This window comes from Pseudoalteromonas sp. PSi26, assembly GCF_054960575.1.
The window spans coordinates 1-115,343 of sequence record NZ_JBHNYT010000006.1; the positions used below are offsets into that span (position 1 = coordinate 1).

Here is a 115,343-nt window from a genome sequence, read left to right on the forward strand (position 1 = left end):
TCTCTTTGTGCAATACAATTTTAAAAGCCAATGATTCACAAAGAGGTTAAGAGACGCTGCGCTTTAGAGGTAGAGCTTATTGAACTGACATAGTTGCATGAGCAAACTCGGCGTGTAAAAACCAAATTTAGGATTGGTTTTGCTCTTCTCATTTACTCCTCATTCACTTCTCTTTGTGCATTAAGATTTAAAAGCTCAGTTTTTAAAAACAAAAAAGGAGCATTGCTGCTCCTTTTTAACTGTTTCTTAGGTTTATTAAATATCAAACCTGTCGGCGTTCATTACTTTTACCCATGCATTTACAAAGTCGTGAACAAAACGGGTTTTATTATCGTCTTGTGCATAAAACTCTGCCAATGCGCGTAAAATTGAGTTTGACCCAAATACTAAATCTACGCGTGTTGCGGTCCATTTAGTTGCACCGCTTGCGCGGTCAACAATGTTGTAAAGGCCATTACCTGTTGGCTCCCAGCGGTTTGCCATGTCGGTTAGGTTTACAAAAAAGTCGTTACTTAACGTTCCTACGTTATTTGTAAATACACCGTGTTGTGTGCCGCCATGGTTTGTGCCAAGCATTCGCATACCACCAATAAGCACCGACATTTCAGGGGCGGTTAACCCCATTAGTTGGCTACGCTCAAGTAATAGCTCTTCAGCAGATACCACGTAATCTTTTTTCAGCCAGTTTCTAAAACCGTCGTGAATCGGTTCAAGTACGTCGAACGATTCGGCATCGGTCATGTCGTCGGTTGCATCGCCGCGCCCTGGCGCAAACGGTACGTTAACCTCTACCCCTGCATTTTTAGCTGCTTGTTCAACCGCAGCAGTGCCGCCAAGTACAATTAAATCGGCCATGCTAACAGGTTTACTTAAACCGGCTTGTACTTTTTCAAGCGCTGCTAACACACTTGCTAAGCGCTCTGGTTCATTGCCTTGCCACTCTTTTTGTGGTGCTAAACGAATGCGTGCACCGTTTGCGCCACCTCGGTGATCAGAGCCTCGGTACGTACGCGCACTGTCCCATGCGGTGTTAATTAAATCGCTGGCACTTACGCCACAATTAAGAAGTGTTACTTTTAAATCGGCAATTTCGGTATCTGTTAGGGTGTAATCAACGCTTGGAATTGGGTCTTGCCAAATTAAGTCTTCGCTTGGTACATCGGCACCTAAGTAGCGCGCTTTTGGCCCTAAATCGCGGTGCGTAAGTTTAAACCATGCGCGTGCAAACACGTCTGAAAAGTATTCAAAGTCGTTATGAAAACGCTCAATTATTTTACGGTACGCTGGGTCCATTTTCATGGCCATGTCGGCATCGGTCATAATTGGGTTTAAGCGAATTGATGGGTCTTCTACATCGACCGGTTTGTCTTCTTCTTTAATGTTTACAGGTTCCCATTGGTGAGCGCCTGCAGGGCTTTTTGTCAGTTCCCATTCGTAGTTTAAAAGAAGGTCACAGTAGCCGTTATCCCATTTTGTTGGGTGTGTGGTCCACGCACCTTCAATGCCCGATGTCATTGTATCGCGGCCAATGCCCCGTGTTTTGTGGTTGCTCCACCCCATGCCTTGCTCTGAAATATCAGCCGCCTCGGGCTCTGGACCAAGGTTTGACTCTTTCCCGTTACCGTGTGTTTTACCTACTGTGTGACCACCTACGGTAAGCGCTGCCGTTTCTTCGTCGTCCATTGCCATGCGGGCAAACGTTTCGCGAACTTGTGCTGCGGTTTTAAGCGGATCGGGTTTACCGTTTACCCCTTCTGGGTTTACGTAAATTAGGCCCATTTGAACAGACGCTAACGGGTTTTCCATTGTGTCGGGTTTATCAACATTTTGGTAGCGTTCGTCGCTTGGTGCTAACCATTCTTTTTCGGCGCCCCAGTATACGTCTTTTTCTGGGTGCCAAATGTCTTCACGGCCACCGGCAAACCCAAAGGTTTTTAAGCCCATTGATTCGTACGCCATGTTGCCCGCTAAAATAATTAGATCGGCCCACGAGAGTTTGTTACCGTATTTCTTTTTAATTGGCCAAAGTAAGCGGCGCGCTTTGTCGAGATTGGCGTTATCGGGCCATGAGTTTAAAGGGGCAAAGCGTTGATTTGCCGTGCCACCGCCGCCACGTCCGTCAGATAAACGGTACGAACCTGCCGAGTGCCATGCCATGCGGATCATTAAACCACCATAGTGACCCCAGTCGGCTGGCCACCAATCTTGGCTTTGGGTCATTAAGTTTTTTAAGTCAGTTTTTACGGCTTCTAGGTCTAGAGATTTGAACGCTTCAGCGTAGTTAAAGTCGCTGCCGTAAGGAGAACTTTTTGTATCGTGTTGATGTAGAATGTCGAAATTAAGTGCGTTTGGCCACCAATCTGTGTTTTGGCCAGCTGTTTGTGTATTGCTGCCATGCATTACTGGACATTTTCCGGCGCTAGAGTTGCTCATTTTTCAATCCTCTTGGTGTAAAATAAAATACGTAAGCAATGGTCAATTTGTTTAGGTATTACTATTTTTAATTCATGCAAATGTTGCTTAATCAATTATTTATATACTTGTACTTATTTTGAATTACCAATATAGGCTTATTTTTTGAGCTATACCAACAAATGCACCGTATTTAAAACGATTGGAGCGATTTGTATTTTTGATTGATACTCAAAAAACAAGCTCTGGTGAATAGAGGCTTGAGTTAGTGCTGCAAACAAGTGGGTTTTAATATTTTGATCTTTTTTTAAATAACGATGATCGAATTAAAAAGTAGCGGCGTAATGGTAAGTGAAGGGTTTGAAAGTGGCTTTGGTTTTCCATAGCGCACATAGGAATACCCCCCTTCGCCATGAAATTGTAGTTATAATGTTAAAGGTGTATTACTAAGCCCAATACACCTTTACTTTATAAACTAAATTTATCAGTTTTATGTTAGTTGATCATAATTAGCTAACGTTAGTTAAGTTTTCCCTAACCTTTGACGTTTTAGCAGTTTTAACCAGCTCACCCAGAGCTGGTTTTTTTTGCCTAAAATTTACCACTACACAATGCTTTCATAATAATAATTTATAATGTGCCGTAAACTCGCCCTCAAAACAAAACCTGCCCTAGTGAGTTTAGATTGTGCGTGTTAATATTATTTTTGCAATTAATTATTTTATTTGGGCATGTTGATGCGTTATTACTTTTATTTACTATGTATTTGTTTTACTTTGTTTTCAGAGTCGGCTATTGCCGCTGAGCAACAAACAGAAGCCCCCTCAAAGCAACAAGAACAGCAAGCGCTCGAACAACTTAAAGAGCCTATGTATAAACCGCTTATGGAACGTTACATTTTAGATGAGCTAAAAGCGGTTCGCCAAGATCAGCAAAAACTACGTGAAGATGTAACTAAGCAAGTTACGCACGCGCAATTAGACACGGCCGACAGAGCCCTTACTTACACCACCGATACAATAAATAATGTGTTTTTTATTATTACCGCCACGGCATCTATTTTGGTACTTGTTGGCTGGAACTCGCTGCGCGATGTTAAAAACAAAGTAGAAGACATTGTAAATACTCGCGTGAGTGTTATTACCGACGAATACGAAGACCGATTAAAAATTCTGGAAGAAAAGCTGCGCGTTCGTTCTGAAGAAATACTTAGCAACCAAGAACGTATATCGATTACAAATGAGGTTCATTCGTTGTGGATGCGCGCAAATTTAGAAAGTGATTATGCTAATAAGATCGAGATTTTTGATGAAATTTTAAAACGTAAACCTGAAGACGTTGAAGCTATTGCCTACAAGGCTGATGCCCTGCTTGAAATTAATCAAACCGCCAAAGCTATTGATTTATGTAACCAAGCAATTGATATAGATAGCGATTATGGTTATGCGTATTGGCAACGTGCGTGTGCGTTTGCGTTAATACACGAGCACGCCGATGCGCTGGCCGATATAAAAATGGCACTTGAGTATTCACCTAACTTACGTAATGAGTTACTTCACGAAAGTGCATTTGCAAGCCTGCACGATAATAATAGTTTTAATACTATTGTGGCGGGCGAGTAAGTTTAGCTTGCTTATATAGTTTGTAAAAAAGAGCGAAAGCTCTTTTTTTATGGCTGTAATAAAGTCCTATGCTTTGTGTATTAAGGTTTTAAAAGATTATTATTCACAAAGAGGTTAAGAGGCGCTGCGCTTTTAGAGTTAGGAACTAAGTAATTTAATATTTTATCTGAAACAAGAAGCTACGCTTCTAACGTGAGCAAGCTCTACGTCTACAAAATAAAGCTAAACTATGACCTGTTCACTTTGTTTTCTCATTTACTCCTCATTCGCTTCTCTTTGTGTATTACTGTTTTAAAGCCCATATTCACAATGCCGTCGCTAAATACAGCCTGTAGAAGCGTTTTAGTTATGCTATAAAAGTGATTGTTTTACCACCGAGAAGTGAATGAGAAAAACAGGAGCAGTGACTAACCAATATTTTTTAACTCTGTGTAGCGCGAAGCGCCTCGGTGCACTCTGTGGTCATATCTAATTTTAAGTAATAAGAAGCTTCACTTCTAACGTTAGCAAGCTCTACGTCTACATAACAAAACTCTACCCTATTTACTTTGCCTTCTCATTTTATTCTCATTCGCTTCTCTTTGTGTATTACTGTTTTAAAGCCCATTATTCACAAAGAGGTTTAGAGACGCTGCGCTTTTAGAGGCTGGGACAAAGTGATTTAATATTTTATCTGAAACAAGAAGCTGCGCTTCTAACGTGAGCAAGCTCTACGTATACAAAACAATGCTAAGGTATGCCGCGCTTTTAGAGATAGGGGCTGGCTAAGTAATTTGATAAAGGATTACGTGAGCAGGCTTTGGGTATAAAGCATACGTGCTAAGTATACCTTTGGCCGCTTTAATTTTGTTCGGAGCTTTAGGTGTTAGCGTTTAAAGTACAAGTCGATTGCTTTGGTGAGTAACTCGTCGAGTTGCTCTTCAAAGCCATCCATATCGATTTCAAAATAACTAAAGTACTTTTTAACCTGCAATTGCGATAGGTTACGGTTTTTTACGCTGTATTGGCGTTCGTCTTTTTGTTTATCGTAACGCGGTAAAAAGACAAATTGTGCGTAGTACGGTGACTTAATATGCTTGTTGGCATAACGACAAAAATCTTCAATATATTCTGCGCCTTCAGGGCCTAAACAACCGGGCTCTACTCTGTACATTAAGCGAAGTTTTTTGTCGTCAGTAATTTGCATAATAATCCTTAACGAAAAAATAATACGCGGATTATTTTTCCGTTTTTAATTTGATAGCTCGATACAAGCTCTGAGCGTTTATCTATTACGTTTTCGTCTGCTGAACAGGTTTCTGATAGCTCATGGTCTATTACTATATCACCGTGTACTATGCGTTTAATTGGCGATGAGTGGATACACTTTAGCTTTTTAAACATCAAACCATAACGTGCAATTAGTTTTTCTTTTCCTTTAAATAATAGCTCATTGGGGAAAATATAAAACTCTACATCTTCATCGTAAACACGAATAAACTCTTCAATGTTGCGCGCGTTATAGGCTTTTATAAGTTGTTCAACCACAGCTAGTGATTCGCGTGATTGCTTGGCTTTAGCTTGCTGTTTAGCTGTTAAGGCCTCTTTTGCTTGGGCTACTGCTTTTTCTGCTTCGGCTACGGCTGCTGCCTTTTCTATTTTATTTTTAGGCTTTTCAACGGGCTTAGGTGTTTCATCGCCTAACACTTTTGAGTCGTCTGGTTTGGTTGGGTCAACAACCGGTTTTTTAAGCTCAGGGGCTTTGTATTCAAGTGTGTTTACTTTTTCGTCCGCTTTTTGCTGTTCGTTAGTGGGCTCTGTGGCATAACTATTTAAAGCTAGCGTAAAGGTAAATAAAGCAAAAAAAATAGATAACGATTTCATAACTTTCCTAATAAAAACACTAAGCGTGTATTGTATTGCAACATAGCAAATTTTAACGTTTTCGGGTAGCAATTAAATAAATGACCTTGGCTTTCATAGCGAAGTTTAGCTTGAGTTTAACCCAGCTTTTAAAATAATTTTGTTAAACACATAATTTTTAATGATGGTATGAAAAGTGATTGCTTCACCTCCAAGAAGGAAAGGACGGAAGCCGTGACTAATTGTTACTCTTTTTTCTCGGTGTAGCGCGAAGCGCCTCGATACGCTCGGTGGTGATACCTTTTTTTAAGTAACAAGAAGCTACGCTTCTAACGTAAGCAAGCTCTATGTCTACAAATCAAAGCTAAACTATGACCTGTTCACTTTGTCTTCTCATTTACTCCTCATTCGCTTATCTTTGTGCATTAAGATTTCAAAAGCAGTGGCTGAATGTAGCCTACAGACTCGCTTTACTTTCGTTTAATAGCAACTGCTATAAAAGTGATTATTTCACCACCGAGAAGTGAAGGAGAAGATCAGGAGTAGTGACTAAAAAATGCTTTTAACTCTGTGTAGCGCGAAGCGCCTCGGTGCACTCTGTGGTGATACCTTTTTTAAGTAATAAGAAGCTGCGCTTCTAACGTGAGCAAGCTCTACGTCTACAAAACAAAGCCCTAGCCAATTTATTTTAGCTACTCATTTACTCCTCATTCGCTTCTCTTTGTGCATTAAGATTTCAAAAGCAGTGGCTGAATGTAGCCTGCAGAAGCACTTTGCTTTCGTTTAAAGCAACATATTACTTATGCTATAAAAATGATTATTTCACCACCGAGAAGTGAAGGAGAAGACGAGGAGTAGTGACTAAAAAATGCTTTTAACTCTGTGTAGCGCGAAGCGCCTCGGTGCGCTCTGTGGTCATATCTATTCTTAAGTAATAAGAAGCTACGCCTCTAGCGTGCGTCTACAAGACAAAGCTCTACCCTGTTTATTTGGCTACTCATTTTCTTCTTATTCTGTTCTCTTTGTGCAATACGGTTTTAGAGCCAATGATTCACAAAGAGGTTAAGAGTCGCTGCGCTTTTTGAGTCTGGTACTCATGATTTTATAATTATTAAGGCATAAAAAAAGCCGCATAAAATGCGGCTTTGGAGGTTAGTCTCACTTCACTTTGGGCGTGTCTCCAAAACTTAGTGAATACGTTACCAAGGAACTGTTTTATCGATTAGATAGACTCTAATGCAATTTTAACCATTTCGTTAAACGTGCTTTGACGCTCATCGGCAGGTGTTGCTTCGCCAGTGATCACGTGGTCACTTACGGTGAATAACGCCATTGCGTTTGCGCCGTATTCAGCTGCAACGCCATATAAACCGGCTGTTTCCATATCTACTGCAAGAACGCCTAACTTATCTAAATCTTTGTAGAAAGTGTCGTCTGCTTGATAGAAAGTGTCGGTTGTGAATACGTTACCTACTTTTGCTTTAATACCTAGCTCTTTTGCGGCGTTTACGCCGTTTAACAGTAGGTCGAAGTCTGCAATTGCAGAAAAGTCGTAACCACGAACACGTGCACGGTTTACGTTTGAATCTGTGCTTGCACCTTGTGCAAAAATTACGTCACGGATTTTAATGTCGGTACCAATACCGCCACATGTACCAATACGTATAATGTTTTTTACGCCAAAGCTAACAATTAGCTCACGTGCGTAAATAGACATTGATGGAATACCCATGCCTGAACCCATAATGCTTACTGGCTTACCTTTGTAAGTACCTGTAAAGCCAAACATGTTGCGTACACCCGTTACTTGTACCGCATCATCTAAAAAGTTTTCAGCAATATATTGCGCACGTAGCGGATCGCCTGGCATTAAAACTGTTTCGGCGAAATCACCAACATTTGCATTTATATGAGGAGTACTCATTCGTTGTTTCCTTTTTATTTTTGCGCGTTTAATTGAGTTAAAAAGCTGTCGCCATATTCAAGCTCAGACAAGTTAAACCACTGTGCTAGTGTTTGACCAATATCTGCAAAACTGTTTCGTTCACCTAGCGGTGTATTATCCATACCAGGCTTATACGCTATCACAGGTACGTATTCACGCGTGTGCTCAGAACCTGGAAAGGTTGGGTCACATCCGTGGTCGGCAGTGATCATTAATACATCATCTGCATTTAACTGGTTTAGTATAGTTGGTAAGTAGTCATCAAATTCTTTTAATGCTTTAGCGTAACCTACAGGATTACGGCGATGACCAAATTTTTCATCAAAATCAACCAAGTTGGTAAAAATTAAGCTGCGATCAGGTGCTGTTGAAATAACCTCGCTGGTTTTTTCAAGCAAGTTCATAAGCCCTGGTGCTTTGTGCTTTTGGGTTATGCCTTGATGCGCGTATATGTCTGAAATTTTACCAATACTAATTACTTCGCCGCCGTCTTTTGCTAGTACATCTAACAATGTTGGTGCTGGCGGAAGTACTGAATAGTCACGACGATTACCTGTTCGTGCAAAGTCTTGACTATTTGAACCCAAAAATGGCCGCGCAATCACTCGCCCTATATTCATTTCATCAAGCAGCGCCCGTGCGATTTCGCAAACTTGATAAAGCTTCTCTAGGCCAAATGACTCTTCATGCGCGGCTATTTGAAACACGCTATCAGCTGAGGTGTAACAGATTGGTTTACCTGTTTTTACGTGCTCTTCACCTAGCTGTTCTAATATGGTTGTTCCTGATGCATGGCAATTACCTAAGATGCCAGGAATACCTGTACGAGCTATAAACTCGTCTACAAATTCTTGTGGGAAACTTGGCTGTGTTTTTGGGAAGTATCCCCAATCAAATAACACAGGTACGCCAGCCATTTCCCAATGGCCTGATGGAGTGTCTTTTCCGCTAGAAAGTTCTTTAGCGTAACCCCATGCACCTTGTGGTGCTTGGCGGTCTGACACTAAACACGTTTCTCCACCGGCGGCTTCACAGGCATCGACTAAACCTAATTTTGATAGGTTAGGAAGCGAAAGTGCACTGCCTGTTTCGTCGTAATATGCTTTTAATAAGTGAGCGAAAGTATTGGCGCCAAGATCACCAAATTTATCTGCATCTGGTGCTGCACCGATTCCTAGGCTATCTGCCATTAAGATAATTGCTCTTGCCATTTTGACCTCACTTTGTTTCTAGGTGGTTACTTTATCTGCTGAACGATTTTTCCGTACAGGACAAAAGTCCTGTTTCATAAAACCTAAACATTATAAATTTGTGTTCTTAAGCGAAGCAAAAGAGATTAATCGTGTCTTTTTTGCTATTGTGATCTACCAACAATATATCCTTCTGTGTGGGTGAGAACTTTAGTGACACGAACAACTATTATAGCTATTGCTGGCGCGTCTGCGTCGGGCAAATCTCTTTTTAGCCAAACTATATACAACGAGTTGGTTAATGAGCTTGAACCGGGCGCAATTGCCATTATTGAAGAAGATGCTTATTACAAGGATCAGTCGCATTTGCCGATGGCTCATCGTACGCAAACGAACTACGATCACCCTGATGCATTTGAACATGAGTTAATGCTTGAACATTTAACTCAACTTCGTAGCGGAAATTCAGTAGAAGTACCAACATATGATTATGCACAGCATACCCGCAGCGATAAAACGCGACGTGTAGCCGCTGCAAAAATTTTAATTGTTGAAGGTATTTTATTACTGAGCGACAAAGCGCTTAATAAAGAATTTGATATTAAGGTATTTATAGATACCCCTTTAGATATCTGCTTAATGCGTCGTATGCAACGTGATATGGAGCAGCGAGGCAGAACGTTACAATCTGTTGTTGAACAGTATCAAGCAACTGTAAGACCGATGTTTTATCAATTTATTGAGCCTTCTAAGCATAATGCAGATTTAGTAGTGACTCGAGGCGGCATGAACCGCGTTGCGATTGATATTATAAAAAGTAAAATTAAATATTTACTACAAGAATAACAACGGGAAACATTTGTATGACAACATTTATGAGCTTAGTAGGCATGTGTGTGCTGCTGGGTATTGCCTTTGCCGCGTCAACTAATCGCAAGGCAATTAATTTAAGAACCGTTGCTATAGCATTTGCAATGCAAGTTGTTATTGGCGGCTTTGTTCTGTTTTTTGACGCAGGAAAAAACGTATTAGCAAGTATGTCAGCAGCCGTTTCATCGGTTATTGGCTACGCGAATGACGGGATTGGCTTTTTGTTTGGCCCGCTGGCATCGCAAGACACGCTAGGTTTTATTTTTGCAATTCAGGTTTTGCCCGTTATTGTGTTTTTCTCAGCGCTAGTTGCTGTTTTATATCACATTGGCATTATGGATTGGATTATTAAGATTTTAGGCGGTGGTTTACAAAAGCTTTTAAAAACCTCGCGCACAGAATCACTTTCAGCAACGGCAAACATTTTTGTTGGCCAAACTGAAGCACCGTTAATTGTTAAACCTTTTATAGCAACAATGACCAAGTCTGAGTTGTTTGCTGTAATGGTAGGTGGCTTAGCCACTGTAGCTGGGTCTGTAATGGCGGGTTACGTAATTATTGGTGTAGAGCTTAAGTACTTAATTGCAGCCAGCTTTATGGCGGCACCGGGTGGTTTTTTAATGGCAAAAATGATTGTGCCAGAAACAGAAACACCTAAAGATAACTTAGCTGATTTAGATTTACACGATGACGATAAACCGGTAAATGTAATTGATGCGGCAGCATCAGGCGCTGCAAATGGCATGCATTTAGCGCTAAACGTAGGTGCAATGCTACTGGCATTTGTTGCACTGATTGCGCTTTTAAACGGTTTATTAGGTGGTGTGGGCGGATGGTTTGATCATCCAACATTAACGCTACAAGAAATTTTAGGTTATGTATTTGCTCCTGTTGCATGGTTACTCGGTGTACCGTGGGATGAAGCAATTATAGCCGGCAGTTTTATTGGTCAAAAGATAGTAGTAAACGAGTTTGTTGCTTACTTAGACTTTATAAATTATCGCGATACGTTAAGTGCGCACACACAAGCAATTGTTACGTTTGCTTTGTGTGGATTCGCTAACTTATCATCGATAGCCATTTTACTAGGTGGGTTAGGCGGTATGGCGCCTAGCAGGCGGAAGGATATCGCACGCTTAGGGCTCAGAGCAGTGTTAGCAGGATCTATGGCTAACCTTATGAGCGCAGCAATTGCTGGGTTTTTCCTCTCGCTAGCTTAGAAACTTAAGAGATGAACCGGTGTTGCAAAACAAGAAGTTAGTACTTTAAGGGGTTAAAGTGCTATCTGACTTGAACGATACTTCACCAAGGGCCGCAAGGCCCTTTTATCGTTTTAGCCGTAAATTACCTTATCCTTTACCTTATCCCTTTTTACCTTATCCTAACTACCACTTAATCATTATAATGCTCTATTTTAATCACTTTTTTTTGTAATTATTCTATTTTGTTCCACACTTAAGTTAGTGTTTTTAATCCAATAATGACTCGCTGTTGTGAAATACATTCTGAACCTTTTTATACTTGTTTTATCGTTTTCTACTTTAGCTGAAAAACCGTTACTGGTAGTTACAGAATTAGCACCGCCTAATCAATTTTTAATAGACGGTGAAGTTCAAGGTAAAGGGACACAGTACATAAGGGACATATTTAAACAGGCCGGTTTAACACCAGACATACAAATGTACCCTTGGGCTCGCGCTTATAAAATGGCAAGCGAGGAGAAAAACACGTTTATATACAGTATTGCTCGTACAGCAGAACGAGAAAATCAATTTCAGTGGGTAGGCGAAATTGGTCGCTTTGAAATGGGGTTTGTTGGGCTATCAGACAGAACAGATATAGTAATCAATAATATTAACCAAGCAAAAAATTACAAAATTGCTATGCAACATAACGACTTTTCAACACAAACTCTCACAAAAATGGGGTTTGAGGGCGTTATAACTTCAGATATACAGCATTCTTATCAGTTACTACTAGCGAAAAAAGTAGATCTAATATTAGATGACCCGCATTACATGCTCCAATACAGTGATTACTTCAAACTTAAGCCTGGCCACTTAAAGTTTATTTTTAAAATAGATGCACTAACAACGGTTGCTTATTTAGCTGCAAATAAAGATACAGATACAGTTCTTATAGAAAAAATGCAAAAAGCACATAAAGAGATAAACAAAACTAAAAAAAGCCCTTACGGTAAATAAGCAAACTTCTAATTTGTATTGTTTACCTGTGCTGAAAACCAATAACAAGTGTTTGTTACCTCATCGTATTAATTAGTACTTTAATAAGCGCTGCAAGCACTTGTCAGCTTCTTCGCTTTTATACCAACCTGCAATGCAAAACGTATCGTTATCTGCGTAAAAAACTCTTTTAGAGCAGCTTTCACGCGCTTTTTCATCCTCAAAAGATCTCTTAATTAAGGGAGTTGGTATTATTCATTAAAACTGGCTATTTCGACATTTTATTGCCACGTATTTCTGCCAAAAAGTAGTGGTGTTTAGGGGGAAATAGAATCACTTAAATTGTGCTTGTGTGCAGTAGGTAGGGTTGTTACATAAGTTAGGTTTATTTTAGGCACAAAAAAAGCGCCCTAGGCGCTTTTTTTCATTTTACTTAAAAAGTAAAATTATACAGCTGTGATGTTATCAGCTTGAGGACCTTTTTGACCTTGTGAAAGAGTAAACTCTACACGTTGGCCTTCAGCTAAAGTTTTGAAACCTTCGCTTTTGATTGCTGAGAAATGTGCGAAAACGTCTGGGCCATTTTCTTGCTCGATGAAACCAAAACCTTTAGACTCGTTAAACCACTTAACTGTACCTGATACGATGTTAGACATTGTAATATCCTGATATAAAAATAAAAAATATGCTCATATGAGCGGGTGTAGCAAAAAATGAGATGGTACTTTAAAAACTTCAGGACGGTACTACAAGTATTACTTATACAACAACGAAATGGAGATTTATAGCTTACATGCTTTCTTTCTAGCTGCGGCCCACTATATAGATAACCAAATATAAGTCAAGCACTTCCTTTAATTACTGAGCAACAAATAACCACATTGTGTTTGCTAGCTTAAAATTCAAATTCTAGGGCTAGTCTAAAACTGTGGTTTTTTTCAGACTGGCTAATTTCACTTATAAAGCCAGCTTCCCATTTTAGCTGTTTTTGGCCTTCAAACCGGTATAACCCAATAAACCCGGGTCCAATTCCGATAAAATCCTCCCCTGCATACAACTCAATAGAGGGTTGAAACGCAGACAAGTATCGGTAGCGATATTGTGCCCTAAACTCTGTCTCCCACTCATTCTCTATGTCTTGCCCCCATTCGTATACCAAAAAAGCATTCATGGTGAGACTTGCACGACCGAACTCTTTTTCAACTACAAATCCCGTTGTGGCTTCAAAAACATCTTTGATATGTTGTTTTTCTAGTTCAAACAAAGCGCCCCAATCGGCCCATAACCGGCCTTGCTCTATTAGTTGCCATCTAAGCTCTAACTCATACGCTTGCAAGCCAAAGTCGCCGTTATCATCTCGCTCGCCCACTAAATAGCCTTCCAATGCCATGGTGTCGTTAATTGCGCCGCCTAAGCCAACGCGCTGCGCTAAAATATTACCACTGTCGGTTTGATGTGACACAAGCCGCCACTCTAGCTCGCGCTCAAACGGCAACACATACGGATGATAAACTTTATCAACCACTATGCCATCAGCATAAGCCAGCTTAGGTATTAATAAACAAAAACCAATTAATACAGTGGCTGCAAATAGGTTTATTGCTTTCATGATTGTTCCTTAGTTATTGATTTAGGAATAAAATAACAAACTGATAAAAATAACACGCTGCTCAGCACATAACTTAAAACACTGGTTAAATTAGGCGTAGCCTCATAACCGATAAGAGCTCGCAATACTCGTCCAAACTCTGAGTTTTCGGTTAAAATGGCACGTAAATCCCATACGGTTACCGTTGTTGCTATCAAATCAATTTGGCTCGCCAAATCAAGCGCCACAACTAGTTTTGCCGAACTATTTAATGCTAACAATACCAATAAAGGGATAAGCCCAAAGCGCTGCTTGGTTGCACTCAATAAAAAATACAACAACACGCTAAAGCTGCTGCATATTCCCAACCCTAAAAAAGTGCCAATAAATAAACTTCGAGCCGCTTCGTTGTTTTGCCAATAGCCAATTAGGTAAATAATGTAGTGACTTAAATAAAGTGTCATTACGCTAATAATCGCAATCATAAAAGCAGCTGTTGCTTGTTTAATGGCGTAGTAAAGCGCACTAATAAAAATTAAAATACACAAACCAATTTGGGCATACTCTAAACCCTGATAATCAAACAAGGGGCTAATTAACGGCGCACTTTTTACAAATAAAAATGTTAGGCCTATGCCTAAAACAAGCATACCCAGCAACCGTAATAAGCTTTGCTTGGCAATCACTTGCAGTAAAATAAGTAAAATGGCGACCGGCAGCAATTGATTGAGGCTCATCACTAGGCTAGTTATTAGCATTAGAGCGCTCCTTTTCAGTCACTACGACAGCACCACGCGCCGTATTTGGCGAAAACTCGCCAAAAAACTCATAGCGCCCAGGGATTAACGGCCCTATATAGATAACGCTTTTGCGCTTAGGGTAAAGTACTTTTTCCCGGTTGAGATCGAAACTGTCGAATTCTTCAGGCGTACTATCTTGATTTTCGATTAACAAGCGTACCTTTTTATTAGCTGGCACGACGATTTCTGAGGGGTAAAACAAATGATCTTTTAGTACAATAAGGTAGTCTTTACTGGCGGCGTTAAATGACAAAAATACACAACAATATAAGTAAGGCCTAATAAGTCGTTTAATCACATTTAGCTCCTGCAAAAACTACTTGTACTTTTAAGCCACCCAAATCACTATCCGTTAGGTGAATTTCAGCGCGATATATAGCAATAATATGCTGCACAATTGCCATGCCTAAGCCTGTACCTTGTTCGCCCGAAGGGTGTTGGTCACCGCCAACACGATAAAAACGGTTAAATATTCGTTGTTTCTGATCGTCCGTCATACCAGGGCCACTGTCCTCTATTTGCCAAATACGTTGCTTGTGTATCTGCTTTAGGGTTATTTTTATTTGTCCATTGGCTGGTGCGTACTTTATAGCATTGCTAAGTAGGTTTGAAATCAGTGTCACTAAGGTAAATTCGTCGCCGTTAATTATAAAGTCGTCTCCCTCAAGACTGATAGAGTGGTTTTTAGCCTCTATTTTTTCATACAACTGGCTAACACCTTCTTGCGTGATCGCTAATAATGACTGCTCCTTAAATTGCTTTTGCCACTGCTCTGGCTGAGTACGCCCTAGTATTAGCATTTGCTCTACTATATTGGATAGTCGATTAATACCTTGAGTCATGGCTTGTAATTCTTGGTTATCGCCTTGTTGAGCTGCCAAATTATGCACATTAATTTTTAAACTGCTCAGGGGAGTACGTAATTCATGTGCCGCATCAGAGGCAAAAAAACGCTCTCTTAAATAGGCGGTTTCTACGCGTTTAAATAAGTCGTTTAAGCGGCTGATCACCGGTTTTATTTCTTCATCTGTCACCTGCCAATTGATCGCTGTGAAATCATTTGCTTGGCGCAGAGCTAACTGTTTTGATAAACGGGTTAATGGTGCCAGTGCATATTTAACAAAAAAGCTAATAAATAGTGCAAGCAAAGGAACCGCCCATAACATGGGTAACATGGCTGATAAAATAACCGCCTCAGCAAGCTCAAACCGCTTAGCAATCGGCTCGGCAACAATAACGGTGCGTAAAGAAGTAGCAAAAACGAATACCCGCATTCGCTGCCCTGCAATGTTAAGCGTTTGAAAACCCGTTTGATACTGGCTCAAATCAAGATTTAATTCGTCAGAGCCACTAAGGAGCTCACCCCCTTGCCAAATTTGATACAGTAACTGGGCGCTTTCTTGCATTTTTGGCGCCACGGCGTTTATAGATAAAGGCTGTTGCATCAACACTCCAGCGACCACTTTTAGCTCACTATCAAGTAGTTGCTCACCATGGCTCATACTTTTTTGGTAGCCTTTGACTAAAGCTAAAAAGCAGGTTAACACCATCATTGATAGTAAAATAAGGGTTAAACGCTTACGAATTGACATGGAGCATGATTACCTTTGTAAATCCAAGTTTGTGCAATCTAGCGGCGTTTTAATCACGTGAACTACCTCTTTCCCACGACATAGCCAATACCACGGAGAGTTTTAATAAAATTGCTGGGGAATTTTTTTCGTAGGTGATGAATATGCACTTCAATGGTGTTGGAGCCAACTTCTTCACCCCATTGATAGAGTTTATTTTCTAACTGCTGTTTAGATTGCACGCGACCTTGGTTTTCCAATAGCGCCTTTAGCAGCATGTACTCTTTTCGTGGTAGAGAAAGTAGCTCATGGTTGAGTGTGACAGTATGCGCTGACGTGTCCATAGTCACTTCACCACACTGTAATAAACTCGACTGAGCTTGATTTACTCGTCGGCTAGCTACGCGCAAACGAGCAAATAATTCGGCTGGTTCAAATGGCTTAGCTAAATAATCATCAGCGCCCATATCAAGCCCTTGCACTTTGTCATCTATGCTACTTCGTGCGGTTAGTATAACCACCGGAATCACTTTTTTTTGGGCTTTTATGTGCTTTAAAATTTGTGAACCATCACCATCGGGTAAACCAAGGTCAAGTATAACCAACTCTATTTCACCACTGCCTAAGCATTGCAACGCATGCTTAACCGTTGCGCTATGCTCTACACTGTAGCCTTCTTGGCGCAATGAGCGGCAAAGCCCTTGCGCCACAAGATGATCATCTTCAACTAATAATAAATGCATTGTTTATTTTGTTATCTCTTTAGTTTTTTATCTACTTTAGCTAATAAAGAGCTAATTGCTTGTTGACGATATTTATCAGCTTTAGCACGAGTATCACGAATACCTGCAGCTTGCGCAACTAACAGATGGACTTTAGCTTGATCATATTCACGTTCGTCATATAAAAACTCGCCATACAAGTAATTAGTATCAATGCCTTTTTTGTTAAAAGCGAGCGCTTGCTTAAAAAACTTATCGGCGGTGTCATCATCACCAAAACCAATTGGCCAACCCGGTACTTTACTGTATAAGGTTGCAAGGCTGGCATACGCTGAGCCACCTAAAGCACTGTCGTCTATTTTAAGGGCTTGCTCTAATGACGCTTTTGCATCTTTAGCATAGCCCAGGGCTCCTAATCCGCCCTTTGCGCCAGCAAAACTTGCCAGTACAATGCCGTTCCACGTATAGCTATTTGCTGAATCAGGATAGTTTTCAATAAATTGAGCACTTTGCTCACTGAGTTGAGTAAACGCTTTGATTTGTGCGTCATCTTTTAGCTCATAATTAGCGACCGCCCACTGCTGTTGAATAGCGAGTAAATCGCTTTGTTCGTCTGCAAATACCGGCGATGAAAACACACTAACAATGCTTAAATAAGCTACTAAAGTAAATTTTTTCATAATAAATCCTCTATTAACCTAAAAACTGTTTTATTTTAGGAAGTTGCTTAGCAATTGCGTTATCCACAATACGTGGAAAAACGCCATTAATACGTGCAAAAAGTTTCTCAGGAAAACCAATAAATCGTCTGGTTTTATTTGAGTTTAATAACGCAACTAACTCATCAGCCACCAACTGTGTTGAGTCCATTTGATTACCAAGCGCTTTGTTCATTGCCCGCGTTTGTGCATCATTAATGTCAGTATCGGTTGCTCTGGGTGCTAAATAAGTAACTTTAACGCCAGTATCTGAGAGCTCTCGTGATAGCGCTTCGCTAAAACCACGTAAACCGAACTTACTAGCACAGTAAAGTGTTTGATATGGGTAACCTATGCTGCCAAATGACGATCCAACATTAACTATGGTGCCTTTATTCGCATGCAACTGCGCTAAAAACAGCTGACATAATTTCATAGGGACGGCTAAATTAGTGCTCAGTAGATTATCAATTTGTTCGCTACTACAGTTACTTAAGCTTTGCATCACATTAATGCCTGCATTATTTATTAGTAACTTAGCGCCACCTAATTTTTTAGCTTTAATGGCTAGTGCCAACATGTTTTCGGCAACCGTTAAATCCCCCACAAAAACCATACTACCTGGGCACTGGCTACTTAACGTATTTAAGGTTTCACTATTTCGCCCCACCAAGAGTAGTTGCCAACCTTGGCCGTGCAGTGTTTTGGCAATGGCTTGACCAATACCGCCTGTCGCACCAGTTAATACACATAAGCCGGTATTCATGCGTGTTGCTCTTGTGCTGATGCTTTAAAAAACGGCTCGTCGTCTAAAGCGCGAAATATATTCCCGTATAAACGGTAAAAACACTTTGCACCATGTAAAATAGCCTGCTGATCCGCCTCGTCAGTAATTTGGTTCATCAAGTTTTCAAAAAACTTTACGTGCTCTATATCAAGCGCACCATGAGAGGTTAAATAGCTAAATGCTTTTTTAGGTAAACCAACTGCATCAGCAATATTTGAAGCTGCGCCATCAGCCAGTGCAATTGAAGTCCCTTCGAGTACATGGACCATGCCAAAAAAGCTTAATGGGTTTTTACGAGCGATACTGTCATACGCATACGAGACCATCATTTCGGTAGCAAATTGTGGCTTACTATGGCGCACACTTTCTTTATCAAACCCACAGGCTGCAATGTCGTTTAGCACCCACTCTTGATGACCAATTTCTTCTTCAATATATTCAGCTACCGCTTCACGTAACCATTCTTGCTCGTCAGTTAAACGTGCGCCAAGTGACATCATTAAAGGAACGGTGTGTTTTACATGATGATAAGCCTGCGCTAAAAACGAGGCATACTCTTCAAGCGTTGCTTGTCCGTTAAATACACGCTGTATAATTGGCGCAGCTAATAAGTACTCACGCTCGTTTTGAGTTTGTGCTTTTAATGTATTAAAAAAATTACTCATGGATCACTGCTCCAAGTCGGTAAAATTGTTCAAAGATAGGGCTATAGTGCTGGCTAATTGCCGCTCGTTTAGGGCGATTATTAGCGGTTAATAATCCTTGCTGCTCGTTTAAAGGTTGGGCTAAACGGTGCCACTTTTTAATCTGTGCGTAGTCGGGAAGTTGCTGGTTTACTGTTTTTAAATGTGCTTTTAATTGCTCATCACTAAATCCGGGAGCCGCATAAATAAGCGCGCTTAAAAATGGCTGGCTTTCACCAAACACCACCGCCTGCTGTATCGCACTTTGGCTTAAAATTAATGATTCAGGCCATTCGGCGCTAACATTTCGCCCCATACTGGTGATGATCAGGTTTTTTACTCGCCCTTTTATGTAAAGCTTATTATTGTGCTTAGTTACTAAGTCGCCAGTGGCGTACCAGGTATTTGGGTTATGCGGCGTTTGATTTAAGTACCCTAAAAATAACGACCCTTTAATATATAACTCACCATTTTCAACTTTCGTTTCAACGTGCCCTAATACTTCACCTGCACTATTTACATCGTCATCATTGGGGGTATTTAAACTCACCACTGAGGCTGCCTCAGACAAACCATAACCTTGATAAACTGGTAGGTTATATTCTCGTGCAGTTAAAATTAAAGACTCACTAACCCGCGCCCCGCCAACAGCAATAAACTTAAGTGACTTTGGTGGCTGCCAGCCTTGTTTTGCAAAGGCAACTAAACACGTTAATAACTCAGGCACTAAAATAAGGGTGTTAGGTTTTACACTATCGATTGCATCAATGAGTTTGTTAGAATTTTTTAACCCTGAGCCAACAAAACCTAATTCATTTAGCGGCATTAAATGTACACAACCACCACTTAACAGAGGCGCATACACACCCGCTATATTTTCTAATAGTACTGGCAGCGGAAGTAAACATAAATGCACAGGGTTACTAATGTTTATTCGCTCACATAATGACTTAGCGACCTGCAACTGGCTTTGTGTTGATAAGCACACCCCTTTTGGCTCGCCAGTAGAACCTGAAGTAAATGTAATTTTTTGCGTACCAGTAAAATAGTCCACGGGCTCAATCGCATCGAGCTGATAAATATAAAAGGTATAATGCTCAAATAATGTTACCGACAATAAATGCTTACCAAGTGAATCACGTGGCATATCACTAATAAAAAACTGCGCACCGCATTGAGCTAGCACATACTGTGTTTGCTGATGACTAAAAAAATGGGCGATAGGCACCGCAACCTTGTTTGCAGCGCTGGTTGCGGCATCAACAACCAGCCAAGCTGGAGTATTATCAAGCTGGAAGGCAATTGCGCCAGAGTCTAAAGCGTTAAAAATAGCTGTCAGCTTATTAGTTTCTTGTTGTAACTCCAAAGCACTAATAGGCATTACTTTATTGGCTAAGTAACTAACAACCACGGGCTCATTCGCGACCTTATTAATATTATTTAATAGGCTCATAAGCTCTCCAACGCGGTCATCAAGGCATTAATTTGTTGTGTGCTTTGCTGTTTAATATTTAGCAGCATGGGTGTGTTAAGTACTTGCTGATGTGCCTGCGCTAAATTAACAATGCACACCGTAGGTTGGTTTGCATAATAACTTCCCCAACTTAATGGGTTTTCAACTACAAAGCTGTTAGCAACAGCAACTTCAGTGCAGTTAACACCCAGCATTCGAACCATCGCCCGTACTTTTTTTGTAGCGCAAAATACTAAATATTTAGCTCCAGTATTGTAAAGCGCCTCGTTAACAACAATAAAATGACCAAGCGTTGCCCTACGATGTGTAGAGCATAAGTTACCTAACTCAAATATTTTGCTACGCGGAGTTTGTCCTAATATAAAGTGCTCAATGGGCTCTGCAGTGTACTGCTCAATAAATAAGGGAGAGGTAGCTTGCCTTAAACCTAACGTACATTGCCCCTCACTTGTTGTGTATTGGCAAAGTAGTGGCATAAATGATTTAAGCGTTGCATTGTAAGCCACTAAAAATCCATCTTTTACCGCAGATTCTAGTGCATTGCGATGCTCACCATTTTCTCGAGCAGTTATTAAATGTGCCGAATTTGATATGTTATCTAGTGATAAGTTTGACTGTGCTAATTGCATAAACATCGCCCGTTTAAGAAGTATGTTTATAAGTTAAAGAGCGAAACTTAAAAAAAACTTAAGAAACAAAAAAGCCCTTAAATAAATTTAAGGGCTTTTAAAGTAAAGTCTATTTTTAAACTAAAGATTAATTCAAATTAAACATGTCTATATTAACTAGGCTCTGCCACTACGCAGCGATTACGGCCATGCTCTTTAGCATGGTAAAGCGCTTTGTCTGCACATTTATATACTTGGTCTATGTCATTGCTGTGAATTGGCCAAGTTGCAATTCCAATTGAAACGGTAATAAAACCGATTGTTTCCATTTGCGTTGTTTCAACAGTGGTGCGTAATCGCTCTGCTATTTTTAGAGCGCTTTGACTGTCTTCATGAGGCAATACAAGTAAAAACTCTTCACCACCAATACGCGATACAATATCCCCTTTTCGAGAGATCTTTTTTATAATATCGGCTAATACTTTAAGTGCATCATCGCCTTTATCGTGCCCAAAGGTATCGTTCACACGTTTAAAAAAATCGATGTCTATTTCTAAAATAGCGAAAGGTGTTTGCTTTAACATTAGCTGACTGAGTAAACCATTTAAGCTTCTACGATTGTGGGTGTTTGTCAGCGGATCGGTTTGGGCATCGTGCTTAAGTTGCCCTATTTGTGTTTGTAAAATATTGACGCCATTAAGCATGGCCAGTTTCAATCTTTGGCTTTCAAAGTACCACGCTTTTATTTTTTTTAGCTTTTCTATACTGTTTACTTCGTCGAGTCTGTTTGCACTACTAGCGAGTTGCTTTAATGGGCGTGAAATGAAATACGAAAATACACCTATGAATATGAAGGTAACTAACGCCATAGGGAGCGTTCTTGAAAATACTTCCATAATTAATGTATCTAAAGACGTAAGTGTTGCTTTGATGGGCCGTTGGGCCACTACGCCCCAGTTTGAATTAATAACGGGTGAAAATCCTGCGAGCATTTTTACCCCTTTGCTGTTTACTACAACGGCTTGTCCCGCCTCTCCTGTAATAACCGCATTGATTACTTTATTATTGGCAACGCTTGTACCTACTCGCTTGCTATCTGGGTGATACAGGATTTGCTTATTAGCATCGACGACATAAAGGTGCGATCCCCCTTCGTAAAAGTGTTGCTCTAGAAGATCATTTAAAATATTTCTTTCTTTTAAATATAACGAGCCGCCCACATAGCCTAAATAATTTCCCTCTTTGTCAAATAAGGGGTGCGATATAAATATAATTAAATTATTGGCTGCTGACATGTACGGCATACTAATAAGTGGCTTTTTTTCTTTTAAAGCCTGTGTTGCGCCGGGAGAGGAAATTGATTTTCCTATGATCTCAGGTAAATAAGGGGATGTAGCATTTATAACCCCATTCTTACTGATAACAACTGAATTAAAGCTATTTGTTTGCAAATTTAAGCGCGTTACTTCTTCTTGCAGCAATGCTGCATTATTTATGTTTTGCTCAATTTTATTTGCTGAATATGCAAGTTGTTGTTTTGCAGACTCTAAAAAGTTGTCGGTTGCTGAAGCTAACTTATTAGCGTAAGCGAAGTTACTTTTTAATGTATGGCTTACTAACTGCTCTTTTTGTACTTGGTACGTTGAATGAAAACTACTAATGAGCGTGGCTAAAGCCGCAGAAAAAGCCAATAGCACAATAAGAAGACGCAGATTAAGCACAGGAAATAATTTATTCAGCAAAAGTAAATAGCCCACAGTACACTGCTATTAAAGCAAGTACTTTGTTAAAAAGTATTTACAATTATACCCCGCCATTTATTAATTATCTAATATTCGAGCACATAGTGTATTTTAATAACCAGCCAAATAACTTTTTATTACATTGTGACGTTACATTCCCCCCTACTAACTAGGGTGCGCTTATTTTGCAGTTGTATAAAAAAATAGATAAGCTGCTTTTACTTGTTCATTTTATTTAGCTTTGGAGTGTATTTTGCTAAATAAGTATGTTTTATCGTCAATTATTTTTATATCTGGGTGCTTAATGCCATCAATTAAAGCGGTTGCAAAACCGGCTCTTTCTCTTGAGGAAAAACTTGGGCAAAAGTTAATGCTCGATTTTCGCTATTTTTGTGAACAAGGCACTGGTAAACATTGCAGAACACCAATGACAAAGCTACCAGAGTCATTGGCGCGCGTAATTAGCGACTATAACATTGGTGGCGTCATATTATTTTCAGAAAACACTCAGTCAATTGAACAAACCATTACGCTTAGCCACCAACTTCAAGTGGCTGCCCGTAAATCTTCAAGTAAACTGCCACTATTTATATCAATAGACCAAGAAGGCGGAAGAGTTACGCGTTTGCCGCGTGATGTTGCAACGTCATTCACGGGTAATATGTCTATTGGTGCAACCTATAAACAGCACGGCGTTGACTTTGCTACTAAATCAGCAACGGTTATTGCCAATGAGCTAACAGCCCTGGGGATCAATGTAAATTATGCACCTACCATTGATGTGAATATGAACCCAGACAACCCCGTTATAAATGTACGCTCGTTTGGTGAGAACCCACAACGAGTGAGTGAACTTGGCGCAGCACAAGTGGCTGGGTTTGAGAGCAATGGCATAATTACATCGCTCAAACATTTTCCGGGACATGGCGATACTCACGTTGATAGCCACACAGGACTCCCTAATGTTGCTCACTCAAAAAATACCATTTACGAACAAGATTTAGCCCCTTTTAAACATATTATTGCTAAGCAAAATCCCGGTATGATCATGACAGCGCACATACAATACCCAGCGCTAGATAGCTCAACCTTTGTCTCTGTAGAAGGCAAAACAATGATTAAACCCGCCACTATGTCGCGCACTATTATTACCGACATTTTAAGAGGTGAGCTTAACTATAAAGGCGTAGTGGTTACCGACGCACTTGATATGGCTGGTATTAGTCAGTTTTTTACACCCATTCAAGCTGTTATAAATACATTTTTAGCCGGCGTTGATATTGCGCTTATGCCAATAGAAATAAGAACGCCCGATGATATAAAAAAGCTTGATGAGCTTATTAAGTCGTTAGTTCATGCTGTCGAGTCAAATCAGTTAGATGAGCAAGAAATAACACTGTCGGCTGCGCGTATTATTTCGCTTAAAAATGCATTTGAGTTATCTACTGAGTTTGACCCTATTAATGCAGTAGTTAATGCAAAAAGTATATTAGGCAATAAACAACACAGAAAAATAGAGGCCGAGCTTGCTTTAGCAGCAATAACACAGGTAAAAAACACAGAAAACACATTGCCACTAAATTTAAATAATGGCCAACATATACATATTATTATGCCCGACACCCGTAAGTGTATGGCTATGCAGCAAGCAATTGAATCTGCAAGTTCATCATCTATTACGTTCAGCTGCAGCAGCTTACAAGGGTTTGACCCAGCACAAGCAACCCAGAGCATTAAAGCAGCTGATGTTGTCATTGCGGGTAATGCCACGCCTAATCAAAGCGCGGTTGAAATTGGTGGCATGGATGATTTAAAAGATGACCCTAATTTTGCGCTTAACACGCGCGAACAGCCACAAGCGCTTGAGTCACTGCTTGCCATGGCTAACAAATTTGATAAGCGTACTGTATTTATAAGTTTGAGGGCTCCTTACGACATCGCTAAATTTGGCGACTATGCCCACAGTGTACTGGCATCATATGCATACAATATTGATGTAGACACGCACGAACGTGTTTCAGGCCCAGCGTTTACCGCACTCGCTAAAGTAATAGTTGGGCAAGCCACTGCCAATGGCACCTTACCTGTTACAATTAAACCGCAAAAAGGCAATTAACATGAAACTAAATTGTGATTTGGGCGAAAGCTTTGGCTCATGGAAAATGGGGCTAGATGATCAAGTTATGCCACATATTGATATGGCGAACATTGCTTGTGGTTTTCATGGCGGTGACCCTGATGTAATAGCAACAACATTAACGTTAGCTAAAAAAAACAACGTAACAGTAGGAGCGCATCCCAGTTACCCTGATCTTCAAGGGTTTGGACGACGCTCTATGGCGTTAACAACAGGCGAACTAACAAATTGTATTCAGTATCAGATAGCAGCGCTTGAAGGCATGGCAAAAATACAGGGGCTTACGTTAAGCTATGTAAAACCACATGGTGCACTTTATAACGATATGATGGCTAACAACGACGTGTTAGCAACCATTATATCTGCTGTCGCGAGCTACCCTAGCAAACTAAAACTGATGATTTTAGCGACTAATCAAGCAGACAAACACATTCAGTTAGCTAAACAGTTTAATGTAGAACTAGTACTCGAAGCATTTGCAGATAGGCAATACACTGATGAAGGCTATTTGGTCTCTCGCAAACTCGATGGCAGCGTGCATGATAAACCCGCCATACTTGCACAGGTAAAACAGCTTATACAAACAGGCAGTGTAACTACACGCTCAGGTAAGCAACTAATGCTTAATGCACATAGCTTATGTGTCCATGGAGACAATAATGATGCAATTGAACTCATTAAAGAAATAAAAGCACTGTGTGACTGACATTTAATAATATATTAAAGCTGTAAACCCCCTTTACAGCTTTTTACCCTAACTTGTTAAATACACCCATAGAGTTAAATATGAGCTTCATCGCATTGCACTGTTAATTTAATAATCCCTCACTTATAACTGTACATAAGTTAACAACAGGGATTAATAATGAAACAACTTTTAGCACTTAGTTTTATATTAAGCGCAAGCCATTTAGCCAGCGCAAACGAGAATACACACACACTGCAACTTCAAGATGTATTTGATTTAGAATATGCAAATCAAATAGATATTACTGACGACGGAAAAACCGTTTACTTTGTGCGAAACCGCATGGATATAAAAACAGACCGAAAAGTGGGAAACATTTGGTCTGTTAATTACAAAACCAAACAAATGCAGCCCCTCACTTCCGGCGTTCATATGGATTACTCGCCAGTACTTTCTCCAGATGGGCAACGCCTTGCCTTTATATCTACCCGTGATGGCAGCAGCCAAATTTATATGAAGTGGCTTAAAACCGGTGCCATTGCCAAAATAAGTAATTTAACCAGTAGCCCTCGCGCTATTAGTTGGAGCCCCGATTCAAGCCAGCTTGTATTCAGCATGTTTGTACCAAGTAAAAACACGCCACCGGTTAATTTGCCAGGAAAACCGAAAGGCGCAACATGGGCAGAGCCGGCTAAATTTATTGATGACGTATACTATCGAGCCGACGGTGGTGGATACTCGCAAAAAGGCTTTAATCAATTATTTACACTTGATGCTAACGGCGGAAATGCTAAGCAACTTACCCGTGATGAATTTGATAACGCTGGCGATGTTAGCTTTAGTAAAGATGGCAGCTCACTTTATTATTCAGCTAATAGACATGAAAATAACCAGCTTAAACCCACAAATACTGAAGTATATAAGCTAAACCTTACCACCTTAGCCATTGAAGCAATCACTGATAGAAATGGTCCAGATCAACAGCCTAAAGTATCGCCTGATGGTCGCTACCTTGCTTATACAGGATACGATGATAAACGTACTAATTACGAAAACACTCAACTTTATATTCGTGATTTAAAAACCGGTGATACTCAAAGTCTGACTAGCGATTTCGATCGCAGCGTTGGCCAAATAAAATGGAGCGCAAATTCAAAAGGCCTCTATTTTAGCTATGCCGATGAAGGCCAAACCGCACTCGCCTACCAACCTCGTAGTGGTAAACGTAAGGTGATCACCGAAAAAATTGGCAGTGTGGCATTCGGCCGACCATACTCAGGCGGGGATTTTGATGTAAGCAATAACGGCGATATCGCGTTTACACTTGCCGACACTCAACGCCCTGCAGATATAGCCACCATTAAACGCGGTAAGGCAGAGCGCTTAACTTCACTTAATAGCGATGCGCTGGGTGATAAACAACTGGCTAAAGTAGAAGAAATTTGGCTTAAATCAAGCTACGACCAATTACCTATTCAAGGATGGATTGCTTACCCGCCAGGGTTTGATAAATCTAAAAAATATCCTTTAGTGTTAGAAATTCATGGCGGGCCGGTGGCTAATTATGGGCCTCACTTTAGTGCCGAAGTTCAGCTTTTTGCAGCAAAAGGTAATGTGGTGTTATACATGAACCCGCGCGGAAGTGACTCGTATGGAAAAGAGTTTGCACAAACCATTCATCATAATTACCCAAGTAATGACTTTGATGACTTAATGACTGGGGTTGATGCACTTATTGAAAAAGGGTTTATTGATGAATCAAAACTATTTGTTACAGGTGGCTCTGGCGGAGGTGTACTAACTGCTTGGATTGTAGGTCACACTGACCGATTTGCTGCTGCCGTTGTTGCAAAACCCGTTATAAATTGGATCAGCTTTGTACTAACTGCCGACTTTTATCCTTTTTTTGCTGATTACTGGTTTCCAGGCAAACCTTGGGACCACATAGCGCATTACATGAAACGCTCGCCAATTAGTTATGTAGGTAATGTGACTACCCCTACAATGCTACTAACAGGTGAAGCTGACTACCGAACACCCATTTCTGAAACAGAGCAATACTACCAAGCGCTTAAGCTACAAGGTGTAGACACCGCTATGGTTCGTATACCCGCTGCATCACATGGTATTACAGCGCGTCCGTCTAACTTAATGACTAAAGTGGCTTATATTCAATGGTGGTTTGATAAGCACAGTAAATAACTTTTCATTTGAGTTAATTATTAAAAGCCACTTTTTTAAAGTGGCTTTTGTATATTTGCAAAGTGTAAACCCCCTTTACATTTTAATGACACATTACATATCGGACTTAACCGATTTCTCAGTTAGTAAAATTTCGGTTTATAGCTCTTTTGATAGTTTGAGTTAGTAAAAAACCGGTTTGAGTCACTGTTTATAGCCTTTCAGTTAGTAAAAATTTGTTTTGTGAAAGGTAAGCGTTGGTAAAAAATCGGTTTATAAATTGAGTTTAAGCACTAAAAACATCAAAAATTAACGCATTTCCAACCTTTCATTGCTCTTTTAAGCCCCTTTACAACAAAAAAATACTTATAAAACGCTTTAATTAAGCGGTTAGTTAAACTCTGATCTACAAATGTGGTTAGCTAGTTAAATCGTGATCTGTATATCCATTGTTAGTCAAACTATGATCTGCAATACCCAAGAGACCTGATGTAAGTTTTATTCCTCATAAAAAATTCGCTTTAAATACGGCTAAGGGCTTTGTTATTAAGTAAGATTTTGTTGCACATAAAAAAGGGCCTTGCGGCCCTTGAGTAACACTATCTAGAAATTTTAGAACTGGTTCATGGTGTTATCTTCACCACCGGCTTTTAATGCGTTATCACCAGAGAAGTACTCTTTGTGTGTATCACCAATGTTAGAACCCGCTAGGTCTTGGTGCTTAACAGATGCTTGTTCACGGCGAATTTCTTGGCGTTGTACATCACGTACATAAGCAAGCATACCTAGGTCACCAAAGTAGCCCTCTGACAAAATATCTGTGCTAAGTGCTGCTGTGTGGTAAGTAGGCAGCGTAATTAAGTGGTGGAAAATACCCGCTTCACGTGCACCATCACGTTGGAAGTTCTGTACAAGTACGTCAGCAGCGGCGGCAAGCTCTGTTGCATCCATTTCTGGCGCCATAAGTGCTTTGTTGTCACCTAAGCTTGGGTATGCACTAAGGTCACGGCCTTCTTCTGCCCACTCTTGATAAACTTGCTCACGGAACTTAAGTGTCCAGTTGAATGAAGGTGAGTTGTTGTAAACTAGTTTAGCATTTGGTACTTGCTCTTTAACGCGGTTTACAAGTTCAGCAATTTGTTTTACATGTGGCTTTTCTGTTTCAATCCACAATAAATCAGCGCCCGATTGAAGGCTAGTTACACAGTCAAGTACTACGCGGTCTTTCTCTGTTCCTTCACGGAACTGGTACAGGCCATTTTCAAGGCGAGTAGGTTTACACAGCTCACCGTTGATTTTCATTGCCGTATCACCTTCGTTTAAGTCCTCTACACCATTAATAGGCGTAGTCTCTAAGAAGGCATTATACTGGCTTGCTAAATCACCTGGAGTTTTTGATACCGGTACTTTTTGAGTCAAGCTAGCACCTAATGAATCAGTACGCGCAACAATAATACCGTTATCGATACCTAGCTCTAAAAATGCGTATCGAACCGCATTAATTTTTGCTAAAAAGTCTTCGTGAGGTACGGTTACTTTACCCGCCTGGTGACCACATTGTTTAGCATCAGATACTTGGTTTTCGATTTGAATAGCACATGCACCGGCTTCAATCATTTTTTTAGCAAGTAGGTAAGTTGCCTCTTCGTTACCAAAACCGGCATCAATATCAGCTATAATTGGCACTACATGTGTTTCAAAATTGTCGATTTTATCAAGCACAGCTTGAACGTCGCCGCCATTCGCTTTTGCTTCATCTAGGTCATTAAATAAGTGATCAAGCTCACGGGCATCGGCTTGCTTTAGAAATGTGTAAATTTCTTCAATAAGCGCTGGAACAGATGTTTTTTCGTGCATACTTTGGTCAGGTAACGGACCAAACGCAGAGCGAAGTGCAGCAACCATCCAACCACTTAAGTAAACATAACTACGTTTAGTTGTTTTTTGGTGGCGTTTAATAGCCATCATCATTTGCTGGGCAGTAAATCCATGCCAACACCCTAAAGACTGTGTGTACTGGCTTGTGTCTTTATCGTAAGCGGCCATATCCTCACGCATTACGTCAGCTGTGTATTGCGCAATTTCTATCCCAGTACGAAAGCGATTTTGTAAACGCATGCGAGTTGCATACTCTGGGTTAATTGCCTGCCATGCATTTCCTTGAGATTGGCATAAAGTAGAAAGTGTATCGGTTTCACGTTGATATGTTGTCATAATAAAGTCCTTCGAACGGGTATATAAATAATTTATGTTGTGAGAGTGGCGACGTTGCTTGTGCTCCGTAGCGCTTAATTCAACATTAGGCTTATTTTTCAGATTTAGTAAATTTATAGTTTTTATTGCGACTATATTTTTTATGAATATCAAAAACACACTCAACATGGCTTTTTTACGTTATTGTTGCTCAAACGCACAAATACTATGGCGACCGTTTAAGGAAGGCAATTATGACCCACACTCTCACACATTCAGGACTCAGCGTAGATATAGAGCTCGCTGACTTTGTTAAAACTCAACTACTACCTGGTACACACTTATCAGAACACCAATTTTGGCAAAGTTTTGCAAAAATTGTTCAAACGTTAACGCCAATAAATAAAGCGTTGCTGGCCAAACGTGAACAACTACAGCAACAAATTGATCAATACCACATTGAAAATAAAACGTGGGATAGCGAGCAATACCGTCGCTTTTTAAGTGACATTGGCTACTTAGTACCAGAACCTGCTAATTTTAAAATTGAAACACAACAGGTTGAACCCGAAATAGCTGTTACAGCAGGCCCACAATTAGTTGTTCCAGTAAGTAACGCACGCTTTGCACTTAATGCGGCTAACGCGCGCTGGGGGTCGTTATACGACGCCTTATATGGCACAGACGTGCTAAGTGAAGATGACGGTGCCGAAAAAGGAACTACCTATAACCCTGTTCGTGGCTTTAAAGTAATGGCATACGCACGCCAGTTTTTAGACAAAGCACTCCCTCTTGAAAACGGCTCGCACATAGAAAGCACCAACTATTCTGTTGTAAATGGCGCACTGGTTATTACTCTGCGTGACAGCTCTCAAACCACGTTAGCTGACCCCTCTCAGTTAATTGGCTACCAAGGCGAAGCCCAAAACCCAAGCGTTGTATTGCTTAAAAACAATGGCTTACATATAGAATTACAGATAGATCACCACCATATTATTGGCCAAGCTGACAAAGCGGGTTTAAAAGATGTGGTACTTGAAGCAGCCCTAACTACTATTATGGATTGTGAAGATTCTGTAGCCGCTGTCGATGCACAAGATAAAGTGCAAGTTTACAAAAACTGGCTAGGTTTAATGCAAGGTAACCTAGTTGAATCGTTTAAAAAAGGCGATAAAGTCGTAGAGCGTACGTTACAAAGCGACAAAACGTATACTTCTATTGATGGCGCTGCTATAACGCTTAAGGGCCGCAGTATGATGTTTGTCAGAAACGTTGGCCACTTAATGACAAACCCAGCTATTACTGACGTTTACGGCGAGCCGGTTTTTGAAGGCATTATGGATGCAATGTTTACTGCCACAGCCGCCCTGCACGACTTAAATAAAACGTCTGGCGTAAAAAATAGCAGTGCACAGAGCATTAATATTGTAAAACCTAAGATGCATGGCCCAGAAGAAGTTGCTTTTACAAGTACACTGTTTACCCATGTAGAAGAGGCGTTAAACTTACCAAAAAACACCATGAAAATGGGTATTATGGATGAAGAACGTCGTACATCTGTCAATTTAAAAGCATGTATAAATGAAGCAAAACAACGTGTTGTATTTATTAACACCGGCTTTTTAGACCGTACAGGCGATGAAATTCACACATCAATGCAAGCAGGTGTTGCGCTTCCTAAAGCCGAAATAAAACAACAGTCTTGGATCAGTGCTTACGAAGACCGCAATGTCGATATTGGCCTTGCATGTGGGTTAAGCCAAAAAGCTCAAATAGGCAAAGGCATGTGGCCGATGCCAGATAAAATGGCGCTGATGATGGAGCAAAAATTAGCACATCCTAAATCGGGTGCTAACACAGCATGGGTGCCCTCTCCTACTGCTGCAACGCTGCATGCTATGCATTACCATGATGTTAATGTTTTCAGCGAGCAAAACGCTATCGCTCAGCGTGCCATAGCGAGCCTTGACGACCTGCTTACTCCACCACTCATGCAAGACCCATCGTCACTTTCAAAAGAAGATATACAAAGTGAGCTAGAAAACAATGCGCAAGGTATTTTGGGTTACGTAGTGCGTTGGATAGACCAAGGTGTAGGCTGCTCTAAAGTACCCGATATTAACCATGTAGGGCTAATGGAAGACAGAGCAACACTTAGAATATCTAGTCAACATATGGCTAACTGGTTATTGCATGGCATATGTACACAGGAGCAAATTACATCCACAATGGCAAAAATGGCCAAGGTAGTAGACGGCCAAAACGAACACGATAAAGCCTATACCCCAATGGCAAGCAGCCCTGAAACACTAAAAAATAGTATTGCGTTTCAAGCAGCCCTCGCCTTAGTACTTGAAGGAACGACACAACCTAGTGGCTATACTGAACCGTTATTACATAGCTACCGTATAAAATATAAGTTACAGCAAAGTTAATACACTCCAAATGTTTAACGCTGTATCTTAATTGTTTATTTCGTGTCAAAACCAGCCTTAGGGCTGGTTTTTTATTGTCTAAATCAACAAACAAGCACACCAATTTTTATAAAGATGTGCTTAAACACAATTAAAACAACTCATTTTAAAATAGAAACACATAAATCAATAAACTCTATGAATACCTAACATTTCTTTAAACACTAAAAAGCGTGTTTTGTATACACAAAACACGCTTTTTAGTGTTTATTTGCTATAAAACACAACGTTAAGATTATTTTTTTATAATTGCATTGTGATAAACATTTTGTACGTCATCACAGTCTTCAAGCATATTTATAAATTTATCGAAGTTAGCTATAACCTCTTCGTCCTCAATATCAATATTAACTTGAGGAATAAAAGTAATTTCGTCCACCTCAAAGTTAATACCTTCAAATGCGTCTTCAAGAGCTGTTTTAGCCTTAAAGTATTCTGTAGGCGGTGCAAAAACCGAAATTTTACCGTCCTCAGCTTCTACATCAGCAACATCGACATCAGCCATCATTAGTGCTTCTAAAACAACTTCATCGTCATCGCCAGCAAAACCCAATACCGCGTAATGGTCAAACATGTGCGCTACACAACCAGGTGTACCTATTTTTGAATCAGTTTTAGTAAACGGTAAACGCACATCTTTAATTGTTCTATTTGGGTTATCGGTTAAGCAATCAACAATTACCATACAGTTGCCAGGCCCATAGCCTTCGTAGCGAGCAACCGAGTAATCCTCCCCTGCTCCACCGGCGGCTTTCTCTATTGCTTTTTCGATAACGTGCGCAGGAACTTGGTCTTTTTTAGCTTTTTCGATTAGACGACGCAAAGTTTGATTTACTTCAGGATCGGGTTCACCATTTTTAGCAGCAACGTAAATCTCTTTACCGTACTTTGAGTTTACTTTTGTTTTTGCATTAGCTGTTTTGATCATAGAACTTTGACGAACTACAAATGCTCTGCCCATTATGTGCCTCTAATAAATACATTAGTTTTTAATATTTTAACAATTCAAAGCGAGTTGGGCTAGTACGCCTTACGTGCATTTTATAAGGATAGTGTATACATGAAATTAACCAGCAGCCAATTTAACATAATTCTACTTTTTTAGCGTAGCTTTCAACTAAGGCAACTAAGTCGTAAAAATCATGTAATACGTAATCGGCTTGATCTGCGTATGGCGGAGTTTCTTCTGGAGCATATAAACATGCACGCATTTTGGCATTATGTGCAGCTTGAATATCGTACAAATAATCGCCCACATACAGTAAGTTATCAGCACTAATGTTCCAAAGTGTAGCAATGGCGTTTAAAGCACTCGGATCAGGCTTAGCGGGCGCATCACTTCGTGTAAGTACCGTACTGATTGGAAGGGGGTTATTTTTTAATTTAAGTGCAGCAGCTTTGTCAAAATTACGCGTCACTATTGCCATAGGAATATTTCGTTCATTCAACAGCGTAATAGCTTCACTTACGCCAGGTAATAACGTGGCATGTTGAGCATCTAATAATTCGTGCTGATGAACAATGTTCATTGCCTCTTCGCGCATATAAGGAGAAGGAAGTTGCGCGATAAAGTCGAGTAAATCTTCGTTATCGGGACAGCCAATTTGGGCTTTAATAAGTGAAAAGTCGAGTTCTGACGATACTAATGTACCATCAAGATCAAAAATAACACCATGGATAGCCTCTACCTGAGTCATCATACCAATCCTTGTTTATGAAAATAATTAGTTAAGCTTTTTTCAAACATAAAATTCTCGGAGCTTACACCCTAAAATGGGAACAGTTAATACTAATTATATTTAAATTAATAGTGCGAGGTGTTCATTAACTTCAAAGCAACTAACAATGAAAAGAAGCTTAGCAGTTAGTTGTATATTGCGCAAAACAAGGTAAATATAAACAACTCAGACTTTTACGTATCTCTGTATTTTACCGATCAATTATGAACATAGCTTAAATAGCGCATTGAAATGCGCACTTGAACAAAGTGCGCATTGTGTATTAATGATGAGTTAGTTAGTCTCAAAGCGAGCCTCAAGCCAGGTATCGTCTTGAGCAAAGGTTAGAGTTTTAACCCTACCTTTGCCTTCAACATTGACCATATTTACTTGCGATGGCCACAAATCGCGCAGCGCGCCGTTACTCATTTTTATCCCTTCAATTCCCTCGGGGATAGGTGCCTCTTGGTAAACCCAAAAAAACTTACCGTCAACCTGCGCGCCAACAAAACTAAGCGGCACAGCGTCACCATTTAATGTTTGCAAAGCCACATGTGACTCAACATATTTAGCAAAACGTTGTTGATCGGTTTTATTACTCATTATATCAATTTTACCTTCAAATAAGCTGCTAACAGCATGCTCAGTATCGTGTAAGTAAAACCGATGCATAAGCTCAACATTATGCGTTCTTTTGTTAAAAAGCACAGTAGTTACTGATGATTTTAATTGATGCGCCATACTTGGCGCAGCAATTAAAAAGCAAACAACAATAAGCAACAAACGCATTATTGCTGTTCCTCTACTTCATCTTTTTCGTCTTTTTTTTCATCGCTTTTAAGCTCTGTTTTAATATCTTGCATGATATCGCGACTCACTTTAGCTTTGCTCTTACTCTTCTTAAACACTTCAATACGTGAAGGGATAATACGACGCGGGTAGTTATTATTTTCTATATCAACGTCTGCTGTTTCCCATCGTGGATCAACACTTACTGATACAAGCGGCTTATTTTTATCGGTAACTATAAGCTTTTGTACATTTTTATGATTACGACGCCAAATTTCAGCAGGAATGTAACGCTCTTCTTTAGTGCCATCTTCATACGTGAGCTCAAGTAAAATTGGCATCACCAAACCGCCTAAGTTTGAAAATTCCATCACGTAATAGTTTTGATCGTCACTTAATGCGCGGTCTAGCGTTTTACGCTCCCACGGCTCAAGCCCTTTTAAAAACTTGTTGTACGCGTTGCGCTCTTTATTCGTTACCGTGAATCGGTCATTTTCGTCATAAAAATCAGTAATATCAGGGTTTTTCTCAACCCATGTTTTTTTACCTTCTGCTCGGTTACGCTCAACAAATAACGATGTTGGTTTATCAGCTTCAATATCACGTAGGCGGCTGTAATCTATATCTGGATTCTTAGTATCTAAACGCAGTTGATACACTTTATCTAACGAGATATCTACGTGGTCTGTAGTGTAAAACCAGCCGCGCCAAAACCAATCTAAATCAACACCTGATGCCTCTTCCATAGTACGGAAAAAATCAGCAGGGGTAGGGCGCTTGTATTTCCAGCGCTGTGCGTACTCTTTAAATGCAAAGTCGAATAAATCGCGGCCTAAAATCACCTCACGTAAAATATTAAGCGCAGCAGCTGGTTTAGTGTAAGCATTAGGGCCTAAGCGAAGTACGCTATCTGATTGCGTCATAATAGGCACCTGAACTTCAGATTTCATATACGATACAATATCACGAGGCTCAACACCCCAAGGAATAGTAGGGTCCCATTCGCGTCCAGCAACACCATCTAAAAAGCTATTTAGACCTTCATCCATCCAGGTCCACTGACGTTCATCAGAGTTAACGATCATTGGGAAGTAAATATGACCAACTTCATGAATAACAACGCCAATTAAAAAACGTTTCTCTGATTGAGAATAAGTGCGTGTACCATCATCCTGTAACTTAGTACGTGGACCATTGAAAGTGATCATTGGGTATTCCATACCACCAACCGGACCATTTACCGATTGTGCAGTTGGGTAAGGATAATCAAACGAATACTTTGAATACACTTCCATTGTATGCACTACTGATTCTGTAGAGTATTTTTTCCATAAGTCGCCGCCCTCTTTAGGGAAAAACGACATTGCCATTACAAGTGGCTGAACATCGCCACCTTGCTGATAGCCTTTTGCATCCCACATAAATTTACGTGACGACGCCCACGCAAAATCGCGAACATTTTCGGCTTTGAAGCGCCACGTTTTCGTTTTGTCTGTGCCTTCTTTTTCGTTTTCGAGTGCTTCTTCTTCGGTCACAATAAACACAGGACGCTTAGCAGTTTCAGATTGCTTTAAACGTTTACGCTGCGTGCTTGTAAGTACCTTGCTTGGATTATCTAACTTACCCGTCGCCGATACAATGTGATCAGCGGGTACTGTAATTTCTACGTCGTAATCGCCAAATTCAAGCGTAAACTCACCCGACCCTAAAAAGGCTTTGTTTGTCCAAGCTTCGTAATCTGTGTACGCTGCTAAACGCGGAAACCACTGGGCAAGTAAAAATATATCGTTGCCATCTTTTTCAAAATGCTCATAACCTGAGCGTGCGCCAACAGCATCTTCTTCAACAATATTGAACGCAAAGTCCATGCTGAACTCAACTTCTTTACCTGGCTTTAACGGCTCATTCAAGTCAATACGCATTAATGTATCTACGATTGTTACACGTAGTGCTTTACCGTCTTCGTCTTTAACATTGCTTATTTCAAAGCCAAGTTCGTTGTCACTCATAAATTGCTGGCGACGTAACTGCCCTAGGCTCAGTTTTGCGGGCTTTTGCGCAGGCAGGCTTTGTAACGTGCTTTTAAAGGTTTTTGTAGTTTCAGCAATTGAATCACTTTTAAAAATATTTTGGTCTAACTGTAACCATAAATATTTTAATGTATGCGGTGAGTTATTTTTATACTCAATGCTCTGGCTTGCACTAAGACGACGTTTTTTTTCATCTAACTTTACGTCAATATCGTAGTTAACTTTTTGCTGCCAGTAATTTTCACCTGGTTCACCCGCAGCACTGCGGTAAACATTTGGTGTCGGCAATGCTTCATCTAACTGACGAAACTTATCAACAAACGACCCTTTGGTTTGTTCAACTGAAGACGCAATAGCACTACCCGACATTACCATTGGTAATAAAAGCGCACTTAGCGTAAGACTTATTTTTTTCATTGTTAGTCCTAAAATAATTTTGTGATCATACTGTGTCAAATGTAGCCGTTTTCTTCAATTAAATAGCGACCAAACACCCTATTTTTAGGGTGATATTCACTAAAGTTTTTTACTCACAAATAACAATAATTCATTAGCTATTTTAATTCATTTAAAAATGTAAAGGGGGTTTACAAATTTTAAACCGACTAGAGCATTAAAACACACTCGTATTAGCCAATTTCAGGTCAAGTTCATCAAATAAGATTACAGTAAAGTTAAGTGAGATTTTAAAGGTCCACGCTATGAAATTCTATATTGTAAAAAAGGCACACAAACTAGACGCTATTCCTGCTGAAAAAGAACTACTTGAGCGCTATAAAGCTGACCATTATTCTTATGTAGATATTGTGTCGGCCTGCAACAAAGAAGATGCCCTAAAACGGCTAACCACTGAACAAAAACACAGTAAAAAACAGCTCATAATTGGCGTAAATATTGCGGTGTTTTCACTAATTTTAATTATTTGTACGATAAATTAAAATTACCGTAGTTTTTGGTTGATCTTTGTAGTCATTTGTATTTAAAATCGCCCACCTTTTTATTTGAGGCAAATAAATTACTAATATTTATCCTCAAATATTATCGATTACAAGTAAGAAATGCGGTGGGCTTATGGATTTTTATATCCTAAAAAAACAACAAGAACTAATTGCAATCCCAGCCAACGAAAATAGCTGTAAGCAGTACCTTGATTCAGGTTATTTTTACATTGATAAAGTAGCCGCTTGTAACGAAACGAACGCACTCAAAAAGCTGCAATCCAAAAAAACTAAAACGTTAAAAAAACCTCTACTCATCGCATTGATTGCTTTGCCAGTAATTTTTGGCATTTGGTACAGCTTAAGCTAACTGTTTAGTTATACGGGGGCTTGCATCTTTAACAGCCTTGGGTATATTGGCGCTCTTACTGGTTTTTAAGAGCGCGACATGAAAGTCCTTCACACCTCCGATTGGCACCTTGGCCAACAATTTTACGAACACGACCGCCGTGTTGAGCATCAAGCATTTTTTACCTGGTTACTTGCCAAACTTGTTGAGCAGCAAATAGATTTGTTATTAGTTGCAGGCGATATTTATCATACGGCAACACCCAGTGCCAGCGCCGAAAACCAACTTTACCAGTTTATAAAAGACGCTAAAAAACATTGCCCACACATGCACGTGGTAATTATTGCTGGCAATCATGACTCTGCAAATCGTATTTTAGCGGCTCAGCCTTTACTTGCTCAATTTGATACCCACGTAGTAGGGCGTTTTGATGTATCAGCGCCTGGCGATATTATTATAGAAATAAATACTAATAATAAACGCGCTGTAATTGCTGCTATGCCTTTTTTGCGCTCAAGCGATGTGAGCTCACTAAGCCAAACAAAAAACGGCCCTAGCTATGCACAGGGCGTTGCAAATGCATATGAGCTTGCTTTAGAGCATGCCTATAAAATTAATGAGCAAAAATCACCGTTAATTGTAATGGGGCACTTACACGCTAAAGGCGGCGACATATCAAGCGATTCAGAGCGCAACTTAGTGATAGGTGGTGAAGAGTCTATTTCAGCCAATGTGTTTGGCAATAAAGCCAACTATGTAGCTCTAGGCCATTTACACAAAGCGCAACAAGTTGCCAAAAACGAGGTTATTCGCTATAGCGGCACGCCTATTCCCATGTCGTTTTCAGAGCGTAACTATACTCACCAAGTTAATGTTATCGAATTTAAAAGCGATAAAAAACAGAGCATTAGTACAACTGTAAACCCCCTTTACATTCCGCGCTCAGCCGACGTTATTATTTTACCAAAAGGGGGGTGTGTGCCACTGAATGACTTATGTGAACAAATTAAAGCACTCGATACATCACAACATGCTATTGCTCCTTATTTACGCGTAAAACTTAAATCAAGTGATACCGACACCACCTTCAGAGAACAAATAGAACAAGCACTAGAAGGTAAGCACGTAAAATTTTGCGGTATCGAACGCGTTCGTGAACAAACAGCCCAAACCAACAACGACACAGTATTTGAAGATTTAAGTGAAGTTGAAATGCTCAATCCGCTCAATTTATTAGAACAAGCCTTTGCAAACGACAAAGACATGGCAGGGCAGAACGTACCCGATGAACTAAAAGTGCTTTTAAACGATGTAATAAGTGAGCTGGCGGAGCAAGAGCAACTATGAAAATAACCGCAGTACGCATTCATAACTTAGCGTCAATAGTAGACGCCGAAATCGACTTTACTCAAGCCCCACTGAAAGATGCGGGCTTATTTGCAATAACCGGCGACACCGGCGCGGGTAAAAGTACCTTTTTAGATGCTATTTGTTTGGCGCTTTACACAAAAACGGCACGCCTAAAAGGCGATAAAGGTAACCTGATTGATTTTAATGGCGACAGCATTAAATTAAACGATGCGCGTAACTTATTACGCCGTGGAAAGTGGGAAGGCTTTGCTGAGGTTGACTTTGTAGGGCAAGACAAACAACTTTACCGCGCCCGCTATTCTATACAGCGCACCCATAAAAAAGTAACCGGTAAATTAAAAGTCGCCGAGCACACGTTAGTTACCCTACCAGATGAAACATTAATAGCCGACAAAAGCCAAACCTTAAAACAAATAGAAAGTAAAATAGGTTTAAGCTTTGAGCAATTCTCGCGTGCGGTATTATTAGCGCAGCACGAATTTGCTGCATTTTTAAAAGCCACTGGCGATGAACGCGCGCAATTATTGGAGTGCCTAACAGGTACCGACAAATTTAGCCTAATTGGTAAGCGTATTTTTGAACGTAACAAAGAGTTAAAAGATAAGTTTGATCTACTACAAGCAAGTCTCTCAAGTTATACCTTATTGAGTGAAGACGAATTAGCAATAAAACACACCACGCTTAATGAGCTAAAAAAGCAAATAGAACATACTAAAAAAACAATAATAAGCACAGAGCAAAACCTAAATTGGTACAAGCAAGCAAGTGCACTTGAGCTAGCACTTGAAGAGACAACAAAAAGTCAGCAGCATGCTACCAACGAGCTTGCAAAAATTGCTCAACAGAGTGAACAAGCAAAACAAGCACAAAGCGCACTTGAGATAAAAGATAACCGAAAGCGTCATGCGTATTTAACAGCGCAAAATAACACCCTAAATAAACAAATAAGTGACTTAAAAACTATTGACCATGCAACGCTTATTGATGAGCAAGTAAAGGCACTTAAAACCAAACAAAGCGAATTAAAAACAGCGCAAGAGCAAAAGCAATCTGCTGAGCCAATTATTGCAAAAGCCCGCGAGCTCGACAGCCAGCTTGCTATACACGCACAAAGCATTACTAACCTTACTCAACAAAGTGAAAAAGAGCATCAACAACTTAGCGAATTACAAATTCAGTTTAAACACAGCCAAACCGCGCTTGATGAAGCAACTAAGCTAAATACGCTGCATCAGCAATGGCTTACTGAACATACGCAGCTTAAATCGCTCGCTAATGATTGGAATTTTTACCAACACAGCTTTAATACGTATTTAAGTGCCAATGAGCAAATAAAGGCAACCGCTTCTCAAAGCAAACAGCTGCTAGAAGAGCAAACTAAACACGCGACACAGTTAGCAGATCAAACTAAAAAAGTAGAGCTACAAGAACAACAACTTGCGCATCAGCAGAAAAATCTCAACCAACTAAGTGAGCAACTACGTCAATTCAATATTGAGCAATGCGATAGCAAACTTAAAAATATTGAATATTTAAATGATCAGCGCTTGCGCTACCAACAGTTTAATCAAGAAATAAAACACAGCTCACAACAACAAGCCGCGGTTGCAGCCAAACTTGTAAACAGTGAGCAAACGCAAACAACATTGCAACAAAGCTTAGCTTCATGCGAACAAGCACTTAAACACAGCGAATACGCATTAAACCAAGCACGCCTGCGTGCCAGCGAAAACGTAGAGCATTTACGCACTCAGCTTATCCCTAACGAGCCATGTGCAGTGTGCGGGGCAAAAGAGCACCCGTATGCAAGTAACCAAAGCCCTCAATTAAATAGCCTAATAGCCGATTTTGAAACAAGTTATAACCAAGCTAAGCAGCAACACGATAGCGCTCAAACTAAGCTGCATCAGCATCAAACACAGCATGCTGTACTTGTTACTGAGCACGCCCAACACAGTCAAGCCATACAAAGCGCACAGGCAAAGCAGCTAGAAATTAAAACAACAATGCAAGGAACGCGTACAGAGCTTAACGATTTAACAGCGCAGCAGCTTGATGAAACCCACGCCCAGCTCAGCAACCAAAAGTCTCACTATTTTGAGTCGCAAAAACAGCAAACAGCATTACAAGAAAAGGTAAATCAACAAACAAACGCCTTGAAAGCAGAGCAACAAACACAACAGCAATTGCATAATTTAAACAGTGAACTAACCAATAAACTAAGCCAAGTAAATACAAAACACGCTGAGCTAACGTTGCAAATTAGTGATCTAACCACAACACTAAATGCACAATTTGAACACAGTAACTTTTGGCAACAGCTTCAATCAGGTGCACTTAACTTAAATGATTTAAGCCAACAGGTTGAGCAGTATCAGCATACACATGCGCAATTTGAGCAAAGTCAAAAACAAATAGACACGACCAATCAGCAATTACAGCAACTTACGCCACTAATAACTAAAAGCGAAAGTGCACTTAAAACGCTAAAAGATGATTTAGACAATGCTCAACATATACAAAATACAACACAAAGTGAGCGCCTTGCGTTATTTAATAACGAGCAAATAAGCGTAAACGACTACCAAACAAAAATTAATGCCCAGCTTGAGCAATGCCAAACTCTGTTAACTAACAGCCAGCAAACTTACGATAACGCTGTAAAAAAACGAGACGAGCATGCAATTGAGCTTAGAAACGCAGAGCTACGTTTAGCCGAGCAAAGCACGGAGCTTAAAACACTTGAAGAGCGCTATAACGAATGGTTTAGCGACTTTAAAGCCCAGTACAGTGAGGCAACGCACGAGCAGATCACAATTTTACTAACGTTAAGCAGTGAACAAATTAAAGCCCATTTAACCCAGTTTGAGCAGCTTTCAGCTGCACTTACTGATGCAAATGCAGCGCTTAAACAGCAACAAAGTGCGCATACAGATCACCAAAATACTAACAAGCCAACAAAAAACCACACTGAACTCACCGAGCAATTAGCAGCATTAAATGCAAAGCAAACTGAGCAGCAAAACAGTTTACTTACCACCAATACTGCTATAGAACAGCACAACCAAAATACCAAAGCGCTTGAGGGTAAACAAGCTGAGCTAGCCACCCTTAAAAAGCGAGTGGAACAATGGCACTTACTTAATAAAGTACTAGGCGATGCAACCGGTAAAACCATGCGTAACTTAGCGCAAACACAAACGTTAAAAATATTACTGCATTACGCAAATAGCCACTTAAAAACCCTTAATAAACGCTACGAGCTTACAGCCATTGCGCAATCGCTCGATATTGCCATTATTGACCGCGACATGGCCGACGAACAACGCTCGGTTAATACGCTCTCTGGAGGTGAATCGTTTTTAGTATCACTGGCACTAGCATTAGGCCTTGCATCGCTTTCGTCAAACAAAGTACAAATCAACTCTTTGTTTATTGACGAAGGGTTTGGTACGTTAGATAGCGAAACACTCAGTGTTGCTATGGACGCGCTCGATTCTTTACAAGCACAGGGCCGCAAAGTAGGGGTTATATCGCACGTGAGCGAAATGAGCGAACGCGTAGCAACGCAAGTCCATGTTAGTAAGCAAAGTGGTGGATACTCCACCGTTGAAGTTTTATAAAGGAGTTAAAAATGCCCACATTTACAGGCGAAGAAGCAACGCATTACGATAGTCGCATTACCCGCTTAGTACCGGGATACGCACTTTTACACCAACTGACCAACGCACAACTACTTGCTACATTAGCAGACAATGCGCATATTTTAGTCGTAGGAGCCGGAACAGGTAAAGAAGTACTCGCCCTTGCCGCGCTTAACTCTACATGGCAATTTACAGCACAAGATACCTCAAGTGATATGCTCGCCATTGCTAAACAAAAGTTTGAAGAGCACGGCATAGCAAAGCGCGTTAACGTTATTGAAGGCGAACTTGATAAACTCTCTACCAAGGCCGATACCGCACTATGCCTACTCGTAATGCACTTTTTAGAAGACGATGGCAGTAAAAAGCAGCTACTTAAAAACATTAAAGCTAATTTAAATAAAGGCGCACACTTATATATTAGCGATTTAATGAAACCCGAAACCGACTTTGAGCGCGAAGCACAAATTACTGTGTGTGCCGATTTAGGACTAAGTGATGCAGGGCAAGCCTACACAGCGCAAAACTTAGAAAGTGAATTTTACCCACTTGATAGAATGCGCTTAAGTGAGCTACTGAGCGAGTGTAAATTCGGCATTCCTAAGCTTTACTTTAAAGCGCTTGGTTTTAGTGGGTACGTTGTTTAATCGTCTTAATTTAAACATCGGCTTTTCCTGAGTCGATGTTTTCCTCTGAACACATTCTTACAACTTCTAACAGCTACAAACAAAGCTCTCACAGTTTTATTACGAATTAGCGATTATGATTGTACTCATTACCAACACAGAGAATAATCATGAAAAAAAGTTTAATTGCCCTTTTATTACTGTCTGGCTGTGCTTCTCAAGGCGTTGACCGTGACGACCAAGGTCATATCATTAAGCATTACTATGCAACAGTCGAATCAATTGAAAAGGTAAAGCTGTCATCAGAAATCGGAACCGGAATCATGGTTGGTGCAGGCATTGGTTTAGCCGAGGATTTAGATGGTAACACCGAAGATATGATCAGCGGTGCAATTGCCGGAGCATTGGTTGGCGGACTCTTTACGGCTTTGTTTGAAGGCGGAAACACAGCATATCAATACACACTTAACGATGTAGATAACGGCGAATTTAATGTAATTCAAAAGAAAAAACTGCCAAAAAGCACTCGCTGTGTAAGAGTTAAAACTGGAAATAAAGTACAGCTAGAAGCGGCTAATAACAGCTTTTGCATAAACAATAAAAGTACCGAAAGCTAAGCTAGCGACAAAAGTTGTATTATTAAGTACTTACAAAATGTTGCAATTAAACCAACCCATTAAAATTACTTTTTGGTGTGCTTTGTTATAAGCTCTTTAGCAGTATATTTATCCATCAAGGAAGCACTATGAAGTTTGAACAGTTATTAAATAATTTTGATATGGGCGTGTGTGTTGAGCAACTTCAAAAAGAGTCGTTATTAGACATGGCTTTACTTTTTGTCACTGTTGATGGCTCCATTGCTGACGAAGAGCTAAATGTAGTGAGTGCTTGGGCACAAAAAATTGAATGGAACTCAGCAATAGAAATAGACAATTACATAATAGAGATGACTAAAAAATGTGTTTCAGCGGTGCAAACAAACGAAATAGAGTCATTTATTCAACACCGTATGTCGCACATTATTGACCAACCAATGAGAGTGTTTGTTTTAGAGCTTCTTAAGCAAGTAATTGAAGCTGATGGCATAACCCATGAAAACGAACTTAAAGCATTGAAAATTGTTGAATCTATAGTGTAATTAAAAATATTACAAGCTAGGTTTCTGAACGTTAAACAACCCAGAACCGGGGACTTTTAATCAAATTAATTTTAACCAATCTCTTTAAGCGCACATAGCGCCGCCTGTGCTTTATCTATTTGTACAAAAATATGGTCGTGATAAAACGCAGCCACTACATTGGCACTAATATTATGCTCGGTTAATTTAGCCGATACCGCAGCGGTTAAGCCAACAGCCTCAAGGCTTGAATGCACATTAAGGGTAATTAAATTATATTTAGCTTCATAAGTAATACCGGCTTTGTCAGCGGTATCTGCATTTAAAATAAGGGTTAGGCCTTCTTCTTCAACGTAGCTGGCAAGTGGGTTTAAATGAACGTAGTCGGCAAGTTCGCCTGCTAAACAGCAAAATATATATTCACCCTGTTTAAGCTCGGGGTTCATTGATTTTAATAACGTATTTAGATCTAAAATTCCCGCCATGTTGACTCCTTACATTTTTAATTAGCTGTTTTAAGCTTGGCAACTAGCTCGCTTAATCGGGCTATTTTAATATTACTTAACTGCCGGTAATCAAAGTACGGACACACGATAATGTTATTCGTTGTATCAATTGCAAACTCATCGTCTAACCAATTAAATTGCGCATTAAGCTTACCTAGCTGTAATAAGTTTTTAGCATGGGTTCGCCCAGCAATAATATGCAGCTGGTTTTTATTAGTGCCGTTAATAATGGGGACACTAAATAGCAGCGCTGTTTTACTGTTTTTTTGCAGTAAAAATGTATCGCGATACGCTTGCCAGCTATCGGCTTGTTTAGCAAAGCTGTAATGCTCACTCGGTAGCGCAAACAATACTTTAGCGTATACGTTAAACACTTTACGCCAGCCATTACCACAGTGCTGGTTTATGGTATTTATTTGCTCGTTTATTACAGGCTCAACACTTTGCAGGGTTTCAAAGTAGGGCATAGGCGGCGCTTTTGCGACATACACGGCTACATTAAAATCATGCTCACCTAGGCCAATAGCTTGCTCACTCACACTAGCTCGCCTTTTTTTGCGCTAAAATACGGTCGAGGTTATTGGCAAAGTTTTGGCGGTCGGTTTGGCTAAGCGGTGGTGGCCCGCCACTCATTTCTACGCCGCTTGAGCGCATGGTATCCATAAAATCGCGCACGTTTAATAACGAGCGAATATTCTCTGGCGTGTAAAGCTCGCCACGCGGGTTAAGTGCTTGGCCACCGCTATCAATAACTTCACTGGCTAGGGGTATGTCGCCAGTAATAACTAAATCGCCTTTTTCTACACGCTTTACTATTTCGTCATCGGCCACATCAAACCCGCTCGAAACCTGTACGCGGCTTATAAATTTTGAAGGCGGAATGCGCATTGCATGGTTAGCCACTAAAATGGTTGGTGTTTGCGTGCGCTCTGCTGCTCTAAAAAGTATTTCTTTTATTACCACAGGGCATGCGTCGGCATCTACCCATATTTTCATGCTTAAATCTTTTAATTGCTCTAGTATTTAGCTGATCCTATAGCAATTTATTTTAATCGGCTAGCAAACTTTATTTGGTTAAAACCGTACAAACTGCATCACATTTACAAAGGAGCTTTCATGAAGGCCATTACGACTATTTTACTTATTACAGGGTTATTTTTACTCACTGCCTGCACAAGTGCACCTGAAGGAATTACCCCCGTTAAAAACTTTGACCTTGGGCAATACAAAGGTAAGTGGTACGAAATCGCCCGCCTTGATCACTCATTCGAAGAGGGCATGGAGCAAGTAACCGCAACTTACAGCGTAAATGACGATGGCACAGTAAAAGTGCTCAACAAAGGTTTTATAACTAAAGAGCAAAAGTGGGATGAAGCACAGGGCTTAGCTAAATTTGTAGAAGGGACTGACACAGGCCATTTTAAAGTCTCGTTTTTTGGCCCATTTTATGGTGCTTACGTAATTTTTGAATTAGACCAAGACGACTACCAATATGCATTTATTACAAGTTATAACCGTGATTATTTATGGTTTTTATCACGTACACCTACCGTTAGTGACAAACTTAAACAACATTTTATAGCTAAAGCAAACAAACTAGGCTTTGCTACAGAGCAAATTATTTGGGTTAAACAGTAGTTATTTAGCGATGTAAAGGGGCTTTACAGTTGTAGTGCTAATGATTGTTACAGCTGTAATAAAACGATCATTTTACTGTAAGGTAAGTTAAATATGTTCGGGCTATATTAGTCGCACTTGCAACAAGACAAGCAAGTATTGGACATGCTGAATATCCCCCTATTGTTGGCAAGCTTTATAGCTTGCCATTTTTTTGCCTAAAATTAATGGCTTTCTTTGGATCAGGTTTTTACTAACTAAAGTGAATTTACTGCCAGTAATAGCACTGATAAGCCAATCAGTAACATATTTAAAAAGCTAAATGGCTTAATCAACTTTTCTATAAAATTATAAAAAATCGTTATAATTAATACACTTAGCTCCATAAAGCCACAAAACAGTAAAGCACCGTATCCCTGCTGCGTAACAACACAGAGCAATAAACTTAGTAAAATACTGATCCAGGCAACTATTAGCAGCAAATTACTTTGCAACTTAGAGGGACGCGTTGTAAACACCGTTTTAAAATGCGCTGGCTTTGCCAAAGCAAAACCATTAAAAGCAAACAAACAGAGGCTAAAGCTTAGTAAATCAATCATGCTTCTTGCCTCTTTTTATTATCGGCTAGCTTATTAGCTGTTTTTTTAGATGCGCTAGAAGCAGTACGTAATTTTTCGGTTTGTACTAAAAACAGTATGCTAAACAGTAAAAATACCGCATCGAAAATAAACAAGGCCCATTGTTTATTAAGTAAGTAGCTCACTATATTGCCCTGTGTTGTTAGCGCATTTATTGCCGGTACACTCAAACACGTGAGGGCATTTATGGCAGCCATTACACGCCATAGCAGCCTATCGCGCTTTAAAAGTGCCATAACGGCAACCACTAACCATGCTAAAAAGAACGCTGTAACTTCTTTTTCACCACGCCCTGCTAAGGTTGGACTAAGTAATCTATTGGCAATAAAAAAGGCGCAAGTAGCCAGTGGTAAACCCATAATAGTGGCAAGGTTTAAACCTTCGACTAATTGTAAGCCAAATGAGTCTTTACCCTTATTACGCTCGCGTATGCGTTTAGCCCACATTATGCAGCCAGAGCCAATCATTACGCAGCCTGCAATACCGCCAAGTACGTATAACCAGCGCAGTAAAGGCGTAGCAAAGCGCCCTGTATGCATAGAGTTAAGTGACTCATAAAGTGCTTTACTACTGCTAAGTTCGTCATCAGTTTGTGCAACTAATTCGCCGGTAGCACCACTAAACAAAAGCCGCGGAGATTGATCGCGAAGCGCCTTTGCAGGGCTTACCAATACCGTTACTGTTGAAGCGGTCATATTCGGTTTACTTACCTGAACACGCGTAATATCTGCACTAGGCCACTTGGTATAAACTTGATCCAAAATAGTGTTTATAGAGAGCAAATCTGCACTGCCTTGGGCGTTATTAGTCACGTTATTGCTAGGTGTTACATCATTAAAAAAGCCACGCATACCTTTGTCATACGTCGTTAACGCAGGGTAGGGGAACAACATAAATATAAGCGTAATAATGCCTGTGTAAGTAATCATTAAATGAAACGGCAAGGCAAGTACCGAGCTTAAATTATGCGCATCTAACCAGCTACGAGTCCCTTTATTGCGCCTAAAAGTAAACATATCTTTAAATATGCGCTTATGAATAACCACGCCCGAAATTATTGCCAGCAACATAAAAAAGCTGGCAAAACACACCACCCAACGCCCTGTTATGGCATCTAAATAATAAAGCTGATAGTGCAACCGATAAAAAAAGTTACCGCCTTTACTTTCAACAAAAGGGGGCAGTGTTTGCATGGTGTTTGGGTTTAATTGGGTATTTACAAACTGGCTGCGGCGCTGTGCTGGCTCTTTAGGTTTTGCATAGCCATATACTAAATACGGTATTCGCTCTTCGGGCAAGGTAATACGCCAACTAGGGGAGTTTGCAGCGCGCTGATTTAAGTAATCAAAGCCCTTTATAATTTGCTGCCTTTGCGCGGCCACTCTGTCGGTTTGGGCTTGCACATTGTGTATAGCAGGTTGATTCCACAAGTTTATTTCGTCTCTAAAAAAACTCGCTGTGCCTGCAAAAAATATTACGTAAATAATCCAACAGGTAAGTAAGCCCACCCAGGTATGTAGCCAGGTCATCGACCTAAAAAAACTGTCTTTCATAACCAACCCTTCAGTAATGCCAATACAGCAACAAAAATACCTGTACTTAGTAAAATACTGATCCATGTAGTTTTTAACGACTTAATCGAAAACGCATAAATAAACACGGCGGCGTAAATTAAAATACTGATAGACACACACAGTAATACGGCATCTTGCTTAGGAATGGGCAGTAGTACACTTAATAATGAAATACACGCTGAGGTAAACGCATAGCCACCTACTATGGCAATAATAAAACGCAAAAATACTAACACTCTATAGCTTTGGGCCACCTTTAAAAGCGCAGCTAGGTTAGTTTTTGTAAAAGATGCTATGTGCAGAGGTGCCTGCATAGTTAACAAATCCCTTATTCAAATACGAGGATAAAAATAAGGGGTCATTATAAAGCTTACAAATACAAAAGATAGTGATTCTCATTTGTATACTCTAGATAATTTTACATTAGTCCCTCGCATGTTAGTAAAATACTGATCTCTGCCATTTTAGGGTTATTGCTTAGCTAATAACGAAGGTTTACAGTGGTCAATACTGGCAAGCCAAAAAGTAAATTTAAAATGAGCAACCACGAAAAACTAAATTATGTAGAGTTTCCCGCGTGCGATTTAACAGCCACAAAAAGCTTTTTTACTAACGTGTTTAACTGGCAATTTACCGACTACGGCCCAGAGTATACGGCGTTTAGCGGCCAAGGACTTGATGGTGGCTTTTTTAAAGCACCGCTTAAATCGCTTACTCAGCATGGGGCCGCACTGCTGGTGTTTTACAGTGACGACATTCACGCAACCTATAAAAAAGTAGCGCAATATGGCGGCAAAATAGTAAAACCTATTTTTGAGTTCCCCGGTGGTTGCCGCTTTCATTTTACCGAGCCGAGTGGTAACGAATTTGCCGTATGGTCAGAAAAACAATAAATATATCAAATGATTAGTTGTTATTTTAGATGAGATCACGATTTTACCAACTAATAACTAATTTGAGTAAAATAAACCGATTTTTTACCAACTCATTAGGTCTAAATGGCCATTTAGAACAAAATTTAAGCATTTAAGGCCAGATTTATATGGATCCCATCAATTTAATTGAGCAAGTTAGTAAATGCGTGATCTGTGAACCTCATTTACCGTTAGGTGCTCGCCCCGTTATACAATTTAATACCAATGCGCGTATTTTAATTGCCGGCCAAGCACCGGGCATAAAAGTACACGAAACTCGCAAGCCCTTTAACGATGCCAGCGGAAACCGCCTACGAGAGTGGCTTGGACTAAGTGTTGATGAGTTTTATGACCCGCAAAAAATAGCTATTTTACCTATGGGCTTTTGCTACCCTGGTAAAGGTAAGTCGGGCGACTTACCTCCGCGTAAAGAATGTGCACCTGCTTGGAGAGCGCAATTAATGGCCGGTCTGCCAAATTTAGAGCTAACAATAGTGCTTGGTAAATACGCGCAGGCTTATCATTTACCACATACTAAAAACAGGCCCTTAACCGAGTTAGTAAAATCGTGGCGTGAGTATTGGCCGGAGCATTTGGTGCTACCACACCCAAGCCCACGCAATAATATTTGGCTTAAAAAGAACCCATGGTTTGAGCAAACAGTACTACCAGAGCTTGGCGTTCGTGTGGCTACAATATTAAATAAAGAGCCATAGTGAACATTTATAAATCAAACGGTTATATGCTTGTAAAGGGGCTTTACAGAATTGCTTTAAGTAAATAAAGAATCTTTAGTGGTTTTAAACTCTATAAATTTTAATTTAATTACTTTTTTAATTACCTGCTAAACGAGAGCAACTATAAATATCACTAATAGTGTTTAATAAATAAACATCACTGTTATTTATTTTAAGACTCGTCAGTATGAAATAGACGCAAAATTATCCAATAACAATAACCTCTATAATGGAGTTGCAGCTATGACAACTGAACACACACAGTCACACACACGTTTAAAGCCTGCTTTTTTAAAACAAAAAGCACTGACTTTATTTACCCTAAGCGCATTAAGCGTGGGTATGGCACAAGCCGCCGAGAATAAAGTAAATAAAAGTGAGCTTGAAACCATTACCGTCACTTCGCAAAAGCGGGTGCAATCACTGCAAGATATTCCTACCTCTATTCAAGCGCTTTCGGGTGACTACCTCGAGCAAAACAGTGTTGACGATTTACTCGCCCTGAGCGAAAACCTACCTAACGTGCATATAACCGAAACCTCAAGCAGCAAACGTATTTTTGTACGCGGTATTGGCTCTGGTACTAACTCTGGCTTTGAGCAATCGGTTGCTATGTATAAAGATGGCGTGTATTTAGGGCGCGGGCATCAGGCTAAATTTCCATTTTTAGATATGCAGCGCCTTGAACTTATAAAAGGCCCGCAGTCGGTTATGTTTGGTAAAAACGCCACGGCAGGTGCCTTTAGTATGATCTCAAATTCGCCAACCGATGTGTTTGAGGGCAATGTATCGGCAGAGTTTGGATCAGACAACGAAAAGCGCTTAACCGGCGTTATAAATATTCCTATTAACGATGATTTAGCCATTCGTATTGCCGCATTTGACCACTCTGTTGATGGCTTTTTATATAATCAAGCGCGCCAAAGTGATGAGCAATCTAACGACTCATCAGGTGCGCGTTTATCAATAGATTGGCAACTAAACGATGATATAAACGCATTGTTTAAGTGGGAACACGGTGAGTTTGAATCGCATGGCTCGCGCTACCAATACATTATTGATACGCCAAACCGAGATTTACAAATAGCAAATGACCCTACTAACCCAGGCAATGTAGGGTATCGTTCACTTTTATTAAGCGACAACTCGGGCCTTGATTACACAAGTTCGGTATCGGGCGATGGTCACCCAGGTGGGCTTAATGAGCAAAGTAAAACCACGCTTGATAACGCATCACTTAAATTAACCTATAACCATGGCGAATACGAATTTACCTCTGTAACCACGTATAGCGAGTACGATTGGGATTCAACCTTTGACGCCGACTTTTCAGAAATCCCGCTTATAAGACAAGACTACTTAGAAAACTATAACCAGTTTACGCAAGAGTTTAGAGTAAGCTCGCCAACAGGGCGCACGCTTGAATACGTAGCGGGCATTTTTTACATGAGCAGCGAACTGGAACACCCAAACGATATTTTATTTGGCGCATCGTTACTTATTCCTGATTTAGTGGGTACATCATTGGGCGTAAATGCCCTGTTTGATCAAGACCAACAAAGCTACTCAGCATTTACCGCCCTTACGTGGAATGTAAACGAGCAATGGCGTGCTAATTTTGGCCTGCGTTATCAAAAAGAAGAAAAAGAAGTAAGCAGCGTACAAAATGTGTATAGCGTATTTGAGCCAAACACACCGCAAGCCGTACAACAATTTGCCAATGCGGCTGCGCCCACTATTGCAGGGCAGCTTTCGGGCGCGGGGGTACATAACCTTAACGCTAAGCGTGATGAATCACACTTATCACCCAATATTAGTGTGCAATATTTAGGGTTTAACAACACCATGTTATTTGCAAGCGCCGGCATAGGCTACAAAGCCGGTGGTTTTGATGGCTCTGGCTTAAATGGCTCGCAAGGTAATACGGTTGATGAAAACTCAGGCTTTGAGTTTGACGACGAAAAAGCTACAAATTTTGAATTTGGCATTAAAGCCGAGCCAATTAAAAATACTCTACAAGTAAACGCCACACTGTTTTACACTCTGTACGATGACCTACAAGTATCTGAATTTAATGGTAATGCATTTGTAGTTAAAAATGCTGCCGAAACCAAAGTAAAAGGGATTGAGCTCGATTCGCGCTGGGCAATAAATCAAAGTTGGCAGCTATCGGCAAACCTTGCTGTGCTTGATTTTGAATACGAGCAATACGCCAGTGCCTCGCCAACAGTTATGCAAAGCGAGCTACTTGGACAAGCGTTTCAAGATTTAACCGGGCAAACGGGCGCGTTTGCTCCCGATTATTCAGGCAATATAGCAATTGATTACAATACCGAGGTATTTTCAAATCTTACTTTAAGTAGCAATTTAGCACTTAACTTTAGTGACGATTACTTTTTAGAGCAAGATCTTGACCCAATAGCCAAGCAAAGCGCTTTTGAAAAGCTAAATTTACGCATAGAACTAGGCAGCAGTGAAGGAGATTGGTCGGTGTCGTTATTAGCTAAAAATCTAACCGATAAGCAAACTTTTTCGCAGGCCAATGATGTGCCAGTAATTAGCTACGCACACCGTTTTTTATCAGAGCGTGGGCGCAGTTATCACGCACAATTTAATTATCGCTTTTAAGTTTGTCAGCAGGGATAAGTTGCTGGGCTAAACCTAGCAGCTTTTCTCGCATCCAACTATTTACTAAATCGTCGTCGGCTTGTTCGTGCCAATACATGTGCACTGGCATTAACGGCACATCAAACGGCAAGCTAGTAACATGCACTGGCATTTGCTCTTTTAATACCTGCGCGTACGCGTTTGGCATTGTCATTATCATGTCGCTTTGGCTAATCACTTTAGTCGCCGCAAAATAGTGTTCACATTTAAGGACTACATTACGGGCAAGTGCATGCTTTGCCAGCGCCATATCAATTATATCTACCTGCGCGCCTTTTAACGACACCAACGCGTGCGATGCCTTTGCGTAACTTTGTACGGTTAAGTCATTTAATATTGGGTGATCGTGCCTACAAATTAGCGAAAAATGCTCATTACAAATAAAGGTATTTTTTATATTGTTGCTCGTTGGGGTAAGCACATCAATGACTATATCGAGCTCTTGGTTTTCGAGTGATTTTTCCATATCAACATGCGACACCTGTCGGCTGTTAATTGTAATATTAGGGGTGTTTGTGAGTAGGTCGCTCATTAGCGGCGGAAAAAATATCGATTCTAAAATATCTCTAAAGCCAAATTTAATTTCCCGCTTAAAAGCGGCTATATCGAAAAGCCGCTCGTTGTTCATGGTTGCCTCTAATGCCTGCACCGACTCAATAACTTGCGCTATTATTTTTTGGCAAAAAGGCGAGGGCACCATACGCCGACCATGGCGAATAAATAATGGGTCGTCAAACTTATCTCTTAGGCGCGAAAGCGCATGGCTAACTGCTGGTTGCGTTAAATGCAGCTTATCGGCTGCACTGGTAATGCTCCCCTCTTGGTATACCGTTTTAAGTATTACAAACAGGTTTAAATCTATCTTTCCATGCATAGCATTTATGTTTAACCATTAATTAACATCACTTCTATTTATCTTAAGCGAGACTAAACTAAAGTCAATAGACTTTAATTTAGGATTATTATGAGCAATACACTAGAGCAGCAAGCCGCAAAAATGACCATAGGCAGCGATAAATTTAAACTTATTATGCCGCCTAAATTTAACACCCTAAACGAGCAACGCACCTACGAAAAACAACGCCTAGCCGCGGGCTTTAGAGTATTTGCTATGTACGGTTTTGATGAAGGACTTGCGGGGCACATAACACTTCGCGACTGCATAGAGCCCGATACATTTTGGGTAAACCCCGTAGGTATGCACTTTGCGCATATTAAAGCGTCAGATCTTATTCGGGTTGATCATAAAGGTAATATTATTGAAGGCAGCACACCGATTAATAATGCGGCCTTTGCTATTCATTCACGCATACATATGGCGCGCCCCGACGTAAACGCAGTAGCCCATGCGCATACACGTTATGGCCGTGCGTTTTCAGCATTAGGTGAGTTACTTAAACCAATTTCGCAAGATGCTTGCGTATTTTACGAAAACCACAGCGTATTTGATGTATTTAGCGGCGTAGTAGCCGACAGCGAAGAGGGCGACATGATAGCTAAGTCACTGGCTGATCACTGCGCTGTTATTTTGCAAAACCATGGTTTACTTACCGTTGGTTCGTCGGTTGATGCCGCTGTTGCCAATTTTGTATTGCTAGATAGCTGCTGCCAAAGCCAGTTATTAGCACAAGCCGCAGGCGAGCCTAAGCTTATCTCGCACGAGGTAGCACTACATACAAAGCAAGCTAATGGTTCAGAGCTAGTTACATGGGGGAACTTTCAGCCGATGTATCAGGTCGTTGCCGCAAAAGATAACAGCTTTTTAGATTAAAACAGTGGCAATGGTTTTGATAGACTAAATTTTACGCGGTAATGGCCCACACATCCAAAGCCGCGTTTAACCACCATGCACTCACACGCAAACACACATTATAAAGATACGTTGAGAGTTTTATGACTATAACAACAATTAAAAACCACGCTGACGTTGGCAATTTAAACCTTGCTGAAATATCACCAGAGCAACTTCCTCGCTCTACTTACCATGCCATTTTACAGTCGGCAAACAAATTTGGTGATGCAACCGCTATTGAATACATTTTAGATGGCGACTGTATTAACCCAGCGCAAATTCCGTTTTCAAAAAAGCTTATTCACCGCATTTTAATGACCTTTAAAGGTAAAAGCTTTGCTAATCCGCACCGTAAGATGAGTTACAAAGCGCTTGCCAATAACGTAACAGGGCTCGGTAATGCACTGCACTCGTTAGGCATAACAAAAACCGATGTAACCTCGCTGGTGTTACCTAACTTCCCTGAAACCTATGTATCCCTTTGGGCTGCAGAGGCCGCTGGCATTGCAAACCCAATAAACCCATTGCTTGATGAGTCCATAATGAAAGAAATTATGATCTCAGCCAATACCAAAGTCATTATTGCCCTAGGCCCAGTCCCTGGTAGCGATATTTGGCAAAAAGTAATGGCAATTAAAGAGCATATACCCGACCTAAAAGCGGTTATTAGCTTATTTGGTGACGACATAGCGTGCTCGCAAAATAATAAAGTACCCGTGTATGGGTTTAAAAAATTACTCGCGGCGCAAAATACGCAAGCAGCTAATTTTACTTTGCCTGAGCAAAGCGATGTGTGCGCGTATTTTCATACGGGTGGTACCACCGGCTTACCAAAACTTGCCAAGCACTTACATTTAAACCAGCTTACCAATGCAGGGCAGGTTAATTTACTTTCGCCAGTAAACTCAGGCGACACCATGCTAGTAGGCTTACCTATATTTCATGTAAATGCGGCGGTAGCCACAGGCATAGCCTCGGTTATGAAAGGCTGTAAAATTTTACTGGCAAGCCCATCTGGCTTTAGGGGTAAAAACATCATTCAAAACTTGCTCACCCTAATTAATAATTACGATGTAGCCGTTATGACCGCCGTACCCACGGTTTACGCTGCTATGGTTGAGCAAATTACGTCGCAAAAAATTACTGTACCACCGCTTAAAATGAAGTTTGCCATTTGTGGGGCTGCGCCGCTTTCGTCTGATTTACAAGCCTTGTTTACTAAACTCACAAATATCCCACTGGTAGAGGGTTATGGCTCAACTGAGGGGAGCTCGGTAAGTACTTTAATGCCTGTAAACCCAATTAATAGAGAGGCGTCTGTAGGGCTACCAATACCCGGTATTACACTTAAAATTGCCGATATAAACGAGCAAGGCACGCTTGTTAAAATGTGCGATACACTCGATGTTGGCGAAATAATAATAACCGGTAATAACGTATTTCCGGGTTACGTAGAAGATGCGCATAACCAAGGCGCTTGGGTAGTTGATAAAAACGGCCAACAGTATTTTAGAACCGGCGATTTAGGAAAAATAGACGACAACGGTTATGTATCGTTATGTGGTAGGCAAAAAGAGCTAATAATACGCGGCGGGCACAATATAGACCCCAAAATGATAGAAGATGCCGCAACCAGCCACCCCGATGTTACACTTGCAGCCGCCGTGCCACGCCCCGACAGCTACGCAGGAGAAGTACCCGTACTTTACGTAACGTTAACCCCAAATAGTACGCTTAAACTTGACGAACTCACCACGTATGTTAGCGCCAACATACCTGAACGAGCAGCAATACCAAAAGCTATTTATATAATTGACGAAATACCACTGACCGCAGTAGGTAAAATTTATAAGCCCGAACTAGTTTGCCTAGAAATAAAACAAACCATTACAGAAGCAATTAACGCGCATTTAAAAAACAAAGCCGTGCAAATAAACGTATTAGCTGATAAAAAGTTAGGCATAAAAGCAAATATTTTTGTGAATGAAAACGAAATAAACGAGTTACAGCCTCAAATAAAGGCGCTGTTAACCCCGTTTTCATTTAACTATGAAGTACTCGCTATAAAAACAATAACTAACGAGGTCGCCTAATTTGAATGCATCTTTTTTAACAGAAATAATATTACCCCTAGCCTTAGCGCTCATTATGTTTGGTATGGGTTTAGGCCTTACAACTACTGACTTTACAAGACTTTTTAAAAAGCCCATAGCAATTGCTATGGGCTTGGTAGGCCAAATTATCGCCATGCCGCTACTGGCTTTAGGTTTATGCTATTTACTTAATTTACCCACACCAATTGCAATAGGATTAATGATTTTAGCCGCGTGCCCTGGCGGTACTATGTCAAACGTAGTGAGCCAGCTAGCAAAGGCTAATTTAGCGCTTTCGGTAAGCTTAACCGCTGCCTCAACCGCTATTAGCATTATTACCACCCCGTTTATTATTGGCTTTGCCATGCACCAATTTGCGCCGCAAGACGATGCCAGCTTTTCAATATTAACTACATCACTTGGGCTATTTGTAATCACCTTAGTGCCTGTAGCCATAGGTATAAGCCTACGCCATTTTAAAAGCGAATTTGCGATTAAAAGCGAGCCGTTTTTCAGGCGTTTTTCGTTATTTTTTATGCTCGCCATGATAGCCGCGCTAGTAATAAAGGAACGCGCCTTACTGGCAAGCTCGTTTAACGATGTATTTTGGGCGTGTATAGCACTTAATATTGGTTCAATGATCATTGGCTTGCTAATAGCAAAGCTTTCAAAACTATCTTTAACTGATTCGTTAACACTCGGCATTGAAGTAGGGATTCAAAATGCATCGCTGGCAATATTAATTGCCATTAGCTTTTTAAATAAGCCTGAGTATGCCGTAACTGGCGGCGTATATGGCCTTGCCATGTTTATTGGGCCGCTGTTATTAATTGCTGGGCTTAAGTTTAAAAACAAACGCCTTGTAAACGCTTAAAAAATGCGAAGCGCCAAATTTAGTTCACTAAGTTTGGCGCTTTTTTTATAGCTATTAACGTTTAAAAATATGCTGTACTTGCCCGCGTAACCATACTAAAGCGTCGTCTTTATCAGTACTTTGATGCCAATATAAATGCTGATAAATAGCAGGCATAGTGGTGGGCACAGGCCTTGCTATTAGTGTGTCATCCAACAATTGACTGGCAACCATTGAAGGCAAGGTGAGTAAAAATGGCGCGTCTTTTATTACCTCTTTCGCGGCAAAATAATTTTGACAACGTATAGCCACCTGCCTATTAAAACTCAATTGCAATAACGCAATATCTTCAATAACAGTACCAGTTGCCCGGTTAGATACCGCAACATGCTTAGCCGCTAAATAATTGTCTATATTGAGTTGGTTTTTAAGCGGGTGGTTTTTTTTCATGAGTACACAAAAGTGATCACTTGAGAGAACAGCGTGGCTAATGGGCGCTTTTATTGGCCGTGCTACATCAATTGCCATATCTATTTGATGATTAGCTAATTGCTTGTGCATATCTTCACGGCTTAATTTTACGCTCGCTAAGCTTGCATTGGGAGCATGCTCTGCCAGTGCAAGTTGCAATTTAGGCAAAACAATAGGCTCTATTGCATCGTGCAGAGCTATTTTAAAGGTTTGCGCTGTGGTCGCTAAATTAAAGTCACCGCAGGCTTGTAGCACTTGGCGTAATTTTTCGAGTAAATCTATTAGCTCGGGTGCCATACGTTGGCACGCAGGGGTGGGCAGCATTAATTGCCCTTGGCGCTCAAATAACGGATCGTTTAATACAGTGCGCAAACGTTTTATAGCATGGCTAACTGCTGAGGGCGTTATGTACAGCACCTTTGCGGTTTCGCTCATGTTTTTTTCACGGTATAGGCATTCAAATATTTTAAGTAAATTTAAATCTAACTGCTGAATATTTTTAGCTTCAATCATTATCACCCGTTCACACTATGAATGTAATTCACACTTAACTGGTAATATATTTCATTTAATTCATTGAGGCGAATGTTTTATGCTGGGTTAACTAAAAAATAAACAGGCAACCCTAATGAACTTTGAGCCAAGCCAAAAAAGCAAAGACTACCTAAAGCGGGTAACCGCCTTTATGGATGAACACGTATTGCCTATTGAGCAAGCAGTAGTTGCGCATAACCATGCTAAAAATAATTCAAACGATTGGACCACTTGGCAACTAAGTGAGCACATTGAGCCATTAAAAGCGAAAGCAAAAGCCGCTGGCCTGTGGAACTTATTTTTACCCGATGCAGAACTAGCACAAGGTTTAACCTGCTTAGAATACGCCCCTATTGCAGAGCAAATGGGTAAATGCTTATTTGCCTCAGAAGTATTTAATTGTAACGCCCCCGATACCGGCAATATGGAAGTGCTTTATCACTTTGCAAACGATGAGCAAAAACAGCAGTGGTTAACCCCATTATTAAATGGCGATATTCGCTCAGTATTTGCTATGACCGAGCCCGATGTCGCTTCATCAGATGCGACAAACATGCAAGCAACCATAGATGTTGATGGCGACGAGCTTATTTTAAATGGCAAAAAATGGTGGACCACCGGCCTTGGTCATCCCAATGCACAGGTGGCTATTTTTATGGGGCTTTCCAACCCCGAAAACGATAAACACAGCCAGCATTCAATGGTACTTGTGCCGCTAAACACACCCGGTGTAAACATTAAGCGTATGCTAAGTGCCTGTGGCGATTTTGATGCCCCCTACGGCCACGGCGAAATGGAATTTAATAACGTACGCGTACCAAAACAAAATCTTATTTTAGGGTTAGGCAAAGGTTTTGCCATTGCACAAGGGCGCTTGGGGCCTGGACGAATTCATCACTGTATGCGCGCAATTGGTGCAGCAGAGCGCTGTTTAGAGCTCATGATTAAACGAGGCCTGTCGCGCAGCGCTTTTGGTAAACCGTTACTTAAATTAGGCGGTAATTTAGAACGTGTAGCGCAAGCGCGTATGGCAATAGATCAAGCCCGTTTATTAACCCTACACGCGGCATGGAAAATAGACACTCAAGGCGTTAAACACGCCATGACCGAAATATCGAGCATAAAAGTAGTAGTACCTAATATGCTGCAAATGGTCTCAGATATGGCAATACAAGTGTTTGGTGGCGCAGGGGTGTCGAGCGACTTTCCTATTGCCTCGTTTAATGCAATGGGCCGTATTTTACGCCTTGCAGATGGCCCAGACGAAGTACATATGGGCATGGTTTCGCGCCTCGAACTTAACAAATACCGCTAAGGCAACACCATGAAAACACGACTAATAATAACAGGTGGAGCCACAGGGCTGGGTAAAGCGTTAGCCCTGAGTTACGCAAGTAATTTGGGCGCTAACTTACAAATTTGTATTGCCGATATAAACGCCGAGCGTGCAGCCATAACCATTAGTGAGCTGCAAGCACTAAAAGCCGATGCCTTTTTTTACGCCTGCGATGTAACAAAACAAGCCGATGTAAAGGGGCTTTACGATATTATCCTAACCCAGTGGCAGGGCGTAGATATTGTCATTAATAATGCAGGCGTTGCCACGGGTGGCTCGCTTGAGGGCGAATCGCTTGAGCAATGGCAGTGGATTATGGATATTAATTTGCTTTCTATGGTGCGTGTGTGCCAAACGTTTTACCCCGCCTTTGTGCAACAAGGCGGTGGCTACTTTATTAATATAGCCTCACAAGCAGGGCTTACCCCTATTCCGTTTATGAGCAGTTATAACGCCGTAAAAGCGGCGGTTATAGGCTTTAGCGAAACCCTAAAGCTCGAACTCGCCCACGATAATATAGATGTAAGTGTTGTGTGCCCGAGCTTTTTTAAAACCAATCTTGATGAATCCATGCGCACTAGCGAGCCGGCCATGAAAACCATGCTTAACCGTGCCTTTGAGCGCTCTCCCATAAACGCAGAGCAAGTTGCCGATATTATTTATACGCAGTCACTCAAACGCCCATTTTTAATTTTGACCCATAAATTAGGTAAACAGGCCTTTTTAATGAAAAAACTACTCCCCATTGAGTGGTACATTAAAAACATGCTGAAAAAAACACGCTCTATGCAACGTTTAAAATCAAAATAATAAAGGCTAGCAATGAACACACAATTATTAGATCAAGCCAAAAACGTACGCCAAGGCGAAGAGCTCGACACACAAAAAGTAGATGCCTGGCTTAAGCAACACATTACACAATTAACTGGCGAGCCAAGTGTTACTCAATACGCAGGGGGGGCATCAAACTGGACCTACTGCCTAGAGTACCCAGAGCAATCGCTTATTTTACGCCGTGCGCCCAAAGGCACCAAAGCCAAAGGCGCACACGATATGGGCCGCGAATATAAGCTGCAGCAAGCGCTAAAGCCAGTTTACGGCTATGTGCCAAATATGGAGGCGTTTTGCGACGATGAAAACATACTCGGCACCGATTTTTACGTTATGGAAAAGCTTACGGGGATAATTCCGCGTAAAAATTTACCACGCGGATTAACCCCCACGCCCGAGCGCACCAAAAAGCTGTGCGAAAACGTACTCGACTGCCTAGTAGAGTTACACAAAGTAGATTACAAACAGGCCAACTTAAGCCATTTAGGCAAAGGCGAAGGCTACACCCAGCGCCAAATTAGCGGCTGGAGCGAGCGCTTTACTAAAGCCAAAACTTGGAATGTACCCAGCGGTAAAAAAGTCATTAAGTGGCTTGAAAACAACATGCCAAGTAACGAGCGTATTTGCATAACACATAACGATTTTAGGTTTGATAACGTTGTGCTTGATGCAAACGACTACACCAACGTACTGGGTATTTTAGATTGGGAACTTGCCACCCTTGGCGACCCACTTATGGATTTGGGCAATACATTGGCTTACTGGGTAGAGCCAGGAGATGACTTTTTAGCCCAAGCCACGCGCCGTCAACCCACTCACTTAGAGGGTATGCTAACGCGCAAAGAAGTGGTGGCCTACTACTGTAAAAAAATGAATATAACCGTAGATGATTTTACCTTTTACGAAGTGTACGGGCTATTTAGACTTGCCGGCATTGTGCAGCAAATTTATTACCGCTATCACCATGGGCAAACTAAAAACCCCGCCTTTAAACACTTTTGGGTGTTTGTACATTACCTTTTATGGCGCTGTAAAAAAGCCATTAACAACCAAGGTAAAGTCTAATGTGTATTTTATATTTAGTACGCCACGGGCAGGCCAGTTTTTCGGCTGATAATTACGATACGCTCTCAACTAAAGGGCAACAGCAAGCCACACTACTGGGTGAATATTTAGCACAAAAGCAGCTAACACCCGATGCTGTATTTGCAGGCAGTATGCTGCGCCATAATCAAACCGCAGAGCTTAGTTTAGCAAGTGCTAATAATACGCCTGTGGTAATAAACGATGCGCGATTAAACGAGTACGATCACGAACACATTTTAGCGGTTTATAACCCAGAGCTTGCCACCCCAAGCCAAGTGCGCGCTGCACTTAGCAAGCAAGCCGAGCCTATGGAATACTTTAAAACGGTATTTATTAGCGCTATACAGCAATGGGTACTCAATCCCGACAGCACTCAGTATAACGAAAGCTTTAATGCATTTACTGCGCGAGTACTGGGCGCACTTGAACAAATAGCCAATGAATACCACGGTAAAAAAGTACTTATTTACACCTCTGGCGGGCCTATTAGCATTATAACCAGCCATTTAATGGGGCTAAAGCTCGAGCGCTTTATTGATATTAATTGGAGCTTAGTAAACGCAGGCGTAACCAAAGTAGTGGCGCGCGGCAAAGGAAAAAATCAAAAATTAACGATAAGTAGTTTAAACGAGCATCACTTTTTAGAATGCCACCCACAACAAAAATTAATTACATACACCTAAGGATCTAATTATGCGCAAAAACATACTAATAACAGGTGCAAGTTCAGGCTTAGGCAAAGGCATGGCAAAAGAGTTTGCAAAACAAGGTTGTAATCTTGCTTTATGTGCTCGGCGCTTTGAGCTGTTAGAGCAGCTAAAAAGTGAGCTTGAACAAATAAACCCAAATATAACCATTAGCATAAAAGTACTTGATGTTAACGATCACGAACAAGTATTTAGCGTATTTAATGCCTTTAAAGAAGAGCTAAACGGCCTTGATAGAGTAATTATAAATGCAGGGATGGGCAAGGGTGCTTCTATTGGTACGGGTTACTTTAATGCCAATAAACAAACCGCACAAACTAACTTTGTGGCTGCACTTGCGCAAGCTGAAGCCGCAATGGAAATTTTTAGAGCGCAAAACCATGGTCATTTAGTGACTATTTCATCTATTAGTGCTGTACGTGGTTTTAGGCGCGCCATGACCGTTTATGCTGCCACTAAAGCGGCTATTACCTCATTAAGTGAGGGCATACGCATAGATGTAATGCACACGCCTATAAAAGTAAGCTGTGTACACCCAGGTTTTATAAGAAGCGAAATAAACGAAAAAGTAAAAACAGTGCCGTTTATTGTTGATACCGAAACTGGCTGCAAAGCACTGGTAAAAGCAATAAATAAAGAAAAAGCCAACAGCTTTGTGCCAAGCTGGCCGTGGGCATTTCTGCATTGGATTTTACGCATTGCACCACTTAGTACAATTCGTAAAATGTCGTGAGTGTTATAAATTTTAGGTATTAAAAAAGGTGGCAAATGCCACCTTTTTTAATTGTTTAATACTTATAAAAGTGCAAACAACTTTTTAAGCTGTGGCATGTATTCACTTACTAATGCCAAATTACTTTCGCTAACAAGTGACTCGGTTGTATCAGCAGCGCTTGACGCATTACCTAACGACCCCATTAACGATGTAGCGCCTTTATCTTTAGTGCTTTTCATACTTTGAAAACCACCCATTAATTTGTTTGCTGTTTCTTTATTTTCATCAGACAAACCAGACTTAAGATTTTCTATGTACGCCATAGACACTTCAGAACCCACGGTAATTAACTGCTCAGGCGTAAAGCCATAGCGAGCTGTTACGCTCGCAAAGCTTTTATACAGTGATTGCTCTTTAATCATATTGAGGGCTGTATTTGCAAGCGCACCTTGTTCTGCTGTAGTTTGATCTGCGGTTGCGCCTAGCATGCTACCTAAGTCAACGTTTTTTAACGCATCTTGCGAGCTCGCCCAGCTTGTAACAGCAGGTAAGGCTTTCATGTAGCTTTGTAAGTCACCCTCGGTGATATCTTTAGCAAAACCAGAAAAGCTCATTGCTAACAAGCTCAGTGATACAAGTAATTTTTTCATGCAGGTACTTCCTATTATCGAAAATCGATTATTATATTAGGCCCGTATAAGGGCTGCGCAATTAAAAACTAAATAATTGCCTATGCCAATCTAAATTTATTTATTGGCGTAAATGTATACTCAACTTTGCATTAACCGCCTATTTAGCTTATTCACCCTAAGTCAATGTACAAATGGTACAATGCATTTTTAGCAACGGAAACTGAACGCAATGTTAACAATTTCAAATACAGTCACTATTGATGAGTGGGAGTTAGAGCTCACAGCTATTCGTTCTCAAGGTGCCGGTGGCCAAAACGTTAACAAAGTCGCCAGCGCTATTCATTTACGTTTTGATATTAACCGCTCTAAATTGCCAGACTTTTACAAAGAACGTTTGCTTGCTTTAAACGATTCGAGGATCACCAAAGAGGGGGTTCTCATCATTAAAGCACAAAGCCACCGTACCCAAGAGCTTAACCGCGAAGACGCGTTAAAACGCTTAAAAGATCTCATATTAAGCGCTACCAAGGTCAATAAAGCCCGCCGTGCAACCAAGCCAAGCCGTAACTCGCAGCGTAAACGCATGGATAAAAAAACCAAACACGGCCAAACAAAAGCATTGCGCGGTAATATTAAGTTTTAGCAATAAACCTAAATGGATGCGCCTAGCATATTAGTGCAAGGCGCATTACATATTAAAAGTTAAGTAGGTTAGCAGGAGAGTATTGGTCGGTTAGAATTTTGGTATTTTTAGGCCAATCTTGCTCATCTTTTGTGTACTGCATGTAATTGCTTATGGCGTTTATATCTACATCATATTTTTTAAGCTTGGGCCCAAGCGCTTTAACACGTTCGTTAAGTTGAGCCTTAGTTGGCATAGCTTTAAAACCCGCTAAAATAATACGGTTGCTTCGATTAGCACGGCTTACGTTAATAAAATCGCCAAACACGCTATGGTAAGTTGCCGACTCGTGCTCGTATAGTTTACTACTCGAAAATGTATTCGCAGCAACTACGCCGCCATCAGCCAACACACCTTTAACCTCTTCAAAAAACTCTTTGGTTAACAGGTGCTCAGGAATGTAGTCACCGTTAAACGCATCAAGAATGATCCAATCGTACTTTTTCTTTTTAATAGCCGCGCGTTTAATAAAAATACGGCCATCTTGAACACTAGATGTCACTTTATCGTTTTCAATAAAGCTAAAGTAGTCGCGAGCCACACTCAATACAGCGGGGTCTATTTCTACATTGTGTATTTTAGCCGCAGGGTATAACTCATGAATAACATTCGACAATGTGCCTCCCCCAAGCCCAATAATTAATACATTTTTAGGATTTTCGATTACTAATAAACTCGCAAAAGTAAGCTTTGTGTAGTTGAAAACGAGCTTGTCGGGGTCGTTTTTGTACATGCAACTTTGACTTGTTTGGCTACTTTTAGTGTTAAATTTTAAGCAGCGTAAATCGCGAGTTTCATCAACAATAATATTTCGGTATAAAGAGCGCTCTTCGTGAATAACATTAGCTAAAGCAGCGCCCGAAAACACACTAAGTGCTAAAAGTACATATTTAAGCATGCGCAAGCTCCTTATTATTAGCAACACTGTTTACAGCAATTGCAACAACACCTAACACACCCAACGTAGTAGCAAAGGCACTAATAATGGTGTTTACATCAAACGCGAGTACAAAGTAAAACGAAGTAATAATAGTCCCAAGGGCACTGCCAAGCGTGCTTACAAAATACAAAATACCTGCAACTTGGCCACTTCTTTCGCTGTCGGTAACCAGCAACCTTACTGAGTACGGCGAAATCATGCCTAGTATAATGGTTGGAATAAAAAACAACGCAGTAGAAGCGAGTAACGAGCCATAACGGCTATCTTCAATATGGGTAAAAATAAATGCCATTATGGGCTCAGCAAACAACGTAATAGGCACAACCATAATGCTCGCAACTAAAAATATTAATCCGTATTTAGTCAGCGACGCATTTTTTGTACTAAGCTTACCGCCAAGCAAGTAACCAAACGACAAGCTAAGCATAAACACAGTAATAATACTGCCCCAAATATGTACACTACTGCCAAAGTAAGGCGCTAAAATACGCCCTCCTAAAAGCTCAATCCCCATAATGCAAAAGCCACTGCAAAAGGCTAAAAAGTAAATCAAAGCGTTTGTTTTTAAAGTCATGTTTTTATCGTTATGTAACTATAAGTAGAGCACCATACTAACGTGATGCCACCAGAGTCGCCAGTGTAATAATTAGCCGTTTGTAGGAATAAAAAAAGTATTGCTTATTAATTTATTGTGCTATCATTTTTGTTATAATATAACGTAATTTATTTTGTTGTATTGTCGGTTAATTGTACTTGTACCATTTCGCTTGATTAAGTGATCTACTTAAGTGTGGAAAAACGTGTTGATAGCCAGCCAAAATATTTGTTATTTAGTTGCTCTCGGCAATTGCTCCTGCTTCGCTCTACCTTCTGCATTTGTGCAGTCGTAAATAAGAGTTTTTTTACGCAGGTATTTCCATCTTTAGCCCCGCAAAGCGATTAAGTATTGTTGCGGATTAGTATTTTTAACCACCTTGCTATTTGTAATGTAGTTTTCATCCTAAAGCGCTTTAGTGTAGTGGCTAAAGCGCTTTTTATAACGAATACATGAGTTTATTAAGCCACCCATCGGCCTTCGATGGTTTATAAATTAACACAATGTCTTCACTGTAATGACTGTTAACCCCCTTTACAGTTAATTTTGTGAGCCCTAAATCATCAATCACAAAATTTGGTAAATACGCCAACGCCAAGCCACTTTGAACCACCTCTATTAATGCACTGTAATCGCTACATCTAAATACAATATTGCGCGGTGCAATATCGTCTTGCCAGCCGTCGGAGCCTATTCCTTGTTCAAGGCCGCACAATGGCGAAAACAGCGGGCATGCAAAAGCTGCGTGCAGTAATTGATTTTTAGTAAGCGTTAAAGAACCAGTTTTTACTAGCTGATGCCCAGCGGATCCAGCCACACTAAACCCAGTATTAAATACATCAACCGCCACTAAATTAGCGTGTGAGCTATTATTTAATGCCTCGCGAGTTACTAGCGCAATATGCGCAGCGCCTGATGCAACTTGGCTTATAGCTTCACCTTCAAATACATTATTAATACGTACCGAACAAGGCAGGTTGCTAAGGGGGGGAAGTAACTTTTTTAAGCCACTTTTAAGTAAAATGGCAGGGCCTGCAATAACTGCATTAAATTTGTGATTATCGCTTTTAAAGCGGCTAGTAAGCTGCTGGTAATTATGAACTAAATCACTACTGTGCTTAACAAACTCTTTGCCTTTATCATTAAGTACTAAGGTTTTGCCAACACGATTAAACAGCTCTGTGGCTAAGTTTGCCTCAACCTTTTTTAGCGTTTTAGACAGCGCCCCTGGGGTAATATTAAAATGTTTAGCGGTTGTGTGCAGGTTTTGCGAACTCGCCATATGGATTACTTTTTCAATGTCATCTAAATGCATAGCACCAAACCGTATTGATTAACAGGAAACAACTAACAACTTATTATCGATTATTTATATATAAAAATCAGCTTATAGTGGCGCTATATTTATTTTTGAGCATTAACATGAAACACATACTGCTATTTTTTATTTTATTGTCGAGCGCAGCACTTGCAAGCGCCCCTCAGCACAATGCACACAACACACATAAAACCCACAGTTATGTGGGGTTTCATGGCATGGCGCTTATATTAGCCGGCGATAAAGTACTTGCCAGCCACATGCCTTTATACGCCCCCCCACACAACTACCAAATAGTGTACGAAGTAACTACAGATGACACCCACCTTAAAATAATCAAAAAAGCACTAAACGAGTCACTAAAAAAACAAACTCAGATCACCATTTTACCAACCAAATTTGATTTAAACTTATTAATAAATAAGATGACACCCACGTTAAATACTACTGTGTTTAATGGCCATTTTGAGCGCGGAGGTAGGGCTTTATTTTCGATAAAGCTGACCTTTAAAAATCCGTTATATGTAAAAAAGCTCGCTAAAACACAACCTGAAAAAGAAGAGTTTGATTTAATAGAGGTTTCAGCAGAGCAGGGGTTGGTGATTCATAAAATACAAAGTAAACCAAGCTATGACTCACTCAGTTTAGTAGCACTAACTAACGGGAAATATAATGGCAAGTTAAAATGTGATGCGCCAGTAACCACAACACTTGCAAGTAAGCTAAAGGCCTGTTTTAAAAGCGTACCAAGCTATTTAGAAACTCGCGATTTTGCAGTTAATTAATCTATAACCCTATATACAATGACAGCCACTGCTCAATATTGAAGCGTTACGTGTAGTGACTGATACCTGAAGTTAGCGTTTCGACTGATATTCATAACGGCATGACAGGCTGTTATGAGCGAGAAGCAGCCGTTGAGATTGGCTAAATATCGTAGATAATTGATTGGTCAAACTGCGCTTTGCGCATCCATTCATGAAAATGAATGAGCGACGCGCGCATATTGGTTAATTTAACTTTACCTAAAATAGTTAGAAAACTTAGTGATAGTAATACCTTAGGTAATTTGTTAAAACTATATAATGTAGAAAAATGAACGTAGCGTCGGTAGAAATATGCGCGATGAGCGCACTATTAAAATGTTAGTTTTCAATGGAGAGTAGATGAACACTTTAAGTAAATTAGTCACTGTCAGTATTGTATTACTCATTACTGGGTGCGCTGGTATTTTAGGTGTCACTGGTGCGGATACTGGAAAAAGAATTAGCGATGACTGGGTTGAATATAACGTCACTCATCCGGGGCTTACAATTAAAATTATCGAACCTTATGCTCCAGATTTAATGCCAATATCTACGGTTGGTAAATCATCCCCGTCGCCGTTGAGACATACCATTATATTTGGAACCAAATCAAATCAGCATGTGCTTGAAGTTATAGGTAAGTACAAGAAAGAACTGTACTTTGATAATAGGTTTTATGGTTCAATTTGGTCAGGTGACGTTTTGATTCGAGACGGTAGCCTTTCAATAGACGGTAAGTTGTTATCAGTAATAGAAAACTAACAAAAGCAGCCACAGGACAAAAAAACGCTCCGCAATTTTTTGCCTGAACAAGTGAATGGGTGACCCCTTTGGTTTTTGAAATCCGAGATATACGATTTGTTTTAGAGTGGGAAGAGGGGCTGTTAAGTTTATAAGTGCAATTTAGAAATTTAACTAAGTAATAGCAACTGTGTACAAAAATATAATTGCTAATCGAGCAGAATTTAGGTGTAATGAATACATAATAAACGCTGAGTAATGCAGGGAAAGCTTACATAACACTCGCTAAGCTGATTAAATTAGCGAGGAAAGTGAGAGTCTCTAAAAAGCAAATTCCCATAGCATAAACAACACCAACTCTGACACACCGAGCAGGTAGCGCCTCAGTCCAACAAGCGATTATGCAACACAAACTGCGTGTCGCATAAATACTAAAATGTTATGTGCCTTTCAAATTCACAAGGATGTATTAATGAAAATTACCTTTGAAGAACCTTTAGAATTATCGTCAATAAATAATATCTCTGTGACAAGGAATACTAATTACGATAAAAGTTATATTGAATACTCCTTTAAGCAAAACGCAAAACCTATAGAGCATATGTTAGTAAACACGACGCTTGGAGAAAAACTGTCCGCTTACAACCTTATTGAAAAAGACCTAAACTCAGCATTTTCGACATTCTCTTATTTAATTGATTTTATATCTAAAACCTCTAAGGAAGAGCTTCAAGGGTACGGTGGACATTCGAACAATAATTTCATAATTGCTAAATCACTACATCAGTCAGCTATAGTTACTTATTGCAAATGCTTTGCAAATTCTTCGGGTGGCAAAAAGTCAAAACAGAAGCCTAGAGGAGTGAAACTTGAAAAACAACTCATAAGCGACTTTCCGGATGAACTCAAAGCAACTCATGAAGATTTGATGGAGATGAGAAATGAATATATCGCACATGGGGGAGCGTCTCCCTACGAAAAATGTGTTTCATTAATTTTACTGTCTAAAAATTATGAAATAAATTCAGAAATTTTATGCCTAGAAGCTCACTCAGGAGGATTAGATATTTCATTTTATCATATGGTTCTTAAGCTTATTTCGTCATTAAAAGGCAAACTTGAAGAAATGCAGAATAAGAAGCGAAAAAGTCTTTACGAAGGTTATTTGAAAAACTTACCTAAAGAAAAAATAAGGGAAAAGGCTACCAAAGTAACTAGAATTAGTTTAAGTAGCACATAACAATCACATTAAGTCGCTCGCAAGCTTGCTAGGACGCTAACGTATGGGAAGTGTCGCTTCGCTCCAAATTTTAGCCCATGTGTTATCGCACCTTATGTGGGCGTTAGCTTACTCATTTCATTTTCGGAGCTTAATTTGTTCGATTTATTAAACCCACGTAAAAACTTAGATTGTGATGAATATTTAGAATCAATCCGTAACCCTATTAAGCAAGACATGACTAGAGACTTAATAGAATGTGCAAGCCAGATATTCTCCCAAATCAATAGGCGTTACAGAATATCCTTTCAAATACCTATTATAAAAATTAAAAATGAATCAAATATAAGTGCTGAAGGCATGGATGGCATTATATATATAAGTGATTGGGGTCAAATCTTGACTTAAGACATTAAAGTCGATGTCTGCTAATGGCACTTAGATGAGCCTCGGTAATGAGCGAGAAGTAGTCATTCAGTTGAGTCATCATTTGTTTAGTAATAATAAGAGGAAACTTTCCTCTTTTTTACATGTTTATATAAGCTACAGAAAGCATAATATATATATCTGGTAATAACTTATAGTATTTGTTATTAATATGAGCTCACAACATTAGGATGTTTTCGCGCTAAAATAGGGAAAGTGTCTTCTAATAAAACTGTTAGCAATAACAAGGATGTTTCTTGAAATACCTTACCATTATTGCACTCATATTATCCTTCAATTCATTTGCTAATGTATTCGAAAAGATAAATTGTGCCTCTTATGAACCTACTAAATATCTTAATAAAACAGTATTAAAAGGTACTGTTAAAAGTGAGGTTACAGAGGTTGGCGTAAAAGAGTTTCTTGAATCTACACAAAATGATTCAAAGCCAAGAATATGGAAGCTTGAACTTTTGGATAGAGCGACAGGTAAGTACAAAAAGTCTTTTCCTAGAAGCTCACCTTACTCCGATGAAAAAACGGCTATTGAGCACCAAATAATACAGCCACATGTAGTTATAAACTTGGGGAAAAAGAGCATCACAGGTAGTAATAATGGTGAATTCTGAGGTGAGTTACTTTTAATCGATGAAAACGATAAGATCACACTCATCGAGCGTATGAATGTAAAAGATATTTTTGAAATGCCTTTCGGTTTAGTTGTCACATCAGGCTTAGCCCATTTATCGTGGAATTATGGTGATATTCATTTCATAAACTCAGATTTTGAAATTGAAAAGTTATATAGCTTAGTCGGTATGCCCGTATCAACATGGCATCTGGAAAGTGGCGCTCTTCTTATTAATAGTTACCCATCGGGCTCTCAGGTTTTAACTAAGAATGGCTATATGAAACGTGTGCAATGTATTGCTAACAAGGCAAATTAAAAGCGTGGACAAAAAACAGTTGGCTTTGTTCGTGCTTCATATTGTCTGCAGTCAAGATTTGCCCCTCGGCTTTTATACAGGCTGCATGTATGAGGGAAAGCCCTTTTAACCTAAAATAAAGCAACGCAAACGCCGCAATTCCTTCCAAAACGCCAATTAAAACAACTGCATTGTCATCTTATATTTGATGTAAAATAGCGATAACTGATTGAACCAAAATAGGAACTCGGCTATGGTTGATTCATTAACAAAAGCAAATAAAAAACGAGTTAGTCTACAGGCTTTTTATAAGTATTAATGTTTTCATCAAACAAGGAGTTACTATGTCGAAGAATTGGAAATGCCCGAAATGTGATTGTACTGATTACGACACAGATACAATTGCTACCACAGGTAGTGGTTGGTCTAAAGTTTTTGATATGCAAAATCGCAAGTTTACAGCAGTTATTTGTTCTAATTGTACTTACACTGAATTTTATCGTGGTAAAGCTAGTACGCTAGGTAATGTATTTGATTTATTTACTAATTAAGTGAATGGGAGCAAATCTTGACTTCAGACATTAAAAACCTTCGATGTCTGCTCATCGCACTCAGCAGTCACTTGATAACCTAGAATATTGATAATAATTGTCATGATATTTTGCTTTATTGATTAGTTTTTTCGGCGGCCACAATGGCCGCTAATATGGTTTAATACTAGTCAAAGGCACATACGTACTTAATGCGCTGTTTGTGTGATTATAAACCCACTATGGCGCTGCGCCTTTCCATTAAAATTACATTGCGCCACACACCATTTAATTTACCTAGTTTCTCTCGGTTTCCAACCTGCCTAAAACCATTGCGAGCATGTAAAGCAATACTATTAGTATTTTCAGGGAAGATACTGGCTTGTAGCATCCATATACCGTTGCTTTCTGATTCATTAATGAGTGCACAAAGCAATGCGTGCCCTAAACCTTTACCTTGGGCTTGGTTTGCAACATATACACTTACCTCGGCAACGCCCGAGTATACCTCACGGCTAGAAACGGCAGATAACCCGGCCCAGCCAAGCACCTTTTCATCCTCAACTGCTACAAGACGACAACAGTTGAGCATAGAACTATTCCACTGTTGCCAACTTTTCGCTTCAGTTTGAAAGGTCGCGTTGCCGGTATCAATACCTTGCTGATAAATATTTTGAACGGCTAAAAAATCGTTCTTTGTAAATAACCTTATGATCACAATCTTTCCTTACAACTATTATTCCTTAAAATTAGCGGCCTAATTATGAATGAGTTAGCTGCTAATTTTAATAACCGCTAACATATCGTCGTCATCCTCATCGAGGCCAACTTCTTCGAACCCAAAACTTGTATAAAAGTTTTTAGCAACAGGATTTTGCGGGTTATAACAAATCTCGATTTGTTCAAGCTTAGGAGTTGCTTTAATCTCTTCAATTGCCATAGCCAGTGCTTTGCGCCCAATGCCTTTATTTTGATAATACCAACTCCATTAAGTATGTGTTCTAAATTTTACGCCGAAAAAACAATTCAGTTCTAGGCGTAAATTGTTGTAAATGGTTGTTCCCTTTGCGAAATTTAAAACAAAGAAATGGGTTGTTTTAGCAAGTAAAATAGAGCAGCTATTTATTGGAGTTGGTATAAGTTTGATCAACCATAAAGCGCCAAATAGAAACCTTTGCAGGGGTTTCTTGTACCCACATAAAAAAGCCTACTGGTACACCATTTAAGTAAATAGCTTTACAGGTATACCCGCTATTGTAGTGCGCCTCAACTAACGACCACATATTACACGCTACGTATTCTTCTTGCGTTTTAGCAACCTCTAAATCGCATATGGCTTCGTAGTTATCGGCGGTGATGTCTTCCAGTGACAGATTCATGTTTTTCCTTCAGATCCACTTAGTGTAATTAGTAAGCTATCAGTGTATGTACCTATAATCAATCAAATGAAGAGGTTGATTTTCTCCCCCCATAAATTAGCCAAACTAATAATCTACAAATCTATTTAACACAAAAAGGCCGCAGTAAATAAATACTGCGGCCTTTGCTTTTAGCTAAGTACTTTTTAAGCTAAGTGCTATTTAATAAGCCCCTGCGCTGTAAATAAGCTCGTAGCTGTGGCTGTAAATCTCAAGGATGTTACCAAACGGGTCTTCCATGTAGATCATGCGGTACGGCTTTTCGCCAGGGTAGTAGTAACGTGGCTCTGGCATACGTTTTTTACCACCTGCAGCAACAATACGGTCCGCTAAACCTTCCACATCTGGGTCTTGTACACAAAAATGGAAGATACCGGTTTTCCAGTATTCAAAGTTGTCTTTAGGGTTTTCTTGGTCTTTAAATTCAAAAATTTCTACACCAATACGGTCGCCTGTTGAAAGGTGCGCTATTTTAAATTTTTCCCAATTTGGACCAAATACATCGGTGCACATTTCGCCAATGGGGCTGTTATCTTCAGTGATCACGGTAGGCTCCATTATGGTGTACCAGCCCATCACCTTAGTGTAAAACTCTACGGCTTTTTCAACATCTGGTACTGAAATTCCAATGTGCGAAAAACTACGTGGATATGTATGACTCATAATCTGTCCTCTTTAACGTGTGGCTTGTTTTGTAACGAGTTGATGGAGTTAGTTTACGAACCATGCGTTATTAAGTAAAATTATCATTAATCATCATTTTGAGTATGTTTTGTAATGATAAACCCGACATGGTTAAACACGTTTTGCACGTTGGTTGAGGTAAATCATTTTACCCAAACCGCCGAGCGCTTATTTATGACCCAATCTGGCGTAAGTCAGCACATTAAAAAGCTAGAGCAGCAAGTAAACTGTGCGCTATTAGAGCGCCACGGCAAACAGTTTACGCTTACCCTACATGGGCAAAACTTGTATCAACAAGGCAGCTTATTATTAAAAGAATGGCAGTTTTTAGAACAACAATTAAAAGATGACTCGCCTTTCAGCGGTTTAGTTAAAATACAGTCGCCTGGTAGTTGTGGGCTAAAGTTTTACAATCAACTATTAGCACTGCAAGTAGAGCACAAGGAGCTAGTTATAGATTACCGCTTTGCTCCAAATACCAGTGTTGAACAAGCGGTGGCAAACCACAGTGCCGATATTGGGTTTCTAACTCAAGCGCCAACCCTTAGCGAAGTTACTAGCCACAAAATTGGTCAAGAAGCTTTATTATTATTAACCCCTGCACATATTAAAAACCCAACGTGGGAGGTTTTATGTGAGCTTGGCTTTATTGGCCACCCCGATGCAAAACACCACGCGCAGCTGCTACTAAGTGAAAACTACAGTGAGTTTGAACATGTTGATCAAATTAAACAAACGGGGTTTTCTAACCAAATAAGTTTAATACTGGAGCCGGTAAGTTTAGGGTTGGGTTTTACGGTTTTACCTGCGCATGCTGTTAGCGCATTTAATAAACCCGGACTGATAAAAACGCACCATTTAGCTAATCCGATTAGCGAAAATATTTATGTGTGCCATCACCGTAATAGGCCAATGGCAAAGCGCATGAATACAGTAATTGAAGCAATAAAATCAGGCTAGGGCGCGTGTAACTGCGCCCGTAAAGCCCCTTTACAGTGTTGGTTTTTGATAAGGCTTAAAAAAGGGCCTCGTTTTTAACTTACTAATTTGGCTTTTAAATCAACTAAATCGGTTGCAGTGGTGGTTGGCTGAATTTCCCATGGATCAAAAATAGAATCCTCAGAACGCTTTATCCACGCACCGCGCATGCCATGCGAAATAGCTCCGGTTATATCAAACGGATTACTCGAAATAAGCCACGTGTTAGCACCCGTTGAATTTGCCTCGCGTAAAAAGTGGCTGTAAACACCTGGGTTTGGTTTAAATGTTTTCATATCGTCGGCGCTTACAACACCTTCAAAATAATCAACTATACCTGCCGTTTCGAGCAAAGTATTTACCGCATCAGCAGCGCCATTAGAAAATGCAAACAACCGGTAATTTTGTGTTTTAAGTTGCTCAAGCCCTTTTTTAACATCATCAAAGGCGGGTAAAATTTTATATTGCTCAAGCAATTGCTGTTTTTGATCATCAGAGAGTGGAGTTTTATGCGCTAGGCAAGCGTAGTCTAACGCCTGTTTAGTACACACTGAAAACGGAACATAGTTTTGCATTAAGCCGCGCCTAAACGAATACTCTAACTGTTTTTCACGCCATGTATTTGAAAAGTTTTGCGCTTTATTGCCAATCATATTTTCAAGTAAAGATAGTACGCCGTGGGTGTTTATTAGCGTGCCGTATACGTCAAATGCGAGTGTGGTTGCCATGTTTGCTCCCAAAATTTAAGTTACTTGTAGCCTAATTGTTTCGAGCTTAACTTACTTTGAACGACTGCTCAACGTTGTTAATTTGTTATATAAGAAGGTGCAGCAACAACACCCGCGCCATAAACGCTAACAGAAACCCCGCAACATTTTAATTAAGGAAACAGCACTTTCAAACCCGAGATACTCGCTCGTTTTAGAATGGCTAGAACGGCTGTTGAGTTTATAAGTGCAAGTTATAAATGAAATTAAGTAATAGGGTTTATTAGCCTGTCTTTTCGAGATAGCCTTGTGAGTAGTCAGGTGTGAGCAAAAACTGAGCATTGAGATTGGAGGAATATAATAGCTAATCAATTCATCAAACAGTTCTTTGCTCACATATTTTTAAAAATGAGCAAAGAGCGCATATTGTTCTATTTAACTTTACTTTAAATTTTTAGAAAACTTAATGATAGTAATACCTTAGGTTATTTGCTAAAACTATATAAAGTAGAAAAATGAGCGTGGCATCGGCAGAAATATGCGCGATGAGCGCACTATTAAATTGTTAGCTGGATACTGAATATGGAGCTCACATTTCACATTGCTTTAGTCTTTGGTGCGATATTTGGTTTAGGTTTAGTTATTACTATTATTCTATGGTTTAAATTTTTCTCAATAATAAAGCGTGTAGATCCTGAGTTGCATGAACGTTTAAGGTTTAGGCTTAAGCCCAGTTTAAGTAAAGGATATGGAAGCTTTATTTTTAAAAAGGAATTTGAAGATTATCCAAACCAAGAAATTTATAGTTTATCGAAGATAACTCTATTGGGTTGGACATGTAGCCCAGTGGGGATTTAATTTTTATATATTAATAATTGCTGTACTAATTATTATCCAGCTAACAAGCGCCTAAACTCCGTCAATGTTAAGTTGTCACGGTTTTGGCAAACAACGCAAAAAGCCGCGCCAACACATTGCGTGTTAGGCGGGCGTTATAGAGAGTATTAATGAAAGTCAGTAATCCATTAACCATTATTGCTATATTTGCCGGGTTGGCTGAAGCTCTCGCAACAGTCGCTCTTCTTGGTTTGCCTAAGGAATTACAAGAAATATTCCTTTACTTTGTAATGGCTTTTCCCTCCTTAATTGTGACTCTCTTCTTCATAGTCTTATATTTCAATAATCATGTATTATACGCTCCAGGTGACTACCAAAACCCTGAACATTATTTGAAGGTAAATAACGTTGACATTAAACAATTGCTTACTTCTGAACTATCCAAAAATAGGCCAAAAGTTGAGCAAGAAGATACTTTAATAAATACAGCAGTAGGTGCTGCTGGCGATAGCTCAGAATTGGCAAAAAAATCTCTTGATGTAGCTCGAGAGGTGACAGAAGATTTATTTAGTCCTGCTTTAGAGTTGCTGGTATTTCAACTTCTTGAGAAACCGGGAAAAGATAGAAAAAAAATTATTAATTCCATAAAAAGTGATAATTTACGGAAAATGCTAGTTTCTATACTAGAGAAAATTAAAACTCAAGTTGGTGAAGATTCCTATAACAAACCAATTCAGCCGACCGCTAAAGCGTCGGCTGATTGAAGCATTATGTCGCATGGAAGGTTAAGTGAAAATATTTATTGGAATTGTAGTTTTAACGTCAGCTTTGATTGCGATTATTGCCTTTAGCAACCAGGCTCAAGTGTTCTTACTCCACAAGATGTACTCTCTAGGTTCTGGTATGGACGATGGGGCAACAGAGTTATTTATTCGTAATAAACACCGCTACAAATCTGTTGTTTTGGAATTGCTTAATGCTGAAACTCCCAACACTTACAAAGCTCAAGCTTCTTTTTTGTTTGGCGAGCTACTATTAGATGACCCTGAAATTCATGAAAAAATAAAAGATATTTCGGTTAATCACCGAAACAAACAAATTAGATGCTTTTGGTTTGATGTACTGGATGGTCGGTTCGAGCATGAGCTTATAGCAGGTAGTGAATCTGGTAAGTTTGCTACTTATGTGGTTAAAGACAAAGGAAGTAGGTGCGAGTAAATGCCACATAACAAAAAAATTAAGTCACTCACTGCGTTCGCTGGGACGCAAACACGCGAGGCTGCTTCGCCATTATGCCCCACGTGCCTGCGCACCTTATTTAAAAGTTACCGTTCTCTGTAAATGAGGTACTTTCCAATCAATAATACCTAGCGGCTCGGTTAGGTTTAATTACTTTTGCTAGGTTTGTTGCACTCAATCCAACCAACACTCAACAAACTTAAAACCTTTCACCTAACACCTTTTGCCTTTAACCTTATAATTTAACTGTAAACCCCCATGACATTTTGATTAAAAAAGCCACACCTCAACATGTGTTAAGGTGTGGCTTTTTGCAACAGCTATAACTAAAATTAAGCGACATTCGCTGCTAATAACTGGCTGCTAATAGCTCGTTACGCACTAGCTCTGCGCCTTTGCTTAGAGCGTTTAGCTTACCGTTTGCTATATCGCGGGGTAGGGGGGCCATGCCGCAGTTGGTGCAGGGGTAGAGTTTATCGGCATCTACATATTTAAGCGCTTCGCGTAGGGTTTTGGCAACCTCTTCAGGGGTTTCTATAGTATTGGTGGCTACATCGATTGCACCCACCATTATTTTTTTACCGCGTACCAGTTCGAGTAGCTCTATGGGTACCTGTGAGTTTTGGCATTCGAGCGAAATAATATCTATATTCGATTTTTGCAGCTTAGGGAATACCTCTTCGTATTGTCGCCACTCGGTGCCGAGGGTTTTCTTCCAATCGGTGTTGGCTTTAATGCCGTAGCCGTAGCAAATATGCACGGCGGTTTCGCATTTTAACCCTTCTATAGCTCGCTCTAGGCAGGCAATGCCCCAGTCGTTCACCTCATCAAAAAACACGTTAAAAGCGGGTTCATCAAATTGAATTATATCAACCCCAGCGGCTTCTAGCTCTTTGGCTTCTTGGTTGAGTATTTTAGCAAATTCCCATGCTAGTTTTTCACGGCTTTTATAGTGATCATCATACAGGGTGTCGATCATGGTCATTGGCCCTGGCAATGCCCATTTAATTGGTTGGCTGGTTTGCTGGCGTAAAAACTTGGCGTCTTCAGCAAATACCGATTTAGTGCGAGACACAGGGCCAACCACTGTGGGTACGCTGGCATCGTAACGGTCGCGAATTTTAACTGTTTTACGGTTTTCAAAATCAACGCCATTTAAGTGTTCAATAAAGGTGGTTACAAAGTGCTGACGAGTTTGTTCGCCATCGCTGACTATATCTACGCCTGCGGTTTGTTGCTCGTGCAGGGAAATACGTAAGGCGTCGTGTTTGCCATTTACCAGCTCGCTACCTTGTAATTTCCACGGTGACCATAAGGTTTCGGGCTCAGCAAGCCATGACGGTTTTGGCAAGCTACCAGCTGATGATGTGGGTAATAGTTTTTTCATAATAAATGCTGCCTTTAATTTTGTTGTGTGATTAAGCGATACTTGCTGAGAACTGCTGCAGTACTGACTGATAAGGCTTAATAAAGTGCCGCTCGGTAAATTTACCTTGCTCAACCGCTAATTGACCTCGCTCTGCGCGGTCATACACAATTTGCGTTAACGAATGATCGTCATTTTTTAAATTCGGTTTATAACGGCTACCTGCGGCGGCATTAGCGTTATAAATTTCTGGACGATAAATTTTTTGAAACGTTTCCATGGTGCTAATAGTGCTAATTAGTTCAAGGTTGCTGTAGTCGTTAAGTAGGTCACCAAAAAAGTAAAACGCTAACGGTGCAACGCTGTTTGGTGGCATAAAGTAGCGCACTTGTAAGCCCATTTTTTTAAAGTATTGCTCTGTTAACGACGACTCATTAGGCTGATACTCTACGCCTAAAATAGGATGTAAATTTTCGGTTTGCTGATAGATTTTGTTATCAGACACGCTTAAACAAATAACCGGTGGCTTTTTAAAATGCTGCTTATAGGTATTTGAGTTTACAAAGCATTTAAACAACTTACCGTGTAAGTCACCAAAATTATCAGGGATACTAAATTGCGGTTTGCTTTTGTTATGCTCAAGCAATAACACGCTAAAGTCGTAATCGCGCACATACGATGAAAAGTTATTACCCACCATGCCTTCAATTCGCTCGTTGGTTTGACGGTCAATAATATTGGTTTTTAATACCTCAATTGACGGAAATGCCTGGCCACTGCCTGCAATGTCTAAATCAACCGAAATGATTTTGAGCTCAACCGCATAACGATCCCCTTGCGGGTTATCCCAACTGGCCAGTGCATTAAAGCGGTTGTTGATCATTTTTAGGGTATTACGCAGGTTTTGTTGGCGGCTTTCACCCCTTGCTAAATTAGCGAAATTGGTCGTAATACGTGTGTTATTTGATGGATGGTAGTTTTCATCCAAGTTAGTGCTTTTAATAATAAATGTAAGATCAGTGCTCATAGCCGTATCCTTTCAATTTGACTGGTTGCTGCTTTTATTAACTGGCTGTAAACCGATATAAAGGTTAAGCAGTCGTGTGCTTTGCAGAGTTAATAAATTTATACGCGGTATGCAGCATGAAGAAAAACGGGTTTATTTCAGGTAAAACATGAGACAGATTCACGCTTGAGTGAATTCATTAATTTAGTAATATTGATTAGTTGCTGATGAGAGGCACAAGTCAATTTAGACGTCTAGATTTCTATTTAATAAAGTAAGCTATGCAGTTTATTCATATAAAACCTGAATAATATTCAACGCTTTTAGAACATGCTTATAGTTTGTACTGGTAGGTCTGATATTTAATAAAGTCTAATTAATTTAATGATTTAAAAGTCACAACCCACTTTAAAAATTTAATATAAAGCTAAATGAGGAAATGTTTATTTTTTTAAATGCAGTTTTGCATTTAAAAATAGGGCGCTTAATTAAACACATTGATAACTACGTGACGAATAGCGATAAGTTTACGTTGTTTGAGCGTGCTTTATAAATTCATCATAAATACTGTCTTTAATAAGCCTGTCGGGCGTAAAAGCATAATAATGCTGATAAACATTTTCAATTGTACCAATATAATTAACGTCGTAGTGACGCTCTACTTCGGCTCTTACCGAAATAGGCGCAGGGAATATGCCAAACCCTTGTTCACCTAACGACTTCATTAATGCGCTGTCGTCAACATGGCCAGCTATTGTCATTTCAATCTTGTGTTCTTGCAGCCAATAATACATAGCACGCGCAACGGGGCTTTCTTTTGCAGGCAGCACTAAAGGCTTGTTATTTAAAGATTGCGGAAACTGCTTATGTAACTGCGAATGCCATGTTTTGTTTCCAAAAAGAGCGATTTGGCTTTTGCCTATTTCATGGCAAAACGCCTTAAACGATAAAGTGGTATCGAGCGGTTTATCGGCTAACACTAAATCAAGCTTATGAATCGCCATTTGTGCAAGCAGTTCATCTTGTTGGCCATCAATACAGTGTAAGTTGGTAATACGGTCGTTATTAATTAAAGGGGCTAGCCACTTTGACACCAGTGATTTGGGTAACACATCTGAAATACCGACCTTTAACGTTCGTGAATAGTGCGTGGTATCACCTTGCGTGGTTTCGAGCCATTCGTGGGCAATAGCAAACATATCATTGGTGTACTGCTGTGTAACATGGCCAAACTCCGTTAACTGCAGACCCCGCCCTTGGCGAACAAACAGTGGTTTTCCTAGTCGTTGCTCTAAGTTAGTAATTTGTGAGCTGACCGTTTGCGGCGTTAAATTAAGTATTTTACTCGCCGCTGCAATGCTGCCGTGCTTACTTACTTGCCAAAAATAATATAAGTGATTGTAGTTGATGTTGGTAATCATTCGAAAATACCTGTTTTAAAGTAAGAAATAATCAGCTTTTTCCTTTGCCTCTAAGTTAGTAGATTACAGTCATGCCTGCAACATAGGTACTATTAAAAGGTGTAATTGCATGAAGCTAAAACTTACAGTTAAAAACAAGATAATTAACGCTAGTGAAAAGATGTCGCTTTTAAAGCTGATCAAAACACAATTGGCAAAACATGCTTTAAATATTCGCAAAGTGGAGATTCAAATAAATGATCTTTCGAGTGATCGCCACGGCACTTTGCAGCAGTGCAAAATTAATATTCTTGTACCTGGGCTACCCAGTATTAATGTAAATACAAAAGGACGAAGTATGCTGCAAGCGATAAAGCGGGCACTTAAAAGTTTGCAGCACATTCTCGTTAATAAGTATCAACCTTCGCAACCAAGCTCTTAATATCGCACTTGTAGTAGCAAGGATGCTACTTTTTTAATACCTCTCTAATTCCAAGCTATGTTTAGTATTAAACGATTCAATTATTACCATTGAGCAGTGTTTTCTTGTTGGGTTTTGTTGCAATGAGCCCATCGAACGCTTTGAAACCCCCGCACCATTTTGATTAAAAAAGCCGCACACTAATAATGAGTGTGCGGCTTTAGTATTTTACTTTTTAAAGCGGTCACTTGGTTAGTAAGTGCTTTTCAAAAAAGTCAGCCATCATAGTATGGTAATGCAAGGTGGTTCCTTTGCCTTCACGTAAGCTATGTGAGCGGTTTGGGTATGAGAAAAACTCAAACTGCTTGTTGTGCTTTACAAGCTCGTCAATTAATCGCTCTGAGCCTTGGTAATGCACGTTATCATCGCCTGTGCCGTGAATAAGCAATAGCTTACCAGTTAGGTTTTTAGCAAAGGTAATCGGCGAGGTGTTATCGTAACTCTCAGGATCGGTATTTGGGTTACCCGCATAACGCTCTTGATAAATGGTGTCGTACAAACGAATGTCTGGCACGGGTGCTGAGGCAATGCCTACTTTAAATTTATCACCGTGGCGGAACAGTAAGTTAAGGGTTGAGCTACCGCCGCCTGAATGACCCCACACGCCAACGCGGTCAGTGTCTATTACATCCCAACGCTTAGCCATAGCATCTAGGGCGTCTACTTGGTCTTGCACGGTAATTGAGCCAATTTTTTTATAGATTGATTTACGCCAATCGCGGCCTTTTGGTGCACGTGTACCACGGTTATCAACCGATGCCACAATAAAGCCTTTTTGCGTTAACAGTGATTTATACAGGTAACTGTTGCCTTCCCAGCGGTCTTGCACGGTTGAGCCCCATGGTTCGCCGTATACGTAAAAAACAATTGGGTATTTTTTACTTTTATCCATGTTTTCTGGGAACATAATATAGCCTTCAAGCTCGGTACCATCTTGCGCGTTTACATTAAAGAACTCATGCTTTGGTAAGCTTTGCTCAGCAAGCTTTTGTTTGAGCTTTGTATTTTCAACTAAGGTTTTTACATTACTATGATCGCTCACTTTAATGATCTCTTTAGTCGGTGGCGTACCAAATTTTGAGTAAGTATGCATTGCCCATGAGGCATCTTTTGACATGTAGTAACTGTTTGAACCTTCAAACCCAGCAGGTGTGACCCGTACCGGTTTGCTGCTGCCATCAAGCGGTGTGCTGTATAAATAACGTTGACCAGGATCGTTTGGCGAGGCAATAAAATACATCACGTTTTTATCTTCATTGATGGTAAGCATATCAATAATGTCGTAATCACCAGGGGTTAGGTCGATAATAGTTTTGCCATCGCGCGATACACGGTAAAGATGACGCCAGCCGTCGCGTTCGCTATGCCAAATAAAAAACTCGCCGTCTTTTGACCAGTTTGCTTTATAAAACCATTCGATAAACGCATCGTCTTTGTCTTCTAAAATTTTAGTCAGTTGCTGCTTTTGCCAATCAAACAACCACACTTTGTTATGGCTTTGCGGGCGGTTTAAGTCTTGAATCATTAATTCATTACCGGTGCCAGCCCAGCTAATACGCGGAATATAACGGTCGCGGTTATCGCCTTCAAGCTCAGCCCAACGGGTTTGTTTATCAGCAAGGCTTACCACACCAACACGCACGGCAGAGTTGGTTTCACCGGCTTTAGGATAAGGGAATTTTTTAAGAGTAGGGTACAGTTCGTCGGTGTTGTTGATCATAGTGAAAAATTTAACGTCACTGGTATCAAGCTGCCAATAGGCGATTGATTTGTTGTCGGGGCTCCAACGAAAACCATCAGCAATAGTAAATTCTTCCTCGTACACCCAATCAAAATTACCGTTAACAAGGGTAGCGCTGCCATCGGTTGTGAGCGCGGTTACATCGTGACTGCCAACCGCTTGCATGTAAATATTGTTGTCGCGTACGTAAGCCACTTTTGAGCTATCTGGCGAGAACTTAGCAAACATTAACTTAGTTGGCTCAACGTCTTTACCCCCTAATTGCTGTAATTGGTTAGTCTCAAGGTTAAGTAACCAAAAGTCGCCTCGGCTGCGCGAACGCCAAACTTGCTCACTGTTGGTAAATACCATCAGCCATTTACCGTCTTTTGACCACTGATAGCTTTCGATTGCAAATGGCTCGTCTGCGCCCTCTGGCAGTAACTTTTCAAACTCAACCAGCACTTTACGGCCTGTGCCGTCAGCATTGTAAAATACAATGTCGTTGCCTTTTACGCCGTGCTCTTTTTCGTCATCGACGTTGTTATCGTCTGCTCTTTCTTTTTCGCTTTCGCGCTCTTCAAGTACGGTGTAGCCGGTGCCATCATCTAGCCACTTAAAGTAAGTGCTACGCTGGGTTTTAAATTCTTTATCTTTATAAATTTGAGCGAGTGAAAGTGACGTGACTATTTCAGCAGAGGCCAAAGTAGATGGAGTATTTTGAGTCATAGAACAGCCAGATAAAGACAGCCCCGCTAATATAGAAAAAGCAAGTGCCGAGGTTTTAAGTAATGTCATGTGAATCCCTAAAGTGATATTTACTTACTGCTATTATTTTATGAGTTTTGCAATAAGTTGATTTAGCAATACATACTTGTATTAACCAATCTTAATTTAGCAAACTTTTTTGCTTTATATCAGTATGCTTATCGCATAATAGGTACATTTAAGCTGTATTGCTTTTGCTAATCAGTAAACTTCATTTTTTATAATAGGTTGTTAGAGGGTGATTAAATACTTTTGGACCAGGTGTACTGCATTTGTTTTGCTGTTAGCTCTGCAAGCTCAGGGCTTATATGCTCAGCTACTAAATGTAAGCTCATATCGATACCTGCAGAAATACCCGCGGAGGTTGTAAATTTATCATGCTTTACCCAGCGCTTATTACTCATTACATTTAGTAAAGGGAACAAAGCGGCTAGCTCGTTTATATCTTCCCAATGGGTTGTTACATTTTTACCATTTAATAGCTCTGCTTTTGCTAATAAAAATACCCCGGTACAAACTGATGCCACTGCCGGAGCTAACTGAGCTGTGCGCTTTATCCAATCAATAACAGCGGCTTTAGTGAGCTCGTTATTATGGACACCGCCAACCACTAACAATAAATCTATAGGAGGATGATCAGCAAAACTGTAATGGGGGTTTACACTGAAGCCGCCTCTCGCATTGACCGGCTGATTATGTTGCGCGACTAAAAATATATTCCACTCGTTTTTAGCTAAACGTTTAGCCGTACTAAATACTTCAAATGGGCCTGAAAAGTCGAGCACTTCAGCATCATCATATATATAAATACCTATGTTCATTTAACGTTCCTTCTATTTCAAACGCTTAAATTAGCATGTTTAACATAAAAAAAGCCCACTATTTAAGGGGAAAAAGCGGGCTTAGGGTAGTCATTTAAAGCTTTATGTATAGCTATTTTTTAGCGTTTACCTTAACAGCTTCAATTTTATAGCTGTATTTGTAGTCTAACCATGGCAGCTCATATTCGTACAAGGGTTTACTACCCCACGAATCCGTTCCACCCACACCACGCTGCTTATAATCTATATTTACAAAAATGTACGGAGCTTTGGTTAAATCTGTTGGGTGCATATTGCGCCGATTAACTTGTTCAGTACTCTTATCGTAGTCGTGCATATTGAAGAAAGAAGCATTAAAGCCAATTAGGGGATCGCCAGAGAACTTAACACCATAGCCTTTATCATCATAAAAAGTAACGTACCTTACATCCGTTTTATGACCGTTTTCTTGCGGGCGAACATACGGTACACGTAAAGAATCAACGTCAGATTGATATAAGCCAACAAAAGCCGATGACTTACGATCGCTATAGTTTTCGTGAGGCCCTCGGCCATACCACTGTACATTTTTAAAGTTCTCGTTAACAACAAACTGCATACCTAAACGAGGTAAGGCTGAGTACGAATTATGAGGTGCAGCATAAAAGTAAACGTCTACATTAACTACGCCATTGCCATTTATTGTATAAGTTGTGAAATACCTGCTTTCAACGTTATTTAATGTGTGCTCTGTTTCTACTTTGTATTGTGTTGAGGATACTTTTTTACTACTAAAACTAGTCAGTGTTGTATTTGATCCCGCGTGTTGCCACACAGCAAACGAGTCACCATATCCCTTTTGCGGTAAATCATTATCGGTAGGCGCACGCCAAAAGTTAGGCTGCACAGGTTGGTCTACACTATTGGCTAGTAATGGCTTTCTAAAGACATTAATTTCATTTAATAAGCCTGTTTTTTTGTTAAACGTAAACTGAGCGTTTTTAGTAGAAAAAGCTAAAGAATTTTCAGAATCCTTTACTTTTAACGAGGCTGATTTTGTATTATTAGTCAGTGCAAAGCCTGTTAATGCTAGTTGCTCTGACGCAACCACATGACCCGTTGGCAATGTGTTTTTAGCGTTTTTGAGAACAGCTTGTACATTTAAAAAATATTCAATTCCTGCTTTTAGTTTTGTTTTAATTGGCAAACTAACACGCTGAGATGTTTGTGGTTTGGCATTGATACCAAGGTTTGCACCTTGCTCTACTTCAACACCGTTGGCCATTAGCTGCCATGACAAAGTAAAGTCAGACAGGTCGGCAAAAAACTGTTTGTTAATTACGTTTATTTCGTAAGGCGTTTTACTCGTTAACTCAAAGTCGATGTTTTGCTGTACTTGTTTAACCTCCCACAAATAAGGGTAGGGCGTTCTGTCGGCGTAAACTAACCCATTTGCAGCAAAACTTTTTGCGCTTACTGCAAATGGAGGCTCTAAGTCGCCACCATATGCCCAAAAAATCTCACCTTTACTGTTTTTCATGGCAAAAGTTTGATCAACCCAATCCCAAATAAAACCGCCTTGTAACTGTGAGTATTTTTCAAAGGCCTGCCAATATTCTTCAAGGTTACCTAACGAATTACCCATTGCGTGTTCGTATTCAATTAAGATCATGGGTCTTGATACATCATGCTTCGTTTTAGCATAGCGAACAGCCGACTGGATTGGCGCATACATTTGGCCGTATACATCGGTGTGGCGCCTTAACTGTGCTTGTTCAGATACAACTGGAAACCCTGGGGCTTGACGCTTTAGCCAATCGTATGACGCCTCTAAATTAATACCATCGCCCGATTCATTTCCCAGTGAGCGCATTACAACAGATGGGTTATTTTTAGAACGGTGATACATGTTTGAAATGCGATCTATGTATGCATTTTGCCAGCTAAGCTTATTTACCAAATGTGCCGAGGGGTCGTACTTACCTTGGTTTGCAGCTCCCATTCCATGTGACTCAATATTAGCTTCGTCCATAACATATAATCCATATTTGTCTGCAAGGTGATAAATGTACGGATCTTGCGGGTAATGAGCCATTCGTATTGCATTAATATTAAAGGCTTTCATTAATGCAACGTCTTTTTCCATAGACTCTTTAGAAACGACGTGTCCTGTTACTGGGTCGTGCTCGTGTCTATTTACACCTTTAAATAAAACTGGTTTGCCGTTAACTAAAATATTACCATTTTTTAATTCACTGCTTCTAAAGCCTATTGATTTACCGATCCACTCAACAACCTCATCATTACCATTACTTAAGCCTATTTTTAATTTATAAAGGTTAGGAATTTCAGCACTCCAAGGCAGTACATCATTGACTTTAAACACTGTTTTTACTTGCGTACTTTGTTGCTTTTTTATTTTAGGAACTGACAACGTTTTAGTAATCATTACATTATCGTTTGCGTCTAACAGTGAAACGAGTAAGTCAAAGTTAGTTTGGGTTTGCTTAGTGTGGTTTTGTACTGTTGTGGTTAGCGTTAGCTCACCGTTTATGTAGTTGTCTATCAAAGTGGTATTAGCTTCAAAATCACTTATACGCACTTTTGGCGCTGCATATAAATATACATCGCGCTCAATGCCACTCATACGCCACATATCTTGGCATTCAAAGTAAGACCCAGTTGAATAGCGGTAAACTTGTAATGCTAAGGTATTTTCGCCTTTAGAAACGTATGGCGTAATATCAAATTCGGCAGCAGTTTTAGAGTCTTCTGAATAACCAACTTGATGACCATTTACATAAATATAGAACGCCGACTTTACCGCCCCAAAATGAATAATAATTTGTTTATTATTCCAGCTTTCGTCAATGGTAATTATTTTTCGGTATGAGCCAACAGGATTATAATTACGCGGTAGCTCAATTTGCTCAGTATTAGGTATTAAACAGTAGTGAGAGTGATAAAAAGGAGAACCGTAACCATTTAGCTCCCAATTTGCAGGGACGGCTATTTCATCCCAGCTTGCGTCATTGTAGGTTACTTTTTCAAATCCATTTGGTTTTCTACTAGGAGAGTCAACCCAGTTAAACTTCCACTGCCCATTTAGTAATTTATAGTTATCTAACTGCCAAGGCTCCAGTGTAAATGCGCTTTGCTCATTTGCTGTAGGGTAATAGAACGCGCGGGCTGGGAGTTTATTGACTCTAAATATACTTGGATCTTGCCATGCCTGCGCTGCTTGCTGTTCTGTTGCAATGCTTGGCAAGCTAATTATTAATAAATGAAGTCCCCAAAAGCATAGAAGCTTTTTTAGATAACCTTTAAGCCGCATTCTGTTCTCCTTTAAATAATTTGTCATATAAATATGCTAATTAAACTTTAGCGTATTTTTAACAATTAAGAAACCTAATTAATAGAGACTACAACGGCGGCTATGGGGACTATTTCTAATCAACTAAGTGTCAGACTATTCAATAAAACGTTTTTTATAGCGCTTTGTTAATTTTATGGCTCTAATTTGGTCGCCAATTAAAGTAAATACCGCTGATGCATTTATTTTTGCAGGCTTGCCTTGGCCCATTCGGCGAATTTGCCTTTTTACTAATGCCATGGTGGCAAGGCCTGCTAGGGTTTTATCTTTTAGAGTAACGACAGGTAGTGATGCAATAAAATTAGGCTTTGTTTGCCAAATTTTGGCCAGAGAAGGGTAATATGCAAACGCAGTTGCCATCCCAACAAGCCCCACACCTGAGCTAACAACCGTGTTTGCTACACCTAAGCGGCTTATACCACCCGTGGTCATAATAGGAATACTTGATTGTTCACTAATTGTTTTGGCAAATTCTAAAAAGTACGCTTCACGAGCGAGTGTACGCTCATCGGCCGTTTTACCTTGCATAGCAGGTGCTTCGTAACTACCACCCGAAAGCTCAACAAAATCTATATTTAGGTCACTTAATAGGGTAATTACTGCTTGGGCGTCGCTAGGTTCAAATCCACCGCGTTGAAAGTCAGCTGAGTTTAGTTTAACCGATACAGAAAAGTTACTTGCGCAACTAGCCTTAATCTTTTGCGTTATTTCGGTTAATAAACGCGCACGATTTTCAAGACTGCCGCCGTATTTGTCATCACGCTTATTGGTTAAAGGCGATAAAAACTGGGCTAATAAGTACCCATGAGCCGCATGTATTTGTACACCATCGAACCCTGCTTTTTGTGCTTGCAACGCCGTATTTGTAAATCGCTCAATCACATCATTAATTTCGTTGTGTGTCATTGCTTTTGGTTGGTCAAATAAATGAGAGTGTTTACCCATGCTTAGTGGCACGTTAGAGGCTGACAGCACTTTTCCACCCATTTTTTTAAATACTTGGCGACCTGGGTGATTAATTTGCATCACAATTTTACTGTCGTTTTGCTGCCCTAAACGCGCAAGCTCCGCAAAATGCGTTATATCGGTATTATGCTCAAGCGCAAGGCCACCGGGGCCAGTCATAGCTAAATGATCAACCATTACATTACCGGTAATAATTAAACCAACCCCACCCTCAGCCCATGCGTTGTAACAATTTTTAAGTACTTGAGATGGTGTGAGATCGGCTTGAGCTAGATTTTCTTCCATGGCCGCTTTTACTAGCCTATTTTTTAATACTAAACCGCTAGGTAAAGTAACCGATGTAAATACACTCTGTTGTTGATTTTTTGGCATGTTAGGAACCAATTAAATTGACATTAACGCCACTATAACTTTAAAGTCAGCTTTAAGGTCAAGGTAGTATTTATAACTAATTTAGGACCACTATGAAAATAAGTGAGCTTGCAAAACTTGTTGGCGTTGCCCCCAGTACAATTCGTTATTACGAAGGCAAAGGTTTATTACCAAAAGGCAGCCGCAACAGTAATGGATATAGGCAATACGACCATTCAAGCATTGAGCAAATAAAAATGATTAAGTTTGCACAAAGTTTAGGGTTTTCGTTAGAGGAGATACCCACATTAAAAACGCCAGAAAATGATCTGGATCACACTGTTATTATTGAGCGTTTGCAGCAAAAGCAAAACGAAGCGAATGCGCTGATTGCTCAGCTGCAAAAAAAGTCGCAGCGTATCGGTGATTTAGTCACGCAATTAAATGCAAGCTGGTCAAATGGACAATGTTTAACACAACAACAAATGAGTGATTTATTGGATGAGGTTCAGTTTTAACGGTTAGGTACTTTGATGTGTGTTAAGAATACCCAAGCAAAAAACATCATAAACACAAAATCGTTGATACCGTAAATACTGTAAAAAATCCCCGCGAATAAATCTTTATCGTAAACGTCATCAAGGTTATTGTTTGCTAACCATAATGACCAAGCAACAACATAAACCAGTTTTTCAATTACAAAAGCGCCAGCTAACCACTTTATATTTGAGGTAATAAAAGCACTAGCCAAATATGCTAAGCCCCATATAACAATCATTAACAAGCAAAATTAGACATAACAACAGGGTCTAGTTCGTTTATCATGGAATTTGAAAAAAACCTCGAGAACAGTAAAACACCACCTATATTCATGGCCGCAGCCATAATAAAACCAAATTTAATTAGTTTATTTTTTGTCATGTTTTTTCTTCCTATCAGGCTTATTAATTAAAGCGGAAAACTTAATCACATATTTTGTTAGTGAACTTCAAGCTGCATTGCTGTTTTTAAAATACCATGTGCGGGCAACCATTGTTTATATTCAGAAAAGCCATGTTTTTTATATAAATTTATTGCTGGCGTATTTGCTACAGCCGTTTCTACTATAGCTTTATTATACGTATGCAAAGTAAGCGCATGAGCAATTAGCTTACCTGCGATTCCTTTTTTAAAGTAGCGCGGGTGCACTGTTAAGCTTTCGATACTTAAGCACTTATTTTTTACTGTAATTTCTATGACCCCCGCAAGCGTACTCTCACAATAAAAACCATAAAATAGCGCGTTGCTGCGCACAATGGCATGCTGCGTTCTACTAAGAGGAGGAAAATGTTCAATCTTTATTAAAAGGGCCTCTATTTTATAGGCACATTGAAAAACGTTATAAATTTGCTCGGCAACAGAAGGAACATCATTTTTTAGTTGAGTGATCATTTTAATTTCACTTATTTATTTTTAGATACTGCAGCTATTGGAAAAAATGAATTATTAATTGGTATATTCAATTAGCTCTTCAACGTATAAATACCCTTTTTGACGCTGAGTTAACTTAATGAATGTTTTTAGTGTTGGTGCATACAAGTGTATGTCTTGTGTGTCGGCTGAATAGCCTCTCGAATTAGTAATTTTACCCGTGTACTCAATGGTGTAGGCTTTATATGTGCCCGCCTCTACTTTTTCATCTTTAAAAGAGACAACTTTAGCGTTTTGAATTGTTGAGCCTTTGGTGCCATCTTCGCTTTCCCAGTGCTCTTCAAACACCCATGTTTTGCCTACATATAACGGCCAATAATAACGCGAGGTTTTGTTGTTATTTGGTTTTGTTAATACCTTTAGTAACGTAGATCCCTTAGCCGTTAACATACTAAGTGCGCCATTTTCGCTGACTATTTGTTTAGTATCGGTGCCTTGTGCACGTATTTCATTGCTAGGTGTTACCCCTTTATATTTCCATACCCACTTTTCCCCTTCACTATAATCAGCTTCTGTTGGCTGATACGCTTTTTCATTTGAAGCTTGGGCAAAAAAGCTTAATAGGCTTAAGGCAAAAATAATAAATTTAGCGTTCATTCGCGTTGTTCCTTTTATTGATTTTTGTATGTGTGTTCAAGCAAATAATTAGGTGTATTGACCTGAAAAAAGTGAGAGAAATAGCGCTTACAATTTATAAGCGCTTTTATAAAGCTAAAAGGACTAATCTAACTCTAACTGTGCTCGCTCTACGCTCTCGTTGGGTAACTCTTTTTGAACAGATACACCAAGCTCTTTAAATTCGGCGGCTTGTTTAATTAAGTTTCCCTTACCTCGGTAAAGCTGAGAAAAGGCCTTGTCGTAACTTTCTTTTGCTCGGTCTAATTGTTTACCAACACCTTCCATACTGAGTAAAAAGCCATTTAATTTGTTGTAGAAGCGCTCTGCACGATTTGCCAGTTCCTTTGAATATTTAGTTTGCTCTTCAAAACGCCAAAGCTGTTTAACAATATTTAAACTGGTTAACAGCGTAGTGGGAGTAGCGACCAGAATGTTTTTTTCTATCGCTTGTTGATAAATATCACTTTGGTATTTAAGCGCCTCTACAAAGGCTGACTCTATAGGTACGAACATAATGACAACCTCTGGTGAATTTAACCCCGGGAGGCGGTCATATGATTTACTGGCTAGTTCGTTTATTCGAGCCGTAACTGCATTTACATGCTCTTTAATAGCTTGATTAGCATCAAGTTCATTTTCAGCATTTACATAACGGGTGTAGGCATTAAGGGATGTTTTTGCATCTATAACTAAATGACGCTCTTGTGGTAAATACACTACAACATCGGGACGTAAGCGGCCGTCTTCGGTATTAAACGACACTTCACGCTTGTAATCAGTACCGGCGCGAAGGCCTGCGCTATCGAGTACGTTTTCAAGCATTAGCTCTCCCCAGTTACCTTGGGTTTTCTTTTGCCCTTGCAGCGCATTGCTTAGTTTATCAGCTTGCTCAGTGATAGATTGGCTTTTGGCTTGTAAGTGTAAAAGCTCTGTTTTTAACTGAGCTCGTTGTTTTAAATCTTCAACATGAATCGACTCCATTTTATCTCTAAAGCCTTTTAACTCACCTTGAACGGGTTTAAGCAGTTGTTCAATACTTTCTTGGTTAGTCACTTTAAAGCTTTGGGTTTTTTCATCGAGGATTTTATTGGCTAAATTTTCAAACTCTTTTTTAAGTACGTTTTTACTTTCTTCTATTTGGGCTAACTGCTCAGTAAAGCTTTGCTGCTTTTGTTCAAGCATAGTTCGCATGGAGTTAAGCTCGACATCGCGTTGATTATATTGTGCACGCAACTGTGTTAATTCAGTTTCGGCTTTTTGCCAAAACTGATTGTATTGCATGCTTTGTTTTTCTTGTTCACTGGAACGCGTTTTAAAATGCTGCGCTTCATCGCGCTGTTCTTGGTGGCTATGCTCAAGCAACTCATGCTCATCTTGTAAGGCGCTAAGTTGCTCTGTTTTGTTATCGAACTGGCTTTGTAATAAAGAGAGTTGCTGTTGTTGCTCGTTAATTGTTTTTTTTAATTTTCTGCGAGGCAAAACGCCAATAAGACTATAAAGCACAACACCTGCCGTAACCCCTACAGCTGTGCTTACCCAATCAATTTGGGTGAGTATTTGAGTAATCATAAAATAAACTTATAAAATTTATGGACATGCCATCATAACGAATAAGTTTGAACAGAAGTAGGGGGTAACAAATAACAGCCATAAAAAAAGCCAGTTCAAATGAACTGGCTCAACCATTACTAAATAAGTAACACAACAGGGGAATCAACATGAAAACTTGAATTAACTGCAATTAATCAACAAGCACAATAGTAGACACCCTGTTTTGAATTAAGTTCATTAAAAGATCAAATTATTTTAAAAAACTGATCTTTGGCAAATAAAGCATTAAACGCTAAAAATTAAACATAAAAAAAGCCAGTTCAAAGTGAGCTGGCTTGATCATTACTAAATAAGTAACTAAATGGGGGAAATCAACATGAAAACTTGTATTAACTGCAATTAATCAACAAGCATAATGGTAGACGCCCTGCATTCGAATAAGTTCAAAAAAGATCAAATTAATTTAAATAACTTCAGCCACGATTAATAAGCAACTAAACACTAAAAACAGGCATAAAAAAAGCCAGTTCAAGATGAACTGGCTTAATCATTACTAAAAATTAGTAACTAAATAGGGAATCAACATGAAAACTTGTGTTAACTGCAATTAATCAACAAGCATAATAGTAGACGCCCTGCATTCGAATAAGTTCAAAAAAGATCGCACTAATTTTAAAATAAATTAATTTTTTATAAGTGACAGCATTTGTTGCTCATCGAACTGTGTAAAACTCATTGATTTTTCGGTAAATAATGCATCAACAAGTGCTTGTTTATCTTCTTGCATTTTAAATACTTTTTGTTCAATTGAATGACTCATAATCAACTTATAAACAAAAACTGGGTTTGTTTGCCCAATACGATAGGCACGATCGGTTGCTTGTTTTTCTACTGCGGGGTTCCACCATGGATCGAAATGGATAACCGTATCGGCTTGCGTTAAATTAAGCCCAGTGCCGCCTGCTTTTAAGCTAATTAAAAAAACAGACGTTTTGCCACTGGTAAACTCATCAATAACTCTATCGCGATGGCGAGTTTGGCCTGTTAATAAACTAAAGTTAATATCCAACTCACTTAATTGCTTAGCAATTAAATCTAACGCTGATGTAAATTGACTAAATATAATTACTTTACGCCCCAAACTTAGCATTAAAGGAAGGTGAGTAGATAACCATTCTAATTTGGCAGACCCGGCTTGTGTATTGGGTTCAATGAGCTTCGGATGACAACAAATTTGTCTTAGCTTCAGTAAAGCCTCTAAAAAGGCAAGTTTACTTTTTTGAACGCCTTGCTCAGCAAATAGATCTAAGAGCTTTTCTTCAAGGGCACGTGTTATCCCTTGATACATTTCTTTTTGTTTGGGTTCAAACTCAAACTCTTTAGTTATTTCTGTTTTTTGCGGCAGTTCTTGCGCCACTTGTGCTTTTGTTCGGCGCAGTATAAACGGCATTATGAGTGCTTTTAATTGCTCTGCACGCTGCATGTCGGCCTCACGCTCAATAGGCGTTTGAAAATGTTGTTTAAAATGAGCCTGAGAGCCTAAAAGAGAGGGCATAGCAAAGTCGAGTAAAGACTTGAGTTCAAGCAAGTTGTTTTCGATTGGGGTACCGCTTAAGCACAATTTAAAATCAGCATTGAGTCGTTTTACCAATCGGGATACTTGCGCCGTGTCATTTTTAATATATTGCGCTTCGTCTAGCACTATATTTTCAAAAAAAAGCGGTGAATAATAAGCTATATCACGTTTTAACAAAGGATAAGTAGTCAGTATGCATTGCGCTTGCGCTAGGTGTTGCAGTGGCTCGTTACGGTTAGACCCAAATATGGTGGTTACCTTTAATCCTTTGGTAAATTTAAGTATTTCGTTTTGCCAGTTACTGACTAAACTGGTTGGACACACGATTAGTGTAGGACCTGCCTGCGGACGATTGTACGTACTAGTTAAAAACGCAATAACCTGCAGTGTTTTACCCAACCCCATATCGTCGGCTAAAATGCCTCCAAGTTTGTGGCGTTTTAAAAAACTCAACCAATCAACACCTTGCTGTTGATACTCTCTAAGTTCGACAGACTCATTTAAACCATGCAGAGATACACTAGGCATTGTTTTATGTGTATTGTTAAGCTCCTCAAGATAGAGCTCTAGTGAATCGTCGTGCAGCTCAACATTAATTGCAGTGTGTTTTACAAGTTCTGGCAAGTACGAAAGCGGTATATTAAATTCGTCACGTGTTTTTACAAACTCAAAACGTTGCTTAAAATCAGACAAAACGTTCATGGCTGACCTATTAATAACACCAAATTGGCGGCCAACAGGGTAGTAATGAAATAACTCGCTTTGTCGATTTAACGATTGATAAAGTGAATCTTCGTTGCTAAAAAGTTGTGAAAGCTTGCTGCTGTTAATAAGCACTTTACAGTGCATTTGATGCCCTGCAGCTCTATTAGCAATCAGTGTAACTTCACTTTGTGGATTGGCGATATCCATATTACCAATAGTTACTTTCCAACCATGTTCTTTAAAGCTCGGAAATACTTCGTAAGTTAACCAGTGCAAATGAATTGCTGATTGCTTATTAAAAGTAAACTCACTTTGTAAACCCCCTTTACAAAACTCAAAACCTAAATTAATTAGCTCATTGGTTACTGTGTTTTCAAACGCGCTGTTAATTAAATTATTTGGCGCTGTACCTGCGGGGTAATGTTTATTTTTATACTTAAATGATAAAGACAGCCTTAAACCAGCCTCTTCCATAGTCACTTTAATTACTGCATTACTCGCTGTATGCGGTAAAACAGATTGCGTATTGGTAGGATGGGGAATAACACCCGCACCAAAGTTATCTGCAAGCTGTTTATAAATACGGTCGAAATTAGGGCTGTGTATTGCAGGCATGGTTTGTAAGTGGGCTATTTCATCGCCACTTAACGGTGTGCGTATACGGCCAACTTTTAAGTGGTCAAGGTCAAGGTATGTAGGAGGTGTAGTTTTGAGTACCGCCCAATTTTTACTTTGTTCTAAATTAACGACTAATTTTGTAAGCTCTTTTTCTTGTTGCCAATTAAAACTAAGCGCCTGGCCACTTTGAGGCTTTATTGCAGTTCGAGAACGATGCAAAAATAAGCGCTCGGTTGCAATCAACTGCTGTAACGCGCTAAACCCCCATTGACCTTTTAACTCAAGACTACCAACTGCATTTTGTGAACGGATCCAACTATAAAGTCTAAAGTCGCTTTCAAGTAAATCATTTGGCGTTATAAAGCTATTTAATTGCTGGTCGGTTAGATTGCGCCCTAAGGTATAATTTTGGTCTTTATTGTAATTAGCAATTTTAGGAGATATAAATACTTTTTTATTTTCAACACTTAATACAAAAAGTAGTACTTGAGACGGTGTTGTTGATTCGGTACTTTTAAGTGTACTTAATTCGCTGAACCAATCATTTATAAAATAGTCTTCGCCATACTCACCGGAGTGCTCAATTTTGAGCTTTAACAAAATGGCTGCTAGGTGTAGGCATTTAGATTTGATATTACAGGTACAGTGGGTATCAACAGAATAACCTGTTGGTAATTTACTGATCTCGATTCGCTGATTATAAGAGGCGCCGGTATCACTTTGAACGGTTGAGTCTATCACCGAAAAGTCACTGTTATGTTCTAACCAGGCGATTTTACCACTTTTATAATACGCTTTACCCTTTGCCAACACATTTGGCTTAAACAGTTTATTTATAAAACGCTCAGATAGAGGAAACTGGGTAGCCTGCTCATTTTTAATTTCTTCAAAAATAGCCAGTAAATCATTTTTTGATAAGTTAGCAGACATGTCACTCAAAGGATTAATTTTTTAAAATAATTTTCCCAGTATATGCCTTATAAGCGCTGAGCTAAAGCACTATTCACTGTAATGTAAACTGGTTGGAGTTGATAGGTTAGTAAAAATTCGGTTTATGATGTTAAACAGCAGCGTGATTTAAAAAAAAGTAACCCACAAATAACAAACAAACTATAAACACCATATGCACAATGTAGGGGCTTTACAGATCATAATTTTACTAAGAGATAAGCTAATGACAGAAAAAAGACTAGAAAGTGGGTAGTAGTTAGTAAAAAGATGATCTCATTAAGGCGACTTGAGTGAAATCGCTATGACAACACGAATATAGATCAAATTTTTACTAACTAGACAGACTAGTAGATCATAGTTTAACTAACTTATAGGACCAAGCAGATCGTTATTTTACTAACTAATTAAATGCACTTAATAACTTAGTCAACTGCTCTAAACGTTTGTCGGTCATCACTTTATTATTAATTTTAATCGACACATCGCCACTTTTTAAGTTTCGTTGCAACATTACATACTCGTTTTCCAAAACAGCTTCTTTCTTTGAAGGGGCTTGAGGTTCTGCAGTCAATAACTTAGTGATAGCCATAGCACGCTTGTCGTCACTTGTGATTGCGTTTACCTCAGTGTTACTAGCAACATCAGCTACTAACTGGCTAAAGCTCTCAGCATCGCGCTCCTTGGCAATAACAAGCTTTTTAGCGACTTCTCTACCAACGTGATTTGCTGTTGGATACAAAGCAATAACAGAAGACGGTATTTGCTCATACGCTTTTATTGCATCTGCAATTGCTGTGTGGGATACACCTTCAATGGCTGCAATTTCGCGATACGATCCTTTTTTACCTTGTTCAAGAAGTTCGTTTTTGGTTTGTTGATAAGCTTGACCTAATTCCCATAAGCTAGGGGCTATATATTGGTCAGACGAAACAGCTAAAATTTTAGCATCTTGCTCTGTGAAGTCGCTTGAACTTAAAACAAGATAATCTGCATTACCTAAAATACACGCCATTCTGCGGCGAGAACCAGCGAGTACTAAACTTGTATCTCCTTGCTCCCAAAGCAGAGCAGGATGCTGATTTCGTCCGTCTTCACGAATAGCAGGAAGAATATCCGACACCGATTTTTCATTTAAAAGCGACTGAACACGACGGTTTTTGCCATAAACATGAGTCGTTTTTTCAATATCAGCATGTGAGATTACTTTACAAACAAGGGTAATTTGTCGCGAAGAATCACTCGGAGCTGGCATTTTAATTACATCGCCAGCATTAGCTTGTTCTAAAAGAGCATCAAGGCTGCTATTTCCTACAGCTGTTGCAAATGGGTCTAAGCGGGTGTCATTTTTACGTTTTTTAGCCATTATTATTTAACATCCTTACTTAGGTGTATTTAATTTTGATTGAGTTGACTGCCAATTGGATCTGATCAGCATTTCAAGTTCGTCAACAACATCTTTAATATTTTCTTGTGCACGCATAAGAGACTCGCGACTTGCTAAACTGTCTGATGCTTTTTGATCAAAAATCGTATTAAACGATGATGAGCTCGCCGTGATGGCTGAGCTGTGGTTAATTGGGTAACTCATTACTTGGCGACCAAAAGCACTACGTACATCTTTAACAATGTCACGTTGTGAATGGTTACCTTTTACATAATTAGTAACTAAAAACTGCATAAAGTCCCAACCTTCGTGGCCAAGTGCTGCAACAGTATGATAAATCTCACCTAAACGTTTTAAGTATTTATTATTAGCATCAAAGTCAACAGCTTCTGGATGAACAGGTATTAACATAGCTGTAGATGCCATTAATGCATTATAAAACATAAAGTTGAGGGTAGGGGCAGTGTCGATTAGTAATATGTCGAACTCGTCTTTTACCGGATCAATTACCTTTTCGAGTAATTTGTGGTAATGACGTGTTTCTTCATAATTTGAGGTGTCTTTAAGTAAAGTAGCGGTTTCGTGCTCAAAGTAAAAATCATCCATACCGGAAGGTAAAACACGAATATTAGGAATATGTGTTGGTAGAAATGAACTTGAAACAAATTCTGGCCAGGTTTCACCGTCGTCTAAGTCGATACAATCGCGCATTAGATCTCCGACAGTAATGGGATCGTGTTCACTTGATGGGAAAAAACTCGATGAAGAACCTTGAGGGTCTAAATCTATAATCCCAATCCGGTATCGCTTAATATTAGTGGTGGCAAGTGCCGCTGCAATATTAACCATACTGGTTGTTTTGCCACAGCCCCCTTTGAGTGAATTAATAACAATAACTTGTAGTTTATCACTATCAGAACGGTGATCTGGCTTTATGTCCATAATATCTGCCATTGCAAATATATTAACCAATGTGTAAGCATAATGGCCGTTAGCGCCCCGTTTGATATTCAAATCGTCAAAGTCGCCATTATCATGACGACGTTTTAGTGTACGATTGTTACATCCTAATAAATCAGCGGCTGCTTTTTGGGTGTATGTTCTTAATTCTTTTTCTTCTGATTTAAGATGAGCGCGATAATGTTGAATACGTCCTTCTAATGACTTTTCAGCAACTTCGGCAGTTGCTTTTAAAAGTCGATAGGTATCAAGCGCATTATTGTTAATTGACATACTTTCCTTCCTCAAAGTTAAGCAATTAGTATAATGTCCATTCAAATACCTGTAAACAACTATTTATGACGACATGTATTTTAAAAAGAAGACATCATAATATAAATTTACACCTTTAATATTGCTTAGTATAAATAAAGAAGTTTAAAGGTGGTTAAATATATAAGGTAATAAAGGTTAAGAGGTTAAAAGTGTAGTTTAACTATATGATAAATATAAATAAACTATAAAAAGTTAGATCAGCATTATACGTGGTTAAGATCAGATCTTTAATAACTAACAGATCAGCATTTTATTAACTGCTAAATAAATTTTATAGTTATACACAGCTTACCCTTAAGGTTATAAACAAATAGGTCGATTAAGATCATGCTTTTACTAAGTAAATTAGAATGTTATGCACCGTTCAATGTAGAAAAAGCAGTAATCAATTGGTATAGATCTGATCTGTAGTAAGTACAGATCAGATCTATGCTAACTAACTAAGTCCTTATCCACAGGCTAGTATGAAAAAGAGCAAATTTGTCGTGCTTTGCAGTCTAAATTTAGCATAGCAGTGGACAAATTTATAACCGAGTTAGTAAAAATGAGATTTGAAATACACGTACTTAGTATAATAATGATCTTAAATTAAAGAAAAATGCTAGTACTTAGTATAAAACTGATCTGAGAAGATTAATTAGAGCCAGATCGCTTTTATACTAACTTAAACATTTAACTTTTTTTGTTTTATGTGTTGTTATTAGCTGTCGCAATAATAAATGGAAATAAGAACAATGAGCCGAAAGGTCAACATCTCGGTAGATAACTTGCCTGATACACTAAGAGGCCAAATTCACGGGGTGGAAAGTGCAATTGATAATGAAAGTTTAGCACTATTTACAGATAATAAAGATGTTCGCATTTCTATTGAGAATGCAGCTCATGGTTTACGTGCCTATTCAAATACATTTAATCATTACGATTTATGGGGACGTTTTGTTCGATCGGGTCATAAAAAACTTCCATTAGAAGAAGCGCCTAAAAAAACAATTATTACGCGTAAGATATCAGAAAAAGTAGATGGTATTTTATACGATGGCGAAATAAAAATAACACCCGCCGTTGTTAGTACTCGTAAAGACGGTGAAGATATTGAATACCTAGTATGGCCATCGGATAGAGAAGAAAAAGTAGAACGAGCTCTGATCCGGTTAGCCTCTAAAGGTAAAATAGTAAAAATAAATTTTAAGTCCGGTATTCAATATGCCGTTGTTTTTTCGATGAACGAATTAGCACAAGAACTTAAAGCCGTTGGTCAGTCCATGCCATATCCTGCAATTAAAGAATCACTTGAAGCACTTCAAGGGTCAAAACTTTCATTTAAATACTCTGCAACAGATACTAAAAATTCAGATATTGATGATTCATTCTACGAGTCAAATATGAATTTTTTATCGTCTTTGCATTTTAGTGGGAAAAAAGGTCAGGGCGGTAATGTTAAATGTGTTGCCTGTTTAAATGCTTTCGTTCATAACATGATCGATAACTTAGAATATAAAGGTTATTATTTTAACAGTGCCCAAGAACTAAAGCGTGGTTTATCGCGTTGGATGATGCTGCGCTTATATCACTTATGGCGCTACGCGGCACCAGGTAAAACATATCATTTTAGATTACTATCTATTATGGAAAAATATGGTTCGATATACTCAACCGACAACATAACAGAAAACAAATTAAAAGCATTACGTCGTGATATGACAACTACCATGAAAGACCTTATAGAAAAGGGTGCCATTTCAGAATACAGCATCACCAATGTTAAAGACGATAAAACAGGTAATATTATAGATTACACCTATGAAATGCATCCGTCAGATCAGTTTTGTGATGAAATACTTACATTAAATAAGCATAACAAACGTATTGAAATTCAAGGCGGAAAACGCATAGTTGAAAATGCCGTTTTAATTGATGAAGATAAAATAGAAGAAATAGTCGAAAAATAGTTTATTATTTATCTTTGCTATTACAAATACTAAAAGGCCACTTAATGTGGCCTTTTTAACATAATTAATTTGTTACTTGTTCAAGGTAAAGCCTATCAACCAAGAAATCATAATCTCGTTTTCGAGGATGACTATCTGGCTTTTCGTAATCTGGCAAAGTTCCTATTTTAACATCGGGCTCTGGGTTTATTAATATAAATGGTAATGCAGCACTAACGTGGTAACGATTTTGTGCTGTGTATCTAATATTTACTTGTGGGCTAACTCGAGTAGGGCGTCTTATTCTTAGTTTATCTCTTTCACCTAAGCTAGCAATCCTCATTTGTTCTTGAGCAACCAAGGATTGCCACTTTTGCTGATCGATCATTCTTGGATTTGTATAACCTGCAGATTTACTCAACATTTCAAGAGCCATTTTTTTAGTGAGGGTTTTAGTCGCATGTTTGTGCATCCATGTAAATCTAACAGAAAAAGGAGATTCACTTTCACTGTGTATTTTTCTGTATGCAGCTAGAGTAATTAAATTTGGTACTGCATTATGAACAGCTTCAAAACGAGCGTCGTTATTATCAATGCCTAGTATACATTCTTTAAATGCTGCTTTAGCTTGATTTACCTGATTAATCCTATCATTGAGCTCCTGTTTATTAGCGTTTTTAATAACTAACAAACCAGGGTGCCTTTTAAGTACTCGGCTACTTAACCCCGACTTTGTATACATATCAGTAAATGAATTAAGAATAGCTCGTTGGGCATCATCTCCCGCTAGTTTTGAAACGGGTATACTTTGCGGGACATTATTTTCTTCACTAGTAAGAACCTCAGGCAATTTATAGTATTCAGCTTTTGAGTATTCACATTGTTTGAGTTCATCAATTAACAATGAGGTAAGCTCACTCATTAAATCAAACTGACTTCTTATTTTTATTTTAGAGACCATCACACACCAAGAACACATCTTACTTTAATCAGAAATGATACTAACCTTTTACTCTGTTAGCTAGTCTTTAATAAATTCTCTGCTGCTTAGATTAACTCTTGTTATAAATATAGTATGATGTGTTCTTTATAATTTAACTTATAAGCTATTATTTATATTAGATATTATTAATGTTAGAGGTCGGCCGCTTAAACTAGGTTGTGCTCCGCTAGCATATATAAATATAAATACAATCCTCATGATTATAATTTTTAAAATCTAACTGTAAAGTTTAGGATACAATCGATATAATTTAAGTATGATGTGTTCCTTCTTATTCTGTATATAATATCTGGTATTAAGCTTAGTGTTCTCGAACTCTATGAAATTAACATTTATAGGTGTAATTAACTGATAATAAATGGTTTTAATAATAGTTTGATTAAGCTAATTTATGAAATATACACATATGGAAAGTTGTTAATTGGTGTTTATAACTAGCCCATAACAAAATAATTAGTAAATAGTGAATTTAGTACTTGAACAGAGGTACGTGCATACGTTAATTTCAGTACATCAGGTAAAGTAGGAATGAGGAAAGAATATGCAATCGTGGAACCCAAATAGCTGGAGAGAACTGCCAATACTGCAGCAGCCACAGTACCCAGATCAAGAAATATTAAAATCTGTTGAAAGCCAATTAAAAACTGCACCCCCATTAGTTTTTGCAGAAGAAACTCGTAGTTTATTTAAGCAGCTTGAAGATGTATGTGAAGGCCGTGCATTTTTACTTCAAGGTGGAGACTGCGCAGAGTCGTTTAGTGATTTTAATGCAGCAAACATTCGCGACACATTTAAAACAATTTTACAAATGGCAGTGGTTTTAACTTATGGCGGAAAATGCCCAGTAGTTAAAATAGCGCGTATGGCTGGACAATATGCAAAACCACGTTCTGCAGATTTAGAAACTATTAATGGTGTTTCACTACCATCATACCGTGGCGACATCATCAACAATATTGACTTCACAGCTGAAGCTCGCATACCCGATCCGCAACGTTTAATGACGGCGTACCACCATAGTGCTGCTACATTAAACTTACTGCGCGCATTTGCACAAGGTGGCCTTGCAGATTTACACCAGGTCAATCGCTGGAACATGGGGTTTGTAGCCGCTAATCCTCAAAAGCAAAAATACCAACAACTTGCTGATAAAATTCAAGATGCATTAGAGTTTATGGAAGTGTGTGGTATTAACTCTACTATAGCACCAAGCCTTAAAGAGACAGACCTCTACACATCTCACGAAGCATTGTTACTGGGCTATGAAGAAGCATTAACACGACGCGATCACTTATCAGGCGATTGGTATGACTGTTCAGCGCACTTTGTTTGGATCGGTGAGCGCACACGTCAATTAGACCATGCACACATTGAGTTTTTTAAAGGAATTAAAAACCCAATTGGTGTAAAAGTAGGTCCTGGTATGGACCCCGATGAATTAATCCGCCTAATTGATGCATTAAATCCTGACAATATTCCAGGACGATTAACCTTAATTACACGCATGGGGGCAGATATACTCCCAGAGAAATTACCAGCACTTGTACGTAAAGTACAACAAGAAGGGCGTAAGGTAATTTGGAGTTCAGATCCTATGCATGGCAATACTGAAAAAGCGACCTCTGGTTACAAAACGCGTAATTTCGACAATATAATGCGCGAAATCAGCCAGTTTTTCTCTGTTCACAAAGCAGAAGGTTCATATGCAGGTGGTGTTCACCTAGAAATGACAGGTCAGCATGTTACAGAGTGTACCGGCGGAGCATATGGTCTATCAGACGACGATTTAGCACAACGCTACAAAACACAGTGTGACCCACGTCTTAATGCAGACCAAGTATTAGAGCTAGGTTTTTTAGTAGCTGATTTATTAAAAGACGCACGTAAATAAAGTTTCGCACATGTAAAAAAAGCCGCTTAACTGCGGCTTTTTGTGGCATAAATATTACCTAAGTTAGTACTTACGACGCTCTAAATCCGTATCCATCAATATTTTTGCAGAAATTTCTTCAACAGAATGATGGGTTGAATTGAAGTAAGCAATTTTATGACGCTTGTAAAGCATTTCAACCTCACGTACTTCAATACGACACTGCCTTATAGATGCATATTTAGAGTTGGCCATTCGTCGATGCCTAATAGCAGCAAGTCTCTCCGGGTCAATAGTTAAACCAAACAATTTATGTTTATATGGTACTAAACATTTAGGCAAGCCTTCGCTCTCTAAATCCTCTTCCGTAATAGGGTAGTTTGCTGCTTTAATGCCATATTGCAACGCTAAATATAAGCTCGTTGGGGTTTTACCACTTCGGCTCACACCTATTAAAATAATATCAGCCTCGGAAAAGTTTTTGATATTGCCGCCGTCGTCATTCATTAAAGCATAATTCACCGCGTCTATTCTAAAGTCATAACTTTTTTCGTGTATAGAGTGTGTACGGTGCATTTTTGGTACAGGCGCCACCTGTAATTCTTTTTCAATTTTTTCGCTATACGTGGTCAAAAAATCATACGGGATAGCATCCGCTGACTTAATGATTTCGCTTAAACTGTGATTAACAAATGTAAAAAACACAAAGGGCTTTTCACCCGTTTTTGCAGCTGTTGCATTTATTAACGCTTTAATTTCGTGTGCTTTTTCTTCTGTTTCTACGAAAGGAATAGTTTTATGATTAAAATCGATTGGAAACAAAGATAACGTTGCATGCCCAAACACTTCTGATGTAATTGCTGTTCCATCAGATATATAAAATGCAGTTCTCATAATTAACCTTTTTGTTACTTTTAATCCCTAAAATGGGTTACTCACGGTTTACGCGAGGACTGTTGCCAGTGTAGAATGAAGGTGGCCTTTATAAAAGGTTTTCTTTCTTAACTCTCACAGTTTCAACTACAATTTGTTTTTTGGAGAAAGACCCGTGCAAGAATACGTTCTCTGGTATCAAGAGCTTGGTATGCAAGATGTTCCTCGAGTTGGCGGCAAGAACGCCTCTCTTGGTGAAATGATCTCTAACCTAGCTAACGCTGGTGTACAAGTACCGGGTGGTTTCGCAACAACCGCCGATGCTTTTAATGAGTTTTTAGACCAATCAGGACTCAATGCCAAAATTCATGACATCTTAGATACACTCGATGTTGATGATGTAAATACACTCGCCAAAGTAGGTGCCGATATCCGCCAATGGATAATCGATACACCATTCCAACCAAATTTAGACCAAGCCATTCGCGATGCATACAGCCAACTTCATGGCGATACATCAGCTGATGTGTCATTTGCTGTACGTTCATCAGCAACCGCTGAGGATATGCCAGACGCATCTTTTGCAGGCCAACAAGAAACATTTTTAAATGTTGTTGGTATCGATTCGGTTATGGTTGCTATAAAGCATGTATTTGCATCTTTGTTTAATGACCGCGCAATTTCTTATCGTGTTCACCAAGGTTACGATCATCGTGGTGTTGCATTATCAGCCGGTATACAGCGTATGGTACGCTCTGATAAATCAGCATCTGGCGTTATGTTCAGTATCGATACCGAATCTGGCTTTGAAGATGTTGTATTTGTAACCTCAAGCTACGGTTTAGGTGAAATGGTTGTACAGGGTGCTGTTAACCCTGACGAATTTTATGTACATAAACCAACATTACTAAAAGGTAAGCCATCTGTAGTGCGTCGTAATATTGGCTCTAAAGCCATTCAAATGATTTATTCAAACGACAAAGCACATGGTAAGCAAGTAGAAATAGTTGACGTAAACCCTGAACTTTCTAACAAATTTTCAATTACAGATGAAGAAGTGCAAGACCTTGCCAAGCAAGCTGTAATCATTGAAAAGCATTACGGTCGTCCTATGGACATCGAATGGGCAAAAGACGGAAACGACGGCAAACTATATATAGTACAAGCTCGTCCAGAAACTGTACGTTCAAACGAAGATACAAATGTAATGGAGCGTTTTCAGTTAAACGGTTCAAGTAACGTTGTTGTAGAAGGTCGTGCAATTGGTCATAAAATTGGTAGCGGTGTTGTACGTGTTCTTGACTCGATTGATGAAATGGATCAAGTGCAAGTTGGTGACATTTTAGTAACCGACATGACCGATCCAGACTGGGAACCTATCATGAAGCGTGCAGCAGCAATTGTTACAAATCGTGGTGGCCGCACATGTCACGCAGCAATCATTGCTCGTGAACTGGGCATCCCTGCAGTTGTAGGATGTGGCAATGCAACCGACTTAATCAAAGCTGGTCAGGAAGTCACTGTATCATGTGCCGAAGGCGATACTGGTTTCATCTACGAAGGTATTTTAGACTTTGAAGTGCTTACTTCACGTGTTGACGAAATGCCAAACCTACCAATGAAAGTAATGATGAACGTGGGTAACCCAGACCGCGCATTCGACTTTGCACGTTTGCCGCACTCAGGCGTTGGCCTTGCTCGTGTTGAATTCATCATAAACCGTATGATTGGCGTGCATCCAAAAGCATTATTAAATTTCGACGCACAAACAGATGCCCTTAAAGAAGAAATAACCGACATGATTGCTGGTTACGATTCACCAGTAGAGTTTTATATTTCAAAACTTGTTGAAGGCATTTCTACGTTAGGTTGTGCGTTTGCTCCCGAGCGTGTAATTGTTCGCATGTCTGATTTTAAATCGAACGAATACGCTAACTTAGTGGGCGGTCAACAATACGAACCTGAAGAAGAAAACCCAATGATTGGTTTTCGTGGTGCAGCGCGTTATATATCTGAAGACTTCCGCGACTGTTTTGCACTAGAGTGTGAAGCTATCAAGCGTGTACGCAATACTATGGACATGACCAACATTGAGATCATGATTCCATTCGTACGTACACTTGAAGAAGGTAAACGCGTTATTGAATTACTAGAAGAGCATGGCCTAAAACGTGGCGAAAAAGGTCTTAAAGTAATTATGATGTGTGAGCTGCCGTCAAATGCATTGCTTGCCGAAGAGTTTTTAGAGCACTTTGACGGTTTTTCAATTGGATCTAACGATTTAACACAGTTAACACTAGGTTTAGACCGAGATTCTGGTTTAATTGCTCATTTGTTTGACGAGCGTGACCCAGCAATTAAAAAGCTTCTTTCTATGGCAATTCAAACAGCCAAAGCAAAAGGAAAGTATGTAGGTATTTGTGGACAAGGTCCTTCAGATCACGAAGACTTTGCTGCATGGTTAGTTGACCAAGGTATAGACTCTGTATCATTAAACCCAGATACAGTAATCGAAACTTGGTTATACTTAGCTAAAAAATTAGCTTAGTAACCTGTTATAGCTATGTAAAAGCCAGCATATATTGCTGGCTTTTTTGTTGGTCAATTTATTTTAACTGCGTGCTAATTTTTTATCTAAATACTGACAAGATTTAGTCAGTGCTTTTTGGCAAAGGGTCAAATAATAACGCGCTTTTGGGTAATAAAACGAATAACACAATAAACCAGCCATAAAAAATATAAGTGATGGACCCGGTACAACCGCAAATATTAATCCTAATAAAATAAATAACGCACCCATGATCTGTAATGCAATTTTTTTCATATAAATGACCTCTCATGTAGTTAACTTGATTATAATTACAGCAGCGCTTAAATCGACTAAAAGAGTGTTACAAACTGTAAATTCTTCAATTTCTATTAGCAATCAGCATGATATAATTAACCAAATGTCTAAAAGTATGCCGTTATGATCGCAACAATTACTCAGCAAGATGCCGCGTCAGACCTTGTCGCAAATTACCTAAATACATTACAAAAGCAAGGCTTTACCGGTGATACCGATGCAAGTTATGCAACACGTATTACCGCTTCAACCGATAACAGTATTTACCAGCAATTGCCTCAAGGTGTCATTTTTCCCAAAAACGAAAAAGATATTCAACTTGCTTTGCAAACTGCATCACGAGACCCTTTTTTATCATTAACATTTGGACCACGCGGTGGTGGAACTGGCACTAATGGTCAGTCTTTAACACCAGGTATTGTTGTTGATTTATCCCGCTACATGCGTGAAATTCTCGAAATTAATGTCGAAGAAGGGTGGGTTCGGGTTCAAACTGGCGTAATAAAAGATCAGCTAAATGACTTTCTAAGACCTTATGGATTTTTCTTTTCTCCTGACTTATCTACCAGTAATCGTGCAACTATAGGCGGTATGATCAGTACCGATGCTTCAGGGCAAGGTTCACTTGTTTACGGTAAAACAAGTGATCATGTTTTAGGCCTTACAACCTATTTAGTAGACGGTACACCAATGAGTACCGCTCCAATAAACGTCGAAAAAGCAAAAATAATTGCAGAGCAAGACACGTTAGTTGGCACAATATATAAAACTGTACTTAATATAGCCATTGATGAACGTGATGCTATTTTAAATAAGTTTCCTCGGTTAAATCGTTTTTTAACCGGCTATGACTTAGAACACGTTCTAAGTGATGACTTACTTACTTTTGATATGAGCCGTTTAATAACTGGTTCAGAAGGTTCACTAGGTATTGTCACTGAGGCAAAATTAAACCTTACACCGATTGCCGAATTTAAAACACTTATAAATATTAAGTACGATAGCTTTGATTCAGCACTTCGACACTCTCCATTTTTAGTTGATGCCCGTGCAACTTCAGTTGAAACTGTCGATAGTAAAGTATTAAACCTTGCTCGCGAAGATATCATTTGGCATTCAGTATCGGACTTAATAACCGATGTACCAAATAAAAATATGCAAGGGCTCAACATGGTTGAGTTTAATGCAGTATCACCCGACGATATAAAAGACAAAGTAAACACACTTTGTACATTGTTAGATGAATGTGTAGCCAATCAAACCAATGGTGTAATAGGCTACCAGCTAACAAACGATAAAAGTGACATTTTAAAAATTTACGCAATGCGTAAAAAGTCAGTTGGTTTACTTGGAAACGTAAAAGGCAACCAAAAGCCATTGGCCTTTGCAGAAGATACTGCAGTACCGCCTGAAAATTTAGCCGATTATATTGTTGAGTTCAGAGCTTTACTCGACAGTCATAATTTACAGTACGGTATGTTTGGCCATGTTGATGCCGGTGTTTTACACGTTAGGCCAGCACTCGATATGTGCGATCCAGAACAAGAAAAACTACTACGTACAATTTCAGACGAAGTAGTTAAACTCACTGCTAAATACGGCGGTTTAATGTGGGGCGAACATGGAAAAGGCTACCGCAGTGAATATGGACCTGAGTTTTTTGGTGAACATTTATTTACCCAACTGCGCATAATTAAAACAGCGTTCGACCCATATAACCGAATAAACCCAGGGAAAATATGCACACCTATCGATAGTGAAGACTCACTAGTTAGTGTTGATGGGCAAAAAAGATCGTGGTTCGACAAACAAATTTCAATCGACGTTAAAACGAGTTTTAACAACGCCATGACCTGTAATGGAAATGGTATTTGTTTTAATTATGATGAAAACTCGCCAATGTGTCCGTCGTATAAAGTAACCGGCGATCGCCGTAACTCACCAAAAGGGCGAGCCAGTTTAATGCGTGAATGGCTACGCCTTCAAGAATCTAAAAACATAGATCTGCTTGGTGTAGAAAAAGAATTAAATAAAGGTGAAGTAATTACCTGGTGGGAAAGGTTTGTACATAGCCGCGAAAAAAAGAAAGGCATTTACGATTTTTCACACGAAGTAAAAGCATCTATGGATGAATGTTTAGCCTGTAAAGCATGTACAACTGCTTGCCCTATTAAAGTTGATGTACCTACTTTTCGTGCCCGCTTTTTAAATTATTATCACAGTTATTATGCGCGTCCACTAAAAGATTACTTAGTGGGTAACATTGAAAGTAGCGCGCCACTTATGGCTAAATTCGGTAAAATAATAAATCCAATTGTTAAAACAAAATTTGTTAGCAGCATAATTAAAAACACGGTGGGTTATGTTGATACACCACAACTTAGTATTCCGTCATTAGCAAATCGGATAAACAAAGCACAGCAATTTAATTTTGAATTTTTGACTAATTTAACCGCCGAACAACAAAGTGAATACGTTTTAATAGTTCAAGACCCGTTCACCAGCTTTTATGAAGCCGAACTAGTTGAAAGTTTTATAACCTTAATTGCTCAACTTGGTAAAAAACCAATGTTGTTACCCTTTAAACCCAATGGTAAACCGCAACATGTAAAAGGTTTTTTGCACGAATTTAAAGTAACTGCCAAAAATGCCGCAGAATTTTTAAATCAGTTAAACGATATTAATGCGCCACTAGTGGGATTAGACGCGTCTTTGGTTATGTGTTATCGCGATGAATACAACACAATTTTAGAAAATAACCGCGGCGATTTTAACGTACAACTTGCTCACGAATGGTTAGAAACGCAATCTTTTAAAGGGCTAACTGCAAATAATAATAATGAAACTGAATTTACATTATTAAGTCACTGCACAGAAACTACATCTTTGCCAAAAGCAGCTAATGTTTGGAAAACTATATTTACCGATATCGGACTAAATTTAAATACAACTAATACCGGTTGCTGTGGTATGGCGGGTACTTACGGACATGAAGCACAAAATCAAGATAACTCACGCGCACTTTACGAAATGAGTTGGAAACCCATAGTTGAAAAAACTAAATCAAAGCAACTTTTGTCAACTGGGTTTTCGTGTCGTAGCCAAGTAAAACGCTATGAAAAATTTAAACCTAAACACCCAATTGAATTACTAGCACACGTGCTCAAATAATTTAATCAAATAAAAAGGCAGCAATAAATTTATCGCTGCCTTTTTATTTAAATTTTTTATACGTTTATTTTGATGTCTTTTTAAAACTCTGCGCGATTGGTTTTGTACTAATACCGTGAATAAACACACTAAATAATATTGTGCTCATAGCAATACTCGCAATTTGAAATTTATTTTCTATTTGCGTATCAATCACCATAAGCGTAAATACAATTGAGGCCAATCCTCTTGGTCCAAACCATGCAAAGGTAAATCGTTCTTTTAGATTTAAAGATGTAAATTTCAGCGATAACATAACCGGAATAATTCTGATCAGCGTAGTACTTAGCAACGCATAAACTACAATTTCAAAATTCATTTTTGGAAAAACTAGATAAGCACATGCATACCCAAATAAACACCAAATCATCAGCGACGTAAAATCAGCAATATGTTCTGAATCCTCAATTAACTCAGAACTAACAGCTTTAGTTGAAAACTTATCAAACAATAAACCCGCAACAAACACAGCTATAAATCCACTACCATGAAAATACTGTGTAATAGAAAATACAGCCATTGCAAAACCTAACAATAAAAATGGGCTTGTATTTTGTGCAAAGTAATGGCGTTTCATTGCAAAATTTAAAGCTGGAATAAAAATACTAATACTAACTGCAGCAACAAACAGTGCTAATCCAAGTTCTCGAGAAAATACACTTATAACATCAGAAGCGGTAATAGCTGACTCAGGGTTTTTAGCTAATAAAATAAATATTAAAAATACTGGAACACATAATCCATCATTTAATCCACTTTCGGTATTAATACCCTCGCGAATTCTTTCAGGAACCTGTGTGCTTGCTAATAATCCTTTGCTTAATGCCGCATCGGTTGGTGTTAATATAATTGCGATTAATGCAGATTGAATTAATGAAAGTTCGGAAAATATAAACAAGCTAACACCTATCCCCAACAATAATGTTAAGGGAAGGGCAATAAATAACAATAAGCCTGGATATTGAAAACTATGCCTTAGTACGCTCAATTTAGATTTTGCCGCATCCGAAAATAAAAATATACTTAAGGTTAACTCTATAAACGGAAGTAATAAATCTACACCGGCTTTTAATTCACCACCGTTGTTAGGCAATACGTTAGCTAAAACAATGCCGCCCATTACAAAAAACATTGGGCCGGTCACTTCTGCTTTTTCTAACTGTCTAAATGTTAATGAATAAATTAAAAATAATGCACCTATAAAGGCGATAATTAAATAAGTCATTAAATTTTCCTTTTAACGCCAGACTTTGCTCGCTCTTTAATATTAGTTTGAATATAAATTTGATCTGTCGTCGCAATTTTTGCGTGGCCTAAATCTTCAGATAAATGCTTAAGTGGTCGCGTTTGCGCGTCGTGTGTTGCTCCCGTATGGCGCAGCCAATGGGCAGTTGCTGCACCTAGTTGTTCAGCATCATCTTTAAAACCATCATCCAACAATGATTGTTGAGCCAAATCAAAACTTTGTTGAACTAATCGCCTAATTTGCCTCACAGTCATACCACCTTGGCCTCTAATTTTATGAACCAGTGGCTCGGCTTCATCAACGCGGGGAAGGGCGGGCAACCCTCGGTATAATCTATAACGTTTTAAATATTCAACAAAATCATCACTTAACGTAACATCTCGTAGCTTGTTACCTTTACCCATTATTCGTAAAAACCAAAAGCCGTCATTGTCTTGCCAAAAATGCGACATAACCGGTGACCACTGAGGTCGCTCAGATAATTCAGAAATTCTTAAATATAATCCCTTTAAACACGCTAGGGTAAATAAGTTTCGTTCTAAATCTGGGTTTTGTTCACATAAATCGCGAGTTACTCCAAACACATACTCCCATTGTATATCGCTTAATGTGTCTGGGATCTGAATTTGAGATTGCACAACTAAATACGGACTATTTTTTTTCACTACTGGTACAAAGTTGGCAAAGGTTTTTTCTTCAAGTAATGAAAATTTATAAAATACATTAAGCGCTGTGAACATAGCCGACAATGTTTGTTGGCTAGCCGTAGATTCTTTAAGCATAAAAGGGCGCCAGTTTTTATTTAATCGGCGAATGCCTTGCTCATCTTTATAACGCCACTGAACAGAAGTCGATGCCCATTTTTTATCGGGTTCAACCATAAAATCAACATAGGCTTCAATATCTTCACGTTTTAATTCGAATACTGACTTTTCGGCAATTAACCACGACCATAAATAAAACCGTTCAAGTTCGTTTCTAAATCGACTGTATGTTGCTTCTGATTTTCGACCATAGACATATAAAAATTGATATAAAAATTTAAGATCCGATTCTGATTCAGTTACAGTCAAGGCAACTTGCTGTATAAAGGTTGCAAGTTCTGGGTATTCTGAATTAAGAGTACCGTCATCAAGATGAGCAATTTGATATCTTAATTGTTTTAACGTATCGACCAACGCAACAAGCATAGTATATAAATATTCAATTAAATAAGTTAGTTGCAGAATAACCTTAAAGTCCGATACT

General features: G+C 39.4%; 101 protein-coding genes and 2 pseudogenes. 45 read left to right on the forward strand and 58 right to left on the reverse strand.

Annotated elements, in window-relative coordinates; all coding sequences use genetic code 11:
• Positions 1 to 255: 255 nt before the first annotated feature.
• Positions 256 to 2,433 carry a catalase/peroxidase HPI gene (gene katG, locus ACFI34_RS07765; protein ID WP_462673062.1) on the reverse strand — a complete coding sequence of 726 codons (2,178 nt, stop codon included), beginning with the start codon at positions 2,431 to 2,433 and terminating at the stop codon, positions 256 to 258.
• A 716-nt stretch (positions 2,434 to 3,149) separates the two neighbouring features.
• On the opposite strand from katG, the gene ACFI34_RS07770 reads away from it, so the two are divergent.
• Positions 3,150 to 4,034: a tetratricopeptide repeat protein gene (locus ACFI34_RS07770; protein WP_462673063.1), complete on the forward strand. Its 885-nt coding sequence runs from the start codon at positions 3,150 to 3,152 to the stop codon at positions 4,032 to 4,034.
• A gap of 865 nt (positions 4,035 to 4,899) precedes the next feature.
• On the opposite strand, the gene ACFI34_RS07775 is transcribed toward ACFI34_RS07770, so the two are convergent.
• The 4 genes from ACFI34_RS07775 to ACFI34_RS07790 form a co-directional block, all read right to left on the reverse strand.
• Complete coding sequence (locus ACFI34_RS07775) at positions 4,900 to 5,220, reverse strand: hypothetical protein (RefSeq protein ID WP_410899142.1); 321 nt, start codon at positions 5,218 to 5,220, stop codon at positions 4,900 to 4,902.
• Between the two features lie 8 nt (positions 5,221 to 5,228).
• On the reverse strand, positions 5,229 to 5,897 hold the full coding sequence (locus tag ACFI34_RS07780) for a nuclear transport factor 2 family protein (RefSeq protein ID WP_462673064.1): 669 nt from the start codon (positions 5,895 to 5,897) through the stop codon (positions 5,229 to 5,231).
• 1,201 nt (positions 5,898 to 7,098) lie between these two features.
• Positions 7,099 to 7,800, reverse strand: a complete 702-nt coding sequence (gene deoD, locus ACFI34_RS07785) for a purine-nucleoside phosphorylase (protein ID WP_006794609.1) — start codon at positions 7,798 to 7,800, stop codon at positions 7,099 to 7,101.
• 14 nt (positions 7,801 to 7,814) lie between these two features.
• On the reverse strand, positions 7,815 to 9,032 hold the full coding sequence (locus ACFI34_RS07790) for a phosphopentomutase (protein ID WP_462673065.1): 1,218 nt from the start codon (positions 9,030 to 9,032) through the stop codon (positions 7,815 to 7,817).
• Between the two features lie 192 nt (positions 9,033 to 9,224).
• Between ACFI34_RS07790 and udk the strand changes: the two genes are divergently transcribed.
• From udk to ACFI34_RS07805, 3 genes are all read left to right on the forward strand, one after another.
• Positions 9,225 to 9,857: a uridine kinase gene (gene udk / locus ACFI34_RS07795; protein WP_006794607.1), complete on the forward strand. Its 633-nt coding sequence runs from the start codon at positions 9,225 to 9,227 to the stop codon at positions 9,855 to 9,857.
• Positions 9,858 to 9,874: 17 nt separating this feature from the next.
• Positions 9,875 to 11,101 carry a NupC/NupG family nucleoside CNT transporter gene (locus tag ACFI34_RS07800; RefSeq protein WP_462673066.1) on the forward strand — a complete coding sequence of 409 codons (1,227 nt, stop codon included), beginning with the start codon at positions 9,875 to 9,877 and terminating at the stop codon, positions 11,099 to 11,101.
• A 273-nt stretch (positions 11,102 to 11,374) separates the two neighbouring features.
• Positions 11,375 to 12,085: a substrate-binding periplasmic protein gene (locus ACFI34_RS07805; protein ID WP_462673067.1), complete on the forward strand. Its 711-nt coding sequence runs from the start codon at positions 11,375 to 11,377 to the stop codon at positions 12,083 to 12,085.
• Between the two features lie 425 nt (positions 12,086 to 12,510).
• Here the strand turns inward: ACFI34_RS07805 and ACFI34_RS07810 are convergent, their stop codons facing one another.
• The 12 genes from ACFI34_RS07810 to ACFI34_RS07865 form a co-directional block, all read right to left on the reverse strand.
• A complete protein-coding gene (locus ACFI34_RS07810; RefSeq protein ID WP_002959120.1) occupies positions 12,511 to 12,720 on the reverse strand; it encodes a cold-shock protein in 210 nt (69 codons plus the stop codon).
• Between the two features lie 239 nt (positions 12,721 to 12,959).
• Positions 12,960 to 13,673, reverse strand: coding sequence for a hypothetical protein (locus tag ACFI34_RS07815; RefSeq protein ID WP_462673068.1), 714 nt, complete (start codon positions 13,671 to 13,673; stop codon positions 12,960 to 12,962).
• Positions 13,670 to 14,410, reverse strand: coding sequence for an iron transporter (locus tag ACFI34_RS07820; RefSeq protein ID WP_462673069.1), 741 nt, complete (start codon positions 14,408 to 14,410; stop codon positions 13,670 to 13,672). Before ACFI34_RS07820 ends, ACFI34_RS07815 begins: the two co-directional genes overlap by 4 nt.
• The gene (locus ACFI34_RS07825) at positions 14,397 to 14,750 is read right to left on the reverse strand and encodes a cupredoxin domain-containing protein (protein ID WP_410899148.1); all 354 of its coding nucleotides are present in this window, start codon (positions 14,748 to 14,750) and stop codon (positions 14,397 to 14,399) included. The genes ACFI34_RS07820 and ACFI34_RS07825 overlap by 14 nt, the downstream gene beginning before the upstream one ends.
• Complete coding sequence (locus ACFI34_RS07830) at positions 14,743 to 16,044, reverse strand: ATP-binding protein (RefSeq protein WP_462673070.1); 1,302 nt, start codon at positions 16,042 to 16,044, stop codon at positions 14,743 to 14,745. Before ACFI34_RS07830 ends, ACFI34_RS07825 begins: the two co-directional genes overlap by 8 nt.
• A 62-nt stretch (positions 16,045 to 16,106) precedes the next feature.
• Positions 16,107 to 16,766: a response regulator gene (locus ACFI34_RS07835; RefSeq protein ID WP_462673071.1), complete on the reverse strand. Its 660-nt coding sequence runs from the start codon at positions 16,764 to 16,766 to the stop codon at positions 16,107 to 16,109.
• An 11-nt stretch (positions 16,767 to 16,777) separates the two neighbouring features.
• Positions 16,778 to 17,425, reverse strand: a complete 648-nt coding sequence (locus tag ACFI34_RS07840; protein ID WP_462673072.1) for a hypothetical protein — start codon at positions 17,423 to 17,425, stop codon at positions 16,778 to 16,780.
• 13 nt (positions 17,426 to 17,438) lie between these two features.
• The gene (locus ACFI34_RS07845) at positions 17,439 to 18,209 is read right to left on the reverse strand and encodes an SDR family oxidoreductase (RefSeq protein WP_410899152.1); all 771 of its coding nucleotides are present in this window, start codon (positions 18,207 to 18,209) and stop codon (positions 17,439 to 17,441) included.
• Positions 18,206 to 18,895, reverse strand: coding sequence for a TenA family transcriptional regulator (locus ACFI34_RS07850; RefSeq protein WP_462673073.1), 690 nt, complete (start codon positions 18,893 to 18,895; stop codon positions 18,206 to 18,208). The genes ACFI34_RS07845 and ACFI34_RS07850 overlap by 4 nt, the downstream gene beginning before the upstream one ends.
• On the reverse strand, positions 18,888 to 20,366 hold the full coding sequence (locus ACFI34_RS07855) for an AMP-binding protein (protein ID WP_462673074.1): 1,479 nt from the start codon (positions 20,364 to 20,366) through the stop codon (positions 18,888 to 18,890). Before ACFI34_RS07855 ends, ACFI34_RS07850 begins: the two co-directional genes overlap by 8 nt.
• Positions 20,363 to 21,016 carry a thermostable hemolysin gene (locus ACFI34_RS07860; RefSeq protein ID WP_410899155.1) on the reverse strand — a complete coding sequence of 218 codons (654 nt, stop codon included), beginning with the start codon at positions 21,014 to 21,016 and terminating at the stop codon, positions 20,363 to 20,365. The genes ACFI34_RS07855 and ACFI34_RS07860 overlap by 4 nt, the downstream gene beginning before the upstream one ends.
• A gap of 152 nt (positions 21,017 to 21,168) precedes the next feature.
• The gene (locus ACFI34_RS07865) at positions 21,169 to 22,737 is read right to left on the reverse strand and encodes a sensor domain-containing diguanylate cyclase (protein ID WP_410899156.1); all 1,569 of its coding nucleotides are present in this window, start codon (positions 22,735 to 22,737) and stop codon (positions 21,169 to 21,171) included.
• A gap of 304 nt (positions 22,738 to 23,041) precedes the next feature.
• Between ACFI34_RS07865 and ACFI34_RS07870 the strand changes: the two genes are divergently transcribed.
• From ACFI34_RS07870 to ACFI34_RS07880, 3 genes are all read left to right on the forward strand, one after another.
• Entirely contained in the window at positions 23,042 to 24,853 is a 1,812-nt protein-coding gene (locus ACFI34_RS07870) for a glycoside hydrolase family 3 protein (RefSeq protein WP_462673075.1), read from the forward strand.
• 1 nt (position 24,854) lies between these two features.
• Complete coding sequence (locus ACFI34_RS07875) at positions 24,855 to 25,580, forward strand: 5-oxoprolinase subunit PxpA (RefSeq protein WP_462673076.1); 726 nt, start codon at positions 24,855 to 24,857, stop codon at positions 25,578 to 25,580.
• Positions 25,581 to 25,739: 159 nt separating this feature from the next.
• Positions 25,740 to 27,764, forward strand: a complete 2,025-nt coding sequence (locus ACFI34_RS07880; RefSeq protein ID WP_462673077.1) for a S9 family peptidase — start codon at positions 25,740 to 25,742, stop codon at positions 27,762 to 27,764.
• A gap of 591 nt (positions 27,765 to 28,355) precedes the next feature.
• Here ACFI34_RS07880 and ACFI34_RS07885 read toward each other — a convergent pair.
• Entirely contained in the window at positions 28,356 to 29,957 is a 1,602-nt protein-coding gene (locus ACFI34_RS07885) for an isocitrate lyase (protein ID WP_410899160.1), read from the reverse strand.
• 233 nt (positions 29,958 to 30,190) lie between these two features.
• On the opposite strand from ACFI34_RS07885, the gene ACFI34_RS07890 reads away from it, so the two are divergent.
• Positions 30,191 to 32,371 carry a malate synthase G gene (locus tag ACFI34_RS07890; protein ID WP_462673078.1) on the forward strand — a complete coding sequence of 727 codons (2,181 nt, stop codon included), beginning with the start codon at positions 30,191 to 30,193 and terminating at the stop codon, positions 32,369 to 32,371.
• A gap of 274 nt (positions 32,372 to 32,645) precedes the next feature.
• Here the strand turns inward: ACFI34_RS07890 and ACFI34_RS07895 are convergent, their stop codons facing one another.
• The 4 genes from ACFI34_RS07895 to ACFI34_RS07910 all read right to left on the reverse strand — a co-directional run bounded on the left by ACFI34_RS07895 (position 32,646) and on the right by ACFI34_RS07910 (position 37,364).
• Positions 32,646 to 33,371, reverse strand: a complete 726-nt coding sequence (locus ACFI34_RS07895) for a YebC/PmpR family DNA-binding transcriptional regulator (RefSeq protein ID WP_410899162.1) — start codon at positions 33,369 to 33,371, stop codon at positions 32,646 to 32,648.
• 121 nt (positions 33,372 to 33,492) lie between these two features.
• Positions 33,493 to 34,110, reverse strand: a complete 618-nt coding sequence (locus ACFI34_RS07900) for an HAD family hydrolase (protein WP_462673079.1) — start codon at positions 34,108 to 34,110, stop codon at positions 33,493 to 33,495.
• Between the two features lie 312 nt (positions 34,111 to 34,422).
• On the reverse strand, positions 34,423 to 34,917 hold the full coding sequence (locus ACFI34_RS07905; protein ID WP_462673080.1) for a DUF6702 family protein: 495 nt from the start codon (positions 34,915 to 34,917) through the stop codon (positions 34,423 to 34,425).
• Positions 34,917 to 37,364 (reverse strand): M1 family metallopeptidase, encoded by a 2,448-nt coding sequence (locus tag ACFI34_RS07910; protein WP_462673081.1) that lies wholly within the window; start codon positions 37,362 to 37,364, stop codon positions 34,917 to 34,919. The genes ACFI34_RS07905 and ACFI34_RS07910 overlap by 1 nt, the downstream gene beginning before the upstream one ends.
• Positions 37,365 to 37,648: 284 nt before the next feature.
• On the opposite strand from ACFI34_RS07910, the gene ACFI34_RS07915 reads away from it, so the two are divergent.
• The 7 genes from ACFI34_RS07915 to ACFI34_RS07945 all read left to right on the forward strand — a co-directional run bounded on the left by ACFI34_RS07915 (position 37,649) and on the right by ACFI34_RS07945 (position 45,013).
• Positions 37,649 to 37,885, forward strand: coding sequence for a hypothetical protein (locus ACFI34_RS07915; protein ID WP_010556105.1), 237 nt, complete (start codon positions 37,649 to 37,651; stop codon positions 37,883 to 37,885).
• A 133-nt stretch (positions 37,886 to 38,018) separates the two neighbouring features.
• On the forward strand, positions 38,019 to 38,255 hold the full coding sequence (locus ACFI34_RS07920) for a hypothetical protein (RefSeq protein ID WP_410899166.1): 237 nt from the start codon (positions 38,019 to 38,021) through the stop codon (positions 38,253 to 38,255).
• Between the two features lie 78 nt (positions 38,256 to 38,333).
• Entirely contained in the window at positions 38,334 to 39,581 is a 1,248-nt protein-coding gene (locus tag ACFI34_RS07925; protein ID WP_462673082.1) for an exonuclease SbcCD subunit D C-terminal domain-containing protein, read from the forward strand.
• Positions 39,578 to 43,228, forward strand: a complete 3,651-nt coding sequence (locus ACFI34_RS07930; RefSeq protein ID WP_462673083.1) for an AAA family ATPase — start codon at positions 39,578 to 39,580, stop codon at positions 43,226 to 43,228. The genes ACFI34_RS07925 and ACFI34_RS07930 overlap by 4 nt, the downstream gene beginning before the upstream one ends.
• An 11-nt stretch (positions 43,229 to 43,239) precedes the next feature.
• Entirely contained in the window at positions 43,240 to 43,896 is a 657-nt protein-coding gene (locus ACFI34_RS07935) for a class I SAM-dependent methyltransferase (RefSeq protein WP_410899169.1), read from the forward strand.
• Positions 43,897 to 44,045: 149 nt separating this feature from the next.
• On the forward strand, positions 44,046 to 44,492 hold the full coding sequence (locus ACFI34_RS07940) for a hypothetical protein (RefSeq protein ID WP_462673084.1): 447 nt from the start codon (positions 44,046 to 44,048) through the stop codon (positions 44,490 to 44,492).
• Between the two features lie 128 nt (positions 44,493 to 44,620).
• Positions 44,621 to 45,013, forward strand: coding sequence for a tellurite resistance TerB family protein (locus ACFI34_RS07945; RefSeq protein WP_462673085.1), 393 nt, complete (start codon positions 44,621 to 44,623; stop codon positions 45,011 to 45,013).
• 71 nt (positions 45,014 to 45,084) lie between these two features.
• On the opposite strand, the gene ACFI34_RS07950 is transcribed toward ACFI34_RS07945, so the two are convergent.
• Genes ACFI34_RS07950 through ACFI34_RS07960 form a run of 3 tightly spaced genes read right to left on the reverse strand, consistent with a single transcriptional unit; the run spans position 45,085 to position 46,494 of the window.
• Positions 45,085 to 45,477: an ACT domain-containing protein gene (locus ACFI34_RS07950; protein WP_462673086.1), complete on the reverse strand. Its 393-nt coding sequence runs from the start codon at positions 45,475 to 45,477 to the stop codon at positions 45,085 to 45,087.
• Positions 45,478 to 45,494: 17 nt separating this feature from the next.
• Positions 45,495 to 46,037 (reverse strand): DUF6942 family protein, encoded by a 543-nt coding sequence (locus tag ACFI34_RS07955; protein WP_462673087.1) that lies wholly within the window; start codon positions 46,035 to 46,037, stop codon positions 45,495 to 45,497.
• Position 46,038: 1 nt separating this feature from the next.
• Positions 46,039 to 46,494, reverse strand: coding sequence for a YaiI/YqxD family protein (locus tag ACFI34_RS07960; protein ID WP_462673088.1), 456 nt, complete (start codon positions 46,492 to 46,494; stop codon positions 46,039 to 46,041).
• Positions 46,495 to 46,614: 120 nt separating this feature from the next.
• On the opposite strand from ACFI34_RS07960, the gene ACFI34_RS07965 reads away from it, so the two are divergent.
• Positions 46,615 to 47,136 (forward strand): lipocalin family protein, encoded by a 522-nt coding sequence (locus ACFI34_RS07965; RefSeq protein ID WP_462673089.1) that lies wholly within the window; start codon positions 46,615 to 46,617, stop codon positions 47,134 to 47,136.
• Between the two features lie 236 nt (positions 47,137 to 47,372).
• Here the strand turns inward: ACFI34_RS07965 and ACFI34_RS07970 are convergent, their stop codons facing one another.
• Genes ACFI34_RS07970 through ACFI34_RS07980 form a run of 3 tightly spaced genes read right to left on the reverse strand, consistent with a single transcriptional unit; the run spans position 47,373 to position 49,641 of the window.
• Entirely contained in the window at positions 47,373 to 47,714 is a 342-nt protein-coding gene (locus ACFI34_RS07970; protein ID WP_462673090.1) for a DUF3325 domain-containing protein, read from the reverse strand.
• Positions 47,711 to 49,306 carry a PepSY-associated TM helix domain-containing protein gene (locus tag ACFI34_RS07975; protein ID WP_462673091.1) on the reverse strand — a complete coding sequence of 532 codons (1,596 nt, stop codon included), beginning with the start codon at positions 49,304 to 49,306 and terminating at the stop codon, positions 47,711 to 47,713. Before ACFI34_RS07975 ends, ACFI34_RS07970 begins: the two co-directional genes overlap by 4 nt.
• Positions 49,303 to 49,641, reverse strand: coding sequence for a hypothetical protein (locus tag ACFI34_RS07980; RefSeq protein ID WP_462673092.1), 339 nt, complete (start codon positions 49,639 to 49,641; stop codon positions 49,303 to 49,305). Before ACFI34_RS07980 ends, ACFI34_RS07975 begins: the two co-directional genes overlap by 4 nt.
• 222 nt (positions 49,642 to 49,863) lie before the next feature.
• On the opposite strand from ACFI34_RS07980, the gene ACFI34_RS07985 reads away from it, so the two are divergent.
• The 3 genes from ACFI34_RS07985 (at position 49,864) to ACFI34_RS07995 (ending at position 53,606) form a co-directional block, all read left to right on the forward strand.
• Positions 49,864 to 50,220 carry a VOC family protein gene (locus ACFI34_RS07985; RefSeq protein ID WP_462673093.1) on the forward strand — a complete coding sequence of 119 codons (357 nt, stop codon included), beginning with the start codon at positions 49,864 to 49,866 and terminating at the stop codon, positions 50,218 to 50,220.
• A 149-nt stretch (positions 50,221 to 50,369) separates the two neighbouring features.
• Positions 50,370 to 50,957, forward strand: coding sequence for a uracil-DNA glycosylase family protein (locus ACFI34_RS07990; protein WP_462673094.1), 588 nt, complete (start codon positions 50,370 to 50,372; stop codon positions 50,955 to 50,957).
• A 264-nt stretch (positions 50,958 to 51,221) separates the two neighbouring features.
• On the forward strand, positions 51,222 to 53,606 hold the full coding sequence (locus tag ACFI34_RS07995) for a TonB-dependent receptor (RefSeq protein ID WP_462673095.1): 2,385 nt from the start codon (positions 51,222 to 51,224) through the stop codon (positions 53,604 to 53,606).
• On the opposite strand, the gene ACFI34_RS08000 is transcribed toward ACFI34_RS07995, so the two are convergent.
• Positions 53,590 to 54,519 (reverse strand): LysR family transcriptional regulator, encoded by a 930-nt coding sequence (locus tag ACFI34_RS08000; RefSeq protein ID WP_462673096.1) that lies wholly within the window; start codon positions 54,517 to 54,519, stop codon positions 53,590 to 53,592. The two genes, ACFI34_RS07995 and ACFI34_RS08000, sit on opposite strands and share 17 nt — an antisense overlap.
• 90 nt (positions 54,520 to 54,609) lie before the next feature.
• Between ACFI34_RS08000 and ACFI34_RS08005 the strand changes: the two genes are divergently transcribed.
• From ACFI34_RS08005 to ACFI34_RS08015, 3 genes are all read left to right on the forward strand, one after another.
• A complete protein-coding gene (locus tag ACFI34_RS08005; RefSeq protein WP_462673097.1) occupies positions 54,610 to 55,416 on the forward strand; it encodes a class II aldolase/adducin family protein in 807 nt (268 codons plus the stop codon).
• A 122-nt stretch (positions 55,417 to 55,538) separates the two neighbouring features.
• A complete protein-coding gene (locus ACFI34_RS08010) occupies positions 55,539 to 57,530 on the forward strand; it encodes an AMP-binding protein (protein ID WP_462673098.1) in 1,992 nt (663 codons plus the stop codon).
• A gap of 1 nt (position 57,531) precedes the next feature.
• A complete protein-coding gene (locus ACFI34_RS08015; protein WP_010556125.1) occupies positions 57,532 to 58,404 on the forward strand; it encodes a bile acid:sodium symporter family protein in 873 nt (290 codons plus the stop codon).
• A gap of 54 nt (positions 58,405 to 58,458) precedes the next feature.
• On the opposite strand, the gene ACFI34_RS08020 is transcribed toward ACFI34_RS08015, so the two are convergent.
• Positions 58,459 to 59,367, reverse strand: a complete 909-nt coding sequence (locus ACFI34_RS08020) for a LysR family transcriptional regulator (protein WP_462673099.1) — start codon at positions 59,365 to 59,367, stop codon at positions 58,459 to 58,461.
• A gap of 115 nt (positions 59,368 to 59,482) precedes the next feature.
• On the opposite strand from ACFI34_RS08020, the gene ACFI34_RS08025 reads away from it, so the two are divergent.
• From ACFI34_RS08025 to ACFI34_RS08045, 5 genes are read left to right on the forward strand one after another with little or no spacing between them, the layout of a single operon-like run.
• Positions 59,483 to 60,703, forward strand: a complete 1,221-nt coding sequence (locus ACFI34_RS08025; RefSeq protein WP_462673100.1) for an acyl-CoA dehydrogenase family protein — start codon at positions 59,483 to 59,485, stop codon at positions 60,701 to 60,703.
• A 9-nt stretch (positions 60,704 to 60,712) separates the two neighbouring features.
• A complete protein-coding gene (locus ACFI34_RS08030; protein WP_462673101.1) occupies positions 60,713 to 61,534 on the forward strand; it encodes an SDR family oxidoreductase in 822 nt (273 codons plus the stop codon).
• A 12-nt stretch (positions 61,535 to 61,546) separates the two neighbouring features.
• Positions 61,547 to 62,620: a phosphotransferase family protein gene (locus ACFI34_RS08035; RefSeq protein WP_462673102.1), complete on the forward strand. Its 1,074-nt coding sequence runs from the start codon at positions 61,547 to 61,549 to the stop codon at positions 62,618 to 62,620.
• Positions 62,620 to 63,324, forward strand: a complete 705-nt coding sequence (locus tag ACFI34_RS08040) for a histidine phosphatase family protein (RefSeq protein WP_462673103.1) — start codon at positions 62,620 to 62,622, stop codon at positions 63,322 to 63,324. The genes ACFI34_RS08035 and ACFI34_RS08040 overlap by 1 nt, the downstream gene beginning before the upstream one ends.
• 10 nt (positions 63,325 to 63,334) lie before the next feature.
• On the forward strand, positions 63,335 to 64,081 hold the full coding sequence (locus ACFI34_RS08045) for an SDR family oxidoreductase (RefSeq protein ID WP_170865589.1): 747 nt from the start codon (positions 63,335 to 63,337) through the stop codon (positions 64,079 to 64,081).
• 62 nt (positions 64,082 to 64,143) lie between these two features.
• Here the strand turns inward: ACFI34_RS08045 and ACFI34_RS08050 are convergent, their stop codons facing one another.
• Complete coding sequence (locus ACFI34_RS08050; protein WP_462673104.1) at positions 64,144 to 64,713, reverse strand: short-chain dehydrogenase; 570 nt, start codon at positions 64,711 to 64,713, stop codon at positions 64,144 to 64,146.
• A 211-nt stretch (positions 64,714 to 64,924) separates the two neighbouring features.
• Between ACFI34_RS08050 and arfB the strand changes: the two genes are divergently transcribed.
• Positions 64,925 to 65,338: an alternative ribosome rescue aminoacyl-tRNA hydrolase ArfB gene (arfB, locus tag ACFI34_RS08055; RefSeq protein ID WP_006793276.1), complete on the forward strand. Its 414-nt coding sequence runs from the start codon at positions 64,925 to 64,927 to the stop codon at positions 65,336 to 65,338.
• A 52-nt stretch (positions 65,339 to 65,390) separates the two neighbouring features.
• On the opposite strand, the gene ACFI34_RS08060 is transcribed toward arfB, so the two are convergent.
• The 3 genes from ACFI34_RS08060 to ACFI34_RS08070 all read right to left on the reverse strand — a co-directional run bounded on the left by ACFI34_RS08060 (position 65,391) and on the right by ACFI34_RS08070 (position 68,227).
• A complete protein-coding gene (locus tag ACFI34_RS08060) occupies positions 65,391 to 66,275 on the reverse strand; it encodes a spermidine synthase (protein ID WP_462673105.1) in 885 nt (294 codons plus the stop codon).
• The gene (locus ACFI34_RS08065) at positions 66,268 to 66,891 is read right to left on the reverse strand and encodes a fused MFS/spermidine synthase (protein WP_008130517.1); all 624 of its coding nucleotides are present in this window, start codon (positions 66,889 to 66,891) and stop codon (positions 66,268 to 66,270) included. Before ACFI34_RS08065 ends, ACFI34_RS08060 begins: the two co-directional genes overlap by 8 nt.
• A 460-nt stretch (positions 66,892 to 67,351) precedes the next feature.
• Entirely contained in the window at positions 67,352 to 68,227 is an 876-nt protein-coding gene (locus tag ACFI34_RS08070; RefSeq protein ID WP_462673106.1) for a LysR substrate-binding domain-containing protein, read from the reverse strand.
• Between the two features lie 107 nt (positions 68,228 to 68,334).
• Between ACFI34_RS08070 and ACFI34_RS08075 the strand changes: the two genes are divergently transcribed.
• The 7 genes from ACFI34_RS08075 to ACFI34_RS08105 all read left to right on the forward strand — a co-directional run bounded on the left by ACFI34_RS08075 (position 68,335) and on the right by ACFI34_RS08105 (position 72,899).
• A complete protein-coding gene (locus ACFI34_RS08075) occupies positions 68,335 to 69,015 on the forward strand; it encodes a hypothetical protein (RefSeq protein ID WP_462673107.1) in 681 nt (226 codons plus the stop codon).
• Between the two features lie 381 nt (positions 69,016 to 69,396).
• Positions 69,397 to 69,798, forward strand: coding sequence for a hypothetical protein (locus tag ACFI34_RS08080; protein ID WP_462673108.1), 402 nt, complete (start codon positions 69,397 to 69,399; stop codon positions 69,796 to 69,798).
• Between the two features lie 451 nt (positions 69,799 to 70,249).
• A complete protein-coding gene (locus tag ACFI34_RS08085; RefSeq protein WP_462673109.1) occupies positions 70,250 to 71,017 on the forward strand; it encodes a hypothetical protein in 768 nt (255 codons plus the stop codon).
• Positions 71,018 to 71,152: 135 nt separating this feature from the next.
• Positions 71,153 to 71,404: a hypothetical protein gene (locus ACFI34_RS08090; protein WP_462673110.1), complete on the forward strand. Its 252-nt coding sequence runs from the start codon at positions 71,153 to 71,155 to the stop codon at positions 71,402 to 71,404.
• A gap of 275 nt (positions 71,405 to 71,679) precedes the next feature.
• Entirely contained in the window at positions 71,680 to 72,051 is a 372-nt protein-coding gene (locus ACFI34_RS08095) for a hypothetical protein (protein ID WP_462673111.1), read from the forward strand.
• A gap of 51 nt (positions 72,052 to 72,102) precedes the next feature.
• Complete coding sequence (locus ACFI34_RS08100; RefSeq protein ID WP_462673112.1) at positions 72,103 to 72,369, forward strand: hypothetical protein; 267 nt, start codon at positions 72,103 to 72,105, stop codon at positions 72,367 to 72,369.
• Between the two features lie 323 nt (positions 72,370 to 72,692).
• A complete protein-coding gene (locus ACFI34_RS08105; RefSeq protein ID WP_006793268.1) occupies positions 72,693 to 72,899 on the forward strand; it encodes a zinc ribbon domain-containing protein in 207 nt (68 codons plus the stop codon).
• A 208-nt stretch (positions 72,900 to 73,107) separates the two neighbouring features.
• On the opposite strand, the gene ACFI34_RS08110 is transcribed toward ACFI34_RS08105, so the two are convergent.
• From ACFI34_RS08110 to ACFI34_RS08125, 4 genes and pseudogenes are all read right to left on the reverse strand, one after another.
• Positions 73,108 to 73,596 (reverse strand): N-acetyltransferase family protein, encoded by a 489-nt coding sequence (locus tag ACFI34_RS08110; protein ID WP_462673113.1) that lies wholly within the window; start codon positions 73,594 to 73,596, stop codon positions 73,108 to 73,110.
• Positions 73,597 to 73,650: 54 nt separating this feature from the next.
• Positions 73,651 to 73,854: pseudogene (locus tag ACFI34_RS08115) on the reverse strand (GNAT family N-acetyltransferase); the annotation flags it as partial.
• A 160-nt stretch (positions 73,855 to 74,014) separates the two neighbouring features.
• Positions 74,015 to 74,257: pseudogene (locus ACFI34_RS08120) on the reverse strand (GNAT family N-acetyltransferase); the annotation flags it as partial.
• 201 nt (positions 74,258 to 74,458) lie between these two features.
• Entirely contained in the window at positions 74,459 to 74,959 is a 501-nt protein-coding gene (locus tag ACFI34_RS08125) for a lactoylglutathione lyase family protein (RefSeq protein WP_008130525.1), read from the reverse strand.
• Between the two features lie 114 nt (positions 74,960 to 75,073).
• Between ACFI34_RS08125 and ACFI34_RS08130 the strand changes: the two genes are divergently transcribed.
• Positions 75,074 to 75,940 (forward strand): LysR family transcriptional regulator, encoded by an 867-nt coding sequence (locus tag ACFI34_RS08130; protein ID WP_462673114.1) that lies wholly within the window; start codon positions 75,074 to 75,076, stop codon positions 75,938 to 75,940.
• Positions 75,941 to 76,014: 74 nt separating this feature from the next.
• Here the strand turns inward: ACFI34_RS08130 and ACFI34_RS08135 are convergent, their stop codons facing one another.
• Positions 76,015 to 76,686, reverse strand: a complete 672-nt coding sequence (locus ACFI34_RS08135; protein ID WP_462673115.1) for a haloacid dehalogenase type II — start codon at positions 76,684 to 76,686, stop codon at positions 76,015 to 76,017.
• A 561-nt stretch (positions 76,687 to 77,247) separates the two neighbouring features.
• Here ACFI34_RS08135 and ACFI34_RS08140 point away from each other — a divergent pair.
• From ACFI34_RS08140 to ACFI34_RS08150, 3 genes are all read left to right on the forward strand, one after another.
• Positions 77,248 to 77,523 (forward strand): hypothetical protein, encoded by a 276-nt coding sequence (locus ACFI34_RS08140; protein WP_462673116.1) that lies wholly within the window; start codon positions 77,248 to 77,250, stop codon positions 77,521 to 77,523.
• A gap of 149 nt (positions 77,524 to 77,672) precedes the next feature.
• Positions 77,673 to 78,266 (forward strand): ArsR family transcriptional regulator, encoded by a 594-nt coding sequence (locus tag ACFI34_RS08145; RefSeq protein WP_462673117.1) that lies wholly within the window; start codon positions 77,673 to 77,675, stop codon positions 78,264 to 78,266.
• A 25-nt stretch (positions 78,267 to 78,291) separates the two neighbouring features.
• Complete coding sequence (locus ACFI34_RS08150) at positions 78,292 to 78,720, forward strand: hypothetical protein (RefSeq protein ID WP_462673118.1); 429 nt, start codon at positions 78,292 to 78,294, stop codon at positions 78,718 to 78,720.
• Positions 78,721 to 79,090: 370 nt separating this feature from the next.
• Here ACFI34_RS08150 and ACFI34_RS08155 read toward each other — a convergent pair whose 3' ends face one another.
• The 3 genes from ACFI34_RS08155 to nhaR all read right to left on the reverse strand — a co-directional run bounded on the left by ACFI34_RS08155 (position 79,091) and on the right by nhaR (position 82,534).
• On the reverse strand, positions 79,091 to 80,128 hold the full coding sequence (locus ACFI34_RS08155) for a methionine synthase (RefSeq protein ID WP_462673119.1): 1,038 nt from the start codon (positions 80,126 to 80,128) through the stop codon (positions 79,091 to 79,093).
• A gap of 31 nt (positions 80,129 to 80,159) precedes the next feature.
• The gene (locus tag ACFI34_RS08160; RefSeq protein ID WP_462673120.1) at positions 80,160 to 81,134 is read right to left on the reverse strand and encodes a DUF1852 domain-containing protein; all 975 of its coding nucleotides are present in this window, start codon (positions 81,132 to 81,134) and stop codon (positions 80,160 to 80,162) included.
• A gap of 506 nt (positions 81,135 to 81,640) precedes the next feature.
• Entirely contained in the window at positions 81,641 to 82,534 is an 894-nt protein-coding gene (gene nhaR, locus ACFI34_RS08165) for a transcriptional activator NhaR (RefSeq protein WP_305398628.1), read from the reverse strand.
• Positions 82,535 to 82,643: 109 nt separating this feature from the next.
• Here nhaR and ACFI34_RS08170 point away from each other — a divergent pair, with 109 nt between their 5' ends.
• The gene (locus ACFI34_RS08170; RefSeq protein ID WP_008130547.1) at positions 82,644 to 82,955 is read left to right on the forward strand and encodes a hypothetical protein; all 312 of its coding nucleotides are present in this window, start codon (positions 82,644 to 82,646) and stop codon (positions 82,953 to 82,955) included.
• 223 nt (positions 82,956 to 83,178) lie between these two features.
• Here ACFI34_RS08170 and ACFI34_RS08175 read toward each other — a convergent pair whose 3' ends face one another.
• The 4 genes from ACFI34_RS08175 to ACFI34_RS08190 form a co-directional block, all read right to left on the reverse strand.
• Positions 83,179 to 85,512, reverse strand: coding sequence for a S9 family peptidase (locus ACFI34_RS08175; RefSeq protein WP_462673121.1), 2,334 nt, complete (start codon positions 85,510 to 85,512; stop codon positions 83,179 to 83,181).
• Between the two features lie 212 nt (positions 85,513 to 85,724).
• Positions 85,725 to 86,303, reverse strand: a complete 579-nt coding sequence (locus ACFI34_RS08180; RefSeq protein WP_462673122.1) for a DJ-1/PfpI family protein — start codon at positions 86,301 to 86,303, stop codon at positions 85,725 to 85,727.
• 112 nt (positions 86,304 to 86,415) lie between these two features.
• On the reverse strand, positions 86,416 to 89,616 hold the full coding sequence (locus tag ACFI34_RS08185) for a glycoside hydrolase family 2 TIM barrel-domain containing protein (RefSeq protein WP_462673123.1): 3,201 nt from the start codon (positions 89,614 to 89,616) through the stop codon (positions 86,416 to 86,418).
• A gap of 135 nt (positions 89,617 to 89,751) precedes the next feature.
• The gene (locus tag ACFI34_RS08190) at positions 89,752 to 90,993 is read right to left on the reverse strand and encodes an NADH:flavin oxidoreductase/NADH oxidase family protein (RefSeq protein ID WP_462673124.1); all 1,242 of its coding nucleotides are present in this window, start codon (positions 90,991 to 90,993) and stop codon (positions 89,752 to 89,754) included.
• Between the two features lie 92 nt (positions 90,994 to 91,085).
• Between ACFI34_RS08190 and ACFI34_RS08195 the strand changes: the two genes are divergently transcribed.
• Positions 91,086 to 91,490, forward strand: a complete 405-nt coding sequence (locus ACFI34_RS08195; protein ID WP_008130578.1) for a MerR family transcriptional regulator — start codon at positions 91,086 to 91,088, stop codon at positions 91,488 to 91,490.
• On the opposite strand, the gene ACFI34_RS08200 is transcribed toward ACFI34_RS08195, so the two are convergent.
• The 7 genes from ACFI34_RS08200 to ACFI34_RS08230 form a co-directional block, all read right to left on the reverse strand.
• A complete protein-coding gene (locus tag ACFI34_RS08200; RefSeq protein WP_462673125.1) occupies positions 91,487 to 91,750 on the reverse strand; it encodes a hypothetical protein in 264 nt (87 codons plus the stop codon). The two genes, ACFI34_RS08195 and ACFI34_RS08200, sit on opposite strands and share 4 nt — an antisense overlap.
• A 200-nt stretch (positions 91,751 to 91,950) precedes the next feature.
• Entirely contained in the window at positions 91,951 to 92,403 is a 453-nt protein-coding gene (locus tag ACFI34_RS08205; RefSeq protein ID WP_462673126.1) for a GNAT family N-acetyltransferase, read from the reverse strand.
• A 54-nt stretch (positions 92,404 to 92,457) separates the two neighbouring features.
• A complete protein-coding gene (locus ACFI34_RS08210; protein ID WP_462673127.1) occupies positions 92,458 to 93,039 on the reverse strand; it encodes a hypothetical protein in 582 nt (193 codons plus the stop codon).
• 123 nt (positions 93,040 to 93,162) lie between these two features.
• Positions 93,163 to 94,629: a DNA recombination protein RmuC gene (locus ACFI34_RS08215; protein ID WP_462673128.1), complete on the reverse strand. Its 1,467-nt coding sequence runs from the start codon at positions 94,627 to 94,629 to the stop codon at positions 93,163 to 93,165.
• 664 nt (positions 94,630 to 95,293) lie between these two features.
• A complete protein-coding gene (locus tag ACFI34_RS08220; protein ID WP_462673129.1) occupies positions 95,294 to 98,440 on the reverse strand; it encodes a DEAD/DEAH box helicase in 3,147 nt (1,048 codons plus the stop codon).
• A gap of 421 nt (positions 98,441 to 98,861) precedes the next feature.
• Positions 98,862 to 99,824, reverse strand: coding sequence for a transcriptional regulator (locus ACFI34_RS08225; protein WP_462673130.1), 963 nt, complete (start codon positions 99,822 to 99,824; stop codon positions 98,862 to 98,864).
• Positions 99,825 to 99,839: 15 nt separating this feature from the next.
• The gene (locus ACFI34_RS08230) at positions 99,840 to 101,078 is read right to left on the reverse strand and encodes an AAA family ATPase (RefSeq protein WP_006793244.1); all 1,239 of its coding nucleotides are present in this window, start codon (positions 101,076 to 101,078) and stop codon (positions 99,840 to 99,842) included.
• Between the two features lie 776 nt (positions 101,079 to 101,854).
• Here ACFI34_RS08230 and ACFI34_RS08235 point away from each other — a divergent pair.
• On the forward strand, positions 101,855 to 103,069 hold the full coding sequence (locus tag ACFI34_RS08235) for a hypothetical protein (protein ID WP_006793243.1): 1,215 nt from the start codon (positions 101,855 to 101,857) through the stop codon (positions 103,067 to 103,069).
• Positions 103,070 to 103,133: 64 nt separating this feature from the next.
• Here ACFI34_RS08235 and ACFI34_RS08240 read toward each other — a convergent pair whose 3' ends face one another.
• Positions 103,134 to 104,009 (reverse strand): DNA replication terminus site-binding protein, encoded by an 876-nt coding sequence (locus tag ACFI34_RS08240; protein WP_462673131.1) that lies wholly within the window; start codon positions 104,007 to 104,009, stop codon positions 103,134 to 103,136.
• A gap of 583 nt (positions 104,010 to 104,592) precedes the next feature.
• Here ACFI34_RS08240 and ACFI34_RS08245 point away from each other — a divergent pair.
• Positions 104,593 to 105,942, forward strand: coding sequence for a class II 3-deoxy-7-phosphoheptulonate synthase (locus tag ACFI34_RS08245; RefSeq protein ID WP_462673132.1), 1,350 nt, complete (start codon positions 104,593 to 104,595; stop codon positions 105,940 to 105,942).
• Between the two features lie 63 nt (positions 105,943 to 106,005).
• Here the strand turns inward: ACFI34_RS08245 and ppsR are convergent, their stop codons facing one another.
• Positions 106,006 to 106,815, reverse strand: a complete 810-nt coding sequence (ppsR, locus tag ACFI34_RS08250) for a posphoenolpyruvate synthetase regulatory kinase/phosphorylase PpsR (protein WP_006793240.1) — start codon at positions 106,813 to 106,815, stop codon at positions 106,006 to 106,008.
• A 154-nt stretch (positions 106,816 to 106,969) separates the two neighbouring features.
• Here ppsR and ppsA point away from each other — a divergent pair, with 154 nt between their 5' ends.
• Positions 106,970 to 109,342, forward strand: coding sequence for a phosphoenolpyruvate synthase (gene ppsA / locus ACFI34_RS08255; protein WP_462673133.1), 2,373 nt, complete (start codon positions 106,970 to 106,972; stop codon positions 109,340 to 109,342).
• Between the two features lie 63 nt (positions 109,343 to 109,405).
• Here the strand turns inward: ppsA and ACFI34_RS08260 are convergent, their stop codons facing one another.
• Positions 109,406 to 109,618, reverse strand: a complete 213-nt coding sequence (locus ACFI34_RS08260) for a PGPGW domain-containing protein (RefSeq protein WP_462673134.1) — start codon at positions 109,616 to 109,618, stop codon at positions 109,406 to 109,408.
• 144 nt (positions 109,619 to 109,762) lie between these two features.
• Between ACFI34_RS08260 and ydiJ the strand changes: the two genes are divergently transcribed.
• Entirely contained in the window at positions 109,763 to 112,810 is a 3,048-nt protein-coding gene (ydiJ, locus tag ACFI34_RS08265; protein WP_462673135.1) for a D-2-hydroxyglutarate dehydrogenase YdiJ, read from the forward strand.
• A gap of 64 nt (positions 112,811 to 112,874) precedes the next feature.
• On the opposite strand, the gene ACFI34_RS08270 is transcribed toward ydiJ, so the two are convergent.
• Positions 112,875 to 114,074, reverse strand: coding sequence for a cation:proton antiporter (locus ACFI34_RS08270; RefSeq protein ID WP_462673136.1), 1,200 nt, complete (start codon positions 114,072 to 114,074; stop codon positions 112,875 to 112,877).
• The gene (locus ACFI34_RS08275; RefSeq protein WP_462673137.1) at positions 114,074 to 115,285 is read right to left on the reverse strand and encodes a tyrosine-type recombinase/integrase; all 1,212 of its coding nucleotides are present in this window, start codon (positions 115,283 to 115,285) and stop codon (positions 114,074 to 114,076) included. Before ACFI34_RS08275 ends, ACFI34_RS08270 begins: the two co-directional genes overlap by 1 nt.
• Positions 115,286 to 115,343 lie beyond the last annotated feature (58 nt).

Coding starts and splice junctions, on each gene's coding strand:
- katG (WP_462673062.1), bottom strand. CDS start 2,433: ATGAGCAACTCTAGCGCCGGAAAATGTCCAGTAATGCATGGCAGCAAT.
- ACFI34_RS07770 (WP_462673063.1), top strand. CDS start 3,150: ATGCGTTATTACTTTTATTTACTATGTATTTGTTTTACTTTGTTTTCA.
- ACFI34_RS07775 (WP_410899142.1), bottom strand. CDS start 5,220: ATGCAAATTACTGACGACAAAAAACTTCGCTTAATGTACAGAGTAGAG.
- ACFI34_RS07780 (WP_462673064.1), bottom strand. CDS start 5,897: ATGAAATCGTTATCTATTTTTTTTGCTTTATTTACCTTTACGCTAGCT.
- deoD (WP_006794609.1), bottom strand. CDS start 7,800: ATGAGTACTCCTCATATAAATGCAAATGTTGGTGATTTCGCCGAAACA.
- ACFI34_RS07790 (WP_462673065.1), bottom strand. CDS start 9,032: ATGGCAAGAGCAATTATCTTAATGGCAGATAGCCTAGGAATCGGTGCA.
- ACFI34_RS07800 (WP_462673066.1), top strand. CDS start 9,875: ATGACAACATTTATGAGCTTAGTAGGCATGTGTGTGCTGCTGGGTATT.
- ACFI34_RS07810 (WP_002959120.1), bottom strand. CDS start 12,720: ATGTCTAACATCGTATCAGGTACAGTTAAGTGGTTTAACGAGTCTAAA.
- ACFI34_RS07815 (WP_462673068.1), bottom strand. CDS start 13,673: ATGAAAGCAATAAACCTATTTGCAGCCACTGTATTAATTGGTTTTTGT.
- ACFI34_RS07820 (WP_462673069.1), bottom strand. CDS start 14,410: ATGCTAATAACTAGCCTAGTGATGAGCCTCAATCAATTGCTGCCGGTC.
- ACFI34_RS07830 (WP_462673070.1), bottom strand. CDS start 16,044: ATGTCAATTCGTAAGCGTTTAACCCTTATTTTACTATCAATGATGGTG.
- ACFI34_RS07835 (WP_462673071.1), bottom strand. CDS start 16,766: ATGCATTTATTATTAGTTGAAGATGATCATCTTGTGGCGCAAGGGCTT.
- ACFI34_RS07840 (WP_462673072.1), bottom strand. CDS start 17,425: ATGAAAAAATTTACTTTAGTAGCTTATTTAAGCATTGTTAGTGTGTTT.
- ACFI34_RS07845 (WP_410899152.1), bottom strand. CDS start 18,209: ATGAATACCGGCTTATGTGTATTAACTGGTGCGACAGGCGGTATTGGT.
- ACFI34_RS07850 (WP_462673073.1), bottom strand. CDS start 18,895: ATGAGTAATTTTTTTAATACATTAAAAGCACAAACTCAAAACGAGCGT.
- ACFI34_RS07855 (WP_462673074.1), bottom strand. CDS start 20,366: ATGAGCCTATTAAATAATATTAATAAGGTCGCGAATGAGCCCGTGGTT.
- ACFI34_RS07860 (WP_410899155.1), bottom strand. CDS start 21,016: ATGCAATTAGCACAGTCAAACTTATCACTAGATAACATATCAAATTCG.
- ACFI34_RS07870 (WP_462673075.1), top strand. CDS start 23,042: ATGCCATCAATTAAAGCGGTTGCAAAACCGGCTCTTTCTCTTGAGGAA.
- ACFI34_RS07875 (WP_462673076.1), top strand. CDS start 24,855: ATGAAACTAAATTGTGATTTGGGCGAAAGCTTTGGCTCATGGAAAATG.
- ACFI34_RS07880 (WP_462673077.1), top strand. CDS start 25,740: ATGAAACAACTTTTAGCACTTAGTTTTATATTAAGCGCAAGCCATTTA.
- ACFI34_RS07885 (WP_410899160.1), bottom strand. CDS start 29,957: ATGACAACATATCAACGTGAAACCGATACACTTTCTACTTTATGCCAA.
- ACFI34_RS07890 (WP_462673078.1), top strand. CDS start 30,191: ATGACCCACACTCTCACACATTCAGGACTCAGCGTAGATATAGAGCTC.
- ACFI34_RS07895 (WP_410899162.1), bottom strand. CDS start 33,371: ATGGGCAGAGCATTTGTAGTTCGTCAAAGTTCTATGATCAAAACAGCT.
- ACFI34_RS07900 (WP_462673079.1), bottom strand. CDS start 34,110: ATGATGACTCAGGTAGAGGCTATCCATGGTGTTATTTTTGATCTTGAT.
- ACFI34_RS07905 (WP_462673080.1), bottom strand. CDS start 34,917: ATGCGTTTGTTGCTTATTGTTGTTTGCTTTTTAATTGCTGCGCCAAGT.
- ACFI34_RS07910 (WP_462673081.1), bottom strand. CDS start 37,364: ATGAAAAAAATAAGTCTTACGCTAAGTGCGCTTTTATTACCAATGGTA.
- ACFI34_RS07915 (WP_010556105.1), top strand. CDS start 37,649: ATGAAATTCTATATTGTAAAAAAGGCACACAAACTAGACGCTATTCCT.
- ACFI34_RS07920 (WP_410899166.1), top strand. CDS start 38,019: ATGGATTTTTATATCCTAAAAAAACAACAAGAACTAATTGCAATCCCA.
- ACFI34_RS07925 (WP_462673082.1), top strand. CDS start 38,334: ATGAAAGTCCTTCACACCTCCGATTGGCACCTTGGCCAACAATTTTAC.
- ACFI34_RS07930 (WP_462673083.1), top strand. CDS start 39,578: ATGAAAATAACCGCAGTACGCATTCATAACTTAGCGTCAATAGTAGAC.
- ACFI34_RS07935 (WP_410899169.1), top strand. CDS start 43,240: ATGCCCACATTTACAGGCGAAGAAGCAACGCATTACGATAGTCGCATT.
- ACFI34_RS07940 (WP_462673084.1), top strand. CDS start 44,046: ATGAAAAAAAGTTTAATTGCCCTTTTATTACTGTCTGGCTGTGCTTCT.
- ACFI34_RS07945 (WP_462673085.1), top strand. CDS start 44,621: ATGAAGTTTGAACAGTTATTAAATAATTTTGATATGGGCGTGTGTGTT.
- ACFI34_RS07950 (WP_462673086.1), bottom strand. CDS start 45,477: ATGGCGGGAATTTTAGATCTAAATACGTTATTAAAATCAATGAACCCC.
- ACFI34_RS07960 (WP_462673088.1), bottom strand. CDS start 46,494: ATGAAAATATGGGTAGATGCCGACGCATGCCCTGTGGTAATAAAAGAA.
- ACFI34_RS07965 (WP_462673089.1), top strand. CDS start 46,615: ATGAAGGCCATTACGACTATTTTACTTATTACAGGGTTATTTTTACTC.
- ACFI34_RS07970 (WP_462673090.1), bottom strand. CDS start 47,714: ATGATTGATTTACTAAGCTTTAGCCTCTGTTTGTTTGCTTTTAATGGT.
- ACFI34_RS07975 (WP_462673091.1), bottom strand. CDS start 49,306: ATGAAAGACAGTTTTTTTAGGTCGATGACCTGGCTACATACCTGGGTG.
- ACFI34_RS07980 (WP_462673092.1), bottom strand. CDS start 49,641: ATGCAGGCACCTCTGCACATAGCATCTTTTACAAAAACTAACCTAGCT.
- ACFI34_RS07985 (WP_462673093.1), top strand. CDS start 49,864: ATGAGCAACCACGAAAAACTAAATTATGTAGAGTTTCCCGCGTGCGAT.
- ACFI34_RS07990 (WP_462673094.1), top strand. CDS start 50,370: ATGGATCCCATCAATTTAATTGAGCAAGTTAGTAAATGCGTGATCTGT.
- ACFI34_RS07995 (WP_462673095.1), top strand. CDS start 51,222: ATGACAACTGAACACACACAGTCACACACACGTTTAAAGCCTGCTTTT.
- ACFI34_RS08000 (WP_462673096.1), bottom strand. CDS start 54,519: ATGCATGGAAAGATAGATTTAAACCTGTTTGTAATACTTAAAACGGTA.
- ACFI34_RS08005 (WP_462673097.1), top strand. CDS start 54,610: ATGAGCAATACACTAGAGCAGCAAGCCGCAAAAATGACCATAGGCAGC.
- ACFI34_RS08010 (WP_462673098.1), top strand. CDS start 55,539: ATGACTATAACAACAATTAAAAACCACGCTGACGTTGGCAATTTAAAC.
- ACFI34_RS08020 (WP_462673099.1), bottom strand. CDS start 59,367: ATGATTGAAGCTAAAAATATTCAGCAGTTAGATTTAAATTTACTTAAA.
- ACFI34_RS08025 (WP_462673100.1), top strand. CDS start 59,483: ATGAACTTTGAGCCAAGCCAAAAAAGCAAAGACTACCTAAAGCGGGTA.
- ACFI34_RS08030 (WP_462673101.1), top strand. CDS start 60,713: ATGAAAACACGACTAATAATAACAGGTGGAGCCACAGGGCTGGGTAAA.
- ACFI34_RS08035 (WP_462673102.1), top strand. CDS start 61,547: ATGAACACACAATTATTAGATCAAGCCAAAAACGTACGCCAAGGCGAA.
- ACFI34_RS08040 (WP_462673103.1), top strand. CDS start 62,620: ATGTGTATTTTATATTTAGTACGCCACGGGCAGGCCAGTTTTTCGGCT.
- ACFI34_RS08045 (WP_170865589.1), top strand. CDS start 63,335: ATGCGCAAAAACATACTAATAACAGGTGCAAGTTCAGGCTTAGGCAAA.
- ACFI34_RS08050 (WP_462673104.1), bottom strand. CDS start 64,713: ATGAAAAAATTACTTGTATCACTGAGCTTGTTAGCAATGAGCTTTTCT.
- arfB (WP_006793276.1), top strand. CDS start 64,925: ATGTTAACAATTTCAAATACAGTCACTATTGATGAGTGGGAGTTAGAG.
- ACFI34_RS08060 (WP_462673105.1), bottom strand. CDS start 66,275: ATGCTTAAATATGTACTTTTAGCACTTAGTGTGTTTTCGGGCGCTGCT.
- ACFI34_RS08065 (WP_008130517.1), bottom strand. CDS start 66,891: ATGACTTTAAAAACAAACGCTTTGATTTACTTTTTAGCCTTTTGCAGT.
- ACFI34_RS08070 (WP_462673106.1), bottom strand. CDS start 68,227: ATGCATTTAGATGACATTGAAAAAGTAATCCATATGGCGAGTTCGCAA.
- ACFI34_RS08075 (WP_462673107.1), top strand. CDS start 68,335: ATGAAACACATACTGCTATTTTTTATTTTATTGTCGAGCGCAGCACTT.
- ACFI34_RS08080 (WP_462673108.1), top strand. CDS start 69,397: ATGAACACTTTAAGTAAATTAGTCACTGTCAGTATTGTATTACTCATT.
- ACFI34_RS08085 (WP_462673109.1), top strand. CDS start 70,250: ATGAAAATTACCTTTGAAGAACCTTTAGAATTATCGTCAATAAATAAT.
- ACFI34_RS08100 (WP_462673112.1), top strand. CDS start 72,103: ATGAATGTAAAAGATATTTTTGAAATGCCTTTCGGTTTAGTTGTCACA.
- ACFI34_RS08105 (WP_006793268.1), top strand. CDS start 72,693: ATGTCGAAGAATTGGAAATGCCCGAAATGTGATTGTACTGATTACGAC.
- ACFI34_RS08125 (WP_008130525.1), bottom strand. CDS start 74,959: ATGAGTCATACATATCCACGTAGTTTTTCGCACATTGGAATTTCAGTA.
- ACFI34_RS08130 (WP_462673114.1), top strand. CDS start 75,074: ATGATAAACCCGACATGGTTAAACACGTTTTGCACGTTGGTTGAGGTA.
- ACFI34_RS08135 (WP_462673115.1), bottom strand. CDS start 76,686: ATGGCAACCACACTCGCATTTGACGTATACGGCACGCTAATAAACACC.
- ACFI34_RS08140 (WP_462673116.1), top strand. CDS start 77,248: ATGGAGCTCACATTTCACATTGCTTTAGTCTTTGGTGCGATATTTGGT.
- ACFI34_RS08145 (WP_462673117.1), top strand. CDS start 77,673: ATGAAAGTCAGTAATCCATTAACCATTATTGCTATATTTGCCGGGTTG.
- ACFI34_RS08155 (WP_462673119.1), bottom strand. CDS start 80,128: ATGAAAAAACTATTACCCACATCATCAGCTGGTAGCTTGCCAAAACCG.
- ACFI34_RS08160 (WP_462673120.1), bottom strand. CDS start 81,134: ATGAGCACTGATCTTACATTTATTATTAAAAGCACTAACTTGGATGAA.
- nhaR (WP_305398628.1), bottom strand. CDS start 82,534: ATGATTACCAACATCAACTACAATCACTTATATTATTTTTGGCAAGTA.
- ACFI34_RS08170 (WP_008130547.1), top strand. CDS start 82,644: ATGAAGCTAAAACTTACAGTTAAAAACAAGATAATTAACGCTAGTGAA.
- ACFI34_RS08175 (WP_462673121.1), bottom strand. CDS start 85,512: ATGACATTACTTAAAACCTCGGCACTTGCTTTTTCTATATTAGCGGGG.
- ACFI34_RS08180 (WP_462673122.1), bottom strand. CDS start 86,303: ATGAACATAGGTATTTATATATATGATGATGCTGAAGTGCTCGACTTT.
- ACFI34_RS08185 (WP_462673123.1), bottom strand. CDS start 89,616: ATGCGGCTTAAAGGTTATCTAAAAAAGCTTCTATGCTTTTGGGGACTT.
- ACFI34_RS08190 (WP_462673124.1), bottom strand. CDS start 90,993: ATGCCAAAAAATCAACAACAGAGTGTATTTACATCGGTTACTTTACCT.
- ACFI34_RS08195 (WP_008130578.1), top strand. CDS start 91,086: ATGAAAATAAGTGAGCTTGCAAAACTTGTTGGCGTTGCCCCCAGTACA.
- ACFI34_RS08200 (WP_462673125.1), bottom strand. CDS start 91,750: ATGATTGTTATATGGGGCTTAGCATATTTGGCTAGTGCTTTTATTACC.
- ACFI34_RS08205 (WP_462673126.1), bottom strand. CDS start 92,403: ATGATCACTCAACTAAAAAATGATGTTCCTTCTGTTGCCGAGCAAATT.
- ACFI34_RS08210 (WP_462673127.1), bottom strand. CDS start 93,039: ATGAACGCTAAATTTATTATTTTTGCCTTAAGCCTATTAAGCTTTTTT.
- ACFI34_RS08215 (WP_462673128.1), bottom strand. CDS start 94,629: ATGATTACTCAAATACTCACCCAAATTGATTGGGTAAGCACAGCTGTA.
- ACFI34_RS08220 (WP_462673129.1), bottom strand. CDS start 98,440: ATGTCTGCTAACTTATCAAAAAATGATTTACTGGCTATTTTTGAAGAA.
- ACFI34_RS08225 (WP_462673130.1), bottom strand. CDS start 99,824: ATGGCTAAAAAACGTAAAAATGACACCCGCTTAGACCCATTTGCAACA.
- ACFI34_RS08230 (WP_006793244.1), bottom strand. CDS start 101,078: ATGTCAATTAACAATAATGCGCTTGATACCTATCGACTTTTAAAAGCA.
- ACFI34_RS08235 (WP_006793243.1), top strand. CDS start 101,855: ATGAGCCGAAAGGTCAACATCTCGGTAGATAACTTGCCTGATACACTA.
- ACFI34_RS08240 (WP_462673131.1), bottom strand. CDS start 104,009: ATGGTCTCTAAAATAAAAATAAGAAGTCAGTTTGATTTAATGAGTGAG.
- ACFI34_RS08245 (WP_462673132.1), top strand. CDS start 104,593: ATGCAATCGTGGAACCCAAATAGCTGGAGAGAACTGCCAATACTGCAG.
- ppsR (WP_006793240.1), bottom strand. CDS start 106,815: ATGAGAACTGCATTTTATATATCTGATGGAACAGCAATTACATCAGAA.
- ACFI34_RS08260 (WP_462673134.1), bottom strand. CDS start 109,618: ATGAAAAAAATTGCATTACAGATCATGGGTGCGTTATTTATTTTATTA.
- ydiJ (WP_462673135.1), top strand. CDS start 109,763: ATGATCGCAACAATTACTCAGCAAGATGCCGCGTCAGACCTTGTCGCA.
- ACFI34_RS08270 (WP_462673136.1), bottom strand. CDS start 114,074: ATGACTTATTTAATTATCGCCTTTATAGGTGCATTATTTTTAATTTAT.
- ACFI34_RS08275 (WP_462673137.1), bottom strand. CDS start 115,285: ATGCTTGTTGCGTTGGTCGATACGTTAAAACAATTAAGATATCAAATT.